Below are 115,070 nucleotides of genomic sequence, written 5' to 3'. Positions count from 1 at the left end.
CGATGAGCCGTTCGTCGGGCACCTGCAACACCATGGGTACCGCCTCCACCATGGCTTCCATGGCCGAGGCGCTCGGCATGGCGCTTTCCGGCAACGCCGCGATCCCGGGCGTCGATTCCCGCCGCAAGGTCATGGCGCAGCTGACCGGCCGGCGTATCGTGCAAATGGTCAAGGACGACCTGAAGCCCTCCGAGATCATGACGAAGCATGCCTTCGAGAATGCCATCCGCACCAACGCGGCCATCGGCGGATCGACCAACGCCGTCATCCATCTGCTCGCGATCGCCGGCCGTGTCGGCATCGATCTTTCGCTTGACGACTGGGACCGCTGTGGCCGTGACGTGCCCACCATCGTCAACCTGATGCCGTCGGGCAAGTATCTGATGGAGGAGTTCTTCTATGCCGGCGGCTTGCCGGTGGTGCTGAAGCGCCTCGGCGAGGCGGGCCTCCTGCACAAGGATGCGCTGACGGTATCAGGCGAAACCGTCTGGGACGAGGTCAAGGACGTCGTCAACTGGAACGAAGACGTTATCCTGCCGGCCGAAAAGGCGCTGACAGCTTCGGGCGGCATCGTCGTGCTGCGCGGCAACCTCGCGCCGAAGGGCGCGGTGTTGAAGCCTTCGGCGGCTTCGCCGCATCTGCTGGTGCACCGGGGCAGGGCTGTCGTGTTCGAGGACATCGACGACTACAAGGCCAAGATCAACGACGATAACCTCGATATCGACGAAACCTGCATCATGGTCATGAAGAACTGTGGGCCGAAGGGCTATCCCGGGATGGCCGAGGTCGGCAATATGGGGCTGCCGCCGAAGGTGCTCAAGAAGGGCATCCTCGATATGGTGCGCATTTCCGACGCCCGCATGTCGGGGACGGCCTACGGCACCGTGGTGCTGCATACATCGCCGGAAGCGGCGGTCGGCGGGCCGCTGGCGGTCGTGAAAAACGGCGACATGATCGAGTTGGATGTGCCGAATCGTCGTCTGCATCTCGACGTTTCCGAGGAGGAATTGGCACGGCGGCTCGCCGAATGGCAGCCGAACCATGATCTGCCCACATCCGGTTATGCCTTCCTGCATCAGCAGCATGTCGAAGGGGCCGATACCGGCGCCGACCTCGACTTCCTCAAAGGATGTCGCGGAAATGCGGTCGGCAAGGACAGCCACTAGCGCGGTTCAATCCATAACGAGAAAAAGGCGGGGCACCACCCCGCCTTTTTCTTTGCACTTGTTCAATGCGGAAATGGCCCTATATTCCGTATAGATGTACAGGAGATATAGTCATGTCCAAGACAGTCGGCGCGGCCGAGTTCAAGGCGAAGTGCCTAAACCTTATCGACCAGATGGGGAAGGACGACGAATCTATCGTCATCACCAAGCGCGGCAGGCCGGTTGCCGTGCTTTCGCCGGCACGTGACACGAGCGGACGCAGAAGTATCATCGGCGCGATGAAGGGCAGCGTATTGCGCTATGACGATCCGCTATCTCCGGCTGCTGAAGCAGAAGATTGGGACGCCGTTCGTTGATCGTCATCGACACGCATATCCTCGTCTGGGCAATGCAGGACGATGCGCGCCTCGGATCACAAGCCCGGCGCATCATCGACGAGATGACGGAGAAAAGCCGGATTCTGGTTTCGGCGATTACACCTTGGGAAATCGCCTTGCTTGTTCAGAAGGGACGCCTGGCGCTCGGCGACGATGTCGGTCGATGGATCGATAGCGCATTGTCTCTGCCCGGTATCCAGCTCGCACCGATTGAGCCTTCCATCGCGATAGACAGTGGTCGGCTGCCTGGCGAGTTTCATGCCGATCCCGCCGACCGCATCATCGCTGCAACAGCCCGTTTTCACCGCGTCCCGTTACTTACGGCCGACCAGGCGATCCTCAGCTACGGCGCGCGCGGGCACCTCCGGGTTCTTGCAGCGGGATAGGCTTTGGGTGGAGCCGTCAGTTGCTGTCTTGGGACGGGGCCATGGTATCCGGCGGCCCAAAACAATCCTGCTCTTGCCGTTTGAGACCGCCATGCTGCGATCCTCGTTGGCACCATGTTCGAAGAGCGCACGGATCGCCGCCATTTGCGGCCAATGAAAAATTGACGAACGGCAATTATGACGTGCGCCACACGCCGGAAGCAGGCGGAATTTCGGGACCGTCCGTCTCTATATTCAAGTCCAATATGTTAGTTTCGCGGCGAGCTCGGCAGCTATTCTATCGGCCCTTCGCAGCGTGCGGTAAAGCTATCTGTACGCTCCGCTCAGTTCTGGCTCTGGCTTTGCATTTGTCCGCCGTCCTCGACCTTCACGGTGACCGACAGCGTTTCGCCCGGCGTGCCGATGCGCATGCCTGAAATCGGCGCGGCGTCGCGATAGCAGAGACCGGAGGCGACTCTGATGTAGCGCGCATCCGGGCAGATCTCGTTGGCGGGATCGAAGCCGACCCAGCCGAGGCCGGGAATATGGGCCTCGGCCCATGCATGGGTCGCAGCCTGTTCGATCTTTTCTTCCATCATCAAATAACCGGAGATGTAACGCGCCGGCACCTGCAGGGCGCGGGCGGCGGCGATGAAAATATGCGCATGGTCCTGGCAGACACCGCTCTTCTTCTCCAGCGCCTGTTCGGCCGTCGTCTCGGTGTTGCTGGTGCCGGGCTTATAATCGACCGTCTGGTGGATTGCTGCCATCAGCGCGTGCATACGGGCAAGCTCGTTATCGCCACCGACGTCCTTGATCAGTTCCTTGACCAGCTTGCCGCCCTTGGTCAATGGCGTGTCGCGCAGGAAGAGCCAAAGCGGGCAGAAGCCGGTATGCGGGCCGGTGACGCCGTTGTTGTCTTCCGTCTCGACCTCGCCTTCGGCGAGGATGCGCGTCACATCCTGCTCGCCTTCCAGCGAGACCAGATTGACGTGATTGCCGTACTGGTCGTCATATTCCACTTCGGGCGTGGCGCCCTCGACATTCAGCGCCCAGCCGAGCACTTTCTGAGCGGAGCTGGTCGGCGGCGTCAGCCGCAGCCTTTGCAGCGAGAACTGAGTCGGTCCGTCGTAGCGGTATTCGGTGAGGTGGCTGATCTTCAATCTCATATTGTTATCCGCTTATGCATAGAACCGGTAGCCGTCGGAAATTTCCGCGCCGAGCTTGTTATTGCGCGAGACGAAATCCTCCAGGAACTCGTGCAAACCCTGATCCATGATATCCCGGATCGCCCTTGTCTGCAGTGTCTTGCGGATTGAATCCGCGGTATCGTGGGCGGGAAGCCGCTCCTCGTAATCCTGGGCGAGATAGCCGAGATTGCTGACGATCTTCTCGTAGCAATAGGCAAGCGAGCGCGGCATCTGGACATTGAGGGTCAGGAAGTCGGCGATGTTCATCGCCCGGTATTCGCCGTCATAGGCCCAGCTATAGGCGCGGTGCGCTGAGACCGAGCGCAGAATCGATTCCCACTGGACGTTGTCGAGAGAGGAACCGACTGATGAAACCGACGGCAGCAGCACGTAATATTTCACGTCGAGAATGCGGCTGGTATTGTCGGCTCGCTCGATGAAAGTGCCGATGCGGGCAAAATTATAGAGCTCGTTGCGCAGCGTCGAACCATGGAAGGCGCCGCGGATGAGGCCGGCGCGGCGCTTGATGACATCAATCACCTCTGGCATTTCGGCCGCCTTGACTCGCTTTTCGAGCAGCGACTTCAAGTCGATCCAGCATTCGTTGGTCGCTTCCCAGGTCTCCCGCGTCAGCGCCGTGCGCACCATACGGGCATTGTTGCGGCCGGAATCGATGCAAGACATGACGCTCGACGGATTAGTGCGATCGCGCAGGAGATAGTCGATCGCGTCGGCGTTGGTCAGCTTGTTGTGGCCTTCGTCATAAGCCTCGCGCACGCCCGCACTTTGTAGAACGCCATCCCAATTGTCATCGCCGGTGCTGCTGCGGGTCAGCGACATGCGCAACCCCGCATCGATCAGGCGGGCTATATTTTCGGCGCGCTCGATGTAGCGAAACATCCAGTAGAGGCCGTTTGCTGTTCTTCCGAGCATCAGTCCTCCAATACCCAAGTGTCTTTGGTGCCGCCGCCCTGGCTAGAATTGACCACCAGCGAGCCTTGCTTCAGCGCTACACGGGTGAGCCCGCCCGGAATGATCTGTACCCTGTCGGATACAAGCACATAGGGGCGAAGGTCGACGTGGCGCGGAGCAATGCCTTTGTTGACGAGGATGGGCACGGTGGAGAGCGACAGCGTCGGCTGAGCGATGTAATTGTTCGGCTTGGCCTTCAGCTTCTCGGCGAAATCGGCACGCTCCTTCTTCGATGCGGTCGGGCCGACCAGCATGCCGTAGCCGCCCGAGCCGTGTACCTCCTTGACGACGAGGTCTTCCAGGTGTTCCAGCACATATTTCAGGCTGTCGGCTTCCGAACAGCGCCAAGTCGGCACGTTTTCGAGCAGCGCCTTGCGGCCGGTATAGAATTCGACGATCTCCGGCATATAGGAGTAGATCGCCTTGTCGTCGCAAATGCCGGTGCCTGGCGCATTGGCGATGGTGATGTTGCCGGAGCGGTAGACATCCATGATACCGGGAATGCCGAGCGCGGAATCGGAGCGGAAGGTCAGGGGATCGAGGAAGTCGTCGTCGACGCGGCGGTAGAGCACATCGATCGCCTCGTAACCGCGTGTCGTCCTCATCTTCACCTTGCCGTCGATGACGCGCAGATCCGCGCCCTCGACCAGTTCGACGCCCATCATGTCGGCGAGGAAGGAATGCTCGTAATAGGCGGAATTATAAATGCCCGGCGTCAGCACGGCGACGCGCGGCTTGCCCTTGCAGCCGGGAGGGGCGAGCGAGGCGAGGCTCTGACGCAGCAGATAGGGATAATCCTCGACGCGCTGCACCTTGTTCTCATGAAAGAGCTCGGGGAACATCTGCATCATGGTTTCCCGGTTTTCCAGCATGTAGCTGACACCGGAGGGCGTGCGCGCATTATCCTCCAGCACGTAAAACTGGTCCTCGCCGGTGCGCACGATGTCGGTGCCGACGATGTGGGTGTAGACGCCGCCGGGCGGTCGGAAACCGATCATTTCGGGAATGAAGGTGACATTGTTCTCGATCAGCTCACGCGGAATGCGCCCGGCGCGGATGATCTCCTGCTTGTGGTAGATATCGTCGAGAAAGGCGTTCAGCGCGATCACCCGCTGCTCGATGCCTTGCGCGAGCCTGCGCCATTCGCGGGCGGAGATGATGCGGGGAATGATGTCGAAGGGGATGAGCTTTTCGGAACTGTCGGCATGGCCGTAGACCGCGAAGGTGATGCCTGTCTTCCGGAAGATGTTTTCCGCATCGCGGGACTTGGCAATCAGATGCGCCCGGTCTTGGCTGTTGTACCACTCGAAGTATTTGTCGTAAGGCGGGCGAGGACTTTCGTCCCCGGTAATCATTTCATCAAATGCCAAAAGCGCGGCTCCCCTTTTTGTTCATTTGAATACAACGCAAATGGCAATGCAAGAACCATGCGCAGTTCGAGGAAAAGATTTTGCGCTGCGAGAAACGGGTGAAAATCTGGGCATTTTAAGTGATGCAGTGCGGCATGATGGATGGGTGATCCCGAGGCTTGCGCAAAATCTGAGCATGTGATCGCTTTTCGTTCGGGCAAGACGGTCGAATATGGTCACGCGCGTAGGCGCCCCGCCGCCCTCCCTCCTTGGTAAACGCCGGCTGGCGCGACCGCCCTGGGTCTCTGCCATCAGCGAAATTTCAAATAAACATCAACGCTTCGCCTTTGACGGCAGCCGCCGGGTGGGGCTATCAGCACGGCGACCCTTCTCTCCCGAGCCGCCCCATGTCCTTCGATCGCCTTGCCCCCGCCGTTTTCGTCCTACTCTGGTCCACGGGCTGGGTAGTGGCGAAATATGCCTCGCTGCATTCCGAGCCCTTCACTTTTCTTTCGATACGTTACGCGCTGTCGGCGGCGGCATTCCTGGCGCTCTGCCTGGTGGTGCGGGCGCAATGGCCGAAAAGTCGGGCGACGGCGCTACGCGCCATCTATTCCGGTTTCTTCCTGCATGGCTTCTATCTCGCCGGTCTCTGGTGGGCCATCGCCAATGGCGTGCCGGCCGGCATATCGGGCATCATCGCGGCGCTGCAGCCGCTGCTGACGGCAATGGCAGCTCCCATCCTCATCGGCGAGCGGCTGCAGCAGGCGCAGAAACTTGGCCTTGCCCTCGGTTTCATCGGCATTGCCATTGCCATTTCGCCGAAGCTGCTCGGCCCAGCGACCGCCGATCTCACACATGCAGCCCTGCCGCTGGCGATTAACCTCGTCGCCATGGCGTCCGTCACCTACGGCACGCTCTATCAGAAGAAGCACCTGCAATCCGGCGACCTCAGAACCATCGCGACTTTGCAATATATCGGCGCGCTGATCCTCACCCTGCCGCTTTCGCTGATGTTCGAGCATCAGCATTTCGACGGCACCGAGCAGGCCTATGGCGCGCTCGCCTGGTCGGTCTTCGGTCTGTCGATGGGCGGCGTCGGGCTGCTGCTTCATCTGATCCGCCGGGGTCAGGTGTCGCGCGCCGCCTCGCTGATCTACCTGATGCCGCCAACGGTCGCTCTCGAAGCCTTCATCGCCTTTGGGGAGCCGCTAACCCTGCCGTTGATCGTCGGCACCGTGGTGGTGGTGACCGGCGTCTATCTCACGAACCGCAAGGCGCTCAGCCAAGACCGGCCCGCGGCGGCGTAGATAACAAAAAGGCCGGAAGATCCCCCGGCCTTTCCGCTTTTTCAGTCGTTCAACTATCAGGCGCGTTCGCGGCGCTGGCCGCCGCCGTTGCGGGAGCCGGAGCCACCGCGACGATTTCCGCCGTTGCCGTCCCGGCGCGGTTCGCCGGCCTGGGCCTGCTGCGGGCCGCGGTCTTCGCCATGCTTGCGGGCCGGACGGCCATGGGCGTGGCGGCTGTTGCCGCGGTGATGGCCGCTCGGTTCGCCATTGGCGTGGGCAGGACGCTGCGGCTTTGCCGAGGGGCGGAAGTCGGAGGTCGAGGCCAGATCGTTGTCAGGACCGAGATTCGGGGCCGCTTCGCCGCGGCGCTGGCCACGGAAATCCTCATTGCGGCCGGTCGGGCGCTCCGGACGCGGACGACGCTCTTCGCCGCCGGCGCGGACTTCGCTGCCTTCACCTTCGAGGCGCGGGCGGCGTTCCTGACGGCTGCCGCGATGCTCCGAACGGTTCTGGTCGCCGCGGCCTTCGCCGCGACCCTGACCTTCGCGACCCTGGCCGCCATTGCGATTGCGGTTATTGCCGTTGCCATTGGCGCGACGGGGCGCGCCGTTCATGTTTGCCGGAGCTTCACCGCTGGCGACAGTGATGTCGATGCCCATCAGGCGCTCGATATCACGCAGCAGCCTGGCTTCATCGGGAGCGCAGAAGGCGATGGCGATACCGTCGCGGCCGGCGCGCGCGGTGCGGCCGATGCGATGGACATAGGCGTCAGGCACTTCAGGCAGATCGTAATTATAGACGTGGCTGACAGCCGGGATGTCGATGCCACGGGCGGCAACGTCGGTGGCGATCAGCGTCTTGATGCTGCCGTCGCGGAAGGCCTTCAGTGCCCGCTCGCGCTGACCCTGGCTCTTGTTGCCGTGGATCGAGGCGACGGAATAGCCGATGTTTTCGAGATGCTTCATCAGCTTCTCGGCACCATGCTTGGTGCGCAGGAAGACCATGGCGCGGCCATCAGGGTTTTCGGTAAGCGACTTGCGGAGCAGTTCCGTCTTGTCGTTCTTGCCAGCGACGAAATGCACGTACTGCTCGACCTTGTCGGCAGCCTTGCCCGGAGGCGTGACTTCGACCTTGACGGGATCGACGAGATATTCGCCGGCAAGATCGGCAATCGCCTTCGGCATGGTGGCCGAGAAGAGCATGGTCTGGCGCTTCTTCGGCACCATCTTGGCGATCTTGCGCAGATCGTGCACGAAGCCGAGGTCGAGCATCTGGTCGGCTTCGTCGAGCACCAGATAACGAACCGCAGTTAGCGTGATCGCGCGGCGATTGACGAGGTCGAGCAGGCGGCCCGGCGTGGCGACGAGGATGTCGGTGCCCTTTTCGAGCTGAAGCTGCTGCTTGTTGATCGAAACGCCGCCGACGACGACATTGATTCGCAGCGGCGACTTGCGGATGAACTTCTTCAGGCTCTCGGCGATCTGGTTCACCAGTTCGCGGGTCGGGGCGAGAATCAGCGTCCGCGTCGTGCGGTTGTCGGGACGCCGTTCGTCGGCAAGCAGCTTTTCGATCAGCGGCAGGCCGAAAGCGGCGGTCTTGCCGGTGCCGGTCTGGGCGAGGCCGATGAGATCGCGGCCTTCGAGGAGGAGAGGAATTGAATGTTCCTGGATCGGCGTCGGCGTTTCGATGCCGAGCTGGAACAAAGTAGCGACGATCGGCTTGGAGACACCAAGCGATTCAAAATTAGTCAAGGTATAACCTTTCGGGGCGCCACAATGACTATCGCCGGAACGCACCATGCGATCCGGTTTCATTCTGGCGTCAAGAACCCCGCGTGAAGTGGGAACTTGTGAGTTGGAAAAAGCTTTCCAGCGCTTCTGGCCGCTCATGGGGAGTGCGGCGCTCTATCGAAATGCGCTTTTGTCCCTTCTTCCTGCGTCTGTATTTTTCAGCAGGGGCACGCTCACGCGGCGGCCGGAAAGGTGAAAGCTGACCCGCATTTGGGCTAGTTCGCGTGGAAAGTCAAGTGCGGTGCACAAGAAAGCCTTAAGCTGGGTCAGGCGAGGGCATGACGAGGACGAAGCTTTGCGATGCGGTCTCCGCGCCGTTGACGAGGATGGCGATGCGATGTTCGCCGGGATAATAGCGTCGCGTGGTGATCGGCCGCATGGCGTGGCGGCGCTCAATCGTATGGCTTTGCCCCGGAGCAAGCATTATCGCCTTGCACTTGAAGACCTTGGGTGAGAGCGAGCCGTCGCTCTTCACATGGTGAATGGCGTAGTCGATCATCAGTGACTGCGCTCGCTCGCCGGCGTTTGTCACCCGGATTTCGAAATCCAGCCCTTCGCCGAACATCACCTCAGTATTCCGGAGCCGCAGTTCGCATTCGAGCGAAGCGGTGGCGGCAAAGCCGAAATTGGCGAGCGCCTGCGCGTGGCCCTTCTTCAGAAGCGTGCGCGAGGCATGTTTCAGCAGCCAGCGACGTTCGGATGAAGTACCGTCGATATGACTAGCGACGAAGGCGGCGACCAGGTCCGGGTGATCCTTGGCGACGTCGTTCAGGCTGTTGGCCACGGAGCGGCGGACATATTCCTCCGGATCATCCATCAGCGCAGTGATGGGCAGGATCGGTGCCGGATCCTTGACGAGTTGCGGCAGGCGCATCGCCCAGGGCAGGCGCGGCCGCGTTCCCTCGCTCGCCAGCCGGCGCACATGCTGGTCGGAATCGTCGGCCCAGCCGGAAATGATTGCGAGTGAGCGTTGCTGGTCGCGGTGGATAAAGGGGCGGATGCCGAATTCGGCAGTGAAATGCGGCGTCAACGCCTTCAAGAGATCGAGGCCGAGATCGAAATGATCAAGGCCGCGTGCGGCGATGAACTGATTGACCGGCAGCAGCATCCAGCCTGTCAGTCCAGGCTTGCTTTCCGAGGGGAGGCTTACCTTCAGAATGGCGGCGGCCTCCGGGAAATTGTCGGGAAGCGTTGAGAACAGCGCGTCGCGGATCAGGGCCGATCGCTCCATCAGTTCCAGCGCCTGAAGGCCACCGGTCGCTAGCGTCACGAAGCGGCCCTTGTCGAACGACGGGGAATTGCCGGCGATTCGATCGGCCATTTCGGCGATCAACGCTTCATGCAGCAGGTTCTTGAGCGGTTCCGGCATGCTGATCCTCCTTTGCGCCGGGGACGCATTGGACCGGCGCCGCCGGGAGGTCAAGCGGCGCCGGATGCGATTTCTTCTATTCCGTGCAGACTTTGACGCGGTAGGGGTCGCCCCAATCGTCGTGTCGCCATTCGAGGTGGCAGTAGGACGGCCGGTAATAGGTCCGGTAGACCGGATAGGGGCGATAATAGGGGTAAGCAGGATAGACCGGGTAGGCGGGACGGGCGGCCTCCGACAGCAGAGCGCCACCGACGACGCCGGCTGCAAGGCCGCCCCAGAAGGCATCGCGTGGACGGGCATCGGCAGTGGTGGCGGTGGCGAGCGAGGCGCCGGCAAAGGTCAGGGCGATCAGGCCCGTCGCCATGGTCTTATGAAGAACGGACATGCTATTTTCCTTTCATGGGCATGGCTTCCATAAAGCCATGCCGAGACTCGGCCCGGATCGCGGCAGCGCAATGGCCGCACAAGCCGTTCGGCATTAAATTTTCGTCATGATTTCAACGGATCCCAACGTCGAAAGAAATTATTGCCGGCGTCCTTTCAGTCTCGTGCAAGCCGGGGCTGGTAATCTCGGATTATCTTCAGCTTGGTGAGCCGGCTTGTAAAATTCCGCTGTCGAAATTTATGGTTAAAACCTTGTTAAAAGCCTTGGCGTTATAGTTTTTGTAGTCGATATTTCGTTCATTGCGGGAGCGATATTTTTGAAATCAGCCGGGGAACTTCTGGAGTTGGCTTGCCGCCGGATCGCTGATCTGGATACCCCGGCCTATGTCAAGAACAGCGAGCTGCGTTATATCGCCGTCAATGAGGCCTATGCCCGTTTCCTCGGCCGCGAGATCTCCGATTTCATCGGCAGGCGCAGCCGCGAGCTTCTCGACCGTCCTGAAGAAGAGGATCGTGAGGACAAGGAGCGCCGCGCACTGGTGTTCGGCACAGAGGAAAACGCCATCTGCTTTGATGCGGCCGGCCTCAGCCATGAGCGTATCCAGATCGAAAGCTTTTCGCCATCGCCGGAGCGAGCCTATGTGCTCGGCATCTTCGAAGTGCGCGAGACGCCACGCCGCGCCCTTGGAGACGGGAAGGGCGCCGACGATCATGGCCTTGCCGGCGCTTTCGCCCGCGTGCGCGAGGCGCTGGAAAAGCTCGACCACCCGATCGGCATTTTTGCCGAAGACGGCCGGCCTCTGGTCATCAACGCCGCCTATCGCAACGGCGAGAAACCCGTAGCCCCTACCGATTCGAGCTGGCACGCGAGCGTCGACGAACGAGACCTGCTGCGCACCATCATGGAGGATCTGCCGGTCGCAGTTTTCGTGCGCGACGAGAAACATCACCTCGTCTATGCCAACCAGTATTATGAGACTTTCAGCGGCCACCAGCGCTCGCGGGTGCTGGGAATGACCGAATATGAAATGTTCGGGCCGGAGGGCGGCGAGGCGATCTACCAGGAAAACCGGCTGTCGCTGGAACAAGACCTGTCGCAGGAGCTGGAAGGCGTAATGCCGAGCAAGGATGGCCGCATCCATCCCGTGATCTCGCGAGTCAAGCGTGTCGTGACGGCGGATGGGCGAGCCTATGTCGTCGGCTCCTTTTCTGACATTTCACCGCTCAAGGAGCGGGAGAAGGCACTGATCGAAGCGCGGAAGCAGGAAGAAGTGCTGCACCGGGATATCGAGAATATTCTGCGCTCGCTGCCGGTCGGCGTGCTGATCCTCGATAACGATCACCAGATCCTCTACGTCAACGACGAATTCTACAGCATCTGGGAGCTGCCGCTCGACGACCCCTTTGACGGGCGCCCCTTCATCGACGTCATCCGTCGCAATTATGAGCTCGGTCGCTACAACGGCACGCAGACACCAGAGGAAATCTACGCTTTCCGCAAGCACCTGTTCGAAACCGAGGAGCCCGAGCCGATCGAGCTCGGCTGGGCGGGCGGCAAATCCGTCATCTTCGATAGCCGCCGTATCTCCAACGACCGGATCCTGCTCACCTATGCCGACATCACGGCCGTGCGTGAGCGGGAAAATGAAGTCCACGAGGCCCGCGCCGCGCTGGAACAACTCGGCGAGATGATGCGCGACGCGACCCATGCCATGCCACAGGGCCTGGCCATCGTTCAGGACGGCATTATCAAGCTGTCCAACGAGGCGCTTTCTGACATCTTGCAGATTCCGGCCACCTATCTCGAAACCGGCGAGGGCTGGATTGGCATGTTCGAATTTTGCGCGGCGCGTGGCGATTTCCACGATGCCGCCGCCGAAATCCTGCAGGGCTGGCGCGACAATATCGCGGCCAGGCTGCCGATTTCCACCGTCTTCCATGTCGACGGCGAGCGATGGGTGAACATGGATGCGACGGTCAGCAAGGGGCAGCACTGGGTGGCGCTCTTCACTGACGTCACCGAGCTGAAGAGCCGCGAGGAGGAACTGCGCCAGCTGCTGTCGCGCGCCGAAGCCGCCGATCGCGCCAAATCCGAATTCCTTGCCAATATGAGCCATGAGATCCGCACGCCGATGAACGGCGTGCTTGGGATGGCGGAACTGCTTGCCAAGACCAATCTCGATACGCGCCAGAAGACCTTCGTCGACATTATCGTCAAATCCGGCAATGCGCTGCTGACGATCATCAACGACATCCTCGACTTCTCGAAGATCGACGCCGGGCAGATGAAACTGCGCAAAACCGCCTTCGATATTACCGAAGCGGTGGAGGATGTGGCGACACTCTTGTCCTCGCACGCCGCCGAGAAGAACATCGAACTCCTGGTGCGGGCCGCACCCGATTTGCCCGCAGCCGTGATCGGCGACGCCGGGCGGTTCCGCCAGATTGTCACCAATCTCGTCGGCAACGCCGTCAAATTCACCGAGCGTGGCCATGTCTTCGTCGATGTCGGCTTCGAGCCGGCCGCCGGCGGCGAGATCATGGCGTGCATCCGTATCGAGGATACCGGGATCGGCATCCCACCGGAGAAGCTCGAATCGGTCTTCGACAAATTCTCGCAGGTGGACGCCTCGTCGACCCGGCGGCATGAAGGAACCGGCCTCGGTCTTGCGATCACCGCCGGGCTGGTTGACCTTTTCGGCGGTTATCTCAACGTCGAAAGCGAATGGGGCAAGGGCTCCGTCTTCACCATCAACCTGCCGTTTGCAGTGGCTGCCGCTCGACTTGAGCCGAAGCCGTTGCCGATCAACGTGCAGGGTGCGCGTATCCTCGTCGTCGACGACAATGAAGTGAACCGGCGAATCCTCACCGAGCAGCTGTCTCTCTGGGGCTTCGACGGCGTGGCCGCCGAGGGCGGCGGCACCGGGCTTGCGATCCTGGAGGCGGCGGCCGGTCTCGGCATTACCGTCGATGCCGTCGTGCTCGATTATCACATGCCCGATATGAACGGCGCCGATGTCGCGCGCCGGCTGCGCGCCGATCCCCGCTTCGTCGAACTGCCGATCATCTTCCTGACGTCAATGGATATTTCGGGCACGGAGAAGGAATTCGCGGCGCTGAACGGCCATGCGCATCTGATGAAACCGGCGCGCGCCAACGTGCTGCGCAACACCGTCGTCGAGGTGGTGCGCGCCAGCCGCGTCAAACAGGCCTCCGAGGCCGAGATCGCCCGGCTGCAGACGGAAGTGGCCGTGCCCGCGCCGGCGCCCGTGCCGCAGAAGCGGGCCGCTGAATTCGTCGACGTGCTCGTCGCCGAAGACAACGAGGTCAACCAGATCGTCTTCACGCAGATCCTGCAAGGCACGGGTCTTTCCTTCCTCGTCGTCGACAATGGCGAGGAAGCGGTCGCCGCCTGGGAGCGGTATACGCCGCGCATCATCATGATGGACGTCTCGATGCCTGTCATGAACGGCCATCAGGCGACGCAGACGATCCGCGAACGGGAAAAGGGACAAGGCCATCGAGTGCCGATCATCGGCGTCACCGCCCATGCGCTCGAAAGCGACCGCGAGCTCTGCCTCGATGCCGGCATGGACGATTACATGTCGAAGCCGATCAGCCCCGAACTGCTCGAGGAAAAAATCCGCCAGTGGCTCGGAACGAGCGAGCAGCAGCCGGAGCGCACCAGCTACTGATTTGAACCTTCGGAAAACAGGATGCTCTCGAAATCCTGGGCGCCGTTGAGGATATGCAGGATCTCGATACGATCCTCGCCAACGCGATAAAAGATCAAATAGTTGCCGTAAGGACGGCGGCGAACGCCGGTGCGTTCGTAACGTGGAACCAATGAAAAACCGTTCGGAGTTTCGGCCAGACGCTCACACCGTTCCAGCAGTTCTTGAATGAAGCTTGCCGCCCGCTGCGGATTGTCCTCAGCGATATAGTCGCCAATACGTTCGAGATCCGCCTCCGCCTGGGCGGTGATGAGGACGATCACGAACGGCCGTCATATTTGGCCGCAAGGCGGGCGGCGACATCGCTGATGGGCTTGAAGCGACCTGCTTTCGCGTCGGCGATCCCCTGGCTGATTGCCAGATCGAGCGCCATCAACCGTTTTTCCCGCTCCTCGACAAGCCGGACACCTTCCCGCAGAACTTCACTGCGAGAGTTGTAACGCCCCGATTTCACAAGTTCGTTCACATAGTTTTCGAGTTGCTGTCCAAGATTCGCGCTGCTGGCCATACTGGTTCCTCTCGGACTATTATCGCACAGAGTGATAACTGTTAGCAACTCAGCCGTTTGAATCGATCGCACTTGCCCGAGTTTACTTGATGCCGCAGAGCATTTCGCGCTTGCCGGCAAAGCCCTTGCGGCGCTCGACGGCAAAACCTGCAGCGATGAGATTGCGGCGCACGAAGCCGGCCGCCGCATAGGTGGCGAAAGTGCCGCCGGCTGCGCTTTTCTCGCAGACGAGCCGCATCAGTTCTTCCGACCACATATCGCTGTTGCGCGACGGGGCGAAGCCGTCGAGATACCAGGCGTCGAAGCCGGGTTTGGCCTCTGCAACGCCATCGAGTGCGCGGCCGCAGACCACGCTGAGCGTCGTCTGAGAATCGAGGTTCAGCGAGACGGTGCCAGCAGGCGCTTGCGGCCAAGCCGCCGTCAGCGATCCGCGTTCGACATCGATCTCCGGCCAATGCGACAGCGCCCTGCCGATTTCTTCGCTGCGCATCGGATAAAGTTCGAAGGAGATGAAATGCAGGTGCTGGCCGTTCGCACGATGGAGCTTCCATTGCCGCCAGGTTTCAGTGAAGTTCAGGCCGGTGCCGAAGCCGAGTTCTCCGATCTGGAATCTCTGCCGCCCATTCCAGCGCTCCGGCAGGCCGTTGCCGGCGAGAAAAACGTGGCCGCATTCCAGCCGCCCATCGGTCTGGCAATAAAAATGATCGCCAAAGGCGGTGGAATAGGGCATATCGCCGTCGCGCCATTCGAGCGGCTGCGGCGCGCCCGCGCCAATCTGATCGGGGTTCACGTCTATCATGGAAAAAGCCGATAGTCCTCAGCCGGTCTCAGGTCAATCGTCCTTAGAATTGCTGATTGTCGGCGGCGGCATCATGGGGCTCTGGGCGGCCGTCCATGCCGAACGCCGGGGCATCCGTGCTCTAATCGCTGACGCCGGCAGGTTGGGCGAAGGTGCAAGTGGTGGCCTGCTCGGCGCGCTGATGCCGCATATGCCGGACCGGTGGTCGGAGAAGAAGCAGTTCCAGTTCGATGCGCTGGTCTCGCTCGAAGCCGAAATCACAGCGCTCGAAGCGGAGACCGGGCTTTCCGCCGGGTATAACAGGTCCGGACGGCTGATCCCGCTGCCGAAGCCGCATCTCAACAAAATAGCGCGTGGCCATTTTGAGGACGCCGAACGCCATTGGCGGGCGGGTGACCGCCGCTTCCACTGGCATGTGCTCGACGGCCTTGATATGGACGGTTGGATCGAGGCGTCTGCCGGCGAGAGCGGCTTCGTACACGACACACTCGCCGCCCGCGTTGCGCCCCGCTTGCTGATCGCAGCGCTCATCGCCTTCCTGCGGCGGGCAAAGCATGTTCGCGTCCAGGAGAATGCGGCGATTGCCGGCCTCGACCCCGATCGCGGCATGGCCGAAATAAACGGCGAAACCATCGTTTTCAGTCACTGCATCCTGGCCGCCGGCCATCAGTCCTTTCCGTTGTTGCAGGTCCTGACGCCGGGGCTGAAACAGCCGCTCGGCCAGGCGGTCAAGGGGCAGGCAGCGCTATTGAAAGCCGATATCGACCCGGCGCTGCCGACGATCTTCCTCGACGGGCTCTATGTCGTCGCGCACGAGGGCGGGCAAGCGGCAATCGGCAGCACCAGCGAGAACCGTTTTGACGACCCGACGTCGACCGACGCCCAGCTCGATATGCTGATCGAGGCGGCGCGCGGCATCGTGCCATCTCTTCGCGACGCCCCCGTTGTCGAGCGCTGGGCCGGGCTTCGCCCAAAGGCGATAGACCGGGATCCGATGATCGGCCGCCATCCCGAACATCCACGCCTGATCGCGCTGACCGGCGGCTTCAAAGTCAGCTTCGGCCTCGCCCACCGGCTGGCGGAGGCGGCGATATGTATCGCAGACGATGCAGACTGCGGATTTTTGCTGCCGGAAAGCTTCGCAATCTCAAGCCACATCGCGGCGGCTTCACGTTAAACGTGAATTAGGCGCTGCTTCGTTTCGTTATTCTGTCATGCAAATCACCTATCTGCTTGCGCATCGACAGCGCCGGATCTGAACGGCGCTTACTTCCTTGATGGAGGAAATTGCATGCGCTATGCCATTTGCTTCACGCCTCCGGCGAGCGACCTGTTGTCGCTCGTGGCCGCCAATTGGCTTGGCCGAAACGTGTTTTCGGGCGATATGATGGAGCCTCCGGCAGTTCGTGGCCTCGGTATTCACGAGATCGCCTTCCATACCGCCGTGCCCCGGCGCTACGGTTTTCATGGCGTCTTGAAAGCGCCATTTCAGCTGTCCAACGACATGTCCGAATCGCAACTCCTGCGCGATCTGATGCGTTTTTCCGGGACCTTCGTTCCCTTTCAGATTCCGCGTATCGAAGTCGCCCGGCTCGGCAATTTCTACAGCTTGCTGCCGAGCACGCCTTGCGAGCAGATCCAGTATCTCGCCTCGGCGATCGTGCAGGAATTCGATCGTTTCCGCGCACCGCTCAGCGAGGCCGAGATCGAACGCAGTGATCCGGACGGGCTATCGGCGGCACAGTTTGCCAACCTTCATCGCTGGGGCAATCCCTATGTGATGGAAGAGTTCCGCTTTCATATGCCGGTGACAGGCCCCGTCAACGCGATCGACATGCCGCGCATCGAGCCGGCGCTGCGGACGATCTTCGAGCCTGTCTTGAGTGAGCCGGTCACGGTTTCGAACGTGGCGCTGATGATCGAGGAGGGCACGGGCGGCCCTTTCCGCGTTCATTCGCTGCATCCGATGGGTAAGGTCAGCGCGCGCAGGATCGCCTGACGAACCAATGCCTCAAAGGTTGGCGCCGGAGCGCCGGCGTTCGGACAGAACTCCGTTGCGCAGTTTCCGGCTCGACATTCCGGCTACGGATGCTACCGTTTCCTCTGTCTTTTCAGAGGGTGATTTAATGGTATCCGAGACTTATCCGCGCAATCTTGTCGGCTATGGGCGCCTGACGCCCGATCCGAAATGGCCGGACGAGGCGCGTGTCGCCGTGCAGTTCGTCATCAACTACGAGGAAGGCGGCGAAAGCTCGATCCTCGACGGCGATGCGGCCTCCGAAAACCTGCTATCGGAGATCGTCGGCGCGGCCGCCTGGTCGGGACAGCGCAACCTCAACATGGAATCGATCTACGAATATGGTTCGCGTGCTGGCTTCTGGCGGCTTTGGCGGATGTTCACAGATCTCAACGTGCAAGCGACCGTCTACGGCGTGACGCTGGCGATGGCCCGCAACCCCGAGGCCGTCGCCGCGATGAAGGAGGCCGGTTGGGAGATCGCCAGCCACGGCTACCGTTGGCTGGAATACAAGGATTTTCCCGAGGATCTGGAGCGCAAGCATATCCTCGAAGCGGTGCGCCTGCATACCGAACTTACCGGTGAGCGGCCCTATGGCATGTATCAGGGCAAGCCTTCCGACAATACGCTTCGGCTGGTGCAGGAGGAGGGCGGTTTCCTCTATTCCTCCGATTCCTATGCCGACGACCTGCCTTACTGGGTGAAGGGCGTCGACGGGAAACCCTTCCTGATCATCCCCTATACGCTCGAAACCAACGACATGCGTTTTGCCACGCCGCAGGGCTTCAATGCCGGCGATCAGTTCTTCACCTATCTAAAGGACGCCTTCGACACGCTTTACGAGGAAGGCAAGGCGGGCAGCCCGAAGATGATGTCGGTCGGCCTGCATTGCCGCCTCGTCGGGCGCCCGGGCCGGGCGGCGGCGTTGAAGCGCTTCATCGAATATGTACTGAAGCACGACAAAGTCTGGATTCCGCGCCGCATCGAGATCGCCGAGCACTGGCACAAGCACCATCAGCCGGAAGCGCTGTGATGATGTCGCGCGAGGATTTCGTCTCCCGCTTCGGCGGCGTCTTTGAACATTCGCCTTTCATCGCCGAGCGCGCCTATGACGCCGGCCACGTGACGGAGCCACTGGCGGCAGCCGGTGTGCATGCGGCCCTTGCCGCCATCTTCCGGGCGGCAAGCCCGCAGGAGCGTCTCGGGGTGCTCTGCGCCCATCCCGATCTTGCCGGGCGCCTTGCCATCTCTGGCGATCTCACGGAAGACAGCCGGAAGGAGCAGTCCGGCGCCGGTCTCGACCGCCTGAACCCGGCCGAACATGCCCGCTTCACCGAACTCAATTCGGCCTATGTCGAAAAATTCGGCTTTCCCTTCATCATCGCCGTCAAGGGGCTTACAAAGGACGACATCCTGTCGGCGTTCGAAGCGCGGATCGGCAATGGCCGAGACGAAGAATTGGCGACCGCGGCCGCGCAAGTCGAGCGGATCGCGCTGCTGCGCCTGACATCGATGCTGCCGGAGGCTGAATGAAAGAGCGGCGAGCGATCGACTATCTCAATGAGATGTATGAGGCGGCATCCGAAGCGCTGACCTTCGTCGGCGGAATGGATGAGGCTGCGTTTACCGGGGACAAGCTCACCTTCAAGGCGGTTGTCTTTTGCCACTTCACCATCGGTGCGGCGGCGTCCCGCCTGCTGGTGACACATCCGGAATTTGCGACCGAGCATCCCGACTTGCGGTGGACGAAAATCTGCGGCACGGGCAACCGTATCCTCGACGATCTCTTCGATCTCGATCCCTCCGAGATCTGGGAGGCGACGTATCGCACACTGCCGGAGCTTCTCTCCGCGATCGATGCCATCCGTCACTGGCATGCGCAAGGCGAGTGAAGTCATGCCCGATTTTCTCGGCATCCGCCCGCTCACCCGATCCGCCTTTGCTCCCTTCGGCGAGGTGATCGAGGCCGATCCGGCCGCAATGCGGCTCATCAATGGCGGCACAACGGAGCGTTTCCATGCACTCGCCGCCACTGAGGCGACGGGCGAGGATGCGCGCGTCGTCATCAACCTCTTTCGCGGCCAGCCGCGTAGCTTCCCCTATGAAGTCACCATGATGGAGCGCCATCCTTTCGGCAGCCAGAGTTTCTCGCCGGTCTCGGGCCGTCCTTTTCTCGTCGTCGTCTCCGAGGATGAGAACGGCCGCCCGGGCAGGCCGCAGGTGTTTCTGGCGCGCGGCGACCAGGGGGTGAACTATCGCCGCAACGTCTGGCATCATCCGCTGATGACGCTTGGCCAAGCCTCAGATTTCCTGGTCGTCGACCGCGACGGACCGGGCAACAATCTGGAAGAATTCTTTTTCGAAACCCCCTATATCATCGAAGAGCCAGCCCCATGACCGGACTGACCACGCATGTTCTCGACACCGCTCTCGGCAAGCCGGCCGAAGGCTTGAGGATCGATCTTTTCCAGCTCGACGGCGAGATTCGCAGGCATCTGAAGACGGTGGAGACCAATGCCGACGGCCGGGTTGATGGCGGCCCTATCCTCATTGGTGAAAATTTTCGAGCCGGTACCTACGAACTGGTCTTCCACGCCGGCGATTATCTGAGGGCCAGCGGCACGCCGCTGCCGCATCCCGCCTTCCTCGATCTCGTGCCGATCCGCTTCGGCATCGCCGACGTCACGGCGCACTATCATGTGCCGTTGCTGATATCGCCCTATGGTTATTCTACTTACCGAGGGAGCTGATGAGAGCCTTTCCTGGTCAGATTGCAGCATTCTGCCGGAGCAGGTTTTCGTCGGGGCAGAGGCGATTGGCGAAGGGCATACTTCGTGGTACGTCCGAGCCGATCGCCTCTGCCCCGGAAAGATGCCCGGCCCTTCGGGTTGGCTGAAACGGGCCGGCTAATCGACCGGCCGGCTTGGCCGTAGAGCTTGGCTACGACGCGCGCCGGCCGGTCGACCATCCGACTCCGTTTGAGCCAACAGAATGCTTCAATCTGACCAGGAAAGGCTCTAGAAATGCGGTTTGCAGCAATTGCCGATATCCACGGAAACCATCTGGCGCTCGAGGCAGTGCTTGTTGATATTCGCGCGCAACGCGTCGAGGAGATCGTCAATCTCGGCGATTTCTTCAGCGGCCCGCTCGAGGCCGGCAGGACGGCAGACTTGCTGATGCCGCTCGGCCTGACGTCGGTCCGCGGCAATCACGACCGCTACCTGATCGAACAGGATCCGGCGGCTATGCATGCTTCGGATGCCGCCGCCTACCGGCAATTGACGCCATCCCACCTCGACTGGCTGGGCGGCCTGCCGTCCGATACCGTTTATAGCGGCGAGGTCTATCTCTGTCACGCGACGCCGAAGGACGACAATCTCTACTGGATGGAATCGGTTTCGCCGGAGGGCTTCGTCTTCCTGAAGCCGATCGAAGCGATCGAGGCGCTGGCCGAAGGCATCGACCTGCCGCTGATCCTCTGCGGCCACAGCCACATTCCCCACGCCGTGCGGCTTTCCGATGGCCGCCTGATCGTCAATCCCGGCAGCGTCGGATGCCCGGCCTATGACGACGAACTGCCTTATTACCACAAGGTGGAAGCCGGCCATCCGCTGGCGAGTTATGCCATTCTGGAAAAGACGGCGGGCGGATGGACATGGCAGTTCCGAACCGTCGCCTATGACCACATGGCGATGTCGGCACTGGCCGCCGAAAGGGGCCGTGCCGACTGGGCGAGCGCGCTGGCAATGGGTTGGGTGAGATAGAGCATGATGCCGAAAATTGTGAGCAGTTTTCAGGCGACATCATGCTCTAACTATTTAATTTAGAACAGAATTCAGATTTTAGGCCGAACCGGCCTAAAATCATCCTGTTCTAGTCCAGACCCGCTTGCGCGGCGATCAGTCCTTCTTTGGTGCCGGCTTCGGCGCCGGAGGGATGATCGTTTGTGTCGGGGCTGCGGCCGGTATTGCCGGCTTTGCCGGGGCGGGCGTTGCCGGTCTCGCCGGTTTTGCTCCATCGAGATTTCCCAGAAGGGATGAGATGGCATCGTCGCCCTCGAAGCCGGCTTCCTTCATCAATTTGTCGAGAATCGGTTTGTTCGCCTGGTAGGAGAGGAGCTGGCCGGCCAGTCCTTCGCCAAGCCCGATACCGTTTCCGCCGGTCGCTCCATTTCCGCGACCGAGCATGCCGCCGGTGTCGAATATCCTGATATCGGAGATTTTCTCGATCGGCTTGACCGCTTCGGCGAGCGCCTGCGGAATGATGCGGATCCGTTCGCGGGTGATCTCGAACTCGATGATAGCAGAGCTCAGCTTGTTGCGCGCGTCGTTGAGCAATGCCTCGCTCTCGGCCGCGGCCTTGCCGGTTTCGAGAATGCCCTTGGCCTTGATGATCGCCGCATCCGCCTCGGCGGTTGCGAGCGTCTTGATGGCTTCGGCCTGGTCGCTTGCCGCCTGTTTTTCGGCCTCGGCGCCGACGGTGACGGCAGTCGCTTCCGTCTCGGCTTTCTTGCGCGCATCGATCACGGCAATCTGCTTTTCGCGTTCGGCAATCTCGATCGCCTTGGCGGTGCCGACCTTTTCTTCTGCTGCTATCGCCAGCGCGCGGGCCGTTTCAGCCGCCGCCTTCGCCTCGGATTCTTCACGGCTCTTGTTGGCAACGGCGATCGCGCTCTCCTGTGCCACGATCTGGAGGTCACGCTTGGCTTCGGTTTCGCGTTGCTGGACGGCACGGGCGGCGTCGATGTTGGCGCTTTCGCGAGCCTGTTTGGCAGATGCCTCGCGTTCGGCGATCGCCTGTTCGGAAGCGATTCGGGCTTCCTCCTCGGCGCGTTTTGCGGCCTGCTCCTGCTGCGCGGTTTCGGCGCGTGTCGCCGCGGATTTGTTGGCGATGTCCCGTTCCTGGCTGAGTTCGGCTTCCCGCTTGGTCCGCTCGATGGTCAGCGATTGCTGACGGGCCTCGAGATCCTTCTGGGCGATGGCGACTTCGGTGTCGCGAACGATCTCGTTTCGCTCCTTCTTGCGTCCCTCGGTGATGCGGGTCAATGCGGCCAAGCCTTGCGCATCGAAGAAGTTGTTGGCGTTGAAATGCTTGATGTCGGTCTGGTCGAGGCGTGTCAGCGACACGGATTCGAGTTCGAGGCCGTTCGACTGAAGATCGGCGCCGACAGCTTCCTGCACGGCCTTGACGAAATCCATGCGCTGTTCCTGCAGCGCGTCGAGATTCATCGTCGCGGCCACCGAGCGAAGGCCGTCGACGAATTTCGCCTCGATCAGGATGCGGAGAGCCTCGGCATCGTTGGTGCGGTTGCCGAGTGTCTGAGCTGCAAGCGCAATCGAGGAGGCATCGGGTTTCACGCGTACATAGAACTCGGCGCCGATATCAACGCGCATGCGGTCCTTGGTGATCAGTGCATCGCCTTCGCCGCGGCGAACCTCGAGCCGCAGTGTCTTTAGGTTAACCCGAGCGGTCGAATGGAAGATCGGCAGAACGACCGAACCGCCGTCGAGCACGACCTTCTGGCCGCCGAGACCGGTGCGCACATAGGCCTCGTCGCGGCTGGAGCGCGTGTAAAGCGAGGCGAGGACAAAACCGATGCCGAAGATCAGAACAATCCCAATGCCGGCTGGTAGAATAACGTCGTACATCATTGCTGCTCCCTCAAAGATTGATTGTCCGCATCGGCGGGGTCAACCGGCGCGGGAATGGCGATAAACACATTTGCCTTGTGATCGACGAGAAGTACCGAAGCGCCGATCGCGAGGGGACCTTCGCCCTTGGCGGCTCGGGCTCGAAGCACATGCCAGTTTCCATGCTGATCCTTGACGCGGACGCGGCCTGGCAGCCCCTGATCGAGCGGGCCGATCGAAACCTCGGCGGTCCGGCCGAGCAGGGCGTCGAGATCGACCGCATAGGTCTCGTCGCGCGGTACGATACGCGCCACGGTTCTGCTCGATGCCCTGACCATGGGGATGGTTGCCAGCGCGGCAGGTATGACGGCTATCAAGCTTGGCAGTGGCGCCCAGAAGGCGTTGGCGACGGCCTGCAACGCAAAGCCCGTCATCGCGAACAAGCCGAGCGTCAGCATCATGAGAATCAGCAGGGGAACACCGCCGAAATTGAGCCAGGAAAGGTAAGCCAGGATGCCGTCATGGCCATGAACCTCCGGCTTTCCCAGAAATTCCGTCATCGAAAAGCCCATGACCATCGCGAGCATCTCGATCGCGGTCAGGCCGACAAGGATAGTTGCGGCGATGGCGAAGGGCGCACATTCCGGTGAGAAAAGGAGCTCCATCGGCGCTACCGGTTATCCGCTTTGAAGCGGGCGAGGCGGGCTTCGATTGCCTGTTCGCGGTGCAACCGGTCGAGTTCGTCCAGTTCGGAACTATGGGCATGCTCGCCAGCGGGAACCCCGGTCAGCCGCGAGACCGCTGCGGCAGCGCGGGCGGCGTCCGGACCCGGTGCCGGCTGGCTTTGGCCGGTAGCGTGCTCGGGATGCCTTGCGATGCTGCGCTTGAAATCGGCAAGGCGAGCATCCGCCTCGCGGCGCGTGGCGAGCACGGCCTGCAGGGCTTTCTGGCCTTCGTCCACCTGTTCCCTGGCATCGGCCAGCGCCTTGTCGAGCGCTGCGATTTGGGATTCGAGATCGATCTGGCGGGCAACGCCGGCCTTTGCCAAGTCATCCCGCTGAGACGAGACGGCGAGGCGGATCTTGGAGTCGAGCGCGTTCATGTCTTCGACGATTTCGTCCCGGCGGCTCTGGATGCGGTATTCCTCCGCGCGAGCCTTGCCGAGATCGGTGCGGGCGTCTTCCGCTGCCGCATCGATCTCGCGGATCGCCTGTTCGATGACGGCGATCTTATTTACGCCTTCCGCCTTGTCGATCGCCGCATTCGCGATACCCGCGATCAGGCGACCCATGCGTGAGAGAATGCCTTCGTTCGTCATGTTTTCCTCCATCGGAGCGGAATTCGGCGTGACGCCGATGTGAATCTCGTAGCGATCCCGGCCCGAAACGAGGTAGGCCGGAAAAATACTCTCCCATCCCCGTGAATAACCCGCGACATCGTAGGGCACGGCAACGCGTCCGTGCACTGTGGCGATCGTCAGGTCCGAGGGCCCTTTGATGGCGAAGAGCTTGTCATCGAGCGGCAGATATGGCGGATCGGCGCTCACGCCGCGATTGGCGGCGAAATCGCGAAGGCCGAGTGTCACCAGCCGTGCTGGCAGGCTTGTCTGCTCGCGGACTGTTTCATAGGCAATCTCATGCAGGACGACGAGATTGGCGCCCGCCCTGTCGTGGATGAGTTCACTGAGGATGTCGATCATCCTCCGATAGGCGGCAACAGTATCGTCCAGCGCCTGCCGGGCAGAATCATCAGGCGCCAGCGTGTAGCGCAGTAGCGATGGGTGGGGTGTCTTGCCTGTGTTCGCCATGAAATAAAACATAAAGCACCGCTTTGGTGCTTTCAAGGTGCAGCGCTAAAAATGCAACCTATGTTTAACATGCAGTTGAAGGAGGAAGGCAGGGTCGATCAACCGAGACATTTCATGAGCTCCGGCTGGCGGCAGTGAAGCGGCGGCAGATCGGCTCCGCTCGCTACCGGGTGGCTGTGTGGGCCTCGCGAATACCGGCGCTGATGCGATTGATGATCGTCCATATGAGAAGTAAAGCCACCACCGCCCAAAGCCACGATGTCCATGCTGCAAACGTCCCACCGACCGCGACAAAGGTGCCGAGCGCGCCGAAAAGCACCGCACGGTCGCTTTTGCCCAGCGGCCCGTCGTAACGCCGGCTTGCGCCGACCGTTTGACCCAGAACGCCGGTAAATTCCGTCAGCGCCGAGAGGAATATGACTGATATCGCCGGCATCAAGCCGTTCGGATCGATGAGCGCGAACGGCAAATACAGGGCGACATCCGACACGACATCACCGATCTCGTTCAGATACGCGCCTAAAATGCTCTTCTGCCCATGTTCGCGCGCCAGCATGCCGTCAATGGCGTTGAGGCCCATGCGCAGGAGAAACCATATAGGCACCAGCAGGAACCAATGCGGAAGCGGGAGGACGCTCAGTAAAAGGCCCAATGCAACCGAGACGGCGGCGGCAACTGAAGTCACCTGATTGGCGGTGACGCCTCGCGCCGCGAGGGAGCGCACGAGAGGGCGAAGAATATTCTGAAACCGGGACTTCAATTGATAAACAGACATGCGACCTCAGTGGAATATCGTGGCGTTTGATCAGTCTATCTCGGCTCGGGCAGTGAAGATCGTCGTAGCTGTGAGGAAGCCCGCACTTTATATCGGTTCACGCATAGGACTTACATTTGCAACTAGACTTTTGCAATGAAAGCAAATCACTGTGCTCGCCAATGGATGAAATCTATCCACCTATCAGAATTGGAGAAGACCGTGCTGCAAACTGCCGATAGCGAGCAACCGTCCTCGACGGCCAGACCAATGCGTGAATCCGAATTCGCTTCGCATGACGGTACTCGACTGTTTTACCGGATGTGGCCCGCGACCGGGGCTTCCCCGAAGGGCGCAGTCATTCTTCTCCATCGCGGCCACGAGCATGGCGGCCGCGTCGCCCATCTCGCCACCGAGCTCGGCCTCGATGATTTTGCCTTCTACGCCTGGGACGCACGCGGCCACGGGCGTTCGCCGGGAGAGCGCGGCTATTCGCCATCCTTTGCGGCCTCGGCGCATGATCTTGATTGCTTCGTTCGCCATGTCAGCGAGACAAGCGGTGTTTCAGTCGAAGACATCGCCGTCATTGCACAGAGCGTCGGCGCGGTTCTGGCCACCACCTGGGTGCACGACTATGCGCCGCCAATCCGTGCGCTCGTGCTGGCCTCCCCAGCCTTCAGCGTCAAACTCTACGTGCCTTTTGCCAAGGAAGGCATTGCGCTCTGGGAAAAGCTCAAGGGGACATTCTTCGTTAACTCCTATGTCAAGGCGAGGTTTCTGACGCATGATCCCGAGCGGATCGCCTCGTATGAATCCGACCCATTGATCTCCCGGCCGATTGCCTCCAACATCCTGTTGCAGCTCTATGAGGCGGCGGCCCGCGTCGTCGGCGACGCCCGCGCCATTACGGTTCCAACCCAAATGCTGATCTCGGGGAGCGACTGGGTGGTGCGACAGGCACCGCAGCACCGGTTCTACGAAAACCTCGGCAGCCGAATCAAGGAACGGCATGTGCTTGCCGGCTTCTACCATGACACGCTTGGCGAAAAGGACCGCGCAATTGCGCTCGCCGAGATCCGCCGTTTTATCGATGCACGTTTCGCCGAGCCTCGGGCGCCTGTCGACCTTCGCACCGCCCATATCCAGGGCTATACCAAGGATGAGGCCGACCGGCTTGCGAGCCCTCTGGATGCCACATCTCCACGCGGCATCTACTGGGCGCTCAGCCGTCTCAACATCAGGCTCGGCGCGCTGGTGTCCGAAGGCATAAAGACCGGGGTCAAGACCGGTTTTGATTCCGGCTCGACGCTCGATTACGTCTACGAGAACAGGCCGCGCGGGCTCGGTCCCGGCGGGCGGTTGATCGACAAGGTGTTCCTCGAGGCGATCGGCTGGCGCGGCATCAGGCAGCGCAAGCTGCATTTGCAGGAACTAATCGACCGCGGGCTGCTGCACCTGAAAGCAGCCGGCCGCAGTACTCATATACTCGACATAGCGGCCGGGCACGGCCGCTATGTCCTTGATGCAATCGAGACCGCTGCCGCGCGTCCCGATAGTGCGCGGTTGCAGGACTATTCCCCGGTTAATGTCGATGCCGGCCGCAACAGCATCGCCGCGCGGGGACTGGGCGATTTCGTCAGTTTCCGCCAGCAGGATGCCTTTGACGGCGAAGGGCTGGCTGCAATCACGCCGGCTCCAGATCTCGCGATTGTCTCCGGCCTTTACGAGCTGTTTTCCGACAATGCGATGATCGCCGCTTCGCTCGGCGGGATGGCCCGCGCGATGCGGCCCGGTGGTCTGCTCGTCTACACCAACCAGCCATGGCATCCGCAACTGGAGATGATCGCCCGAGCCCTGACCTCGCATCGCGGCGGCGAGGCATGGGTGATGCGGCGGCGGACGCAAGAGGAAATGGACCAGTTGGTCGCGACAGCCGGTTTCCGCAAGATCGAACAGCGCATCGACCAGTGGGGCATTTTCACCGTCTCGCTGGCCGAGAGAGTCTGAGGGCAAAGCGTGGAGAAGGCACGTTCAACTTTTTCCCAGACAGCGCTGGTCCCGAAGCGGGCAGCGCTCTGGCTCGCCTTCCTGGCGCCGTTCTTCTATCTGAGCTATGGCGGCGCCAATTGGCTGGCTTCGCAACGCGCTGATGTGCCGAACGTCGCCTTTGTATGGGAAAGCGCCATTCCTTTCCTCGGGTGGACGATCATTCCCTATTGGTCGATCAATCTATTCTATGCACTCTGCCTGTTCATCAACACGACGCCGCGCGATGTGGATAGGCTGGCGAGGCGTTATCTGACGATCCAGATAATAGCCGTCGCCTGCTTTATCGCGTTTCCCCTCGAAGCGACCTTCGTGCGGCCGGCAACGAGCGGCCTGCCTGGTTTCATGTTTGCCGTGCTCGGCGGCTTCGATAAGCCGTTCAACCAGGCGCCGTCGCTGCATATCGCGCTCCTGGTGGTGATCTGGGACCATCTGCGCGGCCGGTTGCCGCGCAAGGCACGGCTCCTCTGGCACGTATGGTGCTTCCTGATCGGTGCCTCCGTGCTGACGACGTGGCAGCATCACGTCATCGACATACCGACCGGCATGCTGCTCGGCTTTTTTGCCGCCTGGCTTTTTCCGCGCGGTGCCGGTTCGCCTCTCGCGAATTTTACGATGAGCGGCGATCCAAAGTCGCGCCGTCTCGGCTTCTATTATCTGTGCGGTGCCGTCGCATTTCTCGGCCTTGCGGCGCTCTTCACTCCTCTATCGGCGGCAGCCCTGTTGTTGCTCTGGCCGGCTGTTGCGCTGGCGATCGTCGCACTCGGATATTTCGGCGCCGGCCCGCAGATATTCCAGAAACGCGTCGATGGCCGGGCAACGCTTGCCGGCCGCTGGCTGCTGGCACCTTACCGGCTCGGCGCTCTCATCAATATTCGGCTCTGGACCCGGAGAATGCCGGCTTCTGTGGCGATCGCCGACGGCGTCCATCTCGGTCGTTTTCCGCGTCGCCACGAGGCCAACCGTTTTGCCACGGTGATCGACATGACCGGCGAACTTCAGCGCCCGAGCGGGACGCTCGCGCGCTGGTGCAGCTTTCCGACCCTTGATCTTACAGCCATCGAGAAGATCCAGGCGCTCGCCGCGGCAAACCTCATCGAGATTGCGCGCCAGCAGGGACCGGTTCTCGTCTGCTGTGCGTTGGGCTTCCAGCGGAGCGCCTGCGTCATCGTGCGTTGGCTGCTCATCACCAGACGTTGCGAAGATCCAGCCGAAGCCGTGCGGCGGATCGAACGGGCAGGGCGGCGTGTTCATCTGCCCGTGGAAAGCCTTCATGCCGTGACGGAGGGCTTGCAATGACGCAGTGGAATGTCACGGCCGCGGCGGCTGCGCGAAGTCTCGGCCGCAATTCGATCGTCTGCGGGCTGGTAGCGCTGCTGCCACTGATTGCCGGCCCGATCGCCGTGGGATATCGCGGCTTCGTTCCATCGCTCGGCTGGTTCTTGATGCTCGTTTTCTGCGTGATGGTCCTTGCGCTGGCGGTCCATCTCCTCTTCGATGCGCTGCTGTTTCGCCTTGCGTCGAGCCACGAGACAGAGGCCGCCGGCCTTGCCGCCGTCGACGACCTGTTGTCCCGGATGCAGCTTCGCAAGCCTGGCGGGGCGCCGCCTGGCTTGGAGAGGCGGATTGCTGGGTCGCGCCGCATCGCCTGGCGGCAGCGTTTTGCCCTCGCCATCTGTCTGGTGATTTTCGCGATCCTTCTGTTCGATGCAAGCGACGGCCTGCCGCTATGCTGAATCGCATGCGGTCGATTGTTTGATGGCTGGCTCGTGACTCTTCTAAGTTGGCTTCTCAGGCAGGTTTACTGCCGTCCGGCGATGATCGACGAATTCACATCGTTAATGTCGCGCTTGCCGCAGAGCGCCATGGTGATGTCCATCTCCTTGCGGATGATGCCGAGCGCTAGCGACACGCCTTCTTTGCCCATGGCGCCGAGACCGTAAAGGAAGGGGCGGCCGATATAAGTGCCCTTGGCACCGAGCGCCACGGCCTTCAGCACGTCCTGGCCGGAGCGGATGCCGCCGTCGAGATGGACCTCGATGCGGTCGCCGACGGCATCGACGATCTTCGGCAGCATGCTGATCGAGGAGGGGGCGCCGTCAAGCTGGCGGCCTCCGTGATTGGAAACGACGATCGCATCGGCGCCGGTGTCGGCGGCCGCCTTCGCATCCTCCGGATCGAGTATGCCCTTGATGATCAGCGGGCCGCCCCATTGTTCTTTGATCCAGGCGACATCGGCCCAGGATAGCCGCGGGTCGAACTGCTCGTGTGTCCATGCGGAGAGCGAGGCGATATTGGTGACATTTTTCGCATGGCCGACGATATTGCCGAAGCTGCGGCGCTTGGTCTGCAGCATGTCCAGGCACCAGAAAGGCCGGGTCGCCATCTGCCAGACATGTTTCGCCGTGAATTTCGGCGGTGCCGACAGGCCGTTGCGCAGGTCCTTATGCCGCTGGCCGAGGATCTGCAGATCGGCGGTCAGCACCAGCGCCGAGCATCCGGCCGCCTTGGCGCGATTGATGAGGTTGAGGACGAAATCCTTGTCCCTCATCACATAGAGCTGGAACCAGAAAGGGCGCGTCGTCGCTGACGCCACGTCCTCGATCGAGCAGATGCTCATCGTCGAAAGCGTGAAGGGAACGCCGAACTCCTCGGCGGCACGTGCCGCCAGCATCTCGCCGTCGGCATGCTGCATGCCGGTCAGGCCGGTTGGCGCCAGGGCCACCGGCATCGACACTTTCTGGCCGATCATCGTCGTTGCCAGCGTGCGGTCGGTCATGTCGACCATCACCCGCTGGCGCAGCTTGATGTGGCTGAAATCGCTCTCGTTCGCTGCATAGGTCGATTCCGTCCAGGCGCCCGAATCCGCATAGTCGAAATACATCTTCGGCACACGGCGCTGTGCGAGCTTTTTCAGGTCGGCGATGGTGAGCGGAGTGGCCATGAATTGAACCTTCACATCTGAATGCAGCCATGGGCCATAACATGAATTTCGCCGGAGGGTTACGGGAAATTGGGGCCGCGCCGGCTGCATTTCGCGGTTCGAATCCGAGACTAACAGGCGTGTCAGCAAAGCTGCGCCTTTAACGCAACACCGGCCACATAGGTCTCGGCGATCGCCCGATCGTCGCCCATCGTCTGCAGCAGGAAGAGTTCCTCGGGCAGCGTCTTCACCACTTCCATCTTCAGCGCCATGGCGGGTGTCGCCGTTGCATTGAGAACGACGAGATCGGCCTCTGTGCCGGGTTCCAGCGTACCGATCCGGTCCGCCAGCGACAGCGCCTCGGCATTGCCGCGGGTCATCAGATAATAGCTTTCCAGCGGGTTCAGCCGTTCGCCGAGCAACTGCTGGATCTTGTAGGCCTCATCCATCGTCCGCAGCATCGAATAGCTGGAACCGCCGCCGATGTCGGTCGCCACGCCGATGCGAACCGGCTTTTCCCGTCGCGCCAGCGCCTTCAGCGGAAACAGGCCTGAGCCGAGGAAGAGGTTCGAGGTCGGGCAGTGGACGGCGACGGCGCCTGCCTCGCTCATCACATCGGCCTCGCGCTCGGACAGGTGGATGGCGTGGCCGAAGAGGCTTTTCGGCCCGAGCAGGCCGTAGCGGGCGTAGATGTCGGTATAGTCGAGCGCGTCGGGATAGAGCTCGCAGGTGAATGTGATCTCATCGTGATTTTCCGAAAGATGCGTCTGGATGTGCAGGTCGGGAAATTCGCGGGCAAGGGCCGATGTTGCTTCCATCTGCGCCGGTGTCGAGGTGATGGCGAAGCGCGGGGTGATGGCGACGTGATTGCGGCCCTTGCCGTGCCAGTCCGATATCACCTGTCGGGTCTCGTCATAGCCCATCTCGGGCGTGTCGAGCAGGCCCTGCGGGGCATTGCGGTCCATCATTACCTTGCCGCCGACCATGCGCATATTGCGCTTCAGCGCCTCGGCGAAAAAGGCGTCGGCCGAGGTCTTGTGCACGGAGCAATAGGCGACCGCCGTCGTCGTGCCGTGGCGGATCAACTCGTCGTAGAAATGCGTGGCGATCCTTTCGGCATGCGCACTTTCGACGAATCGGCATTCCTCGGGAAAGGTGTAGGTGTTCAGCCATTCGAGCAGGTTGGCCGCATAGGAGGCAATCACCTGCATTTGCGGAAAATGCAGGTGCATGTCGATGAAGCCGGGCATGATCAGATGCGGGCGGTGGTCGATCTCGGCTGCGTCCGCGGCTGCCTTTGCCTTGACGTCGGCAAAGGCGCCGATTGCCGCGATCAGCCCATTCTCGATCAGCAGGCCGCCATCCTCCTCGAAGAGATAGCTTTGGCTGTCGGTAAGGCTTAGCGGCGCGCGATGGAAGGAAAGCAGGCGGCCGCGCAGGAGTGTCGTCGTCATTGTGTCTTGCCTTCGACTGCGCTCTCGAACCAGGCGACGAGCAGCTTGCGTTCATCCGGCGTGATGTCGGTGATGTTGCCGGGCGGCATGGCATGGCTGCGGCCCGCCTGTATATAGATCTCGCGGGCATGGGCGGCGATTTCGGCGTCGTTTTCGAGCATCACGCCCTTCGGCGGCCGCACAATGCCCTCATAGACCGGCTCGGCTGCATGGCACATGGAACAGCGCGTCGAGACCAGTTGCTTGACGGCGGGGAAATGCGGGTCACCGGCGAATTGCTGGAAGGCAGGCGCGACCGCCGCGGCATCCGTTTCGCCGGTTAGCAGCTTCGGCACAGTCGAAAGCCACATGATCAGGATGAAAAGGATGACGGTGACGATCCAGGTCCAGGTCGGCCGGCCTTTCCTCGCATGCGTCGTGTTGAACCAGTGGCGGATGGTGACGCCCATCAGGAAGACCAGGGCCGCGATCACCCAATTGAACTGAGTACCGAAGGAGAGCGGATAATGGTTCGACAGCATGAAGAAGATGACGGGCAGCGTCAGGTAGTTGTTGTGTAGCGAACGCTGCTTGGCGACCTGCCCGTATTTGGGATCAGGAACCCGTCCGGCGATGAGGTCGGCGACGACGATCTTCTGGTTCGGAATGATGATCATGAAGACGTTGGCCGACATGATCGTCGCGGTGAAGGCGCCGAGATGCAGGAAGGCGGCGCGGCCGGTGAAAAGCTGCGTATAGCCCCAGGCCATGAAGACGAGCACGACGTAGAGCACCGCCATCAGTCCCCAGGTGTTCCGCCCAAGCGGCGACTTGCAGAGCAGATCGTAGGCGACCCAGCCGAGGGCAAGCGATGCCAGTGAGATCAGGATCGCGACGGGCGGGCTGATATCGAGCACGTGCCGGTCGATCAGGAAGAGGTCGGCGCCTCCGTAATAAACGATGCACAGCATCAAAAAACCGGAAATCCAGGTGAAATAGCTCTCGTATTTAAACCAGGTCAGGTGCTCCGGCATCTGTGCGGGCGCCACCAGATATTTCTGGATATGATAGAAGCCGCCGCCATGGACCTGCCATTCCTCGCCATAGGCGCCGGCTGGCAGATGTGGGCGCTTCACCAGTCCGAGATCGAGCGCGATGAAATAGAAGGACGATCCGATCCAGGCGATCGCGGTAATGACATGGAACCAACGCGCCGCGAAGGCGAGCCATTCCCATGCTATGGCATATTCATACATCGAGTTCCCCTATCTTCCTCCGACTCGTGACATTGCGGAAATTTTGGCGGGGAGGGAAGAGGAGATTGAAGAACTGCACACGCGCAACGACCGGCGCGGCCAAGGAGCAATGGCAGAATCGCCGCGCCCGTCGAGATCTTCGGCCGTTTTGCCGAAGTTACCGATCGCGGTCGGATCACCGATCTTCTGTCGCGTGCCTAAAAGCTGCCGAGAAGGCTGTGCATTATCTCTGACTTATACTGAATCTGCTAATTCAGCAGATCTTGAACTGCGACGACTCGATTACAGTTATTTTTGCAGGCCGCCGGAATAAAATAAGAACTGTTAGATCATCGGCGGCGCATTCATCGACGGAGAAGATGCCGATGCGCAGTATTCTGACGTGTGTGATGATTGCCTATGCGTCGTTGGCGACGGCTCACGACGCACCCTCGGGGTGGAGTTACGACCCCTATTGTTGTAACGGCGACAGTCATAATGGCGATTGCCAGATGATCCCATCGAAAAGCGTGGCAGTGACGCCAGGCGGATATCGTGTGACGCTGCTGCCGGGCGACCACCGGATGGTCACGCATGCTCATGTCTTCCTGCTGCCGATGACGAAGGCGATGCAATCCGGTGACAACGACTATCATCTCTGTCTGTTCCCGAACGAGGATACGCCGCGCTGTTTCTACGCGCCGGAGATGGGATATTGAAGGCGGGACCGCAGGACCGGACCCAGCTCATGAAACGGGTCCGGCGTGCGATGCTCTAATTTCCGGCTGCCTTCATCTCCTCAAGGATCCAGTTGCGGAAAGCCTTGATCTTCGGCACGTTGCGACGGTTTTCGGGGTAGACGAGCCAGTAGGCCTTGCCGTCGCTGCGGGTCAGTTCGAAGGGCTGATAGAGCCGGCCGAGCGCGATCTCGGCGGCATAGAAGGAAGGATGAAGGATGGCGACGCCATGGCCGGCGATTGCCGCGTCAGCTTCCACTGCCTGCGAGCCGAGCTGGTTGCGCGGGCGCCGATCGAGATCCGTCTCGGTGACGCCTGCTGCCTCGAACCATTGTTTCCACCAGATGTCGCCGGCGTCGAAGAGATCGAACTTCAGGAGATCGCGCGGCTCCCTGATGCCGCCTGCCGTCTCCGCCAGCTTCGGGCTCAGCATCGGCGTGAACTCCAGACCCATCAGCCGGTGCAGCGTCAGCCCCGGCCAGTTGCCGTCGCCCCAGCGGATGCCGACGTCGATCTGCTCGCGGGCGAAGTCGATGATGTCAGAGCTCGCCTGAAAGCGCACCGCGATTGCCGGATGCTTCAAGTGGAAGGAGCCGAGGCGCGGCGCCAGCCATTTCGAGGCGAAGGTATGGGTCGAACTGATCGCGAGCGTGCCTTCGACGCTGTCGCGCGCCGTCGCCATCGCGTCGTGCAGCATGGCAAAGGCTTCGGTCACCTTCGGCGCCAGCCGCTCACCGGTCTCAGTCAGTGCGATCTGGCGGGGACGGCGCAGGAAGAGCGGCTCGCCAACATTCTCCTCCAATAGCTTGATCTGATAGCTGACGGCCGTCTGCGTCATGCCGAGTTCATCGCCTGCCTTGGTAAAACTTCCAAGCCGGGCAGCGGCCTCGAAGACGCGCAGCGCATTCAGCGGGAATTGCTTCGACAGTTTCATGGATAAGTTCTCTTGATGCAGGCAGACGGTCGTTCGATTGGAATTGCAGCATTTTTGGCGGCAAACTGCAACTCATACCATCAATCTATCGAGGTGATCTCATGGACTGCCATGTTATCGAAGAGGGCCGGCCGCAGCAGAGAATCCAGATTTTCCGGCGTCTTGCCGGCTGGCTGGCAAGCGGCGCCGATCGTTTCCGCCGTCTACCCCGGCTCGATCTCAATGCGGCGCCCGATCGCGTCAAGCGCGATCTCGGTTTCCTCGATGGACGCGATCCCTACTACGAAGACGAGCGCATGCGGTAGGCGCCAAGCGCCGTCAGGATCTCGGCGGCGGTCATGGCGGCGATAACCTCAGGGCGCTTGTCCCTGACCACCGCGCCGCCGATCGGCAGCGTCAGCCGCTCCATCCAGCCGCGCTCTCCGCCGCCTTCACGGGAAAGCCAGCTTGCGAAGGTGGCGCGCTTGGTCGCCGAGCCGATCATGCCGGCATAGGCGAGATCCTGTCTTTCCAGCGCTTCGCGGGCAATGAGGAAATCCAGCGCGTGGTCGTGCGTCAGGATGACGACCGCGCCGCCGGCCGGAATATTCTTCACCAGCGCTTCCGGCATCGGCATGAGCCGCGTCTTCGTCTTGGAAGGCAGGTTGGCGAGTTCCTCCCGCCGCGTCTCGACGACCGTCACCGACAGCGGCAGCGGCGCAAGGGCTGTTGCCAGCGCCCGGCCGACATGGCCGGCACCGAAGAGATAGACCTCCGGCAGACGCTCGACCTCACTGGTTAGCCTGGCCTCGATTTCTTCGGCAACCGCCTGCGTCACCCGGCGAAACCGCAACTGTGTGCGCCCACCGCAGCACTGACCGATGTCAGGTCCGAGCGGGATATCCATCTGCGCCATTCCGCCGGTTCCCGCGAGCATGTCCCGCGCATTCGCGATCGCCATGAACTCGAGCTGCCCTCCGCCGATCGTGCCCCATAGGGCTTCAGCCGAGACGAGCATGAAGGTGCCGGCCTCACGCGGGGTGGAGCCCTGCGTGCCGGTGATATCGACGAGGATGCAGTCTGGCTGGGCGGCGAGGAAGGGGTAGATGTCGGTCATGGGTGGTTGGCCGATGGGTTCGCGGGTGTGTCACCCCCCTCTGTCCTGCCGGACATCTCCCCCACAAGGGGGGAGATCGGTATGAGGCAGCGGCTTCCCGGAACAGAGAAGTCGTGGCGCAGCGTCGGACTTTCGTGATGTAGCGGCAGGATAGCGAAGCGCAGAGCATTCCGTTTTGCTGATCTCCCCCCTTGTGGGGGAGATGTCCGGCAGGACAGAGGGGGGTATCGCTCACTCCAAGCTTTCTGTCCGTCCTGCTCAACCAACAAACCAGCCGGACGCGTTCGCATCTCTACACCCGCTTCATCCGCTCGACCGCCATCAGCACCCTCTCCGGCGTCGCCGGGGCGTCGAGCCTTGGGCAGACCTTGTAGTTGGCCACACTTGCTACCGCCATCGACAGCGCTTCCAGCACCGAGATCGCCAGCATCAAAGGCGGCTCTCCGACGGCCTTGGAGCGGCCGATGGTGGCCTCAGTGTTCTCGGACCATTCGGCAAGGCGCACGTTGAAGATCTTCGGGCGGTCGGAAGCGAGCGGGATCTTGTAGGTCGAGGGGGCATGGGTGCGCAGCCGGCCCTTGTCGTCCCACCAGAGTTCTTCCGTCGTCAGCCAGCCTAGGCCCTGCACGAAGCCGCCTTCGACCTGGCCCATATCGATCGCCGGGTTCAGCGAGCGGCCGACATCGTGGAGGATGTCGGTGCGGTCGATCAGATATTCGCCGGTCAACGTATCGATCGACACCTCGGTGCAGGAGGCGCCGTAGGCGAAATAATAGAAGGGCGTGCCGCGGCCGGCCTTGCGGTCCCAGTGGATCTTCGGCGTCTTGTAGAAGCCGGCGGCGGAAAGCTGGACGCGGGCGAAATAGGCCTGCTTGATGAAATCGGGGAAGGGGATCTCGATCTCGCCGACGCGCACGCGGTTCGGCAGGAAGGCGACGTCGGCGGCCCCAACACCCCATTTTTCGGCGGCAAAGGCCACCAGCCGTTCCTTGATCTGGCGAGCAGCGTCATAGGCGGCCATGCCGTTCAAGTCCGAGCCGGAGGAGGCGGCAGTGGCCGAAGTGTTCGGCACCTTGGCCGTCGTCGTCGCGGTGATCTTGACGCGGTCGATATCGACCTGGAAGCTGTCGGCCAGCACCTGCGCCACCTTGGTATAGAGGCCCTGGCCCATTTCGGTGCCGCCATGGTTCAGGTGGATCGAGCCGTCCTGGTAGATGTGGACGAGGGCGCCGGCCTGGTTGAAGGCTGTCATGGTGAAGGAGATGCCGAATTTCACCGGCGTCAGCGCGATGCCCTTTCTGATATAGCGGCTGTCGCGGTTGAAGGCGATGATGGCGTTACGCCGTGCCTGGTATTCGGCCGTTTCCTCCAGCTCCTCGACGACGCGGGCGATGATATTGTCCTCGACCTCCTGGTGGTAGGGGGTGAGAGTGCGTCCGGAGCCCGGCTGGCCGTAGAAATTCAGCTTGCGGACATCAAGCGGATCCTTGCCGACCGCATAGGCGATCTCCTCGATGAAGCGTTCGGCGCCGAGCATGCCCTGCGGCCCGCCGAAGCCGCGAAAGGCGGTGTTGGAGACGGTATGCGTCTTCAGCGGCTTCGAGGTCAGATGCACATGCGGATAGAAATAGCTGGAATCGGCATGGAAGAGGGCACGGTCGGTCACCGGTCCCGAGAGGTCCGAGGAGAAGCCGCAGCGCGCCGCATAGGTCGCGTCGACCGCGTGGATACGGCCTTCGGCGTCGAAGCCGAGCTCATAGTCGACGAGGAAATCATGGCGCTTGCCGGTGGCGCTCATATCCTCGTCGCGGTCCGGACGGAATTTGACCGCGCGGCCGAGCTTCTTGGCGGCGATGGCGGCAAGCGCTGCGAACTGATTTCCCTGGGTCTCCTTGCCGCCGAAGCCGCCGCCCATGCGGCGCACGTTGACGGTCACGGCGTTCGAGGGAATATCAAGCACGTGGCCGACAATGTGCTGGATCTCGCTCGGATGCTGCGTCGAGGACCAGACCGTGACCTCGTCGTCCTCGCCGGGGATGGCCACAGCGATATGGCCTTCGAGGTAAAAATGCTCCTGCCCGCCGATGCGCATCTGACCTTTCAGGCGCATGGCGGCATTCGTCATTTCCTTATCCGGCTCGCCGCGCCGGAGCGTCATCGGCGTGATGACGAGCGGGCCGCCATTGGCGAGCGCGCCGTCAATGTCGCTCCAATGCGGCAGGTCGCGATAGTCTACCTTTGCCAGCAGTGCGGCACGGCGGGCGGCATCACGCGTCTCGGCGATGACAGCAAAGATTGGCTGGCCATGGAACTGAACTAAAGTTTCGGCCAGCAGCGGCTCGTCATGGCTGCCGTTGGAGCTGACGTCGTTGACGCCAGGGACATCCTTGCTGGTGAAGACCCAGACGACGCCGGGATGCGCGGCGACCGCAGAAAGGTCGATGCTGAGGATTTCAGCATGCGCCCGGTCGGAGAGGCCGAGGGCGCCATGCAACAGACCTGCGGGTTCCGGAATATCGTCGATATAATCGGCGGTTCCGGTGACATGCTTATGCGCTGAATCATGCCGCAGCGAGCCGTGCATCGGGCCTGATATGACAAGCTTGCGGTCTTCGAAGGTGGACTTGTCCATTAGCGCCTCCCTGCCGAAAGGTTGCCCATCGCCGGTGCTCCGGGCGCTCGCGGCCTAATGCCGCTCGCCCCCCTCATCCGCCCTACGGGCACCTTCTCCCCGCTGGGGAGAAGAGAGAGGAGCACGTGGTGCTGTCTCAGTGAAAATTCAGCCTTGATGGTTTGGCGCTGGTCCTGCGGCATGTCTCTTCTCCCCAGCGGGCAGAAGGTGCAGGCAGGCGGATGAGGGGGACGGCTGGCGCTTACGGTCGCTTTTTTCATCACGCCAACTCCTCGAACCGCTTCAGCTCCGCCGGCGCGCCGACGGTCTCAAGATAGAACCGCGTCAACAGATTCTTCGCCGTCAGTTGGCGGTATTCAGCCGTGGCACGCCAGTCGGTCAGCGGCTGGTAATCGACATCGAATGCGGGGCGGGCTGCCTCGATCGTCGCTTCCGCCCACGGTTTGCCGATCAGTTCGGCTTCCACCGTGCGGGCGCGTTTCGGCGTCGCCGCCATGCCGCCGAAGGCGATGCGGATGTCGGTGATCATCTCGGCCTCGTCAAGGGTCAACAGGAAAGCGCCGAGCACGGCGGTGATGTCCTCGTCGCGCCGCTTGGTGATCTTGTAGGCGGCAAAGCGGCTGGTTCCCTTGGGATAGGGCACGTAAACGCTTTCGACGAATTCGCCGGGTTTCCGGTCCTGCTTGCCATAGGCGATGAAGAAATCCTCGAGCGGCAGCGTGCGCGTGCCGTTTGCGGAGCGCAGCGTCAGCGTCGCGCCGAGCGCGATCAGCGGCGGCGGGCTGTCGCCGATCGGCGAGCCGTTGGCGATGTTGCCGCCGATCGTGCCCATGTTGCGCACTTGCTCGCCGCCGATGCGATCGATCAGCCGCCCGAGCGCCGGGATTTTCTTGGAGGTTGCCTCGAAGGCCTTGGTGTAGCTGACGCCGGCGCCGATGGTGATGCCGTCTTCGCCTTCCGTGACCGACTGCAATTCGCTGAGGTGATTGATGAAAACCACCGGGCTCAGCCTGCGCATCTGCTTCGTCACCCAGAGGCCGACATCGGTCGCGCCGGCGACGATGGTCGCGTCGGGTTCCTGCGAAAGGATTCCTGCCAGCGCCTCCATGGAAGCCGGTACGATCAGCCGGTCTTCGCCATTCGTAATGCTGATGGTGCCGCTCGCCTGCATCGCCCAGAGCCGGGCGACGATTTCTGAACGCGTCCGCTGCAATGGATCGAAGAGCGTGCTCGGCCGCATCATGCTTACCTGCTCGGCGGCCCTGACGATCGGCTCATAGCCGGTGCAGCGACAGAGATTGCCTTGCAGTGCCTTTTCGATTTCCTGGCGGCTGGGCTTTTCCTTGGCGAGCCAGAGACCGTAAAGCGACATGACGAAACCAGGGGTACAGAAGCCGCATTGCGAGCCGTGGCAATCGACCAATGCCTGCTGCACCGGATGCAGCGCGCCGTCTCTGCCGGCCAGATTCTCCACCGTCACCACATGCGTAGCGTGTAAGGAGCCCATGAAACGGATACAGGCATTGACCGATTCATAGATAAGCTTGCCATCGGCCAGCCGGCCGACGAGCACGGTGCAGGCGCCGCAATCGCCTTCCGCGCATCCTTCCTTGGTGCCCGTCAGCCGCCGCTTCAACCGCAGAAAATCGAGAAGCGTCTCGATTGGCCTGACATCGGTGAGCGTGATGTCCTCGCCATTCAGGATGAAGCGGATACTGTCGTTCATGATATTCCCGGTTGTTTTTCCAATGGTTAAGCCGCTGTCCAGCCACCGTCAATCGAGATGTGCGTTCCGGTCACCTGCCGGGCGGCATCGCTGGCGAGGTAGAGCGACAGTGCGCCTATTTCCTCGGCCTTGACGAATTCATGCGTCGGCTGCGCCTTGAGGATGACCTCGCTCTTCACCTGCTCCTCGGTCATGCCGCGCGCCTTGGCGGTGTCCGGTATCTGTTTCTCGACGAGCGGTGTCAGTACGTAGCCGGGGCAGATGGCGTTCACGGTCACGCCGAATTCGGCAAGCTCCAGCGCCGCCGTCTTCGTCAGGCCTAATATACCATGTTTTGCCGCGACATAGGCGGATTTGAAGGGGGAGGCGACGAGCCCGTGGGCCGAGGCGATGTTGATGATGCGACCGTACTTCTTAGCCTTCATCAACGGGATCGCGGCGCGCAAGGTATGAAAGGAACTCGACAGATTGATCGCGATGATCTGATCCCATTTCTCTATCGGGAAATCCTCGATCTTCTCGACGTGCTGGATGCCGGCATTGTTGACCAGGACATCGACGCCGCCGAAGGTTTTCGCTGCCGTTTCGATCAGGTCAGCGATCTCGGCGGGCTTGGTCATGTCGGCCGGATGGTAGATCGCCCGTCCCTTCGATACTGATTCAAGCCGCCCGACGATCGCCTTGATTTCATCGGCTTTTCCGAAACCGTTGATAACGACGTTGTCGCCCGTTTCGGCGAAGGCAGTGGCGATCGCAAGGCCGATGCCGCTGGTGGAACCGGTGACGACGACTGTTCTGCTCATGCTGTTCTCCCTGAAATCACGATGCTGCGTTGCAGCGTTGGCTGCGAGGTTATGCCCAAAGCCGGCGGGCTGGCAATTCCGCTTTATTCGCTTTTCTCGCCCGCATCCGTGTCCTATTGATTTGTCACGACAATTGACATGCTGAGGGAGGGTTTTCATGAGCGGATATGTTCTGGCGATCGATCAGGGAACGACGTCGACGCGGGCGATCGTTTTTAATGGCGACATGCAGGTCGTCGGCAAGGGCCAGAAGGAATTCACCCAGATCTACCCCCGCTCCGGCTGGGTCGAGCACGATCCCGAGGAGATCTGGGATTCGGTCGTCTCCACCGTCCACATGGCGCTGCGCGATGCCGGGATCGAGGCTAGGGATCTTGCCGCACTCGGCATCACTAATCAGCGCGAGACGGTGGTCGTCTGGGAGCGCGAGACGGGCCGACCGATCCAGAATGCCATCGTCTGGCAGGACCGGCGCACGGCAAGCTATTGCGACAATCTGAAAAGACAGGATCTCGAACGGCTGTTCACGAAGAAGACCGGCCTCATCCTCGATCCTTATTTTTCCGGTACCAAACTTTCCTGGATGCTTGCAAACGTGAAGGGCGCGCGGGCGCGCGCTGTCAGGGGCGATCTCTGCTTCGGCACGATCGACACCTTCCTGATCTGGCGGCTGACGAGTGGGAAGAGCTTCCTCACCGACGCCACCAATGCCTCGCGCACGCTGATGTACAACATTGCCGAAAACGCCTGGGATGAGGATCTGCTCGAGATTCTGAGGGTGCCTGCCGCTATGCTGCCTGAAGTGAAGGATTGCGCCGCCGATTTCGGCACGGTCGATCCTGATATTTTCGGTGCTGCTATCCCGATCCTCGGCGTGGCCGGCGACCAGCAGGCGGCAACCATCGGCCAGGCGTGTTTTGCGCCGGGCATGATGAAATCGACTTACGGAACCGGCTGCTTCGCGCTGCTCAACACCGGCGCCGACATGGTGCGGTCCAAAAATCGGCTGCTGACCACTATCGCTTATCGCCTGAATGGCCAGACGACCTATGCGCTGGAAGGTTCGATCTTTATCGCGGGTGCAGCCGTGCAATGGCTGCGGGACGGGCTCGGCATCATCGGCAGCGCTGCCGAGACCAACGAGCTTGCCGGAAGGGCAGATCCGACGCAGGAGGTCTATCTCGTGCCCGCCTTCACCGGCCTCGGGGCGCCGCATTGGGATGCCACGGCACGGGGGGCGATCTTCGGGCTGACGCGCAACAGCGGTCCGGCGGAACTCTCCCGGGCGGCACTGGAAGCCGTCTGCTATCAGACCCGCGACCTGCTCGATGCCATGCAGAAGGACTGGAAGAACGGCACTGACGACACGGTGCTGCGCGTCGACGGCGGCATGGTGGCCTCTAACTGGACGATGCAGCGCCTTGCCGACCTGCTCGATGCGCCGGTCGATCGCCCGGTGATCCTGGAGACGACGGCGCTCGGGGCCGCCTGGCTCGCCGGCAGCCGGGCAGGGCTGTGGCCGGACCGGGACGAATTTTCGGCGACGTGGAAACGGGATCGGCGGTTTGAGCCTGAGATGGACGAGAAGGTGCGGGCGGCAAAGCTCAAGGGTTGGAAGAACGCGGTCAAACGGACTCTAAGCGAAGGGTAAGGGGCAGGCGGCGCCGCGATATAATTCCACTCGTTCCCGGGAGATGCTCAGCTATTTCTGCGGCTACTGCGGCGCCGTATTCGGGAAGATCACGAATTTCCGGTCAATAATTTTTTGATGCGGCCTGTCGGGTAAGCGGTTACTCCTTCGTCATTCAAAAAGAGGAGTGAGCGATGCTTTATGCAATCCTTTGTTACGCCCATGAGGAAACCGTCTTCGCCTGGACCAAGGAGGAGGAAGCTGCCGTCATGGAGAAACTCTACGCCGTGCAGGAGCCGCTTGCCGCATCCGGCAGGCTCGGCCCTGTCGGACGGCTGATGCCGACGACGGCTGCGACCACGGTGCGCAAGGGCAGGGACGAGCCCTTGGTCATCGATGGGCCTTTTGCGGAAACGAAAGAGGCGCTTCTCGGCTTCTACGTGGTCGACTTCGAAACGCTCGACGAGGCGATCGCCTTCTCGAAGCAGCTTTCATCCGTCAATCCAGGTTCCACCTCTTACGAAATTCGGCCTTTCTACGTCTTCAGGCCCGGAGATGCTTCATCATGACAGACATTGCCTGGATCGACCTCGCGCTTGCCTCTGCCCGCCCGAAGGCGCTCGGCGCGCTGCTGCGCTATTTTCGCAATCTCGATACCGCGGAAGAGGCGTTTCAGGAGGCGTGTCTGAGGGCGATCCGGACATGGCCGGAGAAAGGGCCACCGCGCGATCCCACGGCCTGGCTGATCTTCGTCGGACGAAACAGCGGCATCGATGCGGTGCGCAAGCGGGCGAAGATCCAGGCTTTGCCGGATGAGGACGTCGTCTCCGATACCGAGGATGCCGAAAGCGACATCGTCGAGCGGCTGGACGATTCCCATTATCGCGACGATATTCTGCGGCTGCTGTTCATCTGCTGCCATCCCGATCTACCCGCGACCCAGCAGATCGCGCTGGCGCTGCGCATCGTCTCCGGCCTTTCAGTGCCGCAGATCGCACGTGCCTTCCTGGTTTCCGAGAGCGCCATGGAACAGCGCATCACCCGGGCCAAGGCGCGCGTCGCCAGGGCAGGTGTGCCTTTCGAAACACCGAGCCCGCAGGAGAGGGCCGAGCGGCTCTCGATCGTCAGCACGATGATCTACCTGATCTTCAACGAGGGCTACAGCCAGGCGGATCCCAGGCATGAGGCGGCTGCCTTCAGCGACGAAGCGATCCGGCTAGCTCGGTTGATGATGCATATCTTCCCGTCGGAACCGGAGCTGATGGGGTTGCTTGCACTGATGCTCCTGCAGATCTCGCGCCGGCCGGCGCGCTTCAACGCCGGGGACGAGATCGTGCTGCTCGAAGATCAGGACCGGTCGCTCTGGAACCAACCCTTCATCAACGAGGCTTTAGCGCTGCTCGACAAGGCGCTGCGCCATCGTCAGCCCGCTCCTTATCAGATTCAGGCAGCCATCGCCGCTGTTCATTCCCGTGCAAAACGCGCCGAGGATACAGATTGGGTGGAGATCGATCTGCTCTATCGCGCGCTGGAGCGTCTCCAGCCGTCGCCTGTCATAACGCTAAACCGGGCCGTCGTCGTCTCCAAGCTCCAGGGTGCGCAGGATGCGCTCGACCTCATCGATCCGCTTGGCGAAAAACTCGGGGGCTATTTCTACTATCACGGCTTACGGGGCGGGCTGCTGAAGCAGCTTGGCTTGACCAGCCAGGCACGAGAAGCCTTCGACCGCGCCATTGCGCTCGCCCATTCGGCCGCTGAAGCAGCCCATATCCGTCGGCAGATCGACAAGATGCAGGAAGAGGCCACGCAGCCGATCGCAAAATAAAATGCGAAAAAGCCGGTGCGTTGTCGGAACAGCGAACTTCAACACGTCCTTGTAACAGCCTGACAGGAAACAGGTTTCATCCAAATGGAGAGATGTCGACATGACCGCCAGCACGCAACATGAACTCGTCCTCGTTCGCGAATTCGACGCGCCACGCGAGAAGATTTACAAGGCCTGGACCGATCCCGCCTTGCTGAAGCAGTGGTTCGTGCCGCGTCCCTGGGGTGTGGCGGAAGCAACGCTCGACGTCCGCCCCGGCGGTTCCAACGTCGTCGTCATGCATGACACCGAGGGCAATCAATACCCGAACCGTGGCGTCTATCTCGAAATCGTCGAGAACGAGAAGATCGTCTTCACCGATGCCTACACCAGCGCCTGGGTGCCTTCCGAGAAACCTTTCTTCACGGGCGTCATCCTGCTCGAAGATCTCGGCAACGGTCGCACCAAATATACCGCCAAGGCGCTGCACTGGCGCGCCGAGGACAAGGAAGCACACGAGAAGATGGGCTTCCACCAAGGATGGGGCAAGGCTGCAGACCAACTGGCGGAGTTGCTGGCGAAGATGTGAGCGGTAACGGGGCCGCGTCATCCTGACGTTCAAGCAAGGTTTGAGGCGGTTCGAAAGATGATTCCGCCGGTGCTGCGAAGCCGTTGAATTCAGATTCGAATTGATTGTTCTGGTCGGTTCGGGGCCTGGATCGCCCCGGATTTATTCTATGCTCGCAACCTCCGTGATCTTTTTGCCCGGCCGAGGAGAAGCGGGATAAAGACGCTGCCACGAATCTCTTCTCCCCAGCGGGGAGAAGGTGCCGGCAGGCGGTTTAGGGGGTGAGCGGCGAAGCCGCGAATGCACGGAGCGGAAGCGAAGGGCAATCAATGATGTAGTGCCGGGTGGCCCCCTCATCCGACCTTTCGGGCCACCTTCTCCCCGCTGGGGAGAAGAGGGAGCCAAGCCACAAGACTCCAGCGGCGCCGTGTCCACGGCGCAAGGACTCTTTGCCGTCTTGCGGTGAAGTCCATCGGCCGTCCGAAGCACAATGCCGCCCATCGAAATCGTCGAACATTCCGTTCCAGAATTTGTATTTGCGCTCCATCCCCGGCATCCTTATCTCAGCCGAGAATTCAAAAGGATGCCGACAATGGAACTGGGGCTTTACACATTCGCCGACGTCAATCCCAACCCTTCCCGCAGCAAGGGCGCGGAAGCGGCCGAACGGCTGAAGTATCTTATCGAGGAAATCGAGCTTGCCGATCAGGTGGGGCTGGACGTCTTCGGGCTCGGCGAACATCATCGGCCGGATTATGCGGCGTCGGCTCCCGCGGTCGCGCTGGCGGCCGCCGCCGTCAAGACGAAGAACATCCGGCTGACCAGTGCGGTCACCGTGCTCTCCTCCGATGATCCGGTGCGCGTCTTCCAGCAGTTTTCGACGCTCGACCTGATTTCCAACGGCCGAGCCGAGATCATGGCCGGGCGCGGTTCCTTCATCGAGTCCTTCCCGCTGTTCGGCTACAATCTCGAAGACTACGACCAGCTTTTCGAGGAGAAGCTCGATCTGCTGCTGGCGCTGCGCGACAGAGAGGTTGTGGAGTGGAAGGGCGAGCTTCGCGCGCCGATCAACGGGCGCGGTGTTTATCCGAGGCCGCTGCAGGATCCGTTGCCGCTCTGGGTCGCGGTCGGCGGTACGCCACAGTCGGTGGCGCGCGCCGGCGCGCTGGGCCTGCCGGTGGCGCTGGCGATCATCGGCGGCGAGCCGCGCCGTTTTGCGCCGCTCTTTGATCTCTACCGCGAGGCCGCGCGCCGGGCAGGGCAGGATCAGTCGAAGCTGAAGACCAGCATCAACGTCCACGGCTTCATTGCCGATACGATGGAGGCCGCGGCCGACCAGTTTTACGGACCTCAGGCCGAGGTGATGAACCGCATCGGCCGCGAGCGCGGCTGGGGGCCGACGAACCGGGCGCATTTCGACATGTCGCGCGGGCCGAACGGTGCGCTCTTCGTCGGCGATCCCGAGGTGGTCGCCGAAAAGATCATCGCCCATCACGCGCTTTTCAAGAACGATCGCTTTCTGCTGCAGATGGCGATCGGTCTGATGCCGCATGCCGAGATCATGCGCGGTATCGAGCTTTACGGTACGAAAGTCGCGCCGATCGTCAGAAAGGCGTTGACTGATAGCAGCGAAGAGGCGAAAGCCACGGCTTGATTGGCGCATACCCACGAAAATCGGAATCGATTTCGGAAGGGATTGTGCGCCACTTCAAAGTTATAGCGCGTCCTGTCGAACGCGCGGCGCTCTAGGGCGGCCACGGCCGTCCTGCGCAAGGTCGGAACAGACGAATGGTTATCGCAAACGACGACGAGTTGGTAAAGCTCAAGGAGATCGGCCGCATCTGTGCTAACGCCATCCAGGTGATGGCGGCGGCGATGGAGCCCGGCATGACGACGCTGGAGCTCGACCAGATCGGCCGCAAGGTGCTCGAGGATTCGGGCGCGCGCTCGGCGCCGGAGTTCTGCTACCAGTTTCCCGGTGCCACCTGCATCAGTATCAACGAGGAAATCGCCCACGGTATTCCCGGCCCGCGCGTCATCCGCGCCGGCGACCTCATCAACATCGACGTCTCGGCGGAAAAGGATGGTTTCTTTGCCGATACCGGTGCCTCCTTCGCGATGCCGCCGGTGAAGCCGAAGATCGAGCGGCTTTGCCGCGACGGCAAGCGGGCGCTCTGGGTCGGGCTCAACCAGGTGAAATCGGGCGAACCCTTGGCGAAGATCGGCACTGCCGTCGGTGCCTTCGCGCAGAAGAACCGCTATACGCTGGTCGCCAATCTGGCGAGCCACGGCGTCGGCCGCTCGCTGCACGAGGAGCCGGCCGAACTCTCGACCTGGCCGGATCCTTCGGAAAAACGGATGATGACGGAAGGCCTCGTCTTCACCGTTGAGCCGTTTCTCTCACTCGGCGCGACATGGGCCGAAGGCGGCGACGATGCCTGGACGCTCTATGCCGATCCGAAGGCGCCGACCGTGCAATACGAACACACGGTGGTGGCGACACGTAACGGGCCGGTGGTTCTGACCTTGCCGGATGAACGGGCGTAGGGCTGGGGCCGGTGTTATTCCGGCTGGGTGGGAGCACCCGCCTCGCCCTTCGAGGCCCCTGCGGGGCACCTCAGGGTGAGGCTCTCTTGGAGGCTTCACGCGTTGGCAGCAGAAGCCGTGCATTCTCCACACCTTTGCGGCATCCTCAAACGCACCTCACCGTGAGGTGCGAATCCCGTAGGGCATAGCCTCGAAGGGTCCTGCCGCAACGTCGCTTCTTGCCTGCCACGAACGATCGCCTCACCATTCGGCTCTCGTCCTCAGCCCCGCGTTCCCGGCCTGCCGCCTTGCAGGATTTCGGTGGCGGCGCGTTCGAGGATGCCGGCGATGCGGGCGGCTTCGGGTTTCGACCAGGGATAGCGCATCCGCATGGCCGAGCGCAGCAGCATGCGGGCGGCGCGGATATCACCACCGTCCTGCATGAAATCGCCGTCATCGCCTTCGTCGGCGCCGTGACGGTCGGTTTCGAAGACACGCTTCACATGGGCCATCTTCTCGCCGATGCGTTCCAGCTTGGCGAAGGTATGCAGGATCATGGCGCGGTTTTCCTCGACGCGGCCACGGCCGGCCTCTGTGATACGGTAGAGCTTCTTGGCGCCCTCCACCTCGACCTCGGCAAGGCCGGTTTCCTCGAGATAGGTGAGGGCGGGATAGATGACGCCGGGGCTCGGCACGTAGAAGCCGCCGGACCGCTCCTCCAGCAACTTTATCAATTCGTAGCCGTGGCGCGGCTGCTCAGCGAGCAGGGCCAGGATGACCAGTTGCAGATCGCCAGCCGCAAATTTGCGGCCCATGCGGAAATCTCCGCCGAACATGCCGCCTTTAAAACCTCTCATGGTTCTTCCTTTCATCGTTAGATGTATCGTTGACTATGTCGTAAAAGATATGTCGTAAGATAACTCTTTTCAAGAGAAGGTGAAAATTTCCGGCGTTTCGGGAAATTGATCGATCGATCAGAATTACTTGATTGTGATGCCGGTGCTGCGGCGCGATAAGCGCTGCATGCTGGCCCGCACCCGAAACTCCCCACCGAACCTCGTCTCCACCGCCGCTGCCGGCGCAGTTGCCATGGCCGCTGCCATGGGCTTCGGGCGCTTCTCCTACACGCCGATCCTGCCCGGTATGATCAGCGGCGTGCCGCTTTCGGCGGCAGATGCCGGCTTCATCGCATCGGCGAATTTCGTCGGTTATCTCGTCGGTGCCGTGCTTGCCGCCTATGGCTGGGCGGCCGGACGGGAGCGGCTGGTGGCGCTGCTGTCGCTGCTGGCAACCGCGATCCTGCTTGCCGCCATGGCGGCCACTGATTCCGTCGTCGTCTTTGCCATCATTCGCTTCCTGGCCGGTGTCGCCAGTGCCTTTGCGATGGTCTTCACCTCGTCGATCGTGCTCAGCCACGGGGCTGCTGCCGGCAACGACCATGTGCAGGCGGCGCATTTCGGCGGGCCGGGGGCGGGTATCGCGCTGTCTTCGGTTATGGTGCTGCTGATCGGCCTCGGCTTTCACGACGGGCCGGGCGGTTGGCGGGCCGACTGGATCGGCGGGGCGCTCTATTGCGCGGCAAGCCTTGTCGTCGTTTTCTTGCTGCTGCCGTCGTCGCCGGCGCAATCGGCGCAGGCAGGCAAGGAGCCGGCGCTCATCTGGCACCGGCCGATGGTGCTGCTGACGCTGTCTTACGGCCTGTTCGGCTTCGGCTACGTCATCACCGCGACCTTCCTCGTCACCATCGCGCGCCTTTCTGCAACGGGACCCTTCGTCGAATTCCTCTGCTGGTTCGTCGCCGGCTTGACGGCTGCGGTAGCGCTGTTTGCCTGGAAGCCTCTGGTCCGGCCGCTCGGGCTTGGCGGGGTCTATGTCGCAGCTCTTCTGGTCGAGGCCGCCGGGGTGCTCGCGACGGTGGCGCTGCCACCTTCCGTCGCACCGCTGATCGGTGGAGCGCTGTTCGGGGCGACGTTCCTGGCGATCACCGCTTACGGACTGCAGATCGGCCGCAAACTTTCGCCTGACAGTCCGCGGCGGATCCTGGCGATGATGACGGCTGCCTTCGGCGTCGGCCAGATCGTCGGGCCTGTCGTTGCCGGTTGGATCGCCGAGCGCGCAGGCAGCTTCACCGTCCCCACAGTGATCGCCGCCGTGGCCCTCGTCGTCTGCGCAGCGCTGGTGATGCCGGTGATCAAGAAAATCGCTTAACCGGTTACATCTCCGTAACAATCGGCCGAACCCATTGCTGCGTCCTTCGAACTGCCTTAGTTTCCGGCACAATCAGTGTTCGACACTCCCGAGACTCACAGTTCAGGAAAGCAAAGCCTCCCGTGTTTCATTCCTTTTTTCCGCAGCCAAAGGCGTTCTTTACTTCGCTCGTTGTTTGGACCCTGATTTCCATTGCCGGCTGGTATCTCTTCGCCGCCAGTCTCGGTGTATCGCTTGGCTATGCGCCGGTTCCCGAAGAGCAGCAACCGATCGACCTTTCGTTCTTCCTGCTGCCCGAAAATGTCTGGTTCTACAGCTATTTCCTTCTGTCGGCGGTGATCTTCTGCGGTGCATGGCATCTGAGGGCGCTGAACCACCCCTGGAAGATCTGGTCGATCTGGGGTTCGGCACTGATCATCTTCGTGACCTACTTCGGCGTCCAGATCAGCGTTGTGATCAATAACTGGCGCCGGCCGTTTGGTGACCTTCTGCAGAACGCATTGTCGAAGCAGCCAGGCATTTCCGTCGAGAATTTCTACACCTTGATGTGGGTCTTCTGCCAGATCGCATTCCTCAGCATGTTCGTGTCGATCATGACCGACTTCTTCACCAGCCATTACATCTTCCGCTGGCGAACGGCGATGAACAATTTCTACATGTCGAAGTGGGAAAAGCTTCGTCATATCGAAGGCGCCTCCCAGCGCGTTCAGGAAGATACGATGCGCTTTTCGAGCACGCTCGAAGGTCTTGGTATCAGCCTGATCAACTCGGTGATGACGCTCGTGGTATTCCTTCCGATCCTTCTGGCGCTGTCGCATTACGTGACCGAACTGCCGTTCATTGGGCCGGTGGCGAACTCGCTCTTTTGGCTGGCGCTGTTCTGGTCGGCGTTCGGCACGCTTCTGCTGGCGGTCGCCGGCATTAAGCTGCCGGGGCTGAATTTCCGCAACCAGCGCGTCGAAGCAGCTTATCGCAAGGAGCTCGTCTATGGCGAGGACCATGCGGAACGGGCTGACCCGCTGACAGTCAGGGAGCTGTTCGGTAACGTCCGTCGCAATTATTACCGCATGTATTTCCACTACATGTATTTCAATGTCGCCCGTTATTTCTACATCCAGGCCGACGCGCTCTTCGTGGTCTTCATGCTAGTGCCGACGATCGTGGCGGGCACTATCACTTACGGTATCTTCCAGCAGATCTCGACCGCATTCGGCCAGGTCAGCAACTCGTTCCAGTATCTCGTCAACTCCTGGACGACGATCATCGAGCTTCTGTCGATCCACAAACGCCTCAAGGCCTTCGAGGCCGCAATCGACGACGAACCGCTGCCTGAAATCGACCAGCGCTACCTGGAGCGTGAGACGGGCGTCGTGCACGCTGACGGTTGATGGGCGGGGCTTGTCCGTAATCGAAATGTCGGCGCGTGCGGCCCCCTCATCCGCCTGCCGGCACCTTCTCCCCGCCGGGTAGAAGGGGGAATCGCAGCGTCGCAACGAATCTCTTCTCCCCAGCGGGGAGAAGGTGCCGGCAGGCGGATGAGGGGGCCGCACGGCACGTCGGTTCGTCCAGATAATTGGCTCTTCAGAGCCCCGACGTCTGTTGCAATTTTCCGCGCACCTCGATCATCGGGATCGCTTCCGAATAGCTGACGCAAGCCACATCCGTTCGGTGGCAGACGTCGCTGACCAGTCGGTCAAGAGCACGCCAGTAGGCGCCGCCGTTCATTTCGACGAAGTGGAAGCCGAGCTGGAGCGGAATGCGGGCGCCGGCATATTGCTTGTCGAACGCCTCCTTGAAGGCGGCGTAGGCGCGGTTCTCGAATTCTGCGGAATCGGCGGTGTCTTCCTCACCCTTGGAGTGGCGGACGAAGAGATTGTAGTCCATGCCGATGATCGGCTTTTCGCTCGGGCCTTCGGGGATCAGCGGCAGGCCGAAGCGGATGATGCCGTCTTCCTCGACAGGCATGGCAGGGCCCTTGGTGACGAGGCTCGCGTCATAGCTGAGGCCCGCCTTCTTTTCGGCGGCGATCATGTCGGCGCCCGCTGTCGCCGACAGATAGGGCGCGCGAAAGCCCTCGATGCCGTGATCGACCAGATCCTGCCACCCGGCCGGCTCCTGGAGGCCGACGCTTCTCCAGGCATTCTTCAAGGTCGCGCGAAAGGTGGCATATTCGGCCGACCAGTCGGCCTCACTCCAGAGGCGGCCGTCGAAATGGCCGCAGGCGTGGCTAGATATGTCGTGGCCTTCGAGATGGGCGTGCCAGATATTGCCGAGGCGCTCGCGGATCTCGTCGTCGCTCTGGGCGAAGCCGACATTGGATTTTCCGCGTTTCTGGTGTGGCGCCTGGTAGGCCTTCTTCGCCGCCTCGTTCATCAGGAAAGTGCAGGAGAGAAAATAGGTGAAGTGGGCGCCGTTCTTCGCCGCCATCTGGCGACTCTTCAACCAGAGCGCATTGTCGTGGGCGCCGTCGAAGGAAATGATGACGAGCTGTTTCGGTCGGTCGGCCGCCTCGGCAATTGCCGCGATGAGAAGCGAAACAGAAAGGCAGGTGGAGAGGAGAAGACGGGACATGGACACCGCGACAATTTGGTTGGCGGTTTCCCTCCGATAGAATTGCGGCGAAGCTGCGGTCTCGCTGGCGTTTTTTCACGCCAGCCGGTAAGCCATGACAAACGGCACGGAAGGGATCCACAATGACATTGCTTATCGTCGGCATCATACTTTTCCTCGGGGTGCATCTGGTGCGGGTGGTGTTGCCGGACTTTCGTCGTTCGATGATCGCGAGCCTCGGCGAGAAGGGCTGGCGGGCGGTCTATTCGATTGCCAGCATCGCCACGCTGATCCTTTTGATCTACGGCTTCGGGCAGGCGCGCCATGTGACCGGCGTGCTTTACAATCCGCCGGTCTGGATGGCGCATATAACAATCACGCTGATGCTGATCGCGATGATCTGTCTCGTCGCCTCGCTGCTGCCAGCGGGGCATATCGCGACCAAGACCAAACATCCGATGGTGCTGTCGGTGAAGATCTGGGCGCTGGCGCATCTGCTCGCCAATGGCGAGACATCGTCGGTGCTGCTGTTTGGCGCTTTTCTCGCCTGGGGCGTCATCCTGCGCATTTCGCTTAAACGGCGGCAGCGGGCGGGCGAGATCACGCTCCGGCCGTTCGTCTCGGCCAAATACGATCTCTATGCTGTTGTCATCGGCATCGTCGTCTGGGCGCTGATCATCTGGGAGCTGCACGAATGGTTGATCGGGGTTTCGCCGCTCGTCATGTGACCGACGCATAACTCGAAAATAGATTCCAATTTTCGGAAAGGATTATGCGCGGATTCAAAGCGTTAGAGCGTCCTTAGCGCGTCCTGTTGGACGCGCGGCGCTCTAATCTTTCACATCCCCCTTACAACGGCGGCAAAATGGAGTAGAAGGCCCGACTATGTGCGTTTTGCACAGCGTGTGGGTATTTCCGCGGCCGGAGACGAGAATGGCATTCAACGACGACAGCTTCATCCGTGAAGTCAATGAGGAATTGCGGTCTGACCAGATGAAGGGCGTCTGGCGCCGGTTCGGCCGCTATATCATTGCTGTCGCCATCCTGATCGTCGTCGGTACCGCCGGCAAGGTCGTCTACGAGTATTGGGACGACAACCGCTCGTCGGGCACCGGCGATCAGTTCCTGGCGGCGATGAAACTTGCCGACGAGAACAAGAACGACGAGGCGCTCGCCGCGCTCGACAAGCTCGAGAAGGAAGGCCATGGCGCCTATCCGGTGCTGGCGCGCATGCGGGCCGCGACCGTTCAGGCGCAGAAGGGCGATAGCGCAGCGGCAATCGCCGCCTTCAACGAGATCGGCAAGGACAATGGCGTTCCCGCGGCCGTACGTGATGCCGCCAAGATGCGTGCAGGCTGGCTGCTCATCGAGAACGGCTCTTACGAGCAGGTTTCGGCGGCCATCGAGGAAATGGCCGTACCGGGCAACGCCTTCCGCCATTCGGCGCGTGAGGCACTCGGCCTTGCCGCCTATAAGGCCGGCAACATGGCGCAGGCGCGGCAGTGGTTCCAGTCGATCGTCGACGATACCGACAGCCCGCGCAATATTGCCAATCGCGCCCATATGATGCTTGATCTGATTACTGCATCCGGCAAGGCGCCCGCCGCTCAGGGCTGAGCTTAAGGAAAAAGAATGAGTTTCACGGTCGCCATCGTCGGTCGCCCGAATGTCGGCAAGTCGACACTTTTCAACCGGCTGGTGGGCAAGAAGCTGGCGCTTGTCGATGACACGCCGGGTGTAACCCGCGACCGTCGGCCGGGCGATGCGCGGCTGATGGGCCTGACTTTCACGATCATCGACACGGCTGGTCTGGAAGAGGCCGACGCGGAGAGCCTGCAGGGCCGGATGCGGGCGCAGACGGAAGCGGCGATCGACGAGGCGGATCTTTCGCTCTTCGTCGTTGACGCCAAGAGCGGACTGACGCCCGTCGACACCGACCTTGCCGAAATGCTGCGCCGGCGCGGCAAGCCGGTGGTGCTCGTTGCCAACAAATCCGAGGCGCGCGGCTCAGACAGCGGTTTTTACGACGCCTATACGCTCGGGCTCGGCGAACCGACGCCGATTTCGGCCGAACATGGGCAGGGCATGCTCGACCTGCGCGACGCCATCGTTGCGGCAATCGGCGAGGACCGAGCCTATCCCGCCAAGGAGGATGTCGCCGTCACTGACGTCGACATTCCGCAGACCGAAGGCGAGGGCAGCGACGAGGACGAGGAGCCGGCCTATGATGAGACCAAGCCGCTCCGGGTGGCGATCGTCGGCCGGCCGAATGCCGGCAAATCGACGCTGATCAATCGCTTCCTCGGCGAGGATCGGCTTTTGACCGGACCGGAGGCGGGCATCACTCGCGATTCTATTTCGGTCGAATGGGACTGGCGCGGCCGCACCATCAAGATGTTCGATACGGCAGGCATGCGCCGCAAGGCGCGGGTGATCGAGAAGCTGGAGAAGCTTTCGGTTGCCGATGCACTGCGCGCCATCCGCTTTGCCGAAACCGTCGTCATCGTCTTCGATGCGACGATCCCCTTCGAGAAACAGGACCTGCAGATCGTCGACCTGGTGCTGCGCGAGGGCCGTGCCGCCGTGCTCGCCTTCAACAAGTGGGACATGATCGAAGACCGGCAGGCGGTGCTTGCCGACTTGCGCGAAAAGACCGACCGGCTGCTGCCGCAGGCGCGCGGCATTCGCGCCGTGCCGATCTCCGGCCAGACCGGCTGGGGGCTCGACAAGCTGATGCAGTCGATCATCGACACGGACAAGGTCTGGAACAAGCGCATCTCGACGGCGCGGCTCAACCGTTGGCTGGAGACGCAGCAGATTCAGCATCCGCCGCCGGCCGTTTCCGGCCGCCGCATCAAGCTGAAATATATGACGCAAGTCAAAGCCCGCCCGCCGGCCTTCATGATTTCCTGCACCCGGTCGGATGCGCTGCCGGAATCTTATACGCGTTATCTGATCAACGGCTTGCGCGCCGATTTCGACATGCCGAGCGTGCCGATCCGCATCCATTTCCGCTCGCCTGACAATCCGTTCGAAGGCAAGAAGAGACGGACGTAGGCTTGGTTGACGCTGATTTGTGGCGTTTTGTGGAGTTGGGCCGGTGCCGTCTGGCCACCCCCCTCTGCCCTCATCTCCCCCACAAGGAGGGAGATTGGTAGGAGGTTTGACCATCGTTTCTCCTCTATCGGCGTAACGCCCATCAGCCCCGATCATTGTCTGGGGAAGCCATCACGCCGATCCGATCTCCCTCCTTGTCGGGGAGATGCCCGGCAGGGCAGAGGGGTATCATAAACACTGCGATAGCCATTCCGGCCCTTCAGCAGCGCTTCCGATCAACGCCTCGCGCAGCGCCACGATCTCGGCCGGCAGCGGGTGAAGTCTGCTGCATCGCAGTTGCTTCATGCTTCTAAACGCCATCGCCGAAACACCTGCCGTCCACAGCGCCTTGCACAAGTAAGAGCGATCAGTCCGCGGACGGGACAGGCCCGGCGGTCTCGCCGGGCTTTCTGCTTCTTGGAAGCGACTTGGTGGCAAATTGCCAGGCCTTCTTCCATTTCGGCGTGATCACGCCGTTGGCGGCGCGGATATTGTTGATGAACTGCAGCGTCGCCGCTTCCCAGGAATATTGCATGGCGAGTTCACGCGCCTTGATACGCGAGGCGGAGAGGGCGGCAAGGCAGGCTGTTTGCAGGTTTGTGTCGAGCGCCCCGACTTCGCTGTCCTCACCGATGATATCGAGCGGGCCGGTGACCGGATAGGCTGCAACGGGCACGCCCGATGCCAGTGCTTCGAGGATGGTGTTGCCGAAGGTGTCGGTGAGCGAGGGAAAGACGAAGACGTCGGCCTGGGCATAGGCTTTCGCCAGATCCTCGCCGAACTGCACGCCGGCGAAGAAGACCTCGGGATATTGCTTTTCAAGCTCTGCGCGGGCCGGACCGTCGCCAACGACGACCTTGGAACCGGGCAGATCGAGATCGAGGAATGCCGGCAGGTTCTTTTCCAGCGCCACGCGGCCGACGGTCATGAAGATCGGGCGCGACAGGCCGAAGGGGTTTTCCTCGAGCGCCATCGGACGGAACTGCGTGGCGTCGATGCCGCGGCTCCAGGGCATGAGGTTGCGGATGCCCTTTTCCGACAGTTCGCGGGCAAGGCTCGGTGTCGCTACCATGCAGCCGGCGCCGCCATTGTGGAACCAGCGGACGAAGGAGTAGAGCCAACTCTTCGGTATCGGCAGGCGCGCGGAAACGTATTCCGGGAAGCGGGTGTGGTAGCTCGTCGAAAACGGCATGCGGTTCTTCAGGCACCAGCGGCGGGCGGTCAGTCCCAGCGGACCTTCGGTGGCGATATGCACGTAGGAGGGATTGTGCTTTTCAATTTCGCGGGCGATGCGGCGGTAATTGGCGATCGACAGGCGGATCTCAGGATAGGTCGGGCAGGGGATGCTGTTGAAGCGCTCCGGCGTTACCATCGAAACCTCGATGCCCATCTTCGCCAGTTCGCGGTTGGTGTTCTCGATCGAACGCACGACGCCGTTGACCTGCGGGTGCCAGGCATCGGTGACGATCACCAGCCTCTCGGGCAGGTTTCCGGCGGCTGCGGAATTGGCCCAGCTCTCGCCGCTATTAGTGTTTGCCGGACGTTGCAGCATGTCACGATTTCCATCCGCGTTGCAGTGATATGCCAACGCTCAACCCCAAAGCGGGGTTCCGGAACGGCGATTCCCGCTTCTCTATTTTGAGGCATGACCATGATGGAAATATTACAGCCCATATTGCATGGATTGCAGGGCTTTCGCCTGACCGATCGCCCCGATTATGTCGGTAGCCGGCGGCGGTTTTCATACGGGAAAAAGAAGGTCACGGCGCCGATCGAGGACCGGCGCCGTTCGGGAAGTTAAGCGGCAGCGGAGGCCGAGCTTGCAGTCGGAACTTCCGAGATCGTCTTCAGAACCTGCGAAGCGATCTGGTAGGGGTCGCCTTGCGAGTTCGGGCGGCGATCTTCCAGATAGCCCTTGTAGTCGTTCTTGATGAAGGAGTGCGGCACGCGGATCGAAGCACCGCGGTCGGCAACGCCGTAGGAGAACTTGTTCCACGGAGCCGTCTCGTGCTTGCCGGTCAGGCGCTTGTCGTTATCGGGGCCGTAGACCGCGATGTGGTCCATGAGGTTCTTGTCGAACTGCGCCATCAGCGCTTCGAAATATTCCTTACCGCCGACTTCGCGCAGGTACTTGGTCGAGAAGTTGCAATGCATGCCCGAGCCGTTCCAGTCGGTGTCGCCGAGCGGCTTGCAATGATACTCGATGTCGATGCCGTACTTTTCGGTCAGGCGCTGCAGCAGGTAGCGTGCCATCCAGATCTGGTCGGCGGCCTTCTTGGAGCCCTTGCCGAAAATCTGGAATTCCCACTGACCCTTGGCCACTTCGGCATTGATGCCTTCGTGGTTGATGCCGGCAGCGAGGCAGAGGTCGAGGTGCTCTTCGACGATTTCGCGGGCAACGTCGCCGACGTTCGAGTAGCCGACGCCAGTGTAATAGGGTCCCTGCGGAGCCGGGTAGCCCTGCTCAGGGAAGCCGAGCGGACGGCCGTTCTGGTAGAAGAAATATTCCTGTTCGAAGCCGAACCAAGCATCTTCGTCGTCGAGGATGGTCGCGCGGGCATTCGATGCGTGCGGCGTAACGCCATCCGGCATCATGACTTCGCACATGACGAGAGCGCCGTTGGTGCGGGCCGGATCGGGATAAATGGCGACGGGCTTCAGCACGCAGTCAGAGCTGCGGCCCTCGGCCTGCATGGTCGACGAACCGTCGAAGCCCCACAGCGGAAGCTGCTCCAGCGTCGGGAATTCATCGAATTCCTTGATCTGCGTCTTGCCACGCAGGTTCGGTACCGGTGTGTACCCATCGAGCCAAATGTACTCGAGCTTAAATTTTGTCATCGCGACTCTCTCAGTGCTACAAAGGTGAGCAAATCCGGAGGCAATCTCGGCGCGCAAGCGCATCCGATCGCCAGGGATGACGCTTTAAAAGCACGTAGCGTGCCAGTTTTGGCGCCCCGCGAAAGAAAAATCGCGAATCAGCGTACCGACCGATTTTTTCCCTTTTGGATAATCGGGCTGTTTTTAACGCTCGCAGGCGGTATCGGCCATCGAAACGCACCTTTTCCATCTGGAACCGGATGAAAATTGCGGCGTTAAGCTGAAATGATGAAGTGTTAAACAAATTGGCGGAAGCTTTTGGTCGAGACAGCATGCCGACCGGCTACAATTGCAACATTGCTCTTATTTTGTGCAATTTGCATAAACTATGTGCATTATGCTATGGTAGCGGTCCTGAAATGTTGATGCGCCGAGCTGAATGGAGGCGATCTCATGCCCACCGGTTTCCACCGTGATTCCGCAACGATCTACCAGTTTCCCGTCAAGGCGATACGCAACGCCAACCGGTTCGAACGCGCCCGCCTGATGGAGCGCGAGGCAGCCGAAGTCTGCGATGCGGCGCTCGACAGCTGCTGGTACCATGACGAGGCGGTTCGCGAATCCGACCGGCCGACGAAGTCCTGATTTCCCCGGTCGCGAGGCAAGGACGCCGACAAAGCGGAGCGCGCCCGCACATGGCGTTCATACTGCGTCACCAAGACCTAAAGCTCGGTAAGCTGAAAGTTCACGAGGCTTGGCTGCCATCCAATCCAAGCTTTTCCTTTACGACCAATGCACCATGTTCGCTGACGACGCGGGCAGCGACCTTTGCTGCGAAACGGGCGGCGGCAGGAGCATCGCCTGCTTCGAGATACCGTGCGAGAAACGCGCCGTTGAAGCTGTCGCCGGCGCTGGTCGTGTCGACCACCTTCTTCACCTTTTCGGCCGGAACGAAGGTTTGCTCGCCGGCAAAATTCAGCGTGACACCGTCAGCGCCGTTCTTGACGACGATATCGATGGCACCTAGCGCGCGATAGCGATGGATCGTCGCCTCGATGGAATCATCGCCGAAATGGGCGGCCTCGTCGTCGAAGCTCGGCATGACGAGCACGGCGGAGCGGGCGCCTTCGCTAATTGTCGTGTGCATCACGTCGTAGCTCGACCAGAGGCGCGGGCGGATGTTTGGATCGAAGACGACGAGCTTGCCGGCGGCCTTGGCGCGACGAACTTCGGCGAGCAGCGTCTCGGCATCCTCATGCGGCAGGATGGCAAGGGTGATGCCGGAGAAATAGATGACGGCAGCGCTTTCCACCGCCTCGCGCAGACTGTCCGGATCGGCAGCCAGGCTGCGGGCGGCCGAGCTGTCGCGCCAGTAGCTGAAGGAGCGTTCGCCATTTTTCAGGTTGATCATATAGAGGCCGGGCGTCCTGCCCCGGATACGGCGGATGAGGCTCGTGCCGATGCCTGACGTGTCGATGAAGGCCAGCATCTCATCCGACATGGCGTCGTCACCGAGGGCGGTGAAATAATCGACCGACCAGTCGGCGGCAAGGCAGGCGCGGGCATACCAGGCGGTGTTGAAGGTATCGCCGGCAAAGCCCTTGCGCAGCAGGCCGTCGCCTGCTTGCGAGAGTTCCACCATGCATTCACCGATCGATAGAAACCGTCCGCTCACTCTGTCCTCCCGGCATTTAGGGCGCCGCGCGTCCAACAGGACGCGCTATCACTTTGAATTGGCGCACAATCGCTGATACGCGGAGCCGGGCAGAGTGACAAGCGTCGATATCACGAGAGATGAAAGCCCGCCTTCACGGACGAGGCGAAGGCGGGCTCTTAATACCTATTCGTGGATGGTGTAGCTGCCCATCGCGCAAAGGTCCTGCGTATCTTCGGTGGTTTCGAGGTTTGAGTCTTCCTCGAATTCGAAGCGCATGTCGTATTTGCAGACGGTTCGGCCGTCGGCGATGGTGATATCCATGGTTTCGCCCGGATCGAGAACGTTCTCGCCGAAGACGTCTTCTTCCCAGTTGTCGACGCCGGTCGGCGAGCTGTAGAAGCGCGTCAGCACGGAGTTCGTTCCGTTGATGAGCTTGAACGTCAGATCTTCGGCATGCGACGAAACGGCGGAGACGGCAATCATGGCCGCGGTAAGTGCGAATACACCTGATATTTTCGATTTCATATATGCGTTCCCCTGGCTTGCGATTAGGCCGAAATGGGATAACACATGCTTATAAAGGCTTTCTTATCAGGGTCTTTAGACACCAAAATAAGTCTGCTTCGCTCCGAAACGGATGGCGCACTGGGCATTCTTATGAGCTGACGGCCGCTTGCGCGACCGCCGTTCCATTCACGGCCTGTCCATATGATAACAGGCGGCTGTCTGGCCGGGGCGGACCTGCTCTGTTGGCGGCATTTCGGTGCGACAGATGTCGGTCGCCTTCCAGCAGCGCGGTGAGAAGACGCAGCCTTTCGGCGGGTTGAGCGGCGACGGCGGATCGCCCTGCAGGCGGATGCGCGTGCGCAGCCGTGCAAGTTTCGGATCCGGGACCGGCGCGGCGGAAAACAGCGCCTGCGTATAAGGGTGGGCGGGATGATCGAAGACGGTGGCGCAGTCGCCGGCTTCCACCACCCTGCCGAGATAGAGTACCAGCACATCGTCGGAGATCAGGCGCACGACGGAGAGGTCGTGGCTGATGAAGATCAGCGTCAGGCCGAATTCCTTGCGCAGCTTGCGCAGAAGCGTGATCACCTGTCCCTGGATCGAGACGTCGAGGGCCGAAACCGGCTCATCGCAGATGATGAGCTTCGGCTTGGTGACCACCGCGCGGGCGATGCCGATGCGTTGCGCCTGGCCGCCGGAGAATTCGTGCGGATAGCGGTTGATCATCTCCGGCACCAGGCCGACGGCGGTCATGATGTCGCGGACGCGTTCGGTGCGCTCGGCCCTCGTAAGCTTCGGCTCGAAGACGGTGAGCGGCTCGGCGATGATATCGCCGACCGTCATCCGCGGGTCGAGCGAGGCGATCGGATCCTGGAAGATGATCTGCATGTCGCGGCGGGCGGCGCGCATCTCCTCATCCGTGAGGTCGAGCAGGTTGCGGCCCTGCCAGAGGATGCGGCCCTTCTGCGATTTCAGCAGCCGCAGGATGGAACGGCCGAGCGTCGACTTGCCGCAGCCGGATTCGCCGACTATCCCGAGCGTGCGACCTTCGCTGAGGTCGAAGCTGACATTGTTGACGGCGGTCAGGAAGATCGGCGGCTTGAAGAGGCCTTTCGCCGGCAGTTCGAATTGGGTCGTCAGATTCTCGACCCTCAGAAGCGATCGATCAGCCATGGTTCAACAGCTCCTCGCGGCGGGGAAAGGGGTGGTAACAGGCCGCGCAATGGCGCAGCGCCAGCGTTTCGAGCGGTGGCGGGCGGTCGATGCAATCGTCCTGGACCTGCGAACAGCGCGGCGAAAAATTGCAGCCCTTCGGCAGGTGCTGCAGGTTCGGCGGACGGCCGGGAATGACGACGAGGTCGTCGACGTCCTGGTCCGGGCGCGGGATCGAGGCATGCAGCGCTGCGGTATAGGGATGGGCGGGGTTGTCGAAGAGTTCGTCGACGGGCGCCTCCTCGACGATGCGGCCGGCATACATGACGGCGACGCGGTCGGCGAGGCCGGCAACGACGCCGAGATCGTGGGTGATCATGATCAGCGCCGTGTTCATCTCCGCCGTCAGATCGTTAAATAGATCAAGGATCTGCGCCTGGATTGTGACGTCGAGCGCTGTCGTCGGCTCGTCGGCGATCAATAGCTTCGGCCGGGTGAGCAGCGCCATGGCGATGACGATGCGCTGGCGCATGCCGCCCGAGAGTTCGTGCGGGTAGAGGTGGAAGCGCCGCGTCGGGTCGGGGATGCCGACGCGTTTGAGCATGTCGAGGGCAGCAGTGGATGCGGCGCGTGCCGTCAGCCCGCCGTGAACCTCAAGCTGTTCCGTCAGTTGCCTTGAAATCTTCAGCGAGGGGTTTAAGGCGGTCATCGGGTCCTGGAAGACCATGGCCATGTCCTTGCCGCGGATCTGGTCGAGCTCGCGCGGCTTCAGCGCCAGCACGTCCTTGCCTTCGAGCAGCGCCTGTCCCGTTGTTTTGCCGTTCTTGGCAAGCAGGCCCATGATGCCGAGGAAGGTCTGGCTCTTGCCGGAACCGGACTCGCCGACGATGGCGATGCGTTCGCCGCGCCTGACCGTCAGGTTCATGTTGGAGACCGCCTTCACCTCTCCATCCGGCGTTTTGAAGGTGATCGAGTAGTCTTTGAGTTCGAGAAGGGTGTCTTTTTGTGTTTCGTGGAGCATTTTTAGCGATCCTTCGGGTCGAACGCGTCGCGCAGGCCGTCGCCGATGAAGAGCAGGCTGAGCAACAGGGCCACGAGGAAGCTTGCCGGGAAGACCAGCAGCCACGGCATGCTTTCCATGGCATCGGTTCCCTCGGCGATCAGCGTGCCGAGCGAGGTCAGCGGTTCCTGCACGCCGAAGCCGAGATAGGAAAGGAAGCTTTCGGTGGCGATGATTTCAGGCACGGTCAACGCTGCGAAGATGACCACCGGTCCGACAAGGTTCGGGATGATGTGCTTGATGATGATCTTGAACGGCCGCTGCCCGGATGCGCGGGCCGCTTCGATGAATTCGCGATGCTTGATCGACAGCGTCTGGCCGCGCACGATGCGGGCCATGGTCAGCCATTCCAGTGCGCCGATGGCGGCAAAGAGCAGATAGACGTTGCGGCCGAAGATCACCATCAGCAGGATGACGAAGAGGATATAGGGAAGCGCATACATGATATCGACGAAGCGCATCATGATCGCATCCAGCCTGCCGCCGATATATCCCGATACCGCACCGTAGAGCACGCCGATGAAGACGGAGACGACGGTCGCCGTCAGCGCCACGGCCAGCGAGACGCGGGTGCCGTAAAGGGCGCGGGCGAGAAGGTCGCGGCCATTCGGGTCGGTACCGAAATAGTGGCCTGTCTCGATCGAGGGCGGGATGCGGAAAGCCGCCCAATCCGGATCCTCGTAGTTGAAGGGAATGAACCACGGGCCGAGAAAGGCGGCGAGGATCAGAACCGTCAACACGACGATCGACAGGACGGCGGCCTTGTTGCGCCCGAGGCGGCGCAAGGCATCCTTGGTGAGCGAGCGGCTTTCAGGCGCAAGGCCTTCCGCCTCCAGCAGCTCCTGCGCGAGCAGCTCGCGCTTTGCGGGGTTGAGGATCATCTGTTTCTCACTTTCGGATCGAGCCACGCATAGGCGATATCGACGAGAAGGTTCAGGAACACGATCAGCATCATGTAGAAGATGACGGTGCCGAGAACCATGCCGTAATCACGGTTCAGCGCTGCGTTGACGAAATAGCGGCCGATGCCGGGCAATCCGAAGATGCTCTCGACAACCAGCGAGCCGGTGAGAAGGTAACTTGCGGCCGGCCCGAGGTAGGAGACAACAGGCATCAGCGCAGGTTTCAGCGCATGGCGCATCACGGTGAGCCGCGGGCCGATGCCCTTGGCCTTGGCGGTGCGGATGAAGTTCTGGTTCATGACTTCGATCATCGAGCCGCGCGTGATGCGCGAGATACGGCCGGCATGCGGCAGGGCAAGCACGACGATCGGCAGGATGAGGTATTTGATCGAGCCGTCACCCCAGCCGCCAACCGGAAACCACGCGAGATGGATGCCGAAGACGAGCTGCAGGATCGGCGCAATCAGGAAGTTCGGCAATACGACGCCGATCAGGATGAGCGCGCCCAGAATATAATCCGGCGCCTTGTTCTGATAGAGCGCCCCAAGACAGCCGACGGCCACGCCAACAATGATAGCAATCAGGAAGGCGGCCGTACCAATAGTGAAGGTATAGGGCAGACCGATCATGATCTGCTGGGCGACGGTGAAATCTTCGCTGGCGAAGGACGGGCCGAGATCGCCTCGGAGCAGGTCACCGACATAAATCAGGTACTGCTGGATGAGCGGCTTGTCGAGATTGTAGTGGATCGCAAGGTTCTTCAGGATCACCGGCGGCAATGGCCTTTCGCCATCGAAAGGGCCGCCGGGGGCAAGGCGCAAAACAAAAAACGAGGCTGTCACGGCGATCCACATGACGGGGATCGTCGACAGCAGGCGACGGAGGGCATATTTGATCATGATCGTGGGCCGGTCCTTTCCGCAACGCGCGGAAAGGACCGTTTTCCCTTACTCTTTCATCGACAGCCAGCGGGTGCGGTGGATGTCTTGAATGTTATCGACGAAGCCTTCGATCTTCGGCGAAACGACATTCTTCGAGACGTAGTAGTAGATCGGCAGAGCGGCGGACTCATCGAGCGCTAACTGTTCGGCCTTCTTGAAGATCGCGGCACGCTTGGTGAGATCCGTCTCGGCGTTGCCTTCCTTGATCATCTTGTCGTACTCGGGATTGGACCAGCGGCCGTAGTTCATCTGCACGCCTGTCACCAGGAGGTTCAGGAAGTTGTCCGGGTCGTTGTAGTCGGCGAGCCAGCCGGCGCGGCCGATTTCGACCTGGCCACGCTGCATCTGGTCGTAATGCACCTTGGTTTCGGCGTTGACGAGCTCGACATCGACGCCGAGCGGCTTCCACATGGAGGCGATGGCGACGGCAATGCGCTTGTGGTTGTCGTTGGTGTTGTAGCTCAGCACGGCGTGCAGCGGCTTGTCCGGGCCGAAACCGGCTTCGGTCAGAAGCTTCTTGGCTTCGGCGACCTTCTCGCTATAGGGCAGGTCCTTCCAGCTGACATAGGCCGGCTCGCCGTAATTCGCCGTGCCTGGCGGAACCCAAGAATAGGCAGGCAGTTCGCCGGTGCCGAGGATTTGCGGGCCGATGACTTCACGGTTGATCGCCATGGAGAGTGCCTGGCGGACGCGCTTGTCGCTGAAGGGCGGCTTCTGCGAGTTGACGACGTAATAGTAGAGGCCGGAGAAGGGGGCGACATGCGCCTGGCCAGGCAGGTTCTTCTTCATCCATTCGTATTGGTCGGTCGGGAAATCGGTGAGGATATCGAATTCGCCGGCGCGGTAGCGTTTCAGCGCGGCTTCCTGGTCTTCAAGCACGAAGAACTTCGCGCCGTCGATCTTCAGGTCCTTGGTGTCATACCACTGATCATTCTTGACTGTGGTGACATGCGAGCCCGGAACCCATTCGACCGGCTTGTAGGGGCCGTTGGTGACGATGTTGCCAATCTTGACCCAATCCTGGCCCTTCGCCTCGACGACATGCTTCGGCAGCGGATAGGCAGTGTAATGCATCAGGGCATTGAGGAAATAAGGGGTGGCATTTTCAAGCGTGATTTCGAGCGTCTTGTCGTCGATCGCCTTAACGCCAAGCTGGTTGAGGTCGGTGATCTCACCCTTGTTGATCTTTTCCGCGTTCTTGATGGTGAACTGCAGATAGGCATAGTCGGCGGCATTCTTCGGGTCGACGAGGCGCTGGAAGGCGAAGACGAAGTCTCCTGCCGTTACCGGCTGGCCATCGGACCACTTGATGCCGTCGCGAAGCTTGAAGGTGTAGACCTTGCCGTCAGGCGAAATCGTCCAGCTTTCAGCCTGACCGGGGACCGGATTGTCCTTGGCGTCCTCGGTGACGAGACCTTCGAAAATGTCGCCGGCGATACGGTTCTCCCAGTCGCCGGAAAGCTTCTGCGGATCGAGCGACTGCGGGTCGCCACCATTGTGAATGTTGAGCGTGGCCGCATGGGCCGAAAACGCCAGCAATGTGCCAAGCATTGCAGAGGCGAGAAATTTTTTCCCGAAATGGTTCATGGTGGGTCCACCTTTCTAGGCTTTGCGCCTTTATTAGACATTTGTTCCCGGTGTTTGACCTCTTACGTACAGGTCAGTGCGCACATTATCGCAAAGGCTTCGCGTTGCAACCCCAAATCCGGAGGGTATAAACGGGTTGTGGACAAGCCTATATACGTCTCCCCCTTGTCGGATCGCGACGACCCGCCGCTGCCTTCGCAGGGCCTTCATAAAGGCTTCACATGGTTGTCTTTTGTTTCGTCCGCTTTAGTGTGGCGAGCGCAAACGAGGCAGGAGATGTAGCCGATGGCATTGCAGGCAGGCAGGAGTGCGGACTGGTGGCGCGGCGCGGTAATCTATCAGGTCTATCCGCGCTCGTTTCAGGACACCAACAGCGATGGGCTCGGCGATCTCAGGGGAATCACCCGCCGGCTGCCGCATATAGCCAGCCTCGGCGTCGACGCGATCTGGCTCTCGCCCTTCTTCAAATCGCCGATGGCCGACATGGGCTACGACGTTTCCGATTATTGCGACGTCGATCCGATCTTCGGGACGCTTGATGATTTCGACGAGATGATGGCCGAAGCGCATAGGCTCGGCATCAAGGTCGTGATCGACCAGGTGATCTCGCACACTTCCGACCGGCATCCCTGGTTCGTCGAGAGCCGGTCGAGCCGGACCAATCCAAAGGCGGACTGGTATGTCTGGGCCGACCCGAAGCCTGACGGTACGGCGCCGAACAACTGGCTGTCGATCTTCGGCGGGCCGGGCTGGGAATGGGACGGTGTGCGCCGGCAATATTACCAACACAATTTCCTGACCTCGCAGCCCGACCTCAATTTCCACAGCGCAGACGTGCAGGAGGCGGTGCTGGAGACGGTGAAGTTCTGGCTCGACCGCGGCGTCGACGGCTTCCGGCTGGATACGGTCAACTATTATTTCTGCGACAAGCAGCTCCGAAGCAATCCGCCGCATGAGCCCGATACCAGCGACGGCGGCCTCGATGCGCCCGACACCAACCCCTACGGCATGCAGAACCACCTCTATGACAAGACGCAGCCGGAAAATGTCGATTTCCTCAAGCGCTTCCGGGCGCTGCTCGATCAGTACGAAGATCGTACAACCGTCGGCGAAGTCGGCGATGGCGCTCGTTCGCTGAAGACGGTTGGCGCCTATACGAGTGGCGGCGACAAGCTGCACATGTGCTACACATTCGATCTCCTCGGGCCGGATTTCACCGCCGAGCATATTCGCGGCTGCGTCGAGGCCTTCCAGAAGGCCGTCACGGACGGCTGGGTCTGCTGGGCTTTTTCCAACCACGACGTCATGCGCCATGTCAGCCGTTTCGCGCGAACGGAGGAAGAGCGGTCTGTCATCGCCAAGCTGGCGATCTCGGTGCTTGCGGCGCTGCGCGGTTCGATCTGCCTTTATCAGGGCGAGGAGCTCGGCCTGCCGGAGGCGGAGCTCGCCTTCGAAGACCTGCGCGACCCCTACGGCATCCGCTTCTGGCCGGCCTTCAAGGGCCGCGACGGATGCCGCACGCCGATGCCTTGGGAAGCCGGCAAGGCGCATGCAGGCTTCACCTCGGCCGAGAAGAGCTGGCTGCCGGTGCCTTACGAGCAGGCAGCGCTTTCCGTGGACACGCAGGAGGCGAGCGACAGCTCGGTGCTGCATCACTACCGCAAGACGCTTGCATTCCGGAGGAGCCATCCGGCGTTGATCGACGGCGACATGACTTTCATCGGCACCAACCAGGATCTGCTCGCCTTCACCCGCGAAAAGGGCGGAGAAAAACTGCTCTTCGTTTTCAACCTGGCGCGCAAACCGGCGGAATTCCGCCTGCCTGATGGCATGGTGCGCGGGGAACCGCTTGAGATGCCGGGCTTCGAGGCGGTGGCTGACGCGGGGCTGGTGAAGCTTGCTGCGCTGGACGGGTTTTGCGCGCGGGTTTGACGGCTATTTCAGAAGCTTATCGTAATCTGCATGCGAGCCGATCCAAAACCAGATGATGTCATCTCCATCCCTGACCGCTAAAGCTCTCCAGGATGTGCCGACGCGCGCCGACCAGAAGCGGCCGACGCGCTTGAAATGCAAGGAGGGATGCCTGGGATCTTGTTTGAGCAAATCGAAGTTTCCGTTGGCCAACTTCCGTATCTGCTCAGGCAAGCAGTCATAGGCCTCCCAGAAAGCGGGAGTGGCGTGGTGCTTCAAAGCCGTCTTGTCTTTCCGCCACGAAAATCGGTAAAGGCTTTCTCGGCGAGATGATCGAGTTTGCCACTCGCTGCGTCCGCTTCCATCTGCCTGTCCCAGCGTTCGGCTTGAAGGGCTTCAAACCACGCCGAAAAGGCTTCGAACTCGTACTTATCGAGTTCGGTAACGATTTTTTCAATCTGTTCCAGCTTCGTCATGATCGGCTCCAACGTTACCGCAAAATAAGCGCTGTCGCCGAATTTGCCAAGGATGCCGTCACCCAATCAGCGCGAACTTGCCCACGTCCACCATGCCGCGGTCGGATATCTTCAGGTGCGGGATGACCGGCAGCGGCAGGAAAGCGAGTTGGAGGAAGGGTTCTTCCAGCGTGGCGCCCAGCGCCAAGGCGGCTTTTCGCAGATGGTGCAGCGTATCGCGGACAGTCTCGTAGGGCTCAAGGCTCATAAGACCGGCGATCGGCAGGGCGATTTCGCCGGTGACCTTGCCGTCTTCGACGACCACGAAGCCACCCTTGATCTCGCCGAGGCGGTTTGCGGCGCGCGCCATGTCGTCCTCGCTGACGCCGACGACGCAGATATTGTGGCTATCATGGCCGACGGTCGAGGCGATCGCACCCTTCTTCAGGCCGAAGCCTTGGACAAAGCCGTTGGCGTGGTTGCCGTTCTTGCCGTGGCGCTCGATGACGGCGACCTTGATGATGTCATTGGCAAGATCGACCGCAGTCTCGTTGCCGCTGACGGGCAGGCGGTAGCGACGATGCTCGGTGATGATCTTGCCCGGGATGACGCCGATGACAGGCGTTTCGCCTTCGGCGACCGGGACGCCGAAATGGGCGGCGTTGACCGGCCGAGCCTTGACGCTGTCGAGGCCGATCGGGGCAACCGGTCTGCGCGAGGAAAAGAGCGCATCCGTGACGCGGCGGCCAGCGGAAAAGACCATGTCGGCGCGGCAGTCTTCCAGGCTGTCGAGTACCACCAGATCGGCGCGCCAACCAGGCGCGACCAGTCCGCGGTCCCTCAGACCGAAGGCGCGGGCAGCCGAAATCGAGGCGGCGCGGTAGATCGCCAGGGCCTCGACGCCGCTTCCGATGGACGTGCGGATCATGTGATCGAGATGACCCTGTTCGGCGATATCGAGCGGATTGCGGTCGTCGGTACAGAGCGCGAGGAAGGGTGAAAGCCGCTCGGTGATAATGGGGATCAGCGCCGCGAGATCCTTGGATACCGAACCCTCGCGCACGAGGATGTGCATGCCCTTCCGGATCTTTTCCATCGCTTCGCCGGCAGTCGTGCATTCATGCTCGGTTCGGATACCGGCGGCGAGGTAACCGTTGAGGTCATTGCCGGACAGCAGCGGCGCATGACCATCGATATGGCCGCCCTGGAAGGCGTCGAGCTTGGCCATGCAGACGGGATCCTTATGGATCACGCCGGGGAAATTCATGAATTCGGCGAGGCCGATGACCTTCGGATGGTGGCGGAAGGGCAGGAGGCGCTCGATCGGCAAGTCGGCGCCGGAGGTTTCGAGATGCGTCGCCGGAACGCAGGAGGAGAGCTGGACGCGGATGTCCATGATCGTCTCCAGCGCCGATTCGAGAAAGAATTCGATGCCGGCGGTTCCCAGCACATTGGCGATTTCGTGCGGATCGCAGATGGCGGTGGTGACACCATAAGGCAGAACGCAGCGATCGAATTCATGGGGTGTGACGAGCGAAGATTCGATATGCAGATGCGTGTCGATGAAGCCGGGAACGACGATCCTGCCCGATATATCGATCTCGGTTTCACCTTCGTAGCTACCTGAGGTTCCGACGATGCGATCGGCGCCGATGGCAATGTCCGACAGGACGAGTTCGCCGGTGACCAGATTGAAGAAACGGCCACCCTTCAGTACGATATCGGCCGGCACGCGGCCGACGCCCTGGTCGATGAGACGTTCGAGCTTGGTGGTCATGGCATTGCTCACATTACAACCGATTTCAAAACTTATAACCGATCTGCCGCCACAAGCGAGTGCCGCAAAACGAGACCGGGCGCCGTACGGGCGCCCGGCCGTCGACGGTCAGCGATGGTTTATTCGGCGGCGACGATCTTGCCGGCTTCCCACTTGTAGAGCGAGAAGCTCTGCGAGGTCAGGTCGCCGGTCTTGCCGTAGGTGACCTTGCCGATGGCAGTCGGGATCTCCTTGCCGTCCTTCAACGCGGTCGCGACGGCTTCCGCATCCTCGGCACTGCCGGCCTTCTCGATGCCGGCCTTCAGCACCTCGACGGCGGCATAGGCGTTCAGCGTGAAGGCCTCGGCCGGGATGTTCTTGGCGGCGAGCGCGTCGGCTGCGGCCTTGGAATCCGGGCTCTTGGTGGCGTCCGAAGCGTTGGTGAAGATCGTGCCTGCTGCCGCATCCGTGCCGATTGCCCAGAATTCGGTGTTGGAGAGGCCATCGCCGCCGATGATCGTCGCGTTGGCGGCGAGGTCATGCAGCTGGCGGGCCAGCAAGCCGCCTTCCGGGTGGTAGCCGCCGAAATAGACCACGTCGACCTTCTCGGACTTGATGCGGGTGGTGAGCGCGCTGAAATCCTTGTCACCAGGCGTGATCGCGTCATTGACGACTTCGGTGATGCCGCCGGCGTTCAGCGTCGCCTTGAAGGCATCGGCGAGGCCCTTGCCGTAGGCGCCCTTGTCGTTGACGATGGCGACGCGCTTGTCCTTGAAATTCTTCAGCACATATTTGGCGGCGACTTCTGCCTGCTGGTCGTCGCGGCCGCAGGTGCGCAGCACGTTGGTGAGACCGCGCTTGGTCAGGTCGGGGGCCGTCGCGGTCGGGGTAACCATCAGCACGCCGTTTTCAGCAAGCACGTCCGAAACGGGAATGGCGACGCCCGAGGTTACCGGGCCGACGACGAAGCGGATGCCGTCGCCGACGACCTTGTTGGCGGCGGAAACGCCCTGCTTCGGTTCGCCGGCATCGTCGGCCAGTTCGAGAACGACCTTCTCTCCGAGAATCCCGCCCTTCTTGTTGATCTCGTCGACGGCCGTCTGAGCGCCGTTCTTCACCTGATCGCCATAGGCGGCGACGGGGCCGGTCAGCGGCGCGATCAGGCCGATGGTGATATCGGCATGGGCAAGCGGCGCAAAGGCGAGTGACGCGACGAGGGTCGCCGTCAATGTCTTGAGGGTCATTGTCTGTCTCCTTGGATGGGGTCATGCGACCCGCGATGAAGCGTCGCGCCGGCTTTTCCGGATCGTTCAACGGCCCAGGAGCCGTGCCAAGAACGATCGATATCGGCGCGATCAATGCACCCTCCGGCCATATTTGGCTCGAGTGGTGCAGCGACAAGATTTCTAGGAATTTTGGTGAGATTGCGCAAGTTGATAACAAAATGGAACGAAAATCGGCTCGATCCGACACGAAGTCTTGCCAAAATCGTCGATTTTGGCGCCGTCTGGTGATTGTTTCGAGGGTGGCGGTACCCGCACAATCGCGGTGCGCCGATGAACCTGCTGCATATCGCGGAAGCTCGCTTGGTCTTTCCGAATATTCAAATTCTGTTTTGAGATTAACACTTGATTCTACCAATTAGAGTAGAACCATTGTTCCCGCATATATTGCTGCGATGCAAAAGAACGGTCGGTCATAAACAGAGAGATATTTCAGGAACTGAGATCTGGATGCTGAAGCGTATCGAAGCCAGACAGGTGCGCAACGGAATGTTTGTGGAGGCGATCGAGGGTGCATGGCATGACCCTCTTCTGTCCAAGCGAAGATTTCTGCTGCGCCGTGAAGCCGATGCCCTAAAACTTCGCAAGAGCGCTATTGAAGGTGTTGTCATCAACACCAGCAGAGGCCTCGACATCGACGGCCTGCCAGGCGGCAATATCGAGATGGACACCAAGGCGGCACGCGAGACCATCCAGAAATCCGTGCAGGTGCTGGAAAGCGTCTTCAGCCGGCTCCAGCATGGCGATGGCATCAGCGTCGATCAGGTGGCGCCGGTGATTTCCTCTGTCTCCAAGTCGATTGATGACAATCCCACTGTCTTTCTCAGCGTTACGCGTCTGAAATCCAAGGACGAGGCAACGTTTCTGCATTCCCTTTCGGTGAGCGCGCTGATGATCCTGTTCGGCCGTCATCTCGGACTTGACGAGACTACCGTGCAGATGCTCGGCACGGCAGGATTGCTGCACGACGTCGGCAAGCTCGAAATTCCGCTTGAGATACTCAACAAGGAAGGGCGCCTGGACGAGGACGAGATCAAAATGATCCGCGATCATCCGGAAAAGGGGCATGCAATCCTGTCGCGCCAACAAGGCATGTCGGAGATCGTTCTCGACGTCTGCCTCAACCATCATGAGCGTATCGATGGCAAGGGCTATCCCCGCAGGCTTTCCGAGGCGCAGGTGAGCTTCCATGCTCGTCTTGCTGCGATTTGCGACGTCTATGACGCCGTGACCTCCGTGCGGCCGTACAAGGCGCCATGGAGCGCGAGCCAATCACTGACATGGATGCTTGGCAGCGAAGGGCAATTCGATCGCCGGCTCCTGAAGAAATTCGCCCTCTGCCTTTCCGTCGCCGCGGTGAGCTGAAATCTATCTGGCTTCGCAACAAAAGGGCCTGCGTGGGCTTCCAGCGCCGCGCGTCTTTTCAGACGCGCAAAGGACGCTGTAACACTTTCAATTGCCGCGTAATTTTATCCTTAAATCGACTCCGACTTAAGGAATTATAACAGGAGGTCCGCCGCAGGCCCTGTTGCCGGAAGCCTCAGAGCTTTCTCAGACGTTGTTCTGCAGGATGGTTCGCAGCTTGCCGAAGAGCTCGTCGATATGGTGCTTCTCGATGATCAGCGGTGGTGAGAGCGCGATGATATCGCCGGTGGTGCGGATCAGCAGGCCGCTTTCATAAGCTTTCAGGAAGGCGGTGAAGGCGCGCTTGGTGGGCTCGCCGGCGATCGGGTCGAGTTCGATCGCGCCGATCAGGCCGGTGTTCCGGATGTCGATGACATTGGGGCAGTCCTTCAGCGAATGCAGCGCGTCGGCCCAGTAGTCGGAAAGCTCGGCGGCGCGTGTCAGCAGGCCCTCCTCCTTGTAGGTGTCGAGCGTGGCGAGCGCGGCGGCGGAAGCGATCGGATTGCCGGAATAGGTGTAGCCGTGGAAGAACTCGATCATGTGCTCCGGGCCGTTCATGAAGGCATCATGGATCTCGGAGGTAACGAAGACCGCGCCCATCGGAATGACGCCGTTGGTCAGCCCCTTGGCGGCGGTGATCATGTCAGGCTTGACGTCGTAATATTGCGCGGCGAAGGGAGCGCCGAGGCGGCCGAAGCCGGTGATGACCTCGTCGAAGATCAGAAGGATGCCATGCTTGGTGCAGATCTCGCGCAGCTTTTGCAGGTAGCCCTTCGGCGGGATCAAGACGCCGGTGGAACCCGCCACCGGCTCGACGATGACGGCGGCGACGGTGGAGGCGTCATGCAAGGTGACGATACGCTCGAGTTCGGTAGCGATGTCGCCGCCATGCTCGGGCTCGCCGCGAGTGAAGTTGTTTTTGCCGGGCTGGTGGGTGTGCGGCATGTGATCGACGCCGGTCAGAAGTGTGCCGAACATCTTGCGGTTGGTGACGATGCCGCCGACGGAGATGCCGCCGAAATTGACGCCATGATAGCCGCGCTCGCGGCCGATCAGGCGGAAGCGTGATCCATTGCCCTTCACGCGGTGATAGGCGAGCGCCACCTTGAGCGCCGTCTCGACGGATTCCGAACCCGAATTGGTGTAGAGAACGTGGTTCAGGCCTTCCGGGGCAATGTCGACCAGGCGGTTCGCCAGTTCGAAGGCCTTGGGATGGCCGAGCTGGAAGGCCGGCGCGTAATCGAGCTCGCCGGCCTGCTCGCGGATCGCTTCGGTGATCTTCGGGCGGCAGTGGCCGGCATTGACGCACCAGAGGCCGGCCGTTCCGTCCAGCACCTGACGGCCGTCATGGGTCGTATAGTACATGTCCTTGGCGCCGACGAACAAACGCGGCTCCTTCTTGAACTGGCGATTTGCCGTAAACGGCATCCAGAAGGCGCGAAGATCGTTCGGTGCATTGAGGCGATTGGACATGCTGTTCTCCTGGCCGGTGACGGCCCTTTCCCGGGGCTTTACGCCCATATTTTTACTGCCCGGTCAAATTATCAGGGCTTCCCAAGGCGTCAACGGGAAAAGTCCCGAAAGCTCCTCCTGACAGCAGGCTGAAGCTGCGTCGATCGATCACGGGGCGAGCGCTTCAGCGCGATAAGGCTGCAATTCCTTCGCGGCCGGCGAAAGAAGCAGAACGACCAGGGCACTCAAAGGCACGACCGGCAAATCGGAAGATTTGCCGGTCGTGCCATAAGGTTCATGTGCTGAAATATCGTTGCCAGGCCTCGGGGAATATCCCCTTCCGGCACGGCATCGGCCGACATTCATGTCAGCGCTATCATCAAGCGGCGGATCTGTTTCTCTTCTGCACGAGGTAGATGTCTTCGAGCGTTGCCAGGATCTTCATGACCGGCTCGGAGGTGCTCGAATAATAGATGGTTTGTGCGTCTCGGCGGGTCTTGACCAGTTTTTGAGCGCGTAGTTTCGACAGGTGCTGAGAGAGAGCCGACTGGCTGAGGCCGACCTGCGTCGCAAGCACGCCGACGGCCACTTCGCCCTTCACGAGGCTACACAGGATCAGCAATCTTTTCGGGTTTGCCATGGCCGACAATAAAGCTGCCGCCACGTTCGTGTGATCGGCCAAATCAGAGGTTTCCATATGTTATCTTCCTAATGCGAAACGTACATCATTCGTGCTGGCACAGGCCGTCAGCCGGGATTTTGACTGACGCTAAAAACTAGCAACTGGGCTCGAAGATTGTATATACCTAAATTTAAGGTATCGAGTATGCTATTTTAGTCATGTTTGAACAAATGTGATCGGTATCCACAGCGAGGGTTTCGAACTCGTATCGCAGCAGCAAGTCGCTGGAAATCATGTCAAAACCTGAGGAATCGATACCACAAATGCGCCAAGGACCCGATTCCGGCGCCTTCAGCCTGATAGCGAGGGCTTCGGCGACATCGGGATGGCGTTCTACTAAATCTCGCACTGTCTCTTCCGCCTCGGTGGCAATTGCCTCATTCGCGGCCGACTGGATTATGAGATCGTTTCCATCCAACTGGTAGGCGCGGCCGAAGCCGCCATTGAGGCTGGCCTGTTGCGGCTTAAGACGGAAGAACAGGAAATCAGGAAAGTCGATATAAAGCTTCGCCTTGGTATGGCGAGCGAGAAAACGCGTGCGGATACGCTCGTAGAATGCACTGCTGCGCTCGACGGGTTCTGCCAGGCACTGGGTCGTCAGACGCGGAAAGGCGAGGGGATCGCCCTTGCCAGGCTCGCCGGTCAGGAGCGAGGCGCGCGGGTCTCTGGCAAGCGCCCTCGTATGGGCCGATAGCTTCGAAACGAGGATGACGGGGGCGCCGTCGATATCGGTGGCGACCAGCACGCGACTGGCAAAGGGAAAGCCGGTCTCGGGGTCGAGAACGGCAATCGCCGCGTGCCGGGCGGAGCGCAGAAGCACGCGGGCGAGCTTGCGGGCATCGTCGTCGGTTTCGCGTAAGGGTGAGGCCGGATCTTTCATATCCGCTTTGTGGCAAAGCGCATCGAAAACATCAAGCTTCCTGCTTGCGGCGATGGCGGGTGAGGCCGGCGACAATATCTTGGGCGGAGATGGTACCGACAATCGCGCCGTTCTCGACGATGCCGATACTGCCGGGTTGGCGGGCCAGGGCGTCGAGGACATCGATCAGCGGCGTCGCGGCACGGGCTGTAGCGCTGACACTCATGCCGGCGGCAGTCTGGCCGAGGCCTGGCTGCATCACGTCGGCCGCAGTCAGCATGTTGATCGGATTGAGGTTCTGCACGAAATCGGCGACATACTGGTCTGCGGGATTCTTGACGATGTCGTGCGGCGTTCCGCACTGAATGATACGGCCGCTCTCCATAATGGCGATGCGATTGCCGATGCGGAAGGCCTCGTCGAGATCGTGGCTGACGAAAAGAATGGTCTTCTTCAACCGCCGCTGGAACTCCAGGAGCTCGTCCTGCAGGCGGGTGCGAATCAATGGGTCGAGCGCCGAGAAAGGCTCGTCCATGAGCAGGATCGGGGCGCCGGTGGCAAAGGCGCGGGCAAGGCCGACACGCTGCTGCATGCCGCCGGAAAGCTCGTTGACCTTGCGGCCTGCCCATTTCGTCAGGTTGACCAGTTCGAGCTGCTCGCCGACGCGGAGCTTGCGTTCGGCTTCCGGCATGCCGGCGAGTTCGAGGCCAAAGCCGACATTTTCGGCGACCGTGCGCCAAGGCAAAAGGGCGAACTGCTGGAACACCATGGAGACGGTGTGGGTGCGCAAATCGCGCAGCGCCTTGGCATTGCATCTGTAGGGGTTGATGGGGCCGGTGGTCGTGGAGACCGCAACATCGCCGCGCACCACGGGAGCGAGCCCATTGACGGCGCGCAGCAGCGTCGACTTGCCAGAGCCGGAAAGGCCCATCAGCACCAGGATCTCGCCTTCCTCGATCGTCAGTGAGGCATCGGCGACGCCGAGCACCAAGCCGGTCGCGGCGCCGATTTCGTCGCGTGATTTGCCCTGATCGACCATGGCAAGCGCTGTTTCCGGCCGATCGCCGAAGATGATGCTGACATTGTTAAAGTTTACCGCGGTCATGCAGCGCCTCCTTCACCCGCCGTGCGGAACATCCGGTCGAGAATGATTGCCAGGATGACGATGCAGAAGCCCGCCTCGAAGCCCTTGGCGATGTTGACGGTGTTCAGCGCACGGACGACGGGCACGCCAAGCCCGGGAGCGCCGACAAGGGCGGCGATGACGACCATCGACAGCGACAGCATGATGGTCTGGGTGAGACCCGCCATGATCTGCGGCGTGGCGAAGGGAAGCTCGATCTTGCGCAGCACCTGTATCGGCGTCGCGCCGAAAGCGACGGCGGCTTCGACGAGGGACGGCGGCGTCGAGATGATGCCGAGGCGCGTCAGCCGGATCGGGGCGGGGATTGCGAAGATGACGGTCGCGATCAGGCCCGGCACCATGCCGAGGCCGAACAAGATGAGCGCCGGGATCAGATAAACGAATGTCGGTATGGTTTGCATGAGATCGAGCACCGGGCGCATGGCCGCATAGACCCAAGGGCGGCGGGCAGCGGCAATGCCGAGCGGAATGCCGATCACCATGCAGACGAAGGTGGCGGCGAGCACGAGGGCGAGCGTCTCCGTCGTTTCCTTCCAATAGTCCTGGTTCACGATGAGCAGCAGCCCAAGACAGGTGAAGACCGCGACCGCGATCGATCGGCGCAACCAAAAGGCGATGGCGGTGATGGCGGCGATGACGATCAGCGGATGAGGCTTCTGCAGCACGAAGAGCAGGCCGTCTATGGCGCTCGACAGCAGGAAGGCGACCTGGTTGAAGAACCATTCGCCGTTCGAGGTCAGCCAGTCCACGAAGGATTTGGCCCAGGAGCCAATGGGAATCTTAAATTCGGTGATCCAATTCAAGGGCGCGCCCATCCAAAAAAACAACAATCGGACAAAAATGAAACGGGGCGGCGAGCCGCCCCGTTCGCATCGTCAGAGGCCGAGGCCGGTCTTGGCGGCCGCGAGAGCGTCGCCCTTGCCGTCGCGGGTCTTGACGCCCTTAAGCCAGGGCTCGAGTGCTGCGGGGTTCGCCTTCAGCCATTCGGAAGCTGCAGCCTCCGGCTCTTTGCCGTCGTTCAGGATTTTGCCCATGATGTGGTTCTCCATGTCGAGGGAGAACGTCAGGTTCTTCAGCATCGCGCCGACATTCGGGCATTCGTCGAGATAACCGGCACGGACATTGGTGAAGACCTTGGCGCCGCCGAAATCCGGACCGAAGATATCGTCACCGCCTGTGAGGTAGGTCAGCTTGAAGTTGGTGTTCATCGGATGGGGTTCCCAGCCGAGGAAGACAACGGGCTTGCCCGCTTTGTCGGCGCGCGCGACCTGGGCGAGCATGCCCTGCTCGGAGGATTCGACGACTTCCAGATCCTTCATGCCGAAGGTGTTCTTTTCGATCATGTCCATGACGAGGCGGTTGCCGTCATTGCCAGGCTCGATGCCATAGATCTTACCGTCCAGATCGTCCTTGTGAGCGGCGATGTCCTTGAAGTCCTTGATGCCGAGTTCCGCACCCTTGGCGTTGGTTGCGAGCGTATACTTGGCACCGACGAGGTTGGGGCCGAAAGATTCGACCGACTTGTCGTCGAGATAGGGCCGGACGTCCTTTTCCTGTGTCGGCATCCAGTTGCCAAGGAAGATGTCTATGTCCTTGTTCTTCAGCGAGGTGTAGGTGACCGGCACCGAGAGAACCTTGATGTCGGTCTGATAGCCGATGCTCTTCAGGACGACGGATGCGGTGGCGGTGGTGGCGGTGATATCCGTCCAGCCGACGTCCGAGAAATGAACGGTGGAGCAGCTGTCGGGATCGGCGGCGAAGGCAGCGGTCGCAACGGAGAGGGCGGCGACGGCAGTTGCGGTAACGAGTTTGAACGTGCTTGTTGTTTTCATTTTAGACTCCCAGTCTTTAAGTTCCCAAGCCAACCATCAATAACCGAGTTTGACAAGCGACCTCAGCGCGTTTGCGTCGTATCGACCTATGCGATTGCGACGTCGGCGAATTTTTTCCGAGCGCCTGGTTTTCAAGGCTTTCGCCGGTTTTCGAGCCGGATTCCTGTGATTATCGTTCTCTCGGGGCTTTTCTTTGCCATTCCGAGCTTTCAATAAGCCGATTAAGGAGAAATCGGATGGCAAAACTCTATTTCAACTACTCGACGATGAACGCCGGCAAGTCGACGATGCTGCTGCAGGCCTCCTACAATTACCAGGAGCGCGGCATGCGCACGGTGCAACTGATTGCCGCCTTCGACGAGCGCGCCGGCCGCGGCGTCATCGGCTCGCGGATCGGCTTGGAAGCGAGCGCCATTCCCTTCGAGCCGCATGAGGATCTGTTCCGGCTCGTCGCGGCGCTGAGCGGCGAAGGCGCGCCGATTTCCTGCATCTTCGTCGACGAGGCGCATTTCATGACGCCTGTTCATGTCTGGCAGCTTGCCCGCGTCGTCGACAGGCTTGGTATCCCTGTCATGGTCTACGGACTGAGAACCGATTTCCAGGGCAAGCTGTTTCCGGCCTCGCAGGAACTGCTGGCGATCGCCGACAAAATGCGCGAGGTGCGCACGATCTGCCATTGCGGGCGCAAGGCGACGATGGTTGTGCGGCTCGGCGCGGACGGAAAAGTACTGCACGAAGGCGCCCAGATCGACGTCGGCGGCAACGAGAAATATGTCTCGCTGTGCCGCAGGCATTGGGACGACGCGATGAACGGAGCCTGGATCGCAGAGCCGGTCTGAAGCCGGCGACGCCGCCTGTTTTCTTTAGCGCCGCAAGCGACTAGCTTGAGCAGGAGATTCCCTGGAGAGATCAGGTGCGCAAACCCCCGCCATTCGATAGCCAGTACGAAGCTGCAGGCAGCTTTGCCGAGAGGATTGCGGCCGAGGGAGCCTATTGCGTGGCGGCGATCGGCGCCTTCAGCGGCGAGGAAACGCGGTCGGCCGACGAGGTCTTCCTGGAACAGAATGCCCGCTTCAAAGCCCATATCGCCGACGCTGCGGCGCTCGACGCCCAACTGGCCGAGCTGGTCTTTTCTCTTGACCGGCTGACGGCCGAGGTTTCTGCCGATCTCGATAGTTTCCGGGGGCTGACGCTGCGTGAGAAGATGGCCGGCTGGGTGTCGCGCCAGCGGATGTGGCGCATGTATACCGAACGTGTGCGCGAGGCGCCGGTCATCGAGCGGCTGCTCGAACTTTTGAGGAAATCGGACGCGCTTGCCAGGCTGATCGCCGGCCAGCGCACCTCGCTCACCGAACGGCACAGGGCAGCCGAACGCAGCCTTGTCGATATTGTCGAGCAGCGGCGCCGGCTGGTCGATTCCATCGATATCGCCCGCCTCAAGATGAAGGAGCTCAATGCCAAGGCGCTGACCACGCAGGGCCGTATCGGCGTCTATGGCAACAGGGCTCATTGGGAGCAGATGGAGGCGGAACGGCGGGCGCTGAAGGCCGAGGCCGAGCGAATTTCCGCCGAAGAGCACGAGATGCGAGACGACAGCCAGCGGCGCGAGCGCTTCATCGGCCTGTTCCAGGCCTTTGTCGATTCGCTGAACGGCCGGATCGCCGCCTGCAATGTGCTGCTGCGCAAGCTGTTGATAGACGTCGAGGAGCGGCTGATCATCTACCAGGCGCAGGTCGATACCGACAGGCCGGGCATGAAGGCGAGGATCAAACCGGAACTCTTTCCCGATATCGCCACGCCGATCAGGCTGTTCGAGAAGGGCATGCTGGTCGCCCAGGATCTGGAGCAGCGCAAGAGCCGCGCCGATCTCGAATTCACAAGAAGGTTTCCGACCTATGCCGAGCCGTCGGCGGTAACATCGGGAGGGCCTCTGATCGATACGGCGCGCAGGTCCTTGCGCTTCCGCCTGCCTCTCCTGCGCTCCTGACCGGCAGGGCGCGGGCAATACGCCTCTTGCATAATGCTCTCATTCCGAAAAATCGAAGGGCTCGTGTTGTGCTCGGCCCATCGAGCGCATATGTGGGATGCAGCGGGGCGGCAACGTCCCGATGTTCGCCTCGCCTGACAGGAGACGACGATGCTTGACCGGATAGCCGGTTTTTTCAGGCTGATCGGCCAGACGATCGGCCGCTGGGCCCGCCTGTTTTCCGCCTGGGCTTTCTGGCCCTTTCTTGCCGCGCACGGCTGGTATCAGCGCCGGAGCTGGATGATCCGGCTGCCGGTCATCGCGTTCGTGGCGCTGCTGGTCGTGCTCTACGGTTATTTCTTCTGGCAGACGCAGGTCTGGACGAATTTCAACCCCGCCTTCGTCGACCAGTACCGGCTTTCCGAACGCAAGGTCGCAGCCGGGCAGGACGTGTCGGCAGCCGACGGCGCGGCCGCGACGGCGCCGAAGACTTGCCAGCGCTCGGCGATCGTCGACGTCGCGGCCGATCTGACCGATTTCAATGTCAACCAGAACGCATGGATCTCCTCCATGCTGCTCTACAAGATGGGCTTCTTCGGCATCGACTGGGATCACACGCCCTTCCTCGACAACAAGGCGTCGTTCCAGCGCGGCGTCAACCAGGCGGTCCGGCGGACTTCGGCGGAGCTTGTCGATACGCTCGGACGCGTGCGCGGCACATCGGGCATCAACAATGACCTGCAGAGCGCGCGCGGCAATCTGCAGTTTGACGAAAACAGCTGGTATTTCGGGCTCAATCCCTTCGGGCCGAAGACGCCGACGCCTTCCTATTACCGCTCGGCGATCGGCAGCCTGCGCAAGTTCAACACCGATCTCGCCCTCTGCAATGTTGTTTTCGACGGCCGCGCCGACAATTTGATGCAGTTTATCGACCGCATTGCCAACGATCTCGGCGGCACCTCCGACATGCTCGCCGAGCGCTCGGAAAACCACAATCGCGGCTGGTTCGATACACGCGCCGACGACCGGTTCTGGTTCGCCTATGGCCAGCTCTATGGCTACTACGCGATCATGGCAGCCGCCCAGGCGGATTTCTCGCAGGTGGTGGCGGAACGCAATCTCGGAACGATCTGGGCCGGGACCATGCGGCAGTTCCAGGCGGCGCTCCGCATCCAGCCGGCGATCATCTCCAACGGGCGCGAGGACGGCTGGATCATGCCGAGCCATCTCGCCACCATGGGCTTTTATATTCTGAGGGTGCGCTCGAACCTCGTCGAGATCCGGTCGGTGCTCGATCGCTAGGTCATCAAGTCGCGAAGAATCCCCACTTGCGTTAACGAGGCGGGGCGATGGAAGCGCGCAGGATTAACTGGCATTCCATCTTCAGCCGCACTGGTGTCCTCTTCGGCTGCGCCACCTTTTCCAGAAGCTCAGCCACCGCCCATTGGCCCATCTCCTCGTGCGGCAGTTTCAGCGTGGTGAGTGGCGGCAGGATTTTTCGGGCAAGGCTGTCATCATCGAAGCCGACGACGGAAATGTCTTCGGGGATTTTCAAGCCTCTTATTCTGATTGCATCATAGGCGCCCATTGCCACCCGGTCTGAAAAACAGAATACCGCAGTCGGCGGGGACGGCAGGTCGAGCAACTGCAGCATTTTCTCGCGCCCGAGGTCGAGCGACCAGGCGCCGGACACAATCAGCTCTGGATCCACCGCGATATCGTAGGTGGTAAGCGCCTGGCGGTAACCGTTTAAACGATCTCGGGACGCCTCAAGCCGCTCCTTGCCCGCGTCGATCATGGCTATGCGGCGATGTCCGGCCTTGATTAGTGTCTCCGTCGCCGCAAAACCGCCGGCAAGATCGCCAGGAATGATCGACGAGAACTCGGCCCGCTGCTGATGGCAGTTCAAGAGCACGGTGGGGTAGTTGGCAAGTTTGGAGGGCAGCACTGGCGCCAACTGGGTGATGAGGGTGGCGTAGACCACTCCGACAATCTGACGCCGGCCCAGATAATCGAGAATGACCTCTGCGAATTCGACCTGTCCGCCGGTAACGACGGTGATCGCCGCCAAGCCCCGTTCTTCTGCTGCCTCACGCACGCCTTCAATCAGCGGCGCGGCGTGATGCGAAGCCATCAGATCGTCGATCAAAAGCACGATGATGCCGCCGATCGGGCCATTGACGGGCGTGGTCTTCTGATAGCCAAGCTCCTCGGCCACAGCCAGCACATGACTGCGCATCTTCTCGGAAACGCGCTTGCCGGGCGCCTCGTTCAGCACCAGTGAAACCGTCGCGTGCGAAACGCCGACCTTTGCAGCGATGTCGGACATTGTCGGTCGTTTCGTTATTTTGTCGTTCACGCAGTTTCTCTCTCGGACAGTTGGCATGCACGTTAGAAAATCTAACGGACAATGTGAAGCGGCGGGCTTGCGGGGGTTACATTTTTAAGTTACGAAACCTGTCTGTAACTTATTTTGTGACTGCATCCAACTGGAAAGCTTGCGGCTCATGACCATCGCCTCCCGCCGTTTCGCCGACACCCATTCCGGGCCGCGTGCGCGCCTGTCTCTTGATGGGACCTGGGACTTTCGGCTGGAGGGACACGAGCCCGCGACGATTGCCGTGCCCGCTCCTTGGCAGGCGCACTTTCCGAATCTACGCGCCGCTGCGGGCGTCGCAACTTATTCGCGCAAGCTTACCGTGCCGCAGAAGTGGCAAGGTCGTCAGGTGATCGTGCATTTCGGCGCGGTGAACTATTTCGCCGAAGTATCGGTCAATGGCAGGCGCCTTGGCTCTCACGAAGGCGGCTATCTGCCGTTTGAATTTGTCATCCCCGCCGATCTGCTGGGCGGTGAAATGCGTCTTGACGTACGGGTCACGCTGCCGAGTTCTGACGGACAGGCTTTCCCCGCCTTTCCATTCGATGAAATCCCGCACGGCAAGCAGAGCTGGTACGGTATGTTGGGCGGCATCTGGCAGTCGGTCTGGCTTGAGTGCCGCTCTGAGGCGCATATCGCTCACCAGGGCATTCGCGCCGACCTCTCCACCGGCGGCGTGACGGTTGATGTCGAACTGGCCGCGGCCTTCACTGGTGCGTTGAACATTAGGCTTCTCGACCGCAATGGCGCAGTGGCGGCGTCCGCCGAGCTTGCTCTCAGCGGCGCGGCACACGCCTCGGTCGCGCTCAAGGTCGCCAAGGTGGAGGCCTGGTCGCTCGATGATCCCGCGCTTTACCGGGCTGTCGTCGAACTGCGTCAGGACGACGTCGTCATCGATGCCGACGTCCAGGATTTCGGCTTTCGGATGTTTGAAGCGCGAGACGGAAAGTTTTTCCTGAACGGCCAGCCATTCTATATGCGCGGCGCGCTGGATCAGGATTACTATCCCGAGGGCATCTACACCCCGCCGTCGTTGGAATTTCTGGAAGACCAGGCGCGTAAATCGAAGGAGCTCGGCCTCAACCTCCTGCGCTGCCATATCAAGGTTCCCGATCCGCGCTACTATGATGTAGCGGACCGCTTTGGCCTGCTGGTCTGGACGGAAATCCCCAACGTCCAGACGTTCACCGAGAAGTCGGCGCAGCGCCTGCTCGATACGATCGAAGGGATCCTGCGCCGCGACGGCAACCATCCCTCTATCGTGATCTGGACCATCATCAACGAAGACTGGGGGACGCGTCTTGTCGAAAGCGCCGATCAGCGGAGCTGGCTGGACAACGCCTACCATTGGCTGAAAAAGAAGGACCCCACACGGCTGGTGGTGGACAATTCCGCCTGCATTCCAAACTTCCATGTCGTCTCCGACATCGACGATTACCACTATTACGCCTCGGTTCCGGAAATGGCACGCGAGTGGGCCGATTGGGTTTCGGCCTTTGCCAAGCGGCCCGACTGGTCCTATTCGCCGAACGGCGATGCAAAACGGCGCGGCGACGAGCCGCTCGTCGTCTCCGAGTTCGGCGTCTGGGGCCTGCCGCATCCAGACAAGCTGCTGCAGGACGGCAAGGAGCCGTTCTGGTTCATCAACGGGCTGGAGTGGGACAGCGAAGGTGCGACCTATCCGCATGGTGTCGAGCAGCGCTTCCGCACCTTTCAGTTCGACAAGGTCTTTCCGTCCTTCGACTCCTTCATCGAGGACACGCAATGGCATCAGTTCAATGCCCTCAAGTTCGAGATCGAAGAAATGCGCCGCCATGCCTCGATCCAGGGCTATGTCATCACCGAGCTGACCGATCTGCACTGGGAAGCCAATGGCCTCATGGACATGGAGCGTAATACGCGCGCCTATCACAACCGTTTCCACGAGATTAACACCGACGTGGTCATCGTGCCGCGCATGCAGCGCTATGCGGCCTGGACAGGCGACGCTGCCAGCATCGAGCTCGAAATTTCGACGGGCGGCAAGGCGCTGCCAGCGACCGAACTGGGCTGGAGTGTCGATGGCGCAGCCGCCGGCAAGATGGCGGTCGAAGCGGTGGATGCGACGTCAGTGTGCCGCCTGCCGGCAATTGAACTATCCTTCGCCGCAGAAAAAGCCGGCACTCAGGTCAGTGTCCAGTTCACGCTGACCACCGGCGATAAGGAGTTGGCGCGCAACAGCCTCGATATCAGCGTCTATGCCCGTCGGTCCAAGCCTGTGCTTTCGGTTTCGTCCGCAGAGCCCGAGATCGCGCAATATCTGACCTCCCTTGGTTATGAGGTCGTAAACGCCGACAAGGCGCATGTGCGGGTTGTGTCGACATTGAGCCAGGCCGATATCGATGCCATGGAGCATGGCGCCCATTACGTGTCGCTGGCCGATGTTGCGCCCCTGTCGTTTGGCAATCTGCGCAACGACCAGCCAAACTGGAATTATCCGAGCGGAGGCGATCGCGGGCAGCCCATGCCGCAGATGCGCGTCACCGAACGCAACGGCACCATCTGGAAGGGCAACTGGGTCACCGGCTTCAGCTGGGTGAAGCGTTCCGGGGTATTTGAACGTCTGCCGGGCGGCCCGCTCACCGACCTATCCTTTGTCGGCGTCAACCCCAACCGCGTCATCACCGGCTTCCGACCGATCCATTTCGACGGGCTGGTCCATGCCGGCACGATGGCGGGTTGGATTCACAAGCCCTGCGCGACCATTGCCGAACGGCGGGTCGGCTCAGGTCGTATCGTGGCTACGACCTTCGGCCTGATGCGCGAACCCCCTGGGGCCGATCCGGTCGCGGCGACCTTACTCGATTGCATCATCGAGATGGCCGCCGCGGGATAGGCCGTTTTCAGAATTGAACCGCCGCACATGACCGGGAGGAGGTTTAGGTGGCCAAGACAGATGCAGGCGTGACCATCCGCAACGTTTCCAAGAGTTTTGGGGCGGTGGAAGTGCTCAACGACATCTCGCTCGGGATAGACAGCGGCGAGTTCATCGTCTTCCTGGGCGCTTCCGGCTGTGGCAAGTCTACCCTTCTGCGCATGATCGCCGGGCTGGAGACGGTTTCGGGCGGCGAAATCTGGATCGGCGGGCGCCGTGTCGACCAGCTTGCCCCCGGCCAGCGTGACGTATCCATGGTGTTCCAGTCCTATGCGCTCTATCCGCATATGAGCGTGCGAGAAAATCTTGCCTTTGGACTGGCCAATGTCGGTACGCCGAAAGCCGAGATCGCAACCCGCATTGCGACGGCGGCCAGGATGCTGGAGATGGACCATCTCCTCGACCGCAAGCCGGCGCATCTGTCCGGCGGCCAGCGCCAACGCGTTGCGATTGGCCGCGCCATCGTGCGTGAGCCAAAAGTTTTCCTCTTTGACGAACCCCTGTCGAACCTGGACGCCGGCCTGCGTACACGCACCCGTTTCGAACTGTCGCAGCTGCATGATCGTCTTGGCGCCACGATGGTTTTCGTAACCCATGATCAGATCGAGGCAATGACGCTGGCGACCCGGATTGTCCTTCTGAACAAAGGAAGGATCGAGCAGGTCGGCGCGCCCATGGATATTTATGCCCGCCCAAGCACACGCTACGTTGCCCAGTTCGTCGGCTCGCCGCCGATGAACTTCCTGCCGGCGGCACGGATTGAGAGCGGTCTGGACGGCGCGATTGTCACAACCGGCGGCGGCGTCGGGCTGCAAACCTCGGTTCCGTTCGACAGTTTGCCTGGTGCCAACCTCACGCTTGGCTTGCGGCCGGAGAGCCTGACGGTCTCGCCGCACGGCACGCTAAGGGGCAAAGTCGTCACAGTGCAGCAGATGGGCGACCGCTCTCTGGTCCACGCCGAACTCGCCGACGGGACGCAGGTCGTCGGCGTTGACGCCCCAATCACCACGGCCCGTGGTGGTTCCGAAATCGCGTTTGCCGTCGAAGGAGCGACGGCGATGCTGTTTGATGAAATGGGCAAAGGTTATCACGCGGCCGGCTAGGCTGCGGCGCGAGACAGCAAGGCCGCCCTCCGAAGGAGGTCCCGGCAGGAAAACCGATCATTCTGGAGGAGTGAGAATGCGTAACCTGTTGAAAACATCGATTGCGGCGTTCGCCGTCATGATTGCCTTCCCGGCATTTGCAGCCGAAAATGTCGTTTGGTGGGACTTTTTGTCGGGAGGCGACGGCGTGCGAATGAAGGCGCTGATTCAGCGCTTCAACGACGAACATAAGGACAAGATCCAAATCAAGGGCACCACCCTCGAATGGGGCATCCCTTATTACACCAAGCTGCAGACATCAACTGCTGTCGGCCAGGGACCTGACATCGCCACCTACCACCTGTCGCGCCTGGCCGGTGCGGTTTCGGCCAAGACCGTGTCGCCAATCGATCCGAAGGAGCTTCAGGCTGTCGGTTTGAAGGACAGCGACTATCCGCCGAATGCAATCGCCGCCTCGACGGTCGACAATATGCGCTACGCCGTACCGTTCGACGTGCACGGCGAGGTGCTCTACTACAACAAGAATGTACTGAAGGAACTTGGAGCATTGGGCAAGGACGGCAAGCCGACCGGCATCGATACGCTGGAAGGCTGGCGGGCGCTGTTGGCCAAGGCCAAGGAAGCCGGCAAGAACGGCGTCGTCATCGCGTCGTCCAGCGGCGATTTGCGCGACATCTATACTTTGTTCGGCCAATTGGGCGGTCAATTGACCACCGATGGCAAATTCCTGCAGGGCGACAATTTCGACAAGATGCAAAAGGCCTATGGCGAGATCACCAATTGGGTGAAGCAAGGCTGGGCGCAGCCCTATATCGACCCTGAAACCATCACTCCGACCTTCCTGGCCGGACAATCCGCCTTCTTCTTGAACGGCAACTGGGAGCTGCCGACCATGGAAACCGAAGTGGCCAAGGGCAGCGGCTTCGATTACGGCATGGTGAACATTCCCGCCTGGATGGGCAAGCCTGCCAACTGGGCGGACTCGCACTCGTTTGTCATGCCCAACAATGTCGGCGTGACCATGACGCCGGAAAAGCGTGCCGCAGTTCTCGAAGTCATCAGATGGATGAATGTGAACTCACTGGAATGGGCCGGCGCCGGCCATATCCCGGCTTATTTGCCGGTCAGCACGTCTGACGCCTATAAGGCGCTCAAGCCGCAAGCGGACTATGCCGCCATGGCGCTCAACGCCTTCTATATGCCGAAGACGCCGCTCACCGGCGCTGCGTCCAAGTTCGACGACGACTGGCAGAACATGGCGTCCGGACCGCTGAACGGCGACGGCGATCTGAAGGAGACACTGGAGACGTTCCGCGATCATATGAACTCTCAGTGACGTTTTCCTTCAACAGTCCCCGGGGCAGTTCCTGGCCCGGGATCGCATAACCGAGGCAGGTGATAGATGGCTGCAGTCAGCAACAAGAAGCAGGACAGCCTGATTGCAGCGCTGCTGGTCGCACCGGCCGTCATCGCGTTTCTGGTGATCTTTGCCTATCCGACGTGGCGCATGGTGGCGATGAGCTTCACCAATGCGCCGCTGATCGGTCCCGGCGAGTGGGTCGGCCTCGACAATTACGCGCGCCAACTCTATTCGCCTCAATTTCAGAAGGCGCTTCTGAACACGCTGTACTTCATCGTTCTGACCGTCATTCCCGGCACGTCTCTGGCGCTGTTCGTTGCCATGGGGGTCAATCGTCTGACCGGGCGCATACAGATGTTGGTCCTGGCGTGCTTTTTTCTGCCTTCCATTCTGCCGGTATCGGTGGTGACCCAGATCTGGATCTGGATCGCAAACATGCAATATGGCGTCATCCAGAATGTCATCGGCCTGTTTACCGGCGGCCGCCCGCTGCCGGTGCTGCGTTCGCCGACCTATTTCATGCCCTCCGTCGCCGTCGTCACGATCTGGTGGACGATCGGTTTCAACATTCTTCTGTTTCTTGCCGCCTTGCGCAGCATTTCGTCCGACATCTACGAAGCGGCGGCGCTCGACAATGCCAGCCGCTGGCGGGTGTTCTCAAAGATAACCTGGCCGCTGATCTGGCCGGTGACAGCGTTGGTGCTGACGCTGCAGCTGATTGCGCAGTTCAAGATTTTTTCGCAGCCGTATCTGCTCGGCTATTTCGCCCACACGCCGGCTGACGCGCAATCCGTGGTCATGACCGTCATCTACGACCTCGCCTTCAAGCAGAACAAGGGTGGAGAAGGTGCCGCCGTCGCTACCATACTGTTCATCATCATCCTGATTGCCTCCGTTTTCCAATATCAGTTCCTGCGGGCGCGAGGTGAAAAATGAGCGTTCTGGCAACCGATCAACAAGCGGCTCTGGCGCGGACGAACGGTAGCATTGCCGCAAGCAATTGGAGCGGCCGCGCGCTGACTGCTCTGGCCGTGCTCGGGGCGCTGATCTGGTTCTTCCCGCTTTACTGGGCGATCGTGACTTCGCTGAAATCCGACACTGAGGTGGCGAGCCCAGCATCCGGGTTGTTACCTAAAGAACCGACGATCGAGCCCTATCTCTACGTGATCGACCGCTCCAGTATCGTGCAATGGTATATCAACTCGGTCGGCACATCGACGATCATTGCGTTGGTGGTGCTGGCAGCCAGCGTCTGCTGTGCCTATGCCTTGAGCCAAATTCACTTTCCCGGCCGCCGCCTGATCTACGGCGCGCTGATTGCCTCGGTGATGGTCCCGGCGGAGGCGCTTATCATCAACCATTTCGTGCTGATGAACTCATTCGGGCTGATCAATAGCTGGGGCGGCATCATCATGCCGCAACTCGTGGTGCCATCGGTCATTATCATCCTCAAACAGTTCTTCGACCAGATCCCGAAGGAATTCCGCGAGGCGGCGATGCTCGACAATGCGGGCCATTTGCGAACGTTATGGAAGATCTATGTGCCGATGAACTGGGGCGTGATCATCGCGCTTGGTATCACGACCTTTATCGCGGCATGGAACAATTTCCTATGGCCGTTCCTGGTCGCGACTTCGGACGCCACAATCACCATTCCCGTCGGCATCACCCAGGTGAAGGACGTCTTCGGCGTGCGCTTTGCCAAGGACATGGCTGCGGCGGTATTGGCCGGTCTTCCCGTCGCCATACTCTACCTCCTCTTTCAGAAGCAGGTCACGCGCGCCATCATGCTCTCCGCCGGAATAAAGGGATAATGGGGCTTCGTGGGCATTTCTGTAATAACACCCTAGAGCGCCGCCCAAGTCGACGACACGCAGTTTCCCGACGAATTCATAGGTGATGCCGACGATGCCGCCGCCGATTTCATCGTCGCGGAAGCGACCGACGCTGCGCACCATCTTGTGGCCGCCAAGCCGGTTGTCGACGCGATAGACGAAATGGAAGCCGACGCCGTCAAGGCTCGCGTCTTCGAAGGTTTGGGCGATCAGGCTGCGATCGTCCTCGTGGAAACGTGACGTTAGCCTGTCAGGTTGATAGGGCCGTCGCTGTAGGGGAGGTCGAAGATCGCGTGGACGTCCTCGCTTGCAAAGAAATGTCCTGTCTCGATATCGATGCGCCAGAAGCCGAAAAGACGATAGGCAGCAAGCATCTGGACAACTTCAGCATCGGTGATGCCGATTTGAGCGCGGGATTGCTCTGTCTTGTTAGTGACGGGCTGTTCGAAGTGAACAGGCACGATTCCCCCAGATCACGGGACGACGTGCCGACTCTCTTCCGATTCCTCAGTTGATCAGCTTCAATCGAATTGCCTTAGCTACCAACTGGGTGCGGTTGACGCAATCGAGTTTTTTGATCGCGTTCGTCATATAGGCGTTCACCGTATGATCCGAGAGCGTCAGGATCTGGCCGATTTCGATCGAGGTCTTGCCCTGAGCAGTCCAGCGTACAACTTCTAGTTCTCTGGTCGATAGCGCGTTATGCGCGCATTCCTCGTTGCGCTTGACTGCATTGTATGCATCGAGTGCATGGAGAATGATCATTGCCAGCTCATTGATCTCGCTCTGGCCGAGTGCGGCGCGGTCGCCGCAGAACCAAAAGACCAGGCGCTGGCCGTCGGCTGCAATGGTCGGCATGGCAACACCCGCCGGTATGGCATGGCGCAGCATCAGGGCACGAAGTTCGGCGGGAAAGGCCTGGCCATTGACAGCGTCGTTGAGATGCCAGGCCGGCGGCACAACGGACTGCCTCAGCCTTAGGCCGAAAGGGCAGCCGCGCATCATGTGGGCGTGGTCGAAATCCCTGATATAGGCGGCCGGAAGCGAGCTCTCGATCAGCAGGGGTTTTAAGAGAAGATCTTCGGGGGAAGGAGCGTGCATCAGCGTCGCATGCGACAATCCGAAGGCTGTGGACACTCTGCCGAGCGCGTGCGCAAACAGGCTGCGGGTTCGAGCGGTCGCAAGCTCTGCCGAAAGCAATGACTGTCTTTCAGAGGTAGTCATGTAAGACATTTGTGCGCCCCGCCAGCCTCAATGTTAACGCTATCAAACATGGAAAGGCGGCCGGATGCTAGTCCCAATTGACTTAACGTCGGCCGATTTACTCATATTGTGTAAAATTATTGACAGCAGATCGCGCTTTAGTTGAGTTTCGACTTGCGGATATAGCGTTGTGGTATCTTTGATTTCCTCCATGCGCATCCGTCATGGGTTTCGCGCAGTGATGTAGGAAGAGAATCACCTTGGAAGAGCCTGGCGGCAACACTTGTCGAAAACCGGCTTGCTGGCGATCAATGCAATTGCTAAGCGTCTTACCATGTATAATTGAGGCAATTCAACCGTGCGTTCTGCGATTTCTTTTTCAGTGAAGTCCCTATTTTCCCTGATATTACTCGTTTTATTATTTCTAACCCTGCCGATAGGAGCGGCAACCTCGCAGGCCGCCGGGCAGAAGAAGCAGGCAGGGCAGCCGCCGATGCGCTTCATCCTCGTGCGCAGTCTCCTCTGCATGGAAGACTGTCCGGAATGGATATCGGCAGAGGGACGCATAACCTCCGATACGCCGGCCCAGCTCCGAAAAATTCTGAAGAAGATCGGCGATCGGAAATTGCCTATTGTCCTGCTTTCGGAGGGTGGCGAAGTAGACGCGGCCTATGCAATGGGCCGAATGATCCGCAAGGCCGGGCTGGAAACAGCGGTCGGCGGCACCCGGTTGAAGGATTGCCCGGCGGAAGATATGCGTTGCGATGCTGCTGTCGCGAAGGACGGGCCCTCGCTTGGCGACGCCTATTCCTATGGTGCATACTGCTTTTCCGCTTGTCCACTGGTGTTCGCCGGCGGGACTGTGCGTGCGGCGCCGCAATGGGCTTTCATCGGCGTCCACCAGATCACGACCATCTATAGCAAGGTGCGCGTTTCCTATCGCATCGAATACAAGATCGTGAACGGCAAGAAGACGGAAATTTCCCGCAAGGAGGTTGGACGCAAGTCAGCGGGGCAAAGCAGTTCGACCAAACTTGGAAAGAAGGCAACCGCTGCCCTGACAGTCTATCTGAAAGAAATGGGCGTCAGTGCCGATCTCATCGGTGTGATGATGAGTGCCACACCTGACAAAATCAATGTCGTACCGCCCGAAGACGCACTTCGAATGGGTCTCGCAACGGACGTGCTGGCGTATAACGAATGGCCCGGCATGCCGCTTTGCGCGTTGGATGCGGCGGCTGAGGCTGTTTGTCACCGCCGTCCGGCGACCGAGGGGCGGGCGCAGGATGCGGCGGCGATAACCAGCGAGACTCCGGCGGAAAATCGGCCGATGGATTTTCTGCTGCTGTATGACGGCAATTGCCAGGACGAATGCACACAGTGGATTTCTGCGGAAGGAGACATCACGCCGGAGACACCGGCTCAGTTCAAGGCAATCTTGAAAACGCTTGGCGAAAGAAAGCTGCCGGTCGTCCTTCAGTCTAATGGCGGGGACATGGATGCGGCTTTCGCGATGGGGCGTATGATCCGGGCTGCTGGCCTGGAGACCTCGATTGGCAGAACGCGGTTGCCGAACTGCCCGACGCTGGATCCGCGTTGCAAGGCGAGCATGGCAAAAAGCGGCCCGACCAAGGGCGAGGTCTCTGCCGGCGGCGCATACTGCCTTTCGACCTGTGCTCTGGTCTTGATCAGCGGAACGCCGCGGCTTGTCGGATATTCCGATATCGGCCTCGCCAGACCCACGACGGCTGAATATCCAAAATTCTTCGCCTATTTCGACGAGATGGGTGTCAGTTCCGCGACATTCGAGACGATGATGCTTGTGACATCGATCGAGCAAAAAACCATGCCTCGTTCTCAGGCGCTCGAGCTTGGCCTCATCAATGGTATCATCCCTTATGGTGACGAACCCGGCTATCGCTTGTGTGGACCTGATGCCAAGCAAAGTCTTCGATGCCCCAGAAAAGCTGAAGCAGAGATCGCTCCTGCTGCTGCTTCGCTAAATTGATATCGGAATGCGGAACAGGCACAGCTCAGCGTTTCGCGTCCGGCTGCCGCTTGGTCAAGCTCCGAAGGCGCCCGTGCCGCCCGCTAATCCTTAACTGACGCAAGGCGCAGCACTATTCACACCCCGCCGATATTTCGCTATCTCGATCAAGAGAAAAACAACGGCTCCGCGCCCGCGGATGTCGGACGGGGGAACATCCATGCCATCCATCAAATCCGATATCGAAATCGCGCGCGCCGCGGCCAAAAAGCCGATCTTCGAGATCGGGGCGAAACTCGGCATTCCGGTCGAGCAGCTCGTTCCCTATGGTCACGACAAGGCAAAGGTCAGCGCCGAGTTCATCGCCGCCCAAGCGGGCAAGAAGGACGGCAAGCTGATCCTCGTCACCGCAATCAATCCGACACCGGCGGGCGAGGGCAAGACGACGACCACCGTCGGGCTCGGCGACGGCCTGAACCGGATCGGCAAGAAAGCCGTCGTCTGCATCCGCGAGGCCTCTCTCGGCCCCTGCTTCGGCGTCAAGGGCGGGGCGGCCGGCGGCGGTTACGCGCAGGTCGTGCCGATGGAAGACATCAACCTGCATTTCACCGGCGACTTCCATGCGGTCACCTCGGCACACAATCTGCTGGCGGCGATGATCGACAATCACATCTACTGGGGCAACGAAGAGAATATCGACATCCGCCGCATCACCTGGCGGCGGGTGATGGACATGAACGACCGGGCACTCAGAAGCATGGTCTCCTCGCTCGGCGGCGTCGCCAACGGCTTCCCGCGCCAGGGTGGGTTCGACATCACAGTCGCCTCCGAGGTGATGGCGATCCTCTGCCTTGCCACCGATCTCAAGGATCTGGAGCGGCGGCTCGGCGACATCATCATCGGCTATCGTTTCGACCGGACACCGGTGCATGCGCGCGACCTGAAGGCCGACGGCGCCATGGCGGTGCTCTTGAAAGATGCGATGCAGCCGAACCTGGTGCAGACGCTGGAGAACAATCCGGCCTTCGTGCATGGCGGCCCCTTCGCCAACATCGCCCATGGCTGCAACTCGGTGACTGCGACCAAGACGGCGCTGAAGCTCGGCGATTATGTGGTGACGGAAGCGGGCTTCGGTGCCGATCTCGGGGCTGAGAAATTCTTCGACATCAAGTGCCGCAAGGCAGGGCTGAAGCCGGATGCGGCGGTCATCGTCGCGACCGTCCGGGCGCTGAAAATGAATGGCGGGGTGAAGAAGGAAGATCTCGGCTCCGAGGATGTCGTGGCGCTGAAAAAGGGCTGCGCCAATCTTGGCCGGCACGTCGCCAATGTGCGCCGGTTCGGCGTGCCCGTCGTCGTGGCGATCAACCATTTCGTCTCGGATACCGAGGCTGAGATCGCGGCAGTCAAGGAATTTGTCTCGAGACTTGGCGCCGAGGCAATCCTCTGCCGTCACTGGGCGCTGGGTTCGGCCGGCATCGAGGACCTGGCGCACAAGGTGGTGGAACTGGCAGAATCCGGGCAGGCGAAATTCCAGCCGCTTTACGGCGATGATCTTTCGCTGTTCGAAAAGATCGAGATCGTCGCCTCGAAGATCTACCATGCGGGCGAGGTGACGGCCGACAAGGCGGTGCGCGACCAGTTGCAGACATGGGAGGAACAGGGCTACGGCAAGCTGCCGATCTGCATGGCGAAGACGCAATATTCCTTCTCCACCGATCCAAACCTGCGTGGCGCGCCGGAAGGCCACATCGTCACCGTGCGGGAGGTGCGGCTTTCCGCGGGAGCGGGCTTCGTTGTCGCCATCACCGGCGAGATCATGACAATGCCCGGCCTGCCGAAATCGCCGTCGGCGGAGCGGATTTTCCTGAACGATCAGGGTTATATCGAAGGTCTGTTCTGATCCGGCGACGGCCTACCGGGATGATTAGTGGCAATAGCGATAGCCACCCTTCCTCTCGATCACGTCGAGATGGAAATGCGTCTCATGGGCGGCGTCGCTTTCGGGGTCGAGGACGGTGGTGAAATAGAGGCAGCCGGCGGCGCTGACGGTGCGCTGGAAGGCGCCGGTCAGCGTCGGATCCTCGCGGCGGGAGCGGACGGCAACATCCTCGCCCTTTTCGAAATGGAAGCTCGCAATGTCGATGGCGTTGCCGCGGGCATGTTCGGAGATCTTGCCGGTTCCAGCGCCGTTGCGCAGGCGGCACATATAGGCCGTTGCCTGGTTGACGGTGGTGATGCGGCCCTGCTCCGGCAGGGCGGCGGAGGCCGCCGGGATGACGCTGTCTTTCATCCAGCGGGCAAGGGCAAGCGCTGCCGGACAGCGGATCGTCGCCTCCGGCTTCAGCTTGATGCCGGGCAGGGCTTCGGAGACGATGATCGGCTTGTCGATGCCGCAGCCATTGCCGTCGTCGATGCGCGGCGCTTCCTTGAAGACCACACCCAGGGCCTGAAGCGCAGCCGTGCATTCGGCATGCTCGGCATCGCTTTCGGGCTCGATCGTCAGGTGTTGCTCTTCCAGTGTCTGCTCGCCGGGCGGCTTACCTTCTTCAGGGCTGCCGGGCGGTCGTGGCGGACCTTGCATCTGCTCTGTCGGCCCAGGCTTTGACGGTGCGGCCTGCGCTGGCGGCTGGCTCGGCACCGGTGCCTCCGGATCCTCTAGATCGGGTTTCGGCTGAGGGGCCGGGACCTCTTCGGGCGCGGGCGGTTCCGCCTTTTCCGAGGACGGGGAAGTGGGGTTGGTCGCCTGTCCGGCATCTGGCCGAGGTTCGGGCATCGGGCCTTGCGGGGGCAGGCGGGCGCCGGCAAGAAAGGCGCTAGCGGCGAAAAGGATCGCTAATATCGAAAGTTTTCTCAACGCGTCCGATTCCTCGTGTCCGTGGCCGAAGACAACGCATGAGGGCGTTTTTCGTTGCAATTGTGCAACGTCCTTGAAGATCGCTAAAACGTGATTGATATATTCAACATAAGGCGGTCAACTTATGTTGACAATATTAATCATGTTTTTTAAGCGCGAAAAGAAGGCGGAATTCTGCTCCGCCTTCATCCGCAAAAGCCTAGCCAGCCCCTCGAGCGTGCGACACGCCACGACCAGCCAGCCCGGTAATCATCATTAGAGGGTAGGTTATGATCGTCCGGCATTGGCGCTCGGTTCTATTGGTCTGCACGGCAGCCACAGTTGTTCTTCCTGTTTCGCAGTCTTTTGCGCAAAGCGCTCCGGCAGCCACGCCGCAAGCCGCGACGGATGACAGCACCGTCCTGGAGAAGATCGTCGTCAAGGGCAAACGCGTGGCGCCGGGCAGCGTCGCCGACACGCCGCTGGCGACCGAGATCACCGCCAAGCAGATGGCAGAAAAGCAGGTCACCAATTTTGACGATATCGGCCGCAGCGTCGATGCAGGCGTAAATTATTCGCGTGGTGACGCAGGCTTCAACCTGCGCGGCCTTTCCGGCGCGCGCATCCTGACTACCATTGACGGCATTCCGATCCCTTATATTTCGAACAGCGCGCGCCAGGGTGCTTTCGCCCTCAGCAACGCCAACGGCGGCGGCGACACCTTCGATTTCGATTCGCTGTCCTCGCTCGATATCGTGCGCGGGGCAGATTCGAGCAAGGGCGGTTCCGGTATGCTCGGCGGCGCCATCGTCCTCAATACGCTGGAGCCGGAGGATCTTATCCCTGAAGGCCGCGACTGGGGCGCGATCGTCAAGTCGACCTATGACAGTGAAGACCGCAGCATTTCCGGTTCGGCCGCCGCAGCCAAGAAGATCGGCGGCACGTCGATCTTGTTTCAGGGCGGTTACCGCAAGGGCCATGAACGCGACAACATGGGCGACAATGACAGCTACGGTCGTTTCCGCACCGAGGCAGATCCGGCTGATTTCGATCAACACAATCTGCTCTTCAAACTGCGTCAGGAGATGGAAGGCGGGCACCGCATCGGCCTGACGGCCGAGCGTTTCCGTCGCGACCTGCAGACCGACCTGCGTGAACAGCAAGGCACCGGACGCACCTATATGATCGGCAACTACGACGGTCGCGAACTGCGTGACCGCGATCGCGTATCGCTCGATTATGATTATGAGGCCCAGTCTTCCGACGCATTCTTCAGCAGTGCGCGAGCCACGCTCTATTGGCTGGATTTGAAGAAGGAATCCGGCAGCAAGGGCCGTACGGCAGCGAATGTGGCTTATGGCCGTAACAACGAGATCGAAAACGAAACCTGGGGCTTCAGCGGCACGGCGACGAAGGATTTCGAATATTCCGGTCTCAGCCACTCCGTTCGCGTTGGCCTCGATGTCGGCGTTTCCAGCTGGAGCCAGTATGGCTGGGCACTTTGCCCCACACCGACGACCTGCCCCTCGCTGAACAACCAGGCGGAAGTGCCCGATGTCGACAGTCAGAACCTTGGGTTGAGCTTCGAAGACAAGATCGAAATCGGCAATACCGGCTTCGCGCTGACACCCGGCTTCCGCTTTGACTGGTTCAACTACAATCCCTCAACCGGCGGGAGTTTCGCAAGCAATACCGGGCTTACCCGTTTCGGGGACCTGAACGACCGAACGGAAGCCGGCCTGTCACCGAAGATTCTTGCGACATACGACCTGACGCCTGACGTGCAGCTCTACATGCAGCTGGCAGTCGGCTTCCGCGCACCTACCGTGGACGAACTCTACAGCCGCTTCTACAACCCGACGGGCCGCTACGCCCAGCTCGGCAATCCCGATCTTGAACCCGAAATCGGCCGCGGCGTCGAAATCGGCGCCAATTTTGACACGGGCGATTTTACTGGTCGGGTCGCGGCTTTCCACACCCGCTACCAGAACTTTATCGAGACGGTGACGAGCATCGATGCGACCGGCTTCACGACGTTCAACTACGCGAATGTGTCAGCGGCCACGATCTCCGGTATTGAAGCCAGCGCCGTCAAGACGTTCAACAACGGCATCAATCTGCATGCGTCACTTGTCTATGCCTATGGCAAGAACGAGGATACCGCCCAGCGCCTGCGCTCGGTGGCGCCATTCAAGGCGATCGTCGGCGGCGGTTGGAGCAATGAGACTTTCGGCTTCGATCTTTCTTCTACGCTTTCGGCCGGCATGCTCACCGACCATCTCAAGACACCCGTCACCAACACCGCCGACACAACCTTCGATGCGCCCGGCTACGCAATCGTCGACCTGACCGGCTGGTGGACGCCGGACCAAATGCCGGGCCTGCGCGTGCAGGCAGGCGTCTACAACATCTTCGACCAGGAATATTTCAACGCGCTCGCCGTGCGCGATGTCAACCTGAGCTCGGCGACGGCGTCCCAGCCGCGGGAGTGGTATTCGGAGCCGGGTCGTACGTTCAAGGTGTCGCTGACCAAGACCTTCTGATCGCGATCACGCTTCCAGGGCTGGGGATGGGCGGCTTTCGGGTCGCCCTTTTCATTCCCGCATTCGCCTCTTGCGCAATGGCTGATCTCAGGCTAACAATTTTCTCCATGATCAAGTCCTTGAACATTGCAGTTTGGTGGTGGGTTCGCTAAGGCGGCCTCGACCAATCGTGTTCAAAGACGACGAGTGAGCCGCCCGAAACTTCGAGGCGGCTTTTTTTGTTTTATGGCCGCCTGTCGTCCGGGCCCCGATAACGGAGTGGAACAATGGTAACGATCCTGCGGGATGATGGTGCGGAAATCTACGAGACCAAGGGCGGCATATCCGTCACGCGGCAGCGGCGGGCGATCCCCTACGGCGATGCGGTCTCTTCCTATGTCGACAAGCTCGACGAGCGCCGCGGTGCGGTGTTTTCGTCGAACTACGAATATCCGGGCCGCTATACGCGCTGGGATACTGCCGTCGTCGATCCGCCGCTCGGCATCTCCTCCTTCGGGCGTGACGTCTGGATCGAAGCCTATAATGAACGCGGCGAAGTGATCCTCGGCTTCGTGACCGAGCGGCTGAAGACGGTGTCCGACATCGTGCTCGGCGTGTCCTCCGCCCGTCGCCTCGACCTGACCGTCAAGACGCCGGACCGGGTGTTTACCGAGGAAGAGCGCTCGAAGATGCCGACGGTCTTCACCGTGCTGCGCGCCGTCACCGACCTGTTCTATTCGCAGGCGGATGCGAGCCTCGGGCTCTACGGCGCCTTCGGATACGACATCGCCTTCCAGTTCGATGCGATCGATCTGAAGCTGACGCGGCCCTCAGACCAGCGCGACATGGTGCTCTATCTGCCGGACGAGATCCTTGTCGTGGACAACTACGCCGCCAAGGCCTGGGTCGACCGTTACGACTTCGAAAAAGGCGGCGTGTCGACCGAGGGCAAGGCCCAAGATATCGCGGCGGAGCCCTTCAAACACACGGATGCCATTCCGCCGAAGAGCGATCACCGGCCGGGCGAATATGCCGAGCTCGTCACCAAGGCGAAGGAAAGTTTCCGCAAGGGCGACCTCTTCGAAGTCGTGCCCGGGCAGAAATTCATGGAGCGCTGCGACAGCAGGCCGTCCGACATTTCCAAGCGGCTGAAGGCGATCAATCCGTCGCCCTATTCCTTTTTTATCAATCTCGGCCATCAGGAATATCTGGTCGGCGCCTCACCTGAAATGTTCGTGCGCGTTTCCGGCCGTCGCATCGAAACCTGTCCGATTTCGGGCACGATCAAGCGCGGCGACGATCCGATCGCCGACAGCGAGCAGATTCTGAAGCTCCTGAATTCGAAGAAGGACGAGTCCGAGCTTACCATGTGCTCTGATGTCGACCGCAACGACAAAAGCCGCGTCTGCGAGCCGGGTTCGGTCAAGGTCATCGGCCGCCGGCAGATCGAGATGTACTCGCGCCTCATCCACACGGTCGACCATATCGAAGGGCGGCTGCGCGACGACATGGACGCCTTCGACGGTTTCCTCAGCCACGCCTGGGCGGTCACTGTCACCGGCGCCCCGAAGCTCTGGGCGATGCGCTTCATCGAGAGCCATGAAAAGAGCCCGCGTGCCTGGTATGGCGGGGCGATCGGCATGGTCGGCTTCAACGGCGACATGAACACCGGCCTGACGCTGCGCACCGTGCGCATCAAGGATGGTATCGCCGAGGTGCGCGCCGGTGCGACGCTGCTCAACGATTCCATTCCTGAGGAAGAAGAAGCCGAAACAGAACTGAAGGCCTCCGCCATGCTTTCCGCCATCCGAGACGCCAAGACCGGCAATTCCGGCAGGATCCAGCGCGACGTCGCGAGCGTCGGCAAGGGCGTCAGCATCCTGCTCGTCGATCACGAAGACAGCTTCGTCCACACACTCGCCAATTATTTCCGCCAGACGGGGGCGACGGTTTCGACCGTGCGCACGCCCGTTCCGGAGGAAATCTTCGACCGGCTGAACCCGGACCTCGTCGTGCTGTCGCCAGGACCTGGAACGCCCAAGGATTTCGATTGCAAGGCGACGATCAAGAAGGCGCGGGCGCGCAACCTGCCAATCTTCGGCGTCTGCCTCGGCCTGCAGGCGCTCGCCGAAGCCTATGGCGGGGAACTGCGCCATCTGGCGCTGCCGATGCACGGCAAGCCCTCGCGCATCCGCGTGCTGGAGCCTGGCATCGTCTTCTCCGGCCTTGCCAAGGAGGTGACGGTCGGCCGCTACCACTCGATCTTCGCCGATCCCTCGACGCTGCCGCGCGAGTTCATCATCACGGCGGAAAGCGACGACGGCACGATCATGGGTATCGAACACGCCAAGGAACCGATCGCCGCAGTGCAGTTCCATCCGGAGTCGATCATGACGCTCGGTGGCGATGCGGGAATGCGGATGATCGAAAATGTCGTGGCGCATCTGGCGCGCAGGGTGAAGACGAAGGCTGCGTGACGGCAATTTCGCCTGGCCCTTCCTACTATGGGAAGGGCCAGGCGTCAGGCCGCCGGGCCGCGACTTGACTTCTTCCGGCAAATCAGAACATTTCAGGAACGATCAATCGGAACCTGTCGCCGTGGCCAATGCTGAAAAGTTCATCGTTCTCCCTTACCGCAAGAACCGCGGCAATCTCGTGCCCGGCGAAATGCGCCAGGCATCGAACTCCGTCAGTGCGGAAAAGATCGCCTCGGCGATGGCTGAGCGTTTCGTCGGCGTGGCGGCCTATGCCGTGATCGTCGATGAAGAAACCGGCGACATGTCGTCGCCGCGATTGCTTGCACGATATGGCGAGATTGCCGATCTCAACGCCGCCTGAGGCGCCGTTTTTACCATGGAGACGTCGCTCTACCTGCCGGTCAAAGCTTTCCTGGAGGCGGCTGGTTATGTCGTGAAGGGCGAGGTCGGCGGATGCGATCTCGTCGGCTTGAGCGGCGCCGAGCCGCCGGTCGTGGTGGTCTGCGAACTGAAACTCTCCTTCAATCTCGAATTGCTTCTCCAGGCGGTTGACCGCGCGGCGATGAGTGATGAAGTCTGGGTCGCGGCCCGCGTTTCTGCCAAAGGCCGAGGGCGGGAGGCCGATAAACGATACCGCGACCTCTGCCGGCGACTTGGTATCGGCATGCTTGGCGTCTCCGATGGCGGCGAGGTCAGCATCATCGTCAGCTCTGTCTCGCCTATGCCGCGCACCAATCCGAAGCGGCGCTCGCGCCTTGTCAGGGAGCATCAGCGCCGCCGTGGCGACCCCGCCGTCGGTGGCGGCTCGCGGGCGCCGATCATGACCGCCTATCGCCAGCAGGCGTTGCTCTGCGCCTCAGCACTCGATGGAGGGCTCAAGCGGCCGCGAGATATGAAGGCGCTTGTGCCCAATGCCGGCCCGATCCTGCGCGACAACGTCTACGGATGGTTCGAGCGGATAGAAAAGGGTGTTTACGCCCTGACGTCTGCAGGACAGGCTGCTCTTTTGCGCTGGCCGCAGCCTGTCCTTTCCGACCCGGCTCCTTGAGCCGGCGCAGTACCAAGCAAAGGGGATCGTTCGACGAGCGCTGCTTTCCGGCTACTGCATAGCCCCTAAAGCGGAATCGATTTGAGGATAAAATTATGCAGTAATTCAAAGTGTTACGGCGTCTTTTACGCGTCCGAAAGGATGCGCGGCGCTGTAAGGCCGGCAACGCTTGTGAACGGCGTGTCATTCCCCTTTGACAAATCCTCCGTCATCGCCCATATCACCCTAGACTGAACCGCCTGCGCGACATTCGCGTGGGCGGTTTTGCGTTTCAACGGCTTAAAAGCTGCAATTCATTCGCAACCGCAGGGGGACGATATGAGTGACGACGGCGATCTTACGGTTCGGAAGCTGGCGATGTGGGGGATTCCGCTGTCGCTCGGCGTCATGGGTCTGAAGATGGTGGCGTGGTGGGTCACCGGGTCGGTGGCGCTGCTGTCGGACGGGCTCGAATCGTCGGTCAATGTCGCCGCCGCCTTCATCGCCTTCTTCGTCATCCGCTACGCGCAGAAGCCGGCCGATCACGACCATCCCTTCGGCCATCACAAAGCCGAATATCTGTCTGCCGTCACCGAGGGCGCGCTGATCATCGTCGCCGCCCTGCTGATCGTCAACGAAGCGATCGGTTTCCTCGCCGAACCGCGCATGCTCGATGCGCCGGTACTCGGCCTTGCGATCAATTTCGCGGCCGGCGTCATCAATGCGATCTGGGCGCGGCTGTTGATCCGGACGGGGCGCCAGCACCGCTCGGCGGCGCTCGCGGCGGATGGGCAGCACATCATGTCCGATGTGGTGACCTCTGTCGGCGTGCTCGTCGGCCTGCTGCTGGCGCTGGCGACGGGCTATGCGATCTTCGACCCGATACTCGCCATCCTTGTTGCCGTCAATATCCTCTATCAGGGGTGGAAGGTGATCTCGCTATCGATCGGCGGCCTGATGGACCAGGCGGTCGAGCCGCAGGAGGAGGAGGCGATCAAACAAGCGATCGCTACCCACGCCGAAGGCTCAATCGGCGTGCACGACCTGAAAACGCGACGTGCGGGTAAAGTCACCTTCATCGATTTTCACATGGTGGTGCCAGGAGCGATGTCCGTTCGGCAGGCGCATGATATATGCGACCGCCTTGAGGATGCCATCAGGGCGGTGCACGAGGGCGCCACTATCGCAATTCATGTGGAGCCGGAGGGCGAGAAGGCTCACGGCATCCGCGTCAAAGTCGTCAAGGAGGCATGATGCCGAATACCGATGTTTCCAGCCTGTCGATGCTGGGTCAGCAAACCGAAACCGCAAGATCGCCGGAAGAGGCAGTGCTTGAGAAAGTGCCGTCCAACCATGCCGGCACCGATTATGTCGTGCGCTTCACCGCGCCGGAATTCACCTCGCTCTGCCCGATGACCGGGCAGCCGGATTTCGCCCATATCGTCATCGACTACATTCCAGGCGAATGGCTGGTGGAATCGAAGTCGCTGAAGCTCTTCCTGCATTCCTTCCGCAATCACGGCGCTTTCCACGAGGATTGCTCGATCTACATCGCCAAGCGCATCGTCGAGTTGCTCGATCCGAGGTGGCTGAGGATAGGTGCCTACTGGTATCCGCGCGGCGGCATTCCGATCGACGTCTTCTGGCAGACGGGCACACCGCCGGAGGGCGTGTGGCTGCCGGAACAGGGCGTCGCCACCTACCGCGGCCGTGGGTGAGCCGCGGTCGGGCAAAGCCCGAGCAATCGATCCAGCGAATCGATTGCAGCGGCGAACGCCTTGAGCTTAAGCGAAGGGCCGGGATACGGTGCGGCAACCGCTGCCCGTCTCCAACCGCCAAACCTCACACATCCGTAACGTCGTCACTGGACGAATCGTCGGTGTAGTCGTCGCCGTCGTCATAATTGGCCTGCTGCAGATTGTCGTTGTCGTTATTATCGGCCGCATTGTCGGACGCCTGGCGGGTGTCGTCATTGCCGTAATAATTGTTGATGACGGTTTCCTCTGTGGGCGCGCTGGCATTGCCAAAGGGGTTGGCGCCGAAGGGCGAGCCCCAACCAAGTGAGGACATGTGATTGCCGAAGATCCCGCTCAGCGAATTGGCAAGCAGCATGCCGCCGGCAACGCCGGCTGCCGTGCCGAGCGCACCGCGCAGGAAGCTGCCGCCGGCCGACGGCGCCGAGACCTGCTGGCTCCAGGGGCCGGTCGGCTGTTGCTGCTGCGGATGGCGGCCATCGCGGTCATAGCCGCGTGAATCGTCATCGGCGCGGGACTGCTGACCCCAGGGACCGGGATTGGAGGGGACGGGTGCCGGTTGCTGCGTCTGGGTGTTGCCGAAGATCGAGCTCAGGAAGCCGCCGCCCCGCTCGGCCTGGTGGTGTTCACTCTCGCCGGCTTCCAGCTGGCGGACACGCTCTTCGAGTTCCTTGATGTGGTTGGCCGCCGCCTCCAGCCCCTTTTCCTGAACGATGACGGCCTGGGCCAGATAGTAGGTGGCGGAGGGCTGTTCGCGTGTCGCCTGTTCGATCAGGGCCTCAGCGTCGCGGTCGCGCGGCTGGGCCGCTGCGGTGCGCACACGGTCGAAGAGGGCGGTCAGCAATTGGCGTTCTTCGGGTGACATGTTCTGCCTCCTGTTGGTCCGGAGCACTCTCGTATCCGACCGGACGCGTACAGCGCTCCATGGTTTTTCGGTGCAGCTATCGCTGCGTGAGGTTGAGGTAGGAACCGATTCAGGCTTTTCAAAGCCTTTCACCGTTACATTTCAGTAAGGCTTGCAGAACGGCGCGCGGCTTCTTAAGGATATCTCCATCGCTTCGGTGCCTTGTGTTTTTCCCACATTGTTTTAGGCATTGAGTCGCACTATGTGCGGGGAAGCCGAATTCATCTCCAAGAGGTTCGAATGAACGACGAAGACCAGGACGACAAGACGAAGGAACTGCCGCTCGGCAAGGAAACGGAGGCGAATCTTTTCAAGTCGCGTTCGATCTTCATCTACGGGCCGATCAATCAGGAATTGGCGCAGAAGGTCTGCTCGCAGCTCGTGGCACTGGCCGCGGCCAGCGACGAGGACATTCGCATCTATGTCAATTCGCCCGGCGGTCACGTCGAATCCGGCGATTCCATCCATGACATGATCAAGTTCATCAAGCCGAAGGTCTGGATGATCGGCACCGGTTGGGTCGCCTCCGCCGGCGCGCTGATCTATGTCGCCACTCCGAAGGAGCGGCGCCTGTGCCTGCCGAACACGCGCTTCCTGCTGCATCAGCCCTCCGGCGGTACGCGCGGCATGGCATCCGACATCGAAATCCAGGCGCGCGAAATCATCAAGATGAACGAGCGCCTGAACAGGATCATGGCAGAGGCCACCGGCCAGCCGCTCGACAAAATCGCCAAGGATACGGATCGCGACTACTGGCTTTCGGCCGAAGAGGCGAAGGAGTATGGCCTCGTTTCGCGGATCGTGACGTCTCAGGCCGATATCTGAGCTTTCTCAGCCAAAGCTGCCGAGAACCCGCCCTTGCCTGCCGATGGCAGGCGAGGGCGCTTTGTTTTCGGATAAGGCTTGAACGGAGATGGTCTCCTATCGACAAGGTCTGAACGGAAAGCACAGAGTCCGGACTTGCGCCTGCGGCAACCATCATGCTCCATGCGCCATTCCCGCAGCCCGCGAGTCCTGCCATGCTCAAAGATTTTTCCGTCCAGGCCCTGTTCATGGGGCTGCTGACTGCCTTCGTCGGTTCTGCCAGCTCCTTCGCCGTCGTGCTGCACGGGTTACAGGCGGTCGGCGCCACGGACGTACAGGCGGCTTCGGGGCTCATGGCATTGTCGATTTCGATGGGCATCTGCGCGATCGTGTTGAGTGCCGTGACCCGATTGCCGGTCAGCATCGCCTGGTCGACACCGGGTGCCGCACTGCTGGCAAGCACCGGGGCGATCGACGGCGGCTTCAATGCGGCGGTCGGGGCATTCCTGATCTGCGCTGTACTGATTATCGTTGCGGGACTGTTCAAGCCGCTCGGGCGAGCGGTTGCCGCGATTCCGACACCACTCGCCAATGCGATGCTCGCCGGCGTGCTCATCGGCCTGTGCTTCGCACCGGTGAAGGCGATCGGCTTCAATCCGCTGTTCGGCCTGCCGATAGCCGTCGCATGGATCGTCGTCGGCGTCTTCAAGCGGCTTTGGGCGGTGCCGGCAGCACTCGCAGCCTTCGCGCTGGTGCTCGCCTTCGGCGTCGATATCCCCGACGGTGCGCTCGGCTCGCTGGAACAATCACTCGTGCCAACGGCGGAAATCGTCCGGCCGGTGTTCAATTTGGCCGGCCTCATCTCGATCGCGCTGCCGCTCTTCATCGTCACCATGGCTTCACAGAACATTCCGGGTATCGCGGTGCTGAAGGTCAACCACTACGATCCGAAGCCCGGTCCGCTCTTTGCCGTCACCGGCTTCTTCTCGCTGCTGTCGGCGCCGTTCGGCGGCCACGCGGTCAATCTGGCGGCCATCACCGCGGCGATGTGCGCCGGACAGGATGCCCATGCCGACCCGAAGCGGCGCTATTGGGCGTCGCTGATCGCCGGCGTCGGTTATATCATCCTCGGGCTGCTTGCCGGCGCGGTGACGGCCTTCGTCGCGCTGGCGCCTTCGATCCTGATCGAGGCGGTAGCGGGGCTGGCGCTGGTCGGCGCCTTCTCGTCCTCGGCGATGTCGGCCTTCCAGGCGCCAGCCTCCCGTGAGGCGGCGGCAATCACCTTCCTCGTCACCGCATCCGGGGTTTCCTTCGGCGGCATTTCCGGCGCCTTCTGGGGCCTGATCGCGGGTGGGCTGATGCTGGCGCTGTCGCGGCTGGTGAAGATTTGGAAAGACCGAGCTCAGTCGAGGTAACGGAAGGTCGTTGTGCTCCCCAAATGCCGGATCCTGGCGCTTGCAAGCAGCTCCGCCGGCAATAAGGACAGTTCGTCGATCGTTGGCGGCGACCAAAAGCCGGGCAAGGACTTGCCAGTCTTACTGCCCGAGGTTATAAGCGCGGTCATGAAGACCACTGGCGCCAGAATTTCTGAGACGATTGTACGCGGCCGCATCGCCCTGCGTGACGTCTCGCGCGCCCTGACCTCGCTTCTTCTCCTCGGCCTTACACGCGGTTGCCGGGTCCTTTGAGGAGCGCCCGGCGGCCGAAAGCCCGCCCGGCCATCGCTCCTCGCGACTCATTTTCAAAATTGACCTAACGACCGACGAGGTCCGCATTTGTTTATCGCCAAGCCCGACCTGATCGGCTAAGAGCGGGCAAATGCCGGGACGAGGAGACGATACGATGGACGCAAAGACGCAATCCTCCGAAAATAAGATGGCCTCCAAGAGCGGAACGAGCTCCGCAAAAGGCATGCCTGACGCCGCGGTGAAATACCGGGCCTATCCGCAGGTGAACATTCCTGACCGCACATGGCCGACGAAGACCATTACCAAGGCACCGGTCTGGTGCTCGGTCGACCTGCGCGACGGCAACCAGGCGCTCGTCGACCCGATGGGACACGATCGCAAGGCGCGGATGTTCCATTTGCTGATCGAGATGGGCTTCAAGGAAATCGAGATCGGTTTCCCCTCGGCCTCGCAGACCGATTTCGACTTCGCCCGCTGGTGTGTGGAGGAGGGCAATGTGCCCGACGACGTCTCCCTGCAGGTATTGGTGCAGTGCCGCCCGGAACTCATTACCCGCACCTTCGAAGCACTGGAAGGCGCAAATCGGCCGATCGTGCACTTCTACAACTCCACCAGCGAGTTGCAGCGCCGCGTCGTCTTCGCCAAGGATGTGCAGGGCATCAAGCAGATCGCCGTCGATGCCGCCAAGATGATCACCGATATGGCCACGAAGGCCGGCGGCGGTTACCGTTTCGAATATTCGCCGGAGAGCTTTACCGGCACGGAACTCGATGTGGCGCTGGAGATCTGCAACGCCGTCATCGAGGTCGTCAAGCCGACGCCCGATAACAAGCTGATCATCAACCTGCCATCCACCGTCGAGATGGCGACGCCGAACGTCTACGCCGACCAGATCGAATGGATGTGTCGCAACCTCGACAATCGCGAGAACCTGATCGTTTCGCTGCATCCGCATAACGACCGCGGCACCGGCATTGCCGCTGCCGAATTGGCTCTGCTGGCAGGTGCCGACCGCGTCGAAGGCACGCTGTTCGGCAATGGCGAGCGCACGGGCAATGTCGACATGGTGACGATGGCGCTGAACATGTTCACGCAAGGCGTCGATCCCGAGATCGACTGCTCGAATATCGAGCGCATCAAGGAAGTGTTCGAATATTCGAACCAGATGGCGATCGGCGAGCGTCATCCCTACGTCGGCGAACTGGTCTATACCGCTTTCTCCGGCTCGCATCAGGATGCGATCAACAAGGGTATGAAGGCAGCACAGGTCGCCAATCATCCGGTGTGGGAGGTTCCGTACCTGCCGATCGATCCGCGCGATGTCGGTCGTTCCTACGAGGCGATCATCCGCATCAACTCTCAGTCCGGCAAGGGCGGCATCGCCTATATCCTGCAGCAGGATTACGGGCTGAACCTGCCGCGTAACCTGCAGGTGGAATTCCGCGAGGATATCCAGCGCATCACCGACGTAGAGGGCAAGGAGCTTCCGTCCCGGCGCATCTACGACCGCTTCATCGAGCGCTACGTGACGCAGCCGGAAGGGCGCCTGCGCTTCGTCGACCATCACACCTATCCCGACACCGAGCACAAAGGTCAGCGGATCGTCGCAGCCGAGATTACCGACAATGGGGAGATCAAGCGCATCGAAGGGCGCGGTAACGGTCCGATCGACGGCTTCATCAACGCGCTGTCGCATTATCTCGGCATTGAGATGTCGGTCGAGGACTATTCCGAGCATTCGCTCCAGCATGGCTCGAACGCGGCGGCGATCTCCTATGTCGAGACCTCCTATCCCGGCGGCAAACTCTTCGGCGCCGGCATCAATACCAACATCGTCGCGGCATCGCTGGAAGCGATCGTCTCGGCCGCCAACCGCGTGCTCGACGTGAAGGCCGGCAAGGCCTGATCTTAAAAGGACTCAGGCCGCGACCGCAGCAATTCAAAGTGTTACAGCGTCCTATCCGCGTCTGAAAAGATGCGCTGCGCCGTCGCGCGGCGCGGCCTGACGATGCAGTCGGCGATATCGCCGGCTTCGTTGCGCGCCTCGGCATGGCGCTGGCCCCGTTGGCAGAGCGCCAGCAGCACCGGCTCGAGGCCGAGGCAATCAGATCGCGGTGGCGATCTCCATGGCGAGGTGTCCGAGGGTTGCCTCGGCGGAGGGGCCGGCAAGCACATACGAGGTGCCGGCATTGTGCCAGGTCACGAGGCCGATCTCGTCCTTGATCGTTTCCTTGAAGTCGTCGGTCTCGGGCGGCTGCGCGTCCTTGCGGAAACAGATGGAGATAACGTCGCCGTCGGCGTTGGAATAAACGAGCTGCCCGACAGGGCGGCTGTCGCCGAGGATGACGCGCGCGCCCTGGAAGGTCCAGGCTTCGGCGCTGAGATCAGGCACACGGAAGGGCACGCCGATCGCGGTCGTCAGCCAGCTGGAGATTTCCTCGGCCTGCGAGGCAGGCACTTCGACGAGATGGCGGGGCTGGCGGATCAGCAGGCGCTGATAGGCGGTGACGTCGCCCAGCCAGTCGTTGGTATTGGTCGGTGCCGTATTGGTGGTGGTGGCCATGGTGGCGATCTCGTCGGCATCGGGGGCTGCGCCGACGAAATAGCCGATGCCGCAACCGACGACGAAGAGGATGAGAGCGGCGGCCAGCGCCTGCGGGCCGCTCGGCGCCAGTTTCACCTGCGGACGCGTGGCGCGCTGGGCGATCGGCGTTTTTGGCGGCTGCGTGCTCTTGATGGAGCGGACGAGGGCGAGCGGCACCGGCTCCTTGAGGATATCGTCGAGGCGGCGGCGGCCAAAATCGGCGCCGTGACGCAGCTTCTCATGCAGCCGGCGCGCATTCTCGTCACTTGCCAGACGCTGTTCCAATTCGTGCCGCTGTTCGGGCGAGACTTCGCCGTCGAGAAGGGCGGTGAGCTGGGCTTCGAGCGGCAATTTCCTAAAATCGAGCAAATTCAGTACCTGTGGATCGGGTGAGTGCCGGCGAGCCCGGCGAAATGCAGCCTCGCGGTGGCGAGCTGAGAGACGACGTTTGTCAACGGAATGCCCATGATGTCGGCCGCCTGCTGATAGCTGTGGCCTTCGACGTCGACGAGCAGGAACATGCTGGAAACGCCATCCGGCATATCGGAAATCATGTGATGGATGGTGTCGGGATCGACCGCAGCCGAGCGTTCGCGCGCGGCCTCGCGAATATCGGTGACGTTGCCGCGGACGGAAGCCTTCGGCTTGCGCTTGCGGATGTCGTCAGTCCATTGCTGGCGGGCAAGCGTGTAAATCCAGCTTTCCAGCCGGCCTTCGCCGCTCCATTGATGACCTTTGGAAATGGCGCGCTGACAGACGGCCTGAACGAGTTCATCGGCCACGGCAACCTCACCCGCGAGCGTGATCGCGAAGCGGCGAAGGCGGGGTAGGAGGCCGACGAGATCACGCCGGAGATCGATGGTCGTTGCGGGCTGACGCATTGTCTATCCAAGAAGCATTCACAATGGTCTCGCGGACGAAGGGTTCGCCGTCGGGCGCGAAACCGACTTTATCGACGCTGTCGATGCATGAGCTTTATGAAACAAGTCTCCTGCACTTCGCAAGCATCCGGTCGTCTTCATCCCTCTTTCCCGAGAGATTTTCGTATTGTGGCCCGCAAAGCTTGCGTCAATATGTCTTGTAGCCGTTCAAGCTTTGCAGCAGGGAGCGATAGGCCCAGGTGCCTTCGCCGCCGCGATCACGGATTTCGACAAGCTGGACGCGGGCGCCCTGGATGTCTCCCTGTTCCACCAGCGCCATGCCCATATAGGAGCGGGCGAGGATATAATTCTCATCCGCCTGCAGCGCCTTGCGGTAGTAGGACATGCCGAGCTCCATGCGGCCGGCCTTGCGATTGGCGTAACCGAGATAGTTCAGGACGCGCGGGTCGTTCTGGTTGCGAGCGAGATTGAGCACCGTGATTGCGTTGTCATACTGCCCGGCATATGCAAACTCGCGGGCGAACTGATAGAGATCGTCGTCATTGAAGCTGCTCTTCTTCGGGTTGACACATTCTTTCTTGGCCTTGTCCCAGACCTTGCCGCCGGTGCAGGTCTTGGTCGTCTGGGTCTTCGGCGGCGGATTGGTGTCATCGTTGCTGTCGCCGGCCGCAAAAGCGGCCGTGGCGATGCCGAAGGCAAAGCCGGCGGCGAGCGAAAGTCTGGACAGGTAACGGAAAGAAGAAGTCATCGGCGCGCTCCATTCTCAGGCAATGCAGTTGCTCGGATTGTACGCTTACCACTAAAAATACCAAGAGGGTAAGCAACCTCCATGGCAAATGTTGCGACGGTGGCCCGATGTCCTCGCAGATCGATTCAAGTGCTGCATAAAAAGCGTTCAGAAGTGACGCTAAGGCGCGAAAATATCGGCACTTTCCGGCATCACCGCGTCGCCGGCCCTGTTGAGGCTGAAGCGCTCGCCGCTGAGCTCCCAGGCGCCGGGAGAGCCGTCGATGGAGAAGAGGTTGTAGGCGGCGGGCGGCTTGACGCTACCCGGTCCCTGCGAGGCTGAGGCAATGCCGACGACCGGCACCGGCTGCACCTGGCCGCGCAGCCAATGCAGCGTGTTCAGGTGCGTATGACCGTGTAGCACGAGTTCGGCGCCGCCCGTCGAAATCACGGCGGCGAAGCGGCGGATGCCGATCATCCGTTTGTAGAAGGCCGTGGCGCCGCGGATTGGCGGATGATGGATCATGACAACGCGGAAGAGCCCGGCTTCCCCAGCCGCGCGCAACATGTTGACAGTATCGCGGGCCTGTCGCGCGCCGAAAAAGCCGGAGGCGGCGAAGGGAGGAGTGGCGACCGCCGTCGAGCAGCCGACAATCGCGACTTTGCCGCGAACACGCAGATAGGGGAAGATATGGCGGTCGTCCTGCCACTGCGGCGGAGCCAGATCGCCGCGGACATAATCATACCAGGCGCGCATCGACTTCTCATAGGCGCCTGGTACATAGGCGTCATGATTGCCGGGAACGACTGACGTGTTCGCGGGATCGCCGAACGCGCGCAGCCATGCAGCCGCGGCGCGAATCTCAATGCCGCTCGCCAGATTGACGAGGTCGCCGGTGACGGCCAGGTGATCGGCCTGGTGGGCGCGAATGTCGTCGAGCAGCAGATCCAACGTGCTGCCGAAAAGGTGCTTGCGTCGATTTCGATGCCAGTTCACAAAGCCTGTTATGCGTTTTGAAAACAGCTCTTGAACGGAAAGACTGGGCAGCGGCCCGAGGTGGACGTCGGAGATATGCGCGAGCTTGAACATGTTACGAGACATAGACCAGCTTATTGACAAATCAAACACATCGGGCGCGATGAAGAGCTGAAACGGAGTGATAGTGGATAAAGAGAACCGGCCCCTTCACATGAGGCTGGCATTGCGCCTGCTGCATGTCTATTTCAGTTTCGTCCGCAGCATGACCGTGGGCGTGCGGGCCGCTTGTTTCGATGCGGACGGGCGCATCTTTCTCGTGCGCCACAGCTATGTCGGCGGCTGGCATATGCCAGGCGGCGGGCTGGAGCGCAACGAGACGGTCGAGGAAGCGCTTGCCAAGGAATTGCGCGAGGAGGGCAACCTCAGGATCATCGGCAAGCCGCAGCTGATCCAGGTCTATTTCAATACCACGACCACAAGGCGCGACCATGTCGTCTTCTACCGGGCGACCGTCGAGCAGACGGCTCCGCGGCCGCCGGACTGGGAGATATCCGACAGCGGCTTCTTTTCCCTCGACAGCTTGCCCGAGGGCACGACCAAGGCGACGTATCGCCGTCTCGCGGAGCTTCGCGGCGAGCGGGAGTCCGACCACCGCTGGTGAACCTCAGGCGGCGGCAAGCGACTGCATAATTTCTTAAATCGGAATCGATTTAGGGATAAAATTTGCAGCAATTCAAAGTGCTACAGCGTCCTTTGCACGTCTAAAAAGGCGCGCGGCGTTGTAGTGCGGCCGTGCGGACTGTCGAGATCGAGCGCCGGGCCGACGGGAACGATGCCGGTCGGATTGATCGTTTTGTGGCTGCGATAATAGTGCTGCTTGATGTGGTTGAGGTTCACCGTCTCGGCAACGCCTGCGGTTTGATACAGGTCTCGCAGATAGCCCGGCAGGTTGCGGTAGTCGGCGATGCGGCGGATGTTGCACTTGAAATGGCCGACATAGACAGCGTCGAAGCGCACCAACGTGGTGAACAGGCGCCAGTCAGCCTCGGTCTGGCGGTTGCCGAAGAGGTAGCGGCCCTTGCCAAGGCGCTCGTCGAGCATGTCGAGCGTTTCGAACAGCTTGCCGACGTTTTCTTCATAGGCTTGCTGGGTGGTGGCAAAGCCCGCCTTGTAGACGCCGTTGTTGACGGTGTCGTAGACGATAGCGTTCAGCGCATCGATGTCGGAGCGAAGGTCCTCGGGATAAAAATCGGCTGTCGAGCCGGTCAGCCCGTCGAAGGCGCCATTGAACATGCGGATGATCTCGGCGGATTCGTTGTTGACGATCGTGCCGGTCTTCTTGTCCCAGAGCACGGGAACGGTGACGCGGCCGGAATAGCGCGGATCGGCCCTGACATAGATCTGCCAGAGCGTGGTGGCGTCGAAGAGGTGGTCGCCGGTGGCACCGCCGCCGACCTTGAACTCCCAGCCGTTCTCGAGCATCAGCGGATCGACGACGGAGACCGAGATCAGCTCTTCGAGCTTCTTCAGCTTGCGGAAGATCAGCGTGCGGTGCGCCCAGGGGCAGGCGAGCGAGACATAGAGATGGTAACGCCCGGCCTCGGCCTTGAAGCCACCACTGCCCGAAGGGCCGGCCTCACCGTCCGATGTCACCCAGTTGCGGAACTGCGAGGGCTGCCGCTTGAAATGGCCCTTGCTCTCCTTCGTGTCGTACCAGACGTCATGCCAGACGCCATCCACCAGCATTCCCATGGTCTTCATTCCCTTCATTGCGTGTTGGAACGGAAGATATCGCAGATGCCAGGGCTTTACAGGCGACAAAGATTGAACAGTGCGTCACGTCGCGCATTTTGCGTTGGACGGCGGAAATTTTTCCTGCTATCGGCGTTTTCACGATTTTCGGACCCCTGCCTGATGTTCATTTCCAGAAACCCGCGACGACGCTGATGCTCCCGAACGCCCTAGGCGTGTTCGAGACCCATCAATCTGTCCATCCGGTTTCTGTCATCATGTACAAGCACGATCTCGTCTACCTCACTGAAGACGCGTCTCATGACGCCGCCATCGAACACATCAACGAAGAAGCCTTCGGTCCGGGCCGCTTCACGCGCGCTGCCGCGCGCATCCGTGAGCAGGGGCCGCATGATCTGTCGCTCTCCTTCATCTGCACCGATAACGGTGAGACGATCGCCTCCGTGCGTATGACGCCGGTACTGGCCGGCACGGTGAAGGGCCATCTGCTTGGCCCGCTCGCCGTCCGCCCCTCCCACAAGAACAAGGGCATCGGCCGGGAACTGG

General features: G+C 61.0%; 105 protein-coding genes and 2 pseudogenes (2 of these 107 only partly in view). 54 read left to right on the top strand and 53 right to left on the bottom strand.

Annotated elements, in window-relative coordinates; all coding sequences use genetic code 11:
• The 3 genes from araD to N2600_RS16255 form a co-directional block, all read left to right on the top strand.
• Positions 1–1,166 carry the 3' portion of an L-arabinonate dehydratase gene (gene araD, locus N2600_RS16265; RefSeq protein ID WP_162116441.1) on the top strand. Its footprint begins 574 nt before the window's first position, so 1,166 of the gene's 1,740 nt are visible here — the last part of the coding sequence; its start codon lies beyond the left edge, outside the window; it ends in the stop codon at positions 1,164–1,166.
• A gap of 113 nt (positions 1,167–1,279) precedes the next feature.
• Positions 1,280–1,522 carry a type II toxin-antitoxin system Phd/YefM family antitoxin gene (locus tag N2600_RS16260; protein ID WP_017965461.1) on the top strand — a complete coding sequence of 81 codons (243 nt, stop codon included), beginning with the start codon at positions 1,280–1,282 and terminating at the stop codon, positions 1,520–1,522.
• The gene (locus N2600_RS16255) at positions 1,519–1,929 is read left to right on the top strand and encodes a type II toxin-antitoxin system VapC family toxin (protein ID WP_260296806.1); all 411 of its coding nucleotides are present in this window, start codon (positions 1,519–1,521) and stop codon (positions 1,927–1,929) included. The genes N2600_RS16260 and N2600_RS16255 overlap by 4 nt, the downstream gene beginning before the upstream one ends.
• A 323-nt stretch (positions 1,930–2,252) precedes the next feature.
• Here the strand turns inward: N2600_RS16255 and N2600_RS16250 are convergent, their stop codons facing one another.
• Genes N2600_RS16250 through N2600_RS16240 form a run of 3 tightly spaced genes read right to left on the bottom strand, consistent with a single transcriptional unit; the run spans position 2,253 to position 5,440 of the window.
• Positions 2,253–3,077 carry a transglutaminase family protein gene (locus N2600_RS16250; RefSeq protein ID WP_222387044.1) on the bottom strand — a complete coding sequence of 275 codons (825 nt, stop codon included), beginning with the start codon at positions 3,075–3,077 and terminating at the stop codon, positions 2,253–2,255.
• Between the two features lie 12 nt (positions 3,078–3,089).
• The gene (locus N2600_RS16245) at positions 3,090–4,031 is read right to left on the bottom strand and encodes an alpha-E domain-containing protein (protein WP_017965458.1); all 942 of its coding nucleotides are present in this window, start codon (positions 4,029–4,031) and stop codon (positions 3,090–3,092) included.
• Positions 4,031–5,440 (bottom strand): circularly permuted type 2 ATP-grasp protein, encoded by a 1,410-nt coding sequence (locus N2600_RS16240; RefSeq protein ID WP_017965457.1) that lies wholly within the window; start codon positions 5,438–5,440, stop codon positions 4,031–4,033. The genes N2600_RS16245 and N2600_RS16240 overlap by 1 nt, the downstream gene beginning before the upstream one ends.
• Before the next feature lie 386 nt (positions 5,441–5,826).
• Between N2600_RS16240 and N2600_RS16235 the strand changes: the two genes are divergently transcribed.
• Positions 5,827–6,729: a DMT family transporter gene (locus N2600_RS16235; protein ID WP_170279032.1), complete on the top strand. Its 903-nt coding sequence runs from the start codon at positions 5,827–5,829 to the stop codon at positions 6,727–6,729.
• A 56-nt stretch (positions 6,730–6,785) separates the two neighbouring features.
• Here the strand turns inward: N2600_RS16235 and N2600_RS16230 are convergent, their stop codons facing one another.
• The 3 genes from N2600_RS16230 to N2600_RS16220 all read right to left on the bottom strand — a co-directional run bounded on the left by N2600_RS16230 (position 6,786) and on the right by N2600_RS16220 (position 10,252).
• Entirely contained in the window at positions 6,786–8,507 is a 1,722-nt protein-coding gene (locus N2600_RS16230; RefSeq protein ID WP_017965455.1) for a DEAD/DEAH box helicase, read from the bottom strand.
• A gap of 247 nt (positions 8,508–8,754) precedes the next feature.
• Complete coding sequence (locus N2600_RS16225) at positions 8,755–9,867, bottom strand: DNA alkylation repair protein (RefSeq protein ID WP_260296805.1); 1,113 nt, start codon at positions 9,865–9,867, stop codon at positions 8,755–8,757.
• Positions 9,868–9,943: 76 nt separating this feature from the next.
• Positions 9,944–10,252, bottom strand: coding sequence for a hypothetical protein (locus N2600_RS16220; RefSeq protein ID WP_017965453.1), 309 nt, complete (start codon positions 10,250–10,252; stop codon positions 9,944–9,946).
• Between the two features lie 316 nt (positions 10,253–10,568).
• Here N2600_RS16220 and N2600_RS16215 point away from each other — a divergent pair, with 316 nt between their 5' ends.
• Positions 10,569–13,946, top strand: a complete 3,378-nt coding sequence (locus tag N2600_RS16215; protein WP_260296804.1) for a PAS domain-containing hybrid sensor histidine kinase/response regulator — start codon at positions 10,569–10,571, stop codon at positions 13,944–13,946.
• On the opposite strand, the gene N2600_RS16210 is transcribed toward N2600_RS16215, so the two are convergent.
• The 3 genes from N2600_RS16210 to mnmD all read right to left on the bottom strand — a co-directional run bounded on the left by N2600_RS16210 (position 13,940) and on the right by mnmD (position 15,292).
• Entirely contained in the window at positions 13,940–14,248 is a 309-nt protein-coding gene (locus N2600_RS16210) for a type II toxin-antitoxin system RelE/ParE family toxin (protein WP_170260610.1), read from the bottom strand. The two genes, N2600_RS16215 and N2600_RS16210, sit on opposite strands and share 7 nt — an antisense overlap.
• Positions 14,245–14,493, bottom strand: a complete 249-nt coding sequence (locus N2600_RS16205) for a type II toxin-antitoxin system ParD family antitoxin (RefSeq protein ID WP_017965450.1) — start codon at positions 14,491–14,493, stop codon at positions 14,245–14,247. The genes N2600_RS16210 and N2600_RS16205 overlap by 4 nt, the downstream gene beginning before the upstream one ends.
• 82 nt (positions 14,494–14,575) lie before the next feature.
• A complete protein-coding gene (mnmD, locus tag N2600_RS16200) occupies positions 14,576–15,292 on the bottom strand; it encodes a tRNA (5-methylaminomethyl-2-thiouridine)(34)-methyltransferase MnmD (protein ID WP_170260611.1) in 717 nt (238 codons plus the stop codon).
• Between mnmD and N2600_RS16195 the strand changes: the two genes are divergently transcribed.
• The 8 genes from N2600_RS16195 (at position 15,291) to N2600_RS16160 (ending at position 21,073) form a co-directional block, all read left to right on the top strand.
• On the top strand, positions 15,291–16,469 hold the full coding sequence (locus N2600_RS16195) for an NAD(P)/FAD-dependent oxidoreductase (protein WP_260109202.1): 1,179 nt from the start codon (positions 15,291–15,293) through the stop codon (positions 16,467–16,469). The two genes, mnmD and N2600_RS16195, sit on opposite strands and share 2 nt — an antisense overlap.
• Before the next feature lie 114 nt (positions 16,470–16,583).
• Positions 16,584–17,291: a DUF1045 domain-containing protein gene (locus tag N2600_RS16190; protein WP_017965447.1), complete on the top strand. Its 708-nt coding sequence runs from the start codon at positions 16,584–16,586 to the stop codon at positions 17,289–17,291.
• A 127-nt stretch (positions 17,292–17,418) separates the two neighbouring features.
• Positions 17,419–18,342 (top strand): allantoinase PuuE, encoded by a 924-nt coding sequence (gene puuE / locus N2600_RS16185; RefSeq protein ID WP_170260613.1) that lies wholly within the window; start codon positions 17,419–17,421, stop codon positions 18,340–18,342.
• Entirely contained in the window at positions 18,342–18,842 is a 501-nt protein-coding gene (uraD, locus tag N2600_RS16180; protein ID WP_017965445.1) for a 2-oxo-4-hydroxy-4-carboxy-5-ureidoimidazoline decarboxylase, read from the top strand. Before puuE ends, uraD begins: the two co-directional genes overlap by 1 nt.
• Positions 18,839–19,201: a HepT-like ribonuclease domain-containing protein gene (locus N2600_RS16175; protein ID WP_017965444.1), complete on the top strand. Its 363-nt coding sequence runs from the start codon at positions 18,839–18,841 to the stop codon at positions 19,199–19,201. Before uraD ends, N2600_RS16175 begins: the two co-directional genes overlap by 4 nt.
• Positions 19,185–19,706 (top strand): ureidoglycolate lyase, encoded by a 522-nt coding sequence (locus N2600_RS16170; RefSeq protein ID WP_445944941.1) that lies wholly within the window; start codon positions 19,185–19,187, stop codon positions 19,704–19,706. The genes N2600_RS16175 and N2600_RS16170 overlap by 17 nt, the downstream gene beginning before the upstream one ends.
• The gene (gene uraH, locus N2600_RS16165; protein WP_003541961.1) at positions 19,703–20,059 is read left to right on the top strand and encodes a hydroxyisourate hydrolase; all 357 of its coding nucleotides are present in this window, start codon (positions 19,703–19,705) and stop codon (positions 20,057–20,059) included. Before N2600_RS16170 ends, uraH begins: the two co-directional genes overlap by 4 nt.
• Positions 20,060–20,332: 273 nt before the next feature.
• Positions 20,333–21,073, top strand: coding sequence for a metallophosphoesterase family protein (locus N2600_RS16160; protein ID WP_260296794.1), 741 nt, complete (start codon positions 20,333–20,335; stop codon positions 21,071–21,073).
• Between the two features lie 135 nt (positions 21,074–21,208).
• Here the strand turns inward: N2600_RS16160 and N2600_RS16155 are convergent, their stop codons facing one another.
• The 4 genes from N2600_RS16155 to N2600_RS16140 all read right to left on the bottom strand — a co-directional run bounded on the left by N2600_RS16155 (position 21,209) and on the right by N2600_RS16140 (position 25,521).
• The gene (locus N2600_RS16155; protein ID WP_162116451.1) at positions 21,209–22,960 is read right to left on the bottom strand and encodes a flotillin family protein; all 1,752 of its coding nucleotides are present in this window, start codon (positions 22,958–22,960) and stop codon (positions 21,209–21,211) included.
• Positions 22,957–23,604 (bottom strand): YqiJ family protein, encoded by a 648-nt coding sequence (locus N2600_RS16150; protein WP_260296793.1) that lies wholly within the window; start codon positions 23,602–23,604, stop codon positions 22,957–22,959. The genes N2600_RS16155 and N2600_RS16150 overlap by 4 nt, the downstream gene beginning before the upstream one ends.
• A 5-nt stretch (positions 23,605–23,609) precedes the next feature.
• A complete protein-coding gene (locus N2600_RS16145) occupies positions 23,610–24,746 on the bottom strand; it encodes a PspA/IM30 family protein (protein WP_222387069.1) in 1,137 nt (378 codons plus the stop codon).
• A 163-nt stretch (positions 24,747–24,909) separates the two neighbouring features.
• The gene (locus N2600_RS16140; protein ID WP_222387036.1) at positions 24,910–25,521 is read right to left on the bottom strand and encodes a CDP-alcohol phosphatidyltransferase family protein; all 612 of its coding nucleotides are present in this window, start codon (positions 25,519–25,521) and stop codon (positions 24,910–24,912) included.
• A 201-nt stretch (positions 25,522–25,722) separates the two neighbouring features.
• On the opposite strand from N2600_RS16140, the gene N2600_RS16135 reads away from it, so the two are divergent.
• The 3 genes from N2600_RS16135 to N2600_RS16125 are packed head-to-tail and all read left to right on the top strand — an operon-like array spanning position 25,723 to position 29,282.
• Positions 25,723–27,507, top strand: coding sequence for a bifunctional alpha/beta hydrolase/class I SAM-dependent methyltransferase (locus tag N2600_RS16135; RefSeq protein ID WP_260296791.1), 1,785 nt, complete (start codon positions 25,723–25,725; stop codon positions 27,505–27,507).
• Between the two features lie 9 nt (positions 27,508–27,516).
• The gene (locus N2600_RS16130; RefSeq protein WP_260296790.1) at positions 27,517–28,845 is read left to right on the top strand and encodes a phosphatase PAP2/dual specificity phosphatase family protein; all 1,329 of its coding nucleotides are present in this window, start codon (positions 27,517–27,519) and stop codon (positions 28,843–28,845) included.
• Complete coding sequence (locus N2600_RS16125; protein ID WP_260296788.1) at positions 28,842–29,282, top strand: hypothetical protein; 441 nt, start codon at positions 28,842–28,844, stop codon at positions 29,280–29,282. The genes N2600_RS16130 and N2600_RS16125 overlap by 4 nt, the downstream gene beginning before the upstream one ends.
• A 65-nt stretch (positions 29,283–29,347) precedes the next feature.
• Here the strand turns inward: N2600_RS16125 and N2600_RS16120 are convergent, their stop codons facing one another.
• The 3 genes from N2600_RS16120 to puuD form a co-directional block, all read right to left on the bottom strand.
• The gene (locus N2600_RS16120; protein ID WP_260296787.1) at positions 29,348–30,490 is read right to left on the bottom strand and encodes an alpha-hydroxy acid oxidase; all 1,143 of its coding nucleotides are present in this window, start codon (positions 30,488–30,490) and stop codon (positions 29,348–29,350) included.
• Positions 30,491–30,612: 122 nt separating this feature from the next.
• Positions 30,613–31,923 carry a guanine deaminase gene (gene guaD / locus N2600_RS16115; protein WP_260296785.1) on the bottom strand — a complete coding sequence of 437 codons (1,311 nt, stop codon included), beginning with the start codon at positions 31,921–31,923 and terminating at the stop codon, positions 30,613–30,615.
• Positions 31,920–33,158: a urate hydroxylase PuuD gene (puuD, locus tag N2600_RS16110; RefSeq protein WP_260296784.1), complete on the bottom strand. Its 1,239-nt coding sequence runs from the start codon at positions 33,156–33,158 to the stop codon at positions 31,920–31,922. Before puuD ends, guaD begins: the two co-directional genes overlap by 4 nt.
• A gap of 365 nt (positions 33,159–33,523) precedes the next feature.
• On the opposite strand from puuD, the gene N2600_RS16105 reads away from it, so the two are divergent.
• Positions 33,524–33,856 carry a hypothetical protein gene (locus N2600_RS16105; protein ID WP_026154268.1) on the top strand — a complete coding sequence of 111 codons (333 nt, stop codon included), beginning with the start codon at positions 33,524–33,526 and terminating at the stop codon, positions 33,854–33,856.
• Positions 33,857–33,911: 55 nt separating this feature from the next.
• Here the strand turns inward: N2600_RS16105 and gcvA are convergent, their stop codons facing one another.
• Positions 33,912–34,808, bottom strand: a complete 897-nt coding sequence (gene gcvA, locus N2600_RS16100; RefSeq protein ID WP_017965430.1) for a transcriptional regulator GcvA — start codon at positions 34,806–34,808, stop codon at positions 33,912–33,914.
• Positions 34,809–34,909: 101 nt separating this feature from the next.
• Here gcvA and N2600_RS16095 point away from each other — a divergent pair, with 101 nt between their 5' ends.
• Positions 34,910–35,113, top strand: a complete 204-nt coding sequence (locus tag N2600_RS16095) for a hypothetical protein (RefSeq protein ID WP_162116461.1) — start codon at positions 34,910–34,912, stop codon at positions 35,111–35,113.
• On the opposite strand, the gene xdhC is transcribed toward N2600_RS16095, so the two are convergent.
• The 4 genes from xdhC to N2600_RS16075 all read right to left on the bottom strand — a co-directional run bounded on the left by xdhC (position 35,089) and on the right by N2600_RS16075 (position 41,065).
• On the bottom strand, positions 35,089–35,904 hold the full coding sequence (gene xdhC / locus N2600_RS16090) for a xanthine dehydrogenase accessory protein XdhC (RefSeq protein ID WP_222387029.1): 816 nt from the start codon (positions 35,902–35,904) through the stop codon (positions 35,089–35,091). The genes N2600_RS16095 and xdhC overlap by 25 nt on opposite strands.
• A 292-nt stretch (positions 35,905–36,196) precedes the next feature.
• Positions 36,197–38,536 carry a xanthine dehydrogenase molybdopterin binding subunit gene (gene xdhB / locus N2600_RS16085; RefSeq protein ID WP_260296782.1) on the bottom strand — a complete coding sequence of 780 codons (2,340 nt, stop codon included), beginning with the start codon at positions 38,534–38,536 and terminating at the stop codon, positions 36,197–36,199.
• 259 nt (positions 38,537–38,795) lie between these two features.
• Positions 38,796–40,262 carry a xanthine dehydrogenase small subunit gene (xdhA, locus tag N2600_RS16080; RefSeq protein ID WP_170282565.1) on the bottom strand — a complete coding sequence of 489 codons (1,467 nt, stop codon included), beginning with the start codon at positions 40,260–40,262 and terminating at the stop codon, positions 38,796–38,798.
• Positions 40,263–40,288: 26 nt separating this feature from the next.
• Positions 40,289–41,065 (bottom strand): 3-hydroxybutyrate dehydrogenase, encoded by a 777-nt coding sequence (locus N2600_RS16075; protein WP_017965423.1) that lies wholly within the window; start codon positions 41,063–41,065, stop codon positions 40,289–40,291.
• Between the two features lie 157 nt (positions 41,066–41,222).
• Between N2600_RS16075 and glpK the strand changes: the two genes are divergently transcribed.
• The 6 genes from glpK (at position 41,223) to map (ending at position 47,614) form a co-directional block, all read left to right on the top strand.
• Positions 41,223–42,716 (top strand): glycerol kinase GlpK, encoded by a 1,494-nt coding sequence (gene glpK, locus N2600_RS16070; RefSeq protein ID WP_170282564.1) that lies wholly within the window; start codon positions 41,223–41,225, stop codon positions 42,714–42,716.
• A gap of 173 nt (positions 42,717–42,889) precedes the next feature.
• Positions 42,890–43,264, top strand: coding sequence for a YciI family protein (locus N2600_RS16065; RefSeq protein WP_017965421.1), 375 nt, complete (start codon positions 42,890–42,892; stop codon positions 43,262–43,264).
• On the top strand, positions 43,261–44,520 hold the full coding sequence (locus tag N2600_RS16060; RefSeq protein ID WP_260296781.1) for an RNA polymerase sigma factor: 1,260 nt from the start codon (positions 43,261–43,263) through the stop codon (positions 44,518–44,520). The genes N2600_RS16065 and N2600_RS16060 overlap by 4 nt, the downstream gene beginning before the upstream one ends.
• A gap of 100 nt (positions 44,521–44,620) precedes the next feature.
• Positions 44,621–45,088, top strand: a complete 468-nt coding sequence (locus N2600_RS16055; protein ID WP_260296780.1) for an SRPBCC family protein — start codon at positions 44,621–44,623, stop codon at positions 45,086–45,088.
• A gap of 571 nt (positions 45,089–45,659) precedes the next feature.
• Entirely contained in the window at positions 45,660–46,721 is a 1,062-nt protein-coding gene (locus tag N2600_RS16050) for an LLM class flavin-dependent oxidoreductase (RefSeq protein ID WP_260296778.1), read from the top strand.
• Between the two features lie 134 nt (positions 46,722–46,855).
• A complete protein-coding gene (gene map / locus N2600_RS16045; RefSeq protein WP_260296777.1) occupies positions 46,856–47,614 on the top strand; it encodes a type I methionyl aminopeptidase in 759 nt (252 codons plus the stop codon).
• Positions 47,615–47,874: 260 nt separating this feature from the next.
• Here map and N2600_RS16040 read toward each other — a convergent pair whose 3' ends face one another.
• Entirely contained in the window at positions 47,875–48,450 is a 576-nt protein-coding gene (locus N2600_RS16040) for a PadR family transcriptional regulator (protein WP_003541914.1), read from the bottom strand.
• A gap of 166 nt (positions 48,451–48,616) precedes the next feature.
• Between N2600_RS16040 and N2600_RS16035 the strand changes: the two genes are divergently transcribed.
• A complete protein-coding gene (locus N2600_RS16035) occupies positions 48,617–49,801 on the top strand; it encodes an MFS transporter (RefSeq protein WP_260296776.1) in 1,185 nt (394 codons plus the stop codon).
• A 122-nt stretch (positions 49,802–49,923) separates the two neighbouring features.
• A complete protein-coding gene (gene sbmA / locus N2600_RS16030) occupies positions 49,924–51,189 on the top strand; it encodes a peptide antibiotic transporter SbmA (RefSeq protein ID WP_170283076.1) in 1,266 nt (421 codons plus the stop codon).
• 193 nt (positions 51,190–51,382) lie between these two features.
• Here the strand turns inward: sbmA and N2600_RS16025 are convergent, their stop codons facing one another.
• Complete coding sequence (locus tag N2600_RS16025) at positions 51,383–52,372, bottom strand: polysaccharide deacetylase (RefSeq protein WP_260296775.1); 990 nt, start codon at positions 52,370–52,372, stop codon at positions 51,383–51,385.
• A gap of 122 nt (positions 52,373–52,494) precedes the next feature.
• On the opposite strand from N2600_RS16025, the gene N2600_RS16020 reads away from it, so the two are divergent.
• The 3 genes from N2600_RS16020 (at position 52,495) to der (ending at position 55,408) form a co-directional block, all read left to right on the top strand.
• Complete coding sequence (locus N2600_RS16020) at positions 52,495–53,079, top strand: NnrU family protein (RefSeq protein ID WP_170283074.1); 585 nt, start codon at positions 52,495–52,497, stop codon at positions 53,077–53,079.
• Between the two features lie 205 nt (positions 53,080–53,284).
• Positions 53,285–53,968: a tetratricopeptide repeat protein gene (locus N2600_RS16015; RefSeq protein ID WP_260109183.1), complete on the top strand. Its 684-nt coding sequence runs from the start codon at positions 53,285–53,287 to the stop codon at positions 53,966–53,968.
• Between the two features lie 15 nt (positions 53,969–53,983).
• Complete coding sequence (der, locus tag N2600_RS16010) at positions 53,984–55,408, top strand: ribosome biogenesis GTPase Der (RefSeq protein WP_017965410.1); 1,425 nt, start codon at positions 53,984–53,986, stop codon at positions 55,406–55,408.
• Between the two features lie 406 nt (positions 55,409–55,814).
• On the opposite strand, the gene N2600_RS16005 is transcribed toward der, so the two are convergent.
• Positions 55,815–56,999 (bottom strand): glycosyltransferase family 4 protein, encoded by a 1,185-nt coding sequence (locus N2600_RS16005; RefSeq protein WP_222331349.1) that lies wholly within the window; start codon positions 56,997–56,999, stop codon positions 55,815–55,817.
• Between the two features lie 245 nt (positions 57,000–57,244).
• Complete coding sequence (locus tag N2600_RS16000) at positions 57,245–58,285, bottom strand: glutamine synthetase beta-grasp domain-containing protein (RefSeq protein ID WP_017965408.1); 1,041 nt, start codon at positions 58,283–58,285, stop codon at positions 57,245–57,247.
• Positions 58,286–58,717: 432 nt separating this feature from the next.
• Between N2600_RS16000 and gstI the strand changes: the two genes are divergently transcribed.
• The gene (gstI, locus tag N2600_RS15995; protein WP_017965407.1) at positions 58,718–58,909 is read left to right on the top strand and encodes a glutamine synthetase translation inhibitor GstI; all 192 of its coding nucleotides are present in this window, start codon (positions 58,718–58,720) and stop codon (positions 58,907–58,909) included.
• Between the two features lie 100 nt (positions 58,910–59,009).
• On the opposite strand, the gene N2600_RS15990 is transcribed toward gstI, so the two are convergent.
• From N2600_RS15990 to N2600_RS15960, 7 genes are all read right to left on the bottom strand, one after another.
• Positions 59,010–59,939 (bottom strand): sugar kinase, encoded by a 930-nt coding sequence (locus N2600_RS15990; protein ID WP_260296774.1) that lies wholly within the window; start codon positions 59,937–59,939, stop codon positions 59,010–59,012.
• Positions 59,940–60,104: 165 nt separating this feature from the next.
• Complete coding sequence (locus tag N2600_RS15985) at positions 60,105–60,446, bottom strand: hypothetical protein (protein ID WP_260296773.1); 342 nt, start codon at positions 60,444–60,446, stop codon at positions 60,105–60,107.
• Between the two features lie 168 nt (positions 60,447–60,614).
• On the bottom strand, positions 60,615–61,601 hold the full coding sequence (locus N2600_RS15980; protein ID WP_170260634.1) for an ABC transporter ATP-binding protein: 987 nt from the start codon (positions 61,599–61,601) through the stop codon (positions 60,615–60,617).
• Positions 61,594–62,601 (bottom strand): ABC transporter ATP-binding protein, encoded by a 1,008-nt coding sequence (locus tag N2600_RS15975; protein WP_017965403.1) that lies wholly within the window; start codon positions 62,599–62,601, stop codon positions 61,594–61,596. Before N2600_RS15975 ends, N2600_RS15980 begins: the two co-directional genes overlap by 8 nt.
• Positions 62,602–62,603: 2 nt before the next feature.
• Positions 62,604–63,521, bottom strand: a complete 918-nt coding sequence (locus N2600_RS15970; RefSeq protein WP_170254722.1) for an ABC transporter permease — start codon at positions 63,519–63,521, stop codon at positions 62,604–62,606.
• On the bottom strand, positions 63,518–64,441 hold the full coding sequence (locus tag N2600_RS15965; protein WP_260296770.1) for an ABC transporter permease subunit: 924 nt from the start codon (positions 64,439–64,441) through the stop codon (positions 63,518–63,520). Before N2600_RS15965 ends, N2600_RS15970 begins: the two co-directional genes overlap by 4 nt.
• Positions 64,442–64,489: 48 nt before the next feature.
• A complete protein-coding gene (locus N2600_RS15960; RefSeq protein WP_017965400.1) occupies positions 64,490–66,070 on the bottom strand; it encodes a peptide ABC transporter substrate-binding protein in 1,581 nt (526 codons plus the stop codon).
• A 285-nt stretch (positions 66,071–66,355) separates the two neighbouring features.
• Here N2600_RS15960 and bglA point away from each other — a divergent pair, with 285 nt between their 5' ends.
• Positions 66,356–68,002, top strand: coding sequence for a beta-galactosidase BglA (bglA, locus tag N2600_RS15955; RefSeq protein ID WP_260296768.1), 1,647 nt, complete (start codon positions 66,356–66,358; stop codon positions 68,000–68,002).
• Between the two features lie 3 nt (positions 68,003–68,005).
• Here bglA and N2600_RS15950 read toward each other — a convergent pair whose 3' ends face one another.
• From N2600_RS15950 to N2600_RS15935, 4 genes are all read right to left on the bottom strand, one after another.
• Positions 68,006–68,173, bottom strand: coding sequence for a ParE family toxin-like protein (locus tag N2600_RS15950; protein ID WP_445944940.1), 168 nt, complete (start codon positions 68,171–68,173; stop codon positions 68,006–68,008).
• Between the two features lie 83 nt (positions 68,174–68,256).
• Positions 68,257–68,457, bottom strand: coding sequence for a hypothetical protein (locus N2600_RS15945; RefSeq protein ID WP_222386605.1), 201 nt, complete (start codon positions 68,455–68,457; stop codon positions 68,257–68,259).
• Between the two features lie 58 nt (positions 68,458–68,515).
• Positions 68,516–70,213 (bottom strand): adenine deaminase, encoded by a 1,698-nt coding sequence (ade, locus tag N2600_RS15940; RefSeq protein ID WP_222386604.1) that lies wholly within the window; start codon positions 70,211–70,213, stop codon positions 68,516–68,518.
• 119 nt (positions 70,214–70,332) lie between these two features.
• Positions 70,333–71,436, bottom strand: a complete 1,104-nt coding sequence (locus N2600_RS15935; protein ID WP_162116484.1) for a branched-chain amino acid ABC transporter substrate-binding protein — start codon at positions 71,434–71,436, stop codon at positions 70,333–70,335.
• A gap of 23 nt (positions 71,437–71,459) precedes the next feature.
• On the opposite strand from N2600_RS15935, the gene N2600_RS15930 reads away from it, so the two are divergent.
• Positions 71,460–71,837, top strand: coding sequence for a hypothetical protein (locus N2600_RS15930; RefSeq protein ID WP_260296766.1), 378 nt, complete (start codon positions 71,460–71,462; stop codon positions 71,835–71,837).
• Between the two features lie 88 nt (positions 71,838–71,925).
• Positions 71,926–72,840, top strand: coding sequence for an HD-GYP domain-containing protein (locus N2600_RS15925; protein WP_260296765.1), 915 nt, complete (start codon positions 71,926–71,928; stop codon positions 72,838–72,840).
• Positions 72,841–73,026: 186 nt separating this feature from the next.
• On the opposite strand, the gene N2600_RS15920 is transcribed toward N2600_RS15925, so the two are convergent.
• The 6 genes from N2600_RS15920 to N2600_RS15895 form a co-directional block, all read right to left on the bottom strand.
• Complete coding sequence (locus N2600_RS15920) at positions 73,027–74,352, bottom strand: aspartate aminotransferase family protein (protein WP_003561419.1); 1,326 nt, start codon at positions 74,350–74,352, stop codon at positions 73,027–73,029.
• A gap of 358 nt (positions 74,353–74,710) precedes the next feature.
• Entirely contained in the window at positions 74,711–75,028 is a 318-nt protein-coding gene (locus N2600_RS15915) for an ArsR/SmtB family transcription factor (RefSeq protein WP_260109179.1), read from the bottom strand.
• Positions 75,029–75,143: 115 nt separating this feature from the next.
• Complete coding sequence (locus N2600_RS15910) at positions 75,144–75,893, bottom strand: HugZ family pyridoxamine 5'-phosphate oxidase (RefSeq protein WP_260296764.1); 750 nt, start codon at positions 75,891–75,893, stop codon at positions 75,144–75,146.
• Between the two features lie 31 nt (positions 75,894–75,924).
• Positions 75,925–76,977 (bottom strand): choline ABC transporter ATP-binding protein, encoded by a 1,053-nt coding sequence (gene choV / locus N2600_RS15905; RefSeq protein WP_260296763.1) that lies wholly within the window; start codon positions 76,975–76,977, stop codon positions 75,925–75,927.
• Positions 76,974–77,819 carry a choline ABC transporter permease subunit gene (gene choW / locus N2600_RS15900; protein ID WP_064247862.1) on the bottom strand — a complete coding sequence of 282 codons (846 nt, stop codon included), beginning with the start codon at positions 77,817–77,819 and terminating at the stop codon, positions 76,974–76,976. The genes choV and choW overlap by 4 nt, the downstream gene beginning before the upstream one ends.
• Before the next feature lie 72 nt (positions 77,820–77,891).
• Complete coding sequence (locus tag N2600_RS15895; protein WP_222386600.1) at positions 77,892–78,848, bottom strand: choline ABC transporter substrate-binding protein; 957 nt, start codon at positions 78,846–78,848, stop codon at positions 77,892–77,894.
• 236 nt (positions 78,849–79,084) lie between these two features.
• On the opposite strand from N2600_RS15895, the gene N2600_RS15890 reads away from it, so the two are divergent.
• The 3 genes from N2600_RS15890 to N2600_RS15880 all read left to right on the top strand — a co-directional run bounded on the left by N2600_RS15890 (position 79,085) and on the right by N2600_RS15880 (position 82,116).
• Positions 79,085–79,687, top strand: coding sequence for a thymidine kinase (locus N2600_RS15890; RefSeq protein ID WP_260296762.1), 603 nt, complete (start codon positions 79,085–79,087; stop codon positions 79,685–79,687).
• 74 nt (positions 79,688–79,761) lie between these two features.
• Positions 79,762–80,835 (top strand): hypothetical protein, encoded by a 1,074-nt coding sequence (locus N2600_RS15885; protein ID WP_260296761.1) that lies wholly within the window; start codon positions 79,762–79,764, stop codon positions 80,833–80,835.
• A 150-nt stretch (positions 80,836–80,985) separates the two neighbouring features.
• A complete protein-coding gene (locus tag N2600_RS15880) occupies positions 80,986–82,116 on the top strand; it encodes a DUF2333 family protein (protein WP_260296760.1) in 1,131 nt (376 codons plus the stop codon).
• Positions 82,117–82,147: 31 nt separating this feature from the next.
• On the opposite strand, the gene N2600_RS15875 is transcribed toward N2600_RS15880, so the two are convergent.
• Positions 82,148–83,143 carry a LacI family DNA-binding transcriptional regulator gene (locus tag N2600_RS15875; protein WP_260296759.1) on the bottom strand — a complete coding sequence of 332 codons (996 nt, stop codon included), beginning with the start codon at positions 83,141–83,143 and terminating at the stop codon, positions 82,148–82,150.
• A gap of 178 nt (positions 83,144–83,321) precedes the next feature.
• Here N2600_RS15875 and N2600_RS15870 point away from each other — a divergent pair, with 178 nt between their 5' ends.
• From N2600_RS15870 to N2600_RS15850, 5 genes are all read left to right on the top strand, one after another.
• Positions 83,322–86,066, top strand: coding sequence for a glycoside hydrolase family 2 protein (locus N2600_RS15870; protein ID WP_260296758.1), 2,745 nt, complete (start codon positions 83,322–83,324; stop codon positions 86,064–86,066).
• A 47-nt stretch (positions 86,067–86,113) separates the two neighbouring features.
• A complete protein-coding gene (locus N2600_RS15865; protein ID WP_260296757.1) occupies positions 86,114–87,208 on the top strand; it encodes an ABC transporter ATP-binding protein in 1,095 nt (364 codons plus the stop codon).
• 76 nt (positions 87,209–87,284) lie between these two features.
• Entirely contained in the window at positions 87,285–88,544 is a 1,260-nt protein-coding gene (locus N2600_RS15860; RefSeq protein ID WP_260109170.1) for a hypothetical protein, read from the top strand.
• 66 nt (positions 88,545–88,610) lie between these two features.
• A complete protein-coding gene (locus N2600_RS15855; protein WP_260296756.1) occupies positions 88,611–89,504 on the top strand; it encodes a carbohydrate ABC transporter permease in 894 nt (297 codons plus the stop codon).
• 95 nt (positions 89,505–89,599) lie between these two features.
• Positions 89,600–90,382, top strand: a complete 783-nt coding sequence (locus N2600_RS15850; RefSeq protein ID WP_050561851.1) for a carbohydrate ABC transporter permease — start codon at positions 89,600–89,602, stop codon at positions 90,380–90,382.
• 51 nt (positions 90,383–90,433) lie between these two features.
• Here the strand turns inward: N2600_RS15850 and N2600_RS15845 are convergent.
• Both N2600_RS15845 and N2600_RS15840 read right to left on the bottom strand, forming a co-directional pair.
• Positions 90,434–90,864, bottom strand: a pseudogene (locus N2600_RS15845) (diguanylate cyclase); the annotation flags it as partial.
• A 46-nt stretch (positions 90,865–90,910) separates the two neighbouring features.
• Positions 90,911–91,636: a helix-turn-helix transcriptional regulator gene (locus tag N2600_RS15840; protein WP_260109169.1), complete on the bottom strand. Its 726-nt coding sequence runs from the start codon at positions 91,634–91,636 to the stop codon at positions 90,911–90,913.
• A 328-nt stretch (positions 91,637–91,964) separates the two neighbouring features.
• Here N2600_RS15840 and N2600_RS15835 point away from each other — a divergent pair, with 328 nt between their 5' ends.
• On the top strand, positions 91,965–93,614 hold the full coding sequence (locus tag N2600_RS15835; RefSeq protein ID WP_260109168.1) for a COG3904 family protein: 1,650 nt from the start codon (positions 91,965–91,967) through the stop codon (positions 93,612–93,614).
• A gap of 199 nt (positions 93,615–93,813) precedes the next feature.
• Positions 93,814–95,493 carry a formate--tetrahydrofolate ligase gene (locus N2600_RS15830; protein WP_260296755.1) on the top strand — a complete coding sequence of 560 codons (1,680 nt, stop codon included), beginning with the start codon at positions 93,814–93,816 and terminating at the stop codon, positions 95,491–95,493.
• A 24-nt stretch (positions 95,494–95,517) separates the two neighbouring features.
• Here the strand turns inward: N2600_RS15830 and N2600_RS15825 are convergent, their stop codons facing one another.
• Positions 95,518–96,507, bottom strand: a complete 990-nt coding sequence (locus N2600_RS15825; protein WP_260109167.1) for an extensin-like domain-containing protein — start codon at positions 96,505–96,507, stop codon at positions 95,518–95,520.
• A 209-nt stretch (positions 96,508–96,716) separates the two neighbouring features.
• Here N2600_RS15825 and N2600_RS15820 point away from each other — a divergent pair, with 209 nt between their 5' ends.
• From N2600_RS15820 to queF, 6 genes are all read left to right on the top strand, one after another.
• Complete coding sequence (locus N2600_RS15820) at positions 96,717–98,969, top strand: TonB-dependent hemoglobin/transferrin/lactoferrin family receptor (RefSeq protein WP_260109166.1); 2,253 nt, start codon at positions 96,717–96,719, stop codon at positions 98,967–98,969.
• A gap of 266 nt (positions 98,970–99,235) precedes the next feature.
• Positions 99,236–101,425 (top strand): anthranilate synthase, encoded by a 2,190-nt coding sequence (locus N2600_RS15815; protein ID WP_260109165.1) that lies wholly within the window; start codon positions 99,236–99,238, stop codon positions 101,423–101,425.
• A 121-nt stretch (positions 101,426–101,546) separates the two neighbouring features.
• The gene (locus N2600_RS15810) at positions 101,547–101,786 is read left to right on the top strand and encodes a hypothetical protein (RefSeq protein ID WP_003561395.1); all 240 of its coding nucleotides are present in this window, start codon (positions 101,547–101,549) and stop codon (positions 101,784–101,786) included.
• A 15-nt stretch (positions 101,787–101,801) separates the two neighbouring features.
• Positions 101,802–102,473 (top strand): DUF2161 domain-containing phosphodiesterase, encoded by a 672-nt coding sequence (locus N2600_RS15805; protein ID WP_260296754.1) that lies wholly within the window; start codon positions 101,802–101,804, stop codon positions 102,471–102,473.
• Between the two features lie 318 nt (positions 102,474–102,791).
• Entirely contained in the window at positions 102,792–103,706 is a 915-nt protein-coding gene (emfA, locus tag N2600_RS15800) for a CDF family cation efflux transporter EmfA (protein ID WP_260296752.1), read from the top strand.
• Positions 103,706–104,170, top strand: coding sequence for a preQ(1) synthase (gene queF / locus N2600_RS15795; RefSeq protein ID WP_170281354.1), 465 nt, complete (start codon positions 103,706–103,708; stop codon positions 104,168–104,170). The genes emfA and queF overlap by 1 nt, the downstream gene beginning before the upstream one ends.
• A 124-nt stretch (positions 104,171–104,294) precedes the next feature.
• Here the strand turns inward: queF and N2600_RS15790 are convergent, their stop codons facing one another.
• Positions 104,295–105,071, bottom strand: coding sequence for a DUF2076 domain-containing protein (locus tag N2600_RS15790; RefSeq protein ID WP_260296747.1), 777 nt, complete (start codon positions 105,069–105,071; stop codon positions 104,295–104,297).
• 279 nt (positions 105,072–105,350) lie between these two features.
• On the opposite strand from N2600_RS15790, the gene N2600_RS15785 reads away from it, so the two are divergent.
• The 3 genes from N2600_RS15785 (at position 105,351) to leuA (ending at position 109,508) form a co-directional block, all read left to right on the top strand.
• Positions 105,351–105,935 (top strand): ATP-dependent Clp protease proteolytic subunit, encoded by a 585-nt coding sequence (locus N2600_RS15785; protein WP_017965367.1) that lies wholly within the window; start codon positions 105,351–105,353, stop codon positions 105,933–105,935.
• Positions 105,936–106,129: 194 nt separating this feature from the next.
• On the top strand, positions 106,130–107,329 hold the full coding sequence (locus tag N2600_RS15780; protein WP_260109162.1) for a benzoate/H(+) symporter BenE family transporter: 1,200 nt from the start codon (positions 106,130–106,132) through the stop codon (positions 107,327–107,329).
• A gap of 427 nt (positions 107,330–107,756) precedes the next feature.
• The gene (gene leuA, locus N2600_RS15775) at positions 107,757–109,508 is read left to right on the top strand and encodes a 2-isopropylmalate synthase (RefSeq protein WP_260296746.1); all 1,752 of its coding nucleotides are present in this window, start codon (positions 107,757–107,759) and stop codon (positions 109,506–109,508) included.
• A gap of 41 nt (positions 109,509–109,549) precedes the next feature.
• Here the strand turns inward: leuA and N2600_RS15770 are convergent.
• From N2600_RS15770 to N2600_RS15750, 5 genes and pseudogenes are all read right to left on the bottom strand, one after another.
• Positions 109,550–109,702, bottom strand: a pseudogene (locus N2600_RS15770) (winged helix-turn-helix transcriptional regulator); the annotation flags it as partial.
• A 4-nt stretch (positions 109,703–109,706) separates the two neighbouring features.
• Positions 109,707–110,555, bottom strand: coding sequence for an anti-sigma factor family protein (locus tag N2600_RS15765; RefSeq protein ID WP_017965362.1), 849 nt, complete (start codon positions 110,553–110,555; stop codon positions 109,707–109,709).
• Between the two features lie 2 nt (positions 110,556–110,557).
• Positions 110,558–111,067: an RNA polymerase sigma factor gene (locus tag N2600_RS15760; protein ID WP_017965361.1), complete on the bottom strand. Its 510-nt coding sequence runs from the start codon at positions 111,065–111,067 to the stop codon at positions 110,558–110,560.
• Between the two features lie 187 nt (positions 111,068–111,254).
• Positions 111,255–111,815, bottom strand: coding sequence for a tetratricopeptide repeat protein (locus tag N2600_RS15755; RefSeq protein ID WP_064247836.1), 561 nt, complete (start codon positions 111,813–111,815; stop codon positions 111,255–111,257).
• A 159-nt stretch (positions 111,816–111,974) separates the two neighbouring features.
• Positions 111,975–112,883 (bottom strand): metallophosphoesterase family protein, encoded by a 909-nt coding sequence (locus N2600_RS15750; RefSeq protein WP_162116574.1) that lies wholly within the window; start codon positions 112,881–112,883, stop codon positions 111,975–111,977.
• 73 nt (positions 112,884–112,956) lie between these two features.
• Here N2600_RS15750 and N2600_RS15745 point away from each other — a divergent pair, with 73 nt between their 5' ends.
• Positions 112,957–113,433 (top strand): NUDIX domain-containing protein, encoded by a 477-nt coding sequence (locus N2600_RS15745; RefSeq protein WP_260056503.1) that lies wholly within the window; start codon positions 112,957–112,959, stop codon positions 113,431–113,433.
• Positions 113,434–113,513: 80 nt separating this feature from the next.
• On the opposite strand, the gene N2600_RS15740 is transcribed toward N2600_RS15745, so the two are convergent.
• Positions 113,514–114,524: a glutathione S-transferase family protein gene (locus tag N2600_RS15740; RefSeq protein WP_026154256.1), complete on the bottom strand. Its 1,011-nt coding sequence runs from the start codon at positions 114,522–114,524 to the stop codon at positions 113,514–113,516.
• Between the two features lie 194 nt (positions 114,525–114,718).
• Here N2600_RS15740 and N2600_RS15735 point away from each other — a divergent pair, with 194 nt between their 5' ends.
• On the top strand, positions 114,719–115,070 hold the 5' portion of the coding sequence (locus tag N2600_RS15735) for a GNAT family N-acetyltransferase (RefSeq protein ID WP_162116502.1). Its footprint extends 212 nt past the window's final position; only the first 352 of its 564 coding nucleotides appear in the window; it begins with the start codon at positions 114,719–114,721; its stop codon lies beyond the right edge, outside the window.

It is taken from the genome of Rhizobium sp. WSM1274, assembly GCF_025200775.1.
Classification (GTDB): Bacteria; Pseudomonadota; Alphaproteobacteria; order Rhizobiales; family Rhizobiaceae; genus Rhizobium; species Rhizobium leguminosarum_I.
Note: the sequence above shows the minus strand (reverse complement) of the source record. Positions and strands in the feature narration are given on the sequence as shown.

Coding starts and splice junctions, on each gene's coding strand:
- N2600_RS16260 (WP_017965461.1), top strand. CDS start 1,280: ATGTCCAAGACAGTCGGCGCGGCCGAGTTCAAGGCGAAGTGCCTAAAC.
- N2600_RS16250 (WP_222387044.1), bottom strand. CDS start 3,077: ATGAGATTGAAGATCAGCCACCTCACCGAATACCGCTACGACGGACCG.
- N2600_RS16245 (WP_017965458.1), bottom strand. CDS start 4,031: ATGCTCGGAAGAACAGCAAACGGCCTCTACTGGATGTTTCGCTACATC.
- N2600_RS16235 (WP_170279032.1), top strand. CDS start 5,827: ATGTCCTTCGATCGCCTTGCCCCCGCCGTTTTCGTCCTACTCTGGTCC.
- N2600_RS16230 (WP_017965455.1), bottom strand. CDS start 8,507: ATGGTGCGTTCCGGCGATAGTCATTGTGGCGCCCCGAAAGGTTATACC.
- N2600_RS16225 (WP_260296805.1), bottom strand. CDS start 9,867: ATGCCGGAACCGCTCAAGAACCTGCTGCATGAAGCGTTGATCGCCGAA.
- N2600_RS16220 (WP_017965453.1), bottom strand. CDS start 10,252: ATGTCCGTTCTTCATAAGACCATGGCGACGGGCCTGATCGCCCTGACC.
- N2600_RS16205 (WP_017965450.1), bottom strand. CDS start 14,493: ATGGCCAGCAGCGCGAATCTTGGACAGCAACTCGAAAACTATGTGAAC.
- N2600_RS16195 (WP_260109202.1), top strand. CDS start 15,291: ATGGAAAAAGCCGATAGTCCTCAGCCGGTCTCAGGTCAATCGTCCTTA.
- mnmD (WP_170260611.1), bottom strand. CDS start 15,292: ATGATAGACGTGAACCCCGATCAGATTGGCGCGGGCGCGCCGCAGCCG.
- N2600_RS16190 (WP_017965447.1), top strand. CDS start 16,584: ATGCGCTATGCCATTTGCTTCACGCCTCCGGCGAGCGACCTGTTGTCG.
- puuE (WP_170260613.1), top strand. CDS start 17,419: ATGGTATCCGAGACTTATCCGCGCAATCTTGTCGGCTATGGGCGCCTG.
- uraD (WP_017965445.1), top strand. CDS start 18,342: ATGATGTCGCGCGAGGATTTCGTCTCCCGCTTCGGCGGCGTCTTTGAA.
- N2600_RS16175 (WP_017965444.1), top strand. CDS start 18,839: ATGAAAGAGCGGCGAGCGATCGACTATCTCAATGAGATGTATGAGGCG.
- N2600_RS16170 (WP_445944941.1), top strand. CDS start 19,185: ATGCGCAAGGCGAGTGAAGTCATGCCCGATTTTCTCGGCATCCGCCCG.
- uraH (WP_003541961.1), top strand. CDS start 19,703: ATGACCGGACTGACCACGCATGTTCTCGACACCGCTCTCGGCAAGCCG.
- N2600_RS16160 (WP_260296794.1), top strand. CDS start 20,333: ATGCGGTTTGCAGCAATTGCCGATATCCACGGAAACCATCTGGCGCTC.
- N2600_RS16155 (WP_162116451.1), bottom strand. CDS start 22,960: ATGATGTACGACGTTATTCTACCAGCCGGCATTGGGATTGTTCTGATC.
- N2600_RS16150 (WP_260296793.1), bottom strand. CDS start 23,604: ATGGAGCTCCTTTTCTCACCGGAATGTGCGCCCTTCGCCATCGCCGCA.
- N2600_RS16145 (WP_222387069.1), bottom strand. CDS start 24,746: ATGGCGAACACAGGCAAGACACCCCACCCATCGCTACTGCGCTACACG.
- N2600_RS16140 (WP_222387036.1), bottom strand. CDS start 25,521: ATGTCTGTTTATCAATTGAAGTCCCGGTTTCAGAATATTCTTCGCCCT.
- N2600_RS16125 (WP_260296788.1), top strand. CDS start 28,842: ATGACGCAGTGGAATGTCACGGCCGCGGCGGCTGCGCGAAGTCTCGGC.
- N2600_RS16120 (WP_260296787.1), bottom strand. CDS start 30,490: ATGGCCACTCCGCTCACCATCGCCGACCTGAAAAAGCTCGCACAGCGC.
- guaD (WP_260296785.1), bottom strand. CDS start 31,923: ATGACGACGACACTCCTGCGCGGCCGCCTGCTTTCCTTCCATCGCGCG.
- puuD (WP_260296784.1), bottom strand. CDS start 33,158: ATGTATGAATATGCCATAGCATGGGAATGGCTCGCCTTCGCGGCGCGT.
- N2600_RS16105 (WP_026154268.1), top strand. CDS start 33,524: ATGCGCAGTATTCTGACGTGTGTGATGATTGCCTATGCGTCGTTGGCG.
- gcvA (WP_017965430.1), bottom strand. CDS start 34,808: ATGAAACTGTCGAAGCAATTCCCGCTGAATGCGCTGCGCGTCTTCGAG.
- N2600_RS16095 (WP_162116461.1), top strand. CDS start 34,910: ATGGACTGCCATGTTATCGAAGAGGGCCGGCCGCAGCAGAGAATCCAG.
- xdhC (WP_222387029.1), bottom strand. CDS start 35,904: ATGACCGACATCTACCCCTTCCTCGCCGCCCAGCCAGACTGCATCCTC.
- xdhB (WP_260296782.1), bottom strand. CDS start 38,536: ATGGACAAGTCCACCTTCGAAGACCGCAAGCTTGTCATATCAGGCCCG.
- xdhA (WP_170282565.1), bottom strand. CDS start 40,262: ATGAACGACAGTATCCGCTTCATCCTGAATGGCGAGGACATCACGCTC.
- N2600_RS16075 (WP_017965423.1), bottom strand. CDS start 41,065: ATGAGCAGAACAGTCGTCGTCACCGGTTCCACCAGCGGCATCGGCCTT.
- glpK (WP_170282564.1), top strand. CDS start 41,223: ATGAGCGGATATGTTCTGGCGATCGATCAGGGAACGACGTCGACGCGG.
- N2600_RS16065 (WP_017965421.1), top strand. CDS start 42,890: ATGCTTTATGCAATCCTTTGTTACGCCCATGAGGAAACCGTCTTCGCC.
- N2600_RS16060 (WP_260296781.1), top strand. CDS start 43,261: ATGACAGACATTGCCTGGATCGACCTCGCGCTTGCCTCTGCCCGCCCG.
- N2600_RS16055 (WP_260296780.1), top strand. CDS start 44,621: ATGACCGCCAGCACGCAACATGAACTCGTCCTCGTTCGCGAATTCGAC.
- N2600_RS16050 (WP_260296778.1), top strand. CDS start 45,660: ATGGAACTGGGGCTTTACACATTCGCCGACGTCAATCCCAACCCTTCC.
- map (WP_260296777.1), top strand. CDS start 46,856: ATGGTTATCGCAAACGACGACGAGTTGGTAAAGCTCAAGGAGATCGGC.
- N2600_RS16040 (WP_003541914.1), bottom strand. CDS start 48,450: ATGAGAGGTTTTAAAGGCGGCATGTTCGGCGGAGATTTCCGCATGGGC.
- N2600_RS16035 (WP_260296776.1), top strand. CDS start 48,617: ATGCTGGCCCGCACCCGAAACTCCCCACCGAACCTCGTCTCCACCGCC.
- N2600_RS16025 (WP_260296775.1), bottom strand. CDS start 52,372: ATGTCCCGTCTTCTCCTCTCCACCTGCCTTTCTGTTTCGCTTCTCATC.
- N2600_RS16020 (WP_170283074.1), top strand. CDS start 52,495: ATGACATTGCTTATCGTCGGCATCATACTTTTCCTCGGGGTGCATCTG.
- N2600_RS16015 (WP_260109183.1), top strand. CDS start 53,285: ATGGCATTCAACGACGACAGCTTCATCCGTGAAGTCAATGAGGAATTG.
- der (WP_017965410.1), top strand. CDS start 53,984: ATGAGTTTCACGGTCGCCATCGTCGGTCGCCCGAATGTCGGCAAGTCG.
- N2600_RS16005 (WP_222331349.1), bottom strand. CDS start 56,999: ATGCTGCAACGTCCGGCAAACACTAATAGCGGCGAGAGCTGGGCCAAT.
- N2600_RS16000 (WP_017965408.1), bottom strand. CDS start 58,285: ATGACAAAATTTAAGCTCGAGTACATTTGGCTCGATGGGTACACACCG.
- gstI (WP_017965407.1), top strand. CDS start 58,718: ATGCCCACCGGTTTCCACCGTGATTCCGCAACGATCTACCAGTTTCCC.
- N2600_RS15985 (WP_260296773.1), bottom strand. CDS start 60,446: ATGAAATCGAAAATATCAGGTGTATTCGCACTTACCGCGGCCATGATT.
- N2600_RS15980 (WP_170260634.1), bottom strand. CDS start 61,601: ATGGCTGATCGATCGCTTCTGAGGGTCGAGAATCTGACGACCCAATTC.
- N2600_RS15975 (WP_017965403.1), bottom strand. CDS start 62,601: ATGCTCCACGAAACACAAAAAGACACCCTTCTCGAACTCAAAGACTAC.
- N2600_RS15970 (WP_170254722.1), bottom strand. CDS start 63,521: ATGATCCTCAACCCCGCAAAGCGCGAGCTGCTCGCGCAGGAGCTGCTG.
- N2600_RS15965 (WP_260296770.1), bottom strand. CDS start 64,441: ATGATCAAATATGCCCTCCGTCGCCTGCTGTCGACGATCCCCGTCATG.
- N2600_RS15960 (WP_017965400.1), bottom strand. CDS start 66,070: ATGAACCATTTCGGGAAAAAATTTCTCGCCTCTGCAATGCTTGGCACA.
- bglA (WP_260296768.1), top strand. CDS start 66,356: ATGGCATTGCAGGCAGGCAGGAGTGCGGACTGGTGGCGCGGCGCGGTA.
- N2600_RS15945 (WP_222386605.1), bottom strand. CDS start 68,457: ATGACGAAGCTGGAACAGATTGAAAAAATCGTTACCGAACTCGATAAG.
- ade (WP_222386604.1), bottom strand. CDS start 70,213: ATGACCACCAAGCTCGAACGTCTCATCGACCAGGGCGTCGGCCGCGTG.
- N2600_RS15935 (WP_162116484.1), bottom strand. CDS start 71,436: ATGACCCTCAAGACATTGACGGCGACCCTCGTCGCGTCACTCGCCTTT.
- N2600_RS15930 (WP_260296766.1), top strand. CDS start 71,460: ATGCGACCCGCGATGAAGCGTCGCGCCGGCTTTTCCGGATCGTTCAAC.
- N2600_RS15925 (WP_260296765.1), top strand. CDS start 71,926: ATGCTGAAGCGTATCGAAGCCAGACAGGTGCGCAACGGAATGTTTGTG.
- N2600_RS15920 (WP_003561419.1), bottom strand. CDS start 74,352: ATGTCCAATCGCCTCAATGCACCGAACGATCTTCGCGCCTTCTGGATG.
- N2600_RS15915 (WP_260109179.1), bottom strand. CDS start 75,028: ATGGAAACCTCTGATTTGGCCGATCACACGAACGTGGCGGCAGCTTTA.
- N2600_RS15910 (WP_260296764.1), bottom strand. CDS start 75,893: ATGAAAGATCCGGCCTCACCCTTACGCGAAACCGACGACGATGCCCGC.
- choV (WP_260296763.1), bottom strand. CDS start 76,977: ATGACCGCGGTAAACTTTAACAATGTCAGCATCATCTTCGGCGATCGG.
- N2600_RS15895 (WP_222386600.1), bottom strand. CDS start 78,848: ATGAAAACAACAAGCACGTTCAAACTCGTTACCGCAACTGCCGTCGCC.
- N2600_RS15890 (WP_260296762.1), top strand. CDS start 79,085: ATGGCAAAACTCTATTTCAACTACTCGACGATGAACGCCGGCAAGTCG.
- N2600_RS15880 (WP_260296760.1), top strand. CDS start 80,986: ATGCTTGACCGGATAGCCGGTTTTTTCAGGCTGATCGGCCAGACGATC.
- N2600_RS15875 (WP_260296759.1), bottom strand. CDS start 83,143: ATGTCCGACATCGCTGCAAAGGTCGGCGTTTCGCACGCGACGGTTTCA.
- N2600_RS15870 (WP_260296758.1), top strand. CDS start 83,322: ATGACCATCGCCTCCCGCCGTTTCGCCGACACCCATTCCGGGCCGCGT.
- N2600_RS15860 (WP_260109170.1), top strand. CDS start 87,285: ATGCGTAACCTGTTGAAAACATCGATTGCGGCGTTCGCCGTCATGATT.
- N2600_RS15855 (WP_260296756.1), top strand. CDS start 88,611: ATGGCTGCAGTCAGCAACAAGAAGCAGGACAGCCTGATTGCAGCGCTG.
- N2600_RS15840 (WP_260109169.1), bottom strand. CDS start 91,636: ATGTCTTACATGACTACCTCTGAAAGACAGTCATTGCTTTCGGCAGAG.
- N2600_RS15830 (WP_260296755.1), top strand. CDS start 93,814: ATGCCATCCATCAAATCCGATATCGAAATCGCGCGCGCCGCGGCCAAA.
- N2600_RS15820 (WP_260109166.1), top strand. CDS start 96,717: ATGATCGTCCGGCATTGGCGCTCGGTTCTATTGGTCTGCACGGCAGCC.
- N2600_RS15815 (WP_260109165.1), top strand. CDS start 99,236: ATGGTAACGATCCTGCGGGATGATGGTGCGGAAATCTACGAGACCAAG.
- N2600_RS15805 (WP_260296754.1), top strand. CDS start 101,802: ATGGAGACGTCGCTCTACCTGCCGGTCAAAGCTTTCCTGGAGGCGGCT.
- emfA (WP_260296752.1), top strand. CDS start 102,792: ATGAGTGACGACGGCGATCTTACGGTTCGGAAGCTGGCGATGTGGGGG.
- queF (WP_170281354.1), top strand. CDS start 103,706: ATGCCGAATACCGATGTTTCCAGCCTGTCGATGCTGGGTCAGCAAACC.
- N2600_RS15790 (WP_260296747.1), bottom strand. CDS start 105,071: ATGTCACCCGAAGAACGCCAATTGCTGACCGCCCTCTTCGACCGTGTG.
- N2600_RS15785 (WP_017965367.1), top strand. CDS start 105,351: ATGAACGACGAAGACCAGGACGACAAGACGAAGGAACTGCCGCTCGGC.
- N2600_RS15780 (WP_260109162.1), top strand. CDS start 106,130: ATGCTCAAAGATTTTTCCGTCCAGGCCCTGTTCATGGGGCTGCTGACT.
- leuA (WP_260296746.1), top strand. CDS start 107,757: ATGGACGCAAAGACGCAATCCTCCGAAAATAAGATGGCCTCCAAGAGC.
- N2600_RS15760 (WP_017965361.1), bottom strand. CDS start 111,067: ATGCGTCAGCCCGCAACGACCATCGATCTCCGGCGTGATCTCGTCGGC.
- N2600_RS15755 (WP_064247836.1), bottom strand. CDS start 111,815: ATGACTTCTTCTTTCCGTTACCTGTCCAGACTTTCGCTCGCCGCCGGC.
- N2600_RS15750 (WP_162116574.1), bottom strand. CDS start 112,883: ATGTTCAAGCTCGCGCATATCTCCGACGTCCACCTCGGGCCGCTGCCC.
- N2600_RS15740 (WP_026154256.1), bottom strand. CDS start 114,524: ATGGGAATGCTGGTGGATGGCGTCTGGCATGACGTCTGGTACGACACG.